This window comes from Erwinia sp. GW821-FHT03D09, assembly GCF_059420805.1.
Genome location: NZ_JBWKUK010000006.1, coordinates 112146 through 227488, shown reverse-complemented (window position 1 = coordinate 227488; position 115343 = coordinate 112146). Strand labels below are relative to the sequence as shown.

The following is a 115343-nucleotide window of genomic DNA, read 5'->3' as shown; positions in this document are numbered from 1 at the left end:
ATGGAGCAATCAGGAGCAGGACTTCCAGAACTTCGGTCGCGAAGTCTGTAATCGTGTCACCAACCTGGAAACGCAGCGCAAGTCGCTGGTAGCGGCGCTGAACTAACCTTATGTGGGAGGGGGCGCGGAGTGCCTGTCTGACCCGTATCAGTTACCGCCGCATGGATACCCGCAGCCAGTTATGCGGGTATCCATCATCGTTCCTGAAAGGATTATTCCGCCAGGAACAGCTCCAGCAGCGAGTTCAGGAACAGCTTTCCTTTCTCGGTAATCTGCCAGTATTCCGCCGTTTCCGTCAGATACCCTTTCGCCAGCGCCTCATCCAGCTGCGCACGCACGCTGCTTTCCGGCAGGCCGGTATAGCGCTGATACTCCGCGCGCGGTGCGGCTTCCAGCAGACGAAAGCGGTTCATAAAGAACTCGAACGGCTTATCGGCATCCGCTACGTCGTGGCGCTTATCCAGATATTTACCGGCCATAAAACCGCGCGGATGGCGGGTTTTGGTGGTGCGGATAATCGTGCCGTCCGGCTGGGTTAGCTTGCCGTGCGCGCCGCAGCCAATCCCCAGATAGTCGCCAAAGCGCCAGTAGTTGAGATTGTGCTCGCAGCGATAGCCGGGCTTGGCATAGGCCGAGGTTTCATACTGCTGATAGCCCGCTGCGCTGAGCAGCTGGTGTCCCTGTTCGAAAATATCCCAGAGGTCGTCATCGTCCGGCAGGCGCGGTGGCCGTGAGGCGAACAGCGTGTTTGGCTCAATGGTCAGCTGATACCACGACAGATGCGGCGGATTCAGCGCTATCGCCTGGCGCAAATCGTCCAGCGCCTCTTCCAGCGACTGGTCCGGCAGGCCGTGCATCAGGTCGAGGTTGAAACTGCGCAGGCCCAGACTTTCGGCCAGCTTTGCCGCGCGTTTAGCTTCGTCCGGGCCATGAATACGCCCCAGCCGCTCCAGCTTCTGCGAACTGAAGCTCTGCACGCCGATGGAAATACGATTAATTCCGGCGCGCTGATAGCCGCTGAAACGGTCAGCTTCAACGGTGCCGGGGTTGGCCTCCATAGTTATTTCCGCCGTCGGCGACAGCGGCAGACGCGCACGTACGCCGTCCAGCAGCATCTGCATCGCTTCGCTGCTCAGCAGGCTGGGCGTGCCGCCACCGATGAAGATGGTGCCGACTTCACGCCCGGAGGTGAGCGGCAGATCGTCATCCAGATCGTTGAGCAGGTGCTGCACGTACTCTTCGTGCGGCACTTCGCCCTTTAACGCATGGGAGTTGAAATCACAGTAGGGACACTTCTGCACGCACCACGGGATGTGAATATACAGGCTCAGCGGTGGGAGATTAGCCATTCTTCATGGCGTCCAGCAGCAGGTTCAACGCTTTACCGCGATGAGAAACCGCCCGCTTTTCGTCCTTGCTCAGTTCTGCTGCCGTTTTTCCCAGCTCCGGCACATAGAAAATCGGGTCGTAGCCGAAGCCACCCTGGCCCGCTTCGCTGCGCGCAATTTCACCTGCCCAGCTGCCGTGGAATACCAGCGGCGTCGGGTCGGCGGCGTGGCGTACGTAAACCAGCACACAGTGGAACTGCGCCTGGCGCTGCCCGTCCGGCACGTTTTCCAGCGCAACCAGCAGTTTATCGAGATTTTGCTGGTCGCTGGCGTCCAGGCCCGCGTAGCGCGCGGAATAGATGCCGGGCGCGCCGCCGAGGGCGTCTACCGCCAGCCCGGAGTCATCGGCGATCGCCGGCAGGCCGGTGATTTCCGCCGCGTGACGTGCCTTAAGAATGGCGTTTTCAATAAAGGTCAGACCGGTTTCTTCGGCTGACTCCACGCCCAGTTCCGTCTGCGCCACGATATCAAGGCCAAACTCAGCCAGCAGATGGGCCAGCTCACGAACTTTACCGGGATTGCCGGTGGCGAGTACGACTTTTTGCATATTACATCCAGAAAATTAATCAAAAACTATCCACGCGGAAGCGCAGATGCTACCGATCAGAGGCAGCAGCTGCGTTGCAGACTCAATCAGAACTGCGCCCAGCCTGGAATGTATTCCAGACCAATGAAGTTCAGTGCATACAGAATCAGAATCACCACCATCGCCGAGAAATCGATACCGGCCATCGGCGGGATAATGCGGCGGAACGGCGCCATTAGCGGCTCGGTCAACTGCATCAGCACAAAATCAACAGGGTTGCGCCCCTGGCTAAACCAGCTCATGAGGGAGCGAATAATAATCACCCAGAACACCAGTACGCCTGCGGCCTTCACCAGAATCACCAGGCCCAGATAGAGGAAGATCGAGTCCGGGTAGAACAGGCGCAGCGCCAGCGGCCCCAGCAGGACGCTAATAATGTAGGCAATCAACAGCGACGCGGTATCAATCGGTCCGATGGACGGAATAATACGCCGCAGCGGCTTAATGATCGGTTGCGTAATTTTCACCACAAACTGTGAAAATGGATTATAGAAGTCACATCGTGCCCACTGCATCCAGATGCGCAGTAACAACACTTTGATGTATATGGCAATCACTGTTGTTACCAGAAAAATCAATGCTAGCATGAGGTTCCTCAGTTGTTGTGATTAGCGACGCTGCCATAATCGCGCGCGCCGAAGATTGCGGTGCCAATACGCACCATGGTACTGCCCGCCGCAATCGCGGCGTCCATGTCGTCACTCATTCCCAGGGAAAGTGTATCCACCTCAGGATAATCACTTTGTAGTTCTTTGAGCGCTGTCGCCATCTGCTGGCACACCGCCAGCTGACGCTCGTACTCCACTTCCGGTGCGGGGATGGCCATCAGCCCACGCAGACGCAGGCGCGGCAATTGTGCCACGGCCTGGGCCAGCGCCGGTAATTCTGCCAGCGTAATCCCGGACTTACTTTGTTCATCGCTGATGTTGACCTGAATCAGCACGTTCAGCGGTTCTGCATTGTCAGGCCGCTGTTCATTCAGTCGGGTGGCGATGCGCAGACGATCGACCGTATGGCACCAGTCAAAATTCTCCGCTACCAGCCGGCTTTTATTGGATTGCAGGGGACCGATAAAGTGCCATATCAGATTGAGATCGGCCAGCATCTGGATTTTATCTACTCCTTCCTGCACGTAGTTTTCACCAAAGCAGCGCTGCCCGGCCGCGGCGGCTTCTGCGATGGCGGTCGCAGGTTTGGTTTTGCTCACTGCAAGCAGCGTAATTTCCTGTGGATCGCGGCCGCATTGGCTTGCCGTCGCTGAGATCCGCTGGCGGACTTGCTGTAAGTTGTGCTCAATCGAAGTCATAGTCAGGGAAAAAATATGGATATTGAAGAAATTGTGGCCCTTAGTGTAAAGCATAATGCAGGAGATCTGCATCTCTGTAGTGGCTATTCGCCATTCTGGCGAAAGCATGGGCTGCTTGAACCGTTAAGCGACTGGCCGGAAGTCAGCAATGCTAGCCTGGAAAAGTTTGCGGAAACGACCCTGACGAGAACACAGAGGGAGGAGCTGACACAGCATGGCCAGCTGGATTTTGCGCTGACGCAGGCCGGAATCCGGCTGCGTGCCAACCTGTTTCGCCAGCGCAGCGGGCTGTCGCTGGCGCTGCGGCTGATTGCCAGTGAGTGCCCGAGCAGCGCTTCGTTGCATCTGCCTGTGGTGGTTGCCTCGCTGGAACAGCAGAGCGAGGGGCTTATCCTGATCACCGGTGCGACGGGCAGCGGTAAATCCACCACGCTGGCGGCGCTGATTGACAGTATTAATCAGCAGCAGCAGCGGCATATCCTCACGCTGGAAGATCCGATTGAGTTCTTGCATACCAGCCGCCGTTCGCTGATCCAGCAGCGTGAGCTGGGGGCGCATTTTTCCTGTTTTTCTGACGGGCTGCGCGCCGCGCTGCGCGAAGACCCGGACGTCATCCTGCTGGGGGAGCTGCGCGACAGCGAGACTATCCGCCTGGCGCTGACGGCAGCGGAAACCGGTCATCTGGTGCTGGCCACGCTGCACGCACGCGGCGCTGCGCAGGCGGTCGAGCGGTTGGTAGACGTCTTTCCCGGTGAGGAAAAAAATCTCATCCGCAGCCAGCTTGCAGGTAGCCTGAAAGCGGTGATTGCTCAGCGCCTGATAGCGGCGGAGCGGGGACGGGTGGGGCTGTTTGAAGTGATGGTGAACTGCCCGGCGGCGGCCAATCTAATCCGCGAAGGGAAAACGCATCAGCTGCCCGCGCTGTTACAGACCGGCAGCCAGCTGGGTATGCAAACCTTTGAACAGAGCCTGGCGGAACGTCGGCGGCAGGGGCTGCTGCCGGAGTAGAGCGCATTGCAGGGTCAGTATCTGCGTTATCATAGCCGACAGCCGGATGCTCTGACCGGGATGATATTCAGGCGTCATGCGGGTGGGTTAATAGTGATTCTCAAACCAGCTTTCTAAGATGATCACCGCTGACAGAGAATCCACGCTGCCCTTGCTCAGTGCGCGAAAGCCACCGCGTTCAAAAAGCTCGGCGCGGGCTTCCACCGTGCTGAGGCGCTCATCGTGCAGATCGACCTGCACACCGAAGCGACCATGCAGGCGATTGGCAAATTTGCGTGCTCTGGCGGTCAGTGGCTGCTCGGTGCCGTCCATATTCAGCGGCAGGCCGACAACAACCCGGTCGGGCTGCCACTCTTTCAGCAGGGCTTCAATCTTGTTCCAGTCCGGGATGCCGTCCTGGGCTTTCAGGGCGGTCAGCGGACGGGCCGTGCCGGTCAGCTGCTGCCCGATGGCAACGCCGATGCTTTTGGTACCGAAGTCGAACGCCAGTAGCGTCATTGTGCTCATCAGGCGTGTCCCGCTTCGCTGGTCATTTTGTGAATATCGATGCCAATACTTTTGGCCGCTTCGCGCCAGCGTTCGGCAATTGGGGTACGGAACAGAATATTGCTGTTCGCCGGAGCGGTCAGCCAGGCGTTTTCCAGCAGCTCGTCTTCAAGCTGGCCTTTCTCCCACGAGCAGTAGCCCAGCGCAACGAGCACCTGCTCAGGCTGGTCCGGCGTGCCGAGGGTTTCCAGCACATCACGCGAGGTGGTGATGATGGTGTTGTCGGAAACACGGATGCTGGAGGCGAAAGTGCTCTGCGCCGAGTGAAGAATAAAACCGCGATCTTCCGCCAGCGGACCGCCGGAGAAGACGGGTTTATCCAGTTTGATCTCGGGGTCGCGCGGGGTAGGCATAATCTTTAATTTTTGCAAAATGCCATGAACCGTCAGATTTTCCATCGGTTTATTGACGATAAGCCCCATCGCGCCGTCATCATTGTGTTCGCAGATATAGACGACGGAGCGCTTAAACAGAGGGTCCTGTAAGGCCGGCATGGCAATCAAAAAGTGATGCTGTAAATTCATACGTTATATTCTGTTATTGGATTAACCATCCGCTGCTGCCGTCGGATGGTTAATGGGTGAGCCGTGGGGCATCCTGCCCCGGCGTGGCGGTCAGGCCAGACGCTTTTCAATGGCATCCATCAGCATTCCGGTAATCGAAATCGGGAATGCTGACTCAATTTCACGAATGCAGGTTGGGCTGGTGACGTTAATTTCGGTGAGTTTGTCGCCGATAATGTCCAGACCGACAAAAATCAGGCCTTTCTGCTTCAGAATCGGCCCTACCCGGCGGGCAATTTCCCAGTCGCTTTCCGTCAGCGGACGTGCTTCACCACGACCACCTGCAGCGAGGTTGCCGCGGGTTTCGCCGGATTTAGGAATACGCGCCAGGCAGTAAGGCACCGGCTCGCCGTCAACTACCAGAACGCGCTTGTCGCCGTCTTTAATCGCCGGCAGATAATTCTGCGCCATGCAGTAGAAATTACCGTGCTCGGTCAGGGTTTCAATGATCACCGACAGATTTGGATCTTCCTGCTTGATGCGGAAAATCGATGCGCCGCCCATGCCGTCCAGCGGCTTGAGGATGATATCGCCGTGCTGCTGCCAGAACTCGCGGATCTGGCTGGCGTTGCGGGTGACCAGCGTGTCCGGGGTCAGCTCGGCAAACCAGGCGGTAAACAGCTTCTCGTTGCAGTCGCGCAGGCTCTGCGGTTTGTTCACGATCAGCGTGCCTTTCTCTTCCGCACGCTCAAGGATATAGGTGGCGTAGATAAACTCGGTGTCGAACGGCGGATCTTTACGCATCAGCACCACGTTCAGATCGGACAGGGCGATGTCCTGCTCGTTGCCGAACTCGAACCATTTGTCGTAATTCTGCTCCACGCTCAGAAGCCGGGTACGCGCCCGGCCTTCGCCGCCGCGCAGATAGAGATCGTTCATCTCCATGTAGTGAATTTCGTAACCACGGCGCTGTGCTTCCAGCAGCATTGCAAAGCTGCTGTCTTTTTTAATATTGATGGAGGTGATCGGGTCCATCACGATGCCAAGCTTAATCATTCTTCTCTCCAGTGGTAGCTAACGTGCCGTGTCATGGTTTTCGGCTCTGCAGTGTCATTGTCGCTTGCAGGCTGGCCAGGATATCGGTTTCGATACCGCGGTTGTTAAGTACAATGGGCTTAACCCAGATCGCCAAACCGAACCTGTAGCGCGGTAATTGCCGTCAGGGCGGTCGTTTCGGTGCGCAGCACGCGCGGTCCTAACAGAATATCGGTAAAGCCATAGCCTGTCGTCATGCTGATTTCATCAGCGGAAAGGCCACCTTCAGGGCCTATCAGCAGGCGTACGCGTTCAACCGGCAGCGGCAGCGTATTAATGCTGTGTTCCGCACGCGGATGAAGGTTCAGTTTCAGCCCGCTATCCTGCTCTGCGCACCAGGCTTCCAGTGTCATCGCATTGCGTACTTCAGGCACGCTATTGCGGCCACACTGCTCGCAGGCGGCAATGACAATTTTCTGCCACTGCTGGATTTTCTTCGCCAGTCGTTCAGCATCCAGCTTTACGCCACAGCGTTCAGAAAACAAGGGGGTAATGACATTAACGCCCAGCTCAACGGCCTTCTGGATGGTGAATTCCATCTTTTCGCCGCGCGACATGACCTGGCCCAGATGCAGATGCAGCGGGGATTCACGGCTGTCTGCGCGGCTGTCGGTGATTTTAACGCGCACGCTCTTTTTATCTGCATGGATAATCTCAGCAGAAAAAGTCAGATTAGTGCCATCAAAAAGCTCTATGGCCTGGCCCGGCCCCATACGCAGCACGCGACCAACGTGGTTCGCCGCATCTTCACAGAGGGCAACTTCGCTTCCTGCCTGTAGCGGCTCGGGGTGATAAATGCGCGGTACTCGCATAGCAATCAATGATCCTGTAAAAGTGGGGGCTCACTATCCGGCCCCTTAAGAACGGCTGTTGTGCAGTTTAGGTCAGTGATTTTACCGCTGGCAAGCCTGCTGTACATAGGGGTTGTGATTTCCCTGAACGCGGGCGATGCGGTTATCACGCTCGCATTCCCACGCATTGGCCGGATAAAGCTTATTCCAGGCGGTCATCAGCTGCGTCTGCTGGCGGGACATCTGCAGCTTATAGGTATCGCGCATATAGAACCAGGTGCGGGCAATGGCGCCACGAGCGCGTACAGGCGGTTCAGCCAGTTTGTTTTTAAAATCGACCTTCATAGCGCACTGGCCGTACTGCTGTTCGCCACCGTTCCACTGGCCGTACATAAAGTTACCACGATCGCCGTTGACCTCACCGATGGCGGGCTGCAGGTTATGCAGATCGGTTTCCATACGGCGATATTCATCATCTTTCGCGCAGTTTTTGCGCCCGCCATCCTGCCAGCACTGGCGCTGATGACCAAAGCTCCAGGCGGGAACCACATGCTCCCACTCAATGCGTTCGGCACGGTTAGCGTTTTTTCGCGCCTGATAGCCACACGAGGCGAGGTCGGGAACGCCTTTCTTGCCCTGCCAGTTGATTTTACAGCCGCAGTAAAAAGTCCCCGGTGCATCGGCGTTGATTTGTGCTGCATAGGCTTTCGCCTGACTGAAGTTGTTCTGATGGTAGTTATTGAGGCTCAGCGCCTGCGAAGTAAAGACGGGGAGCAGCAGTGAAAAAGCCAGAGATGCCAAAATTTTGCGAGACATATTCCAGAAATTCTGTAATCCGTGAGAAAGCCCGGAGAGTAACAGAAGTTCCAGTGATAGCGAATAATTGGCTTATAAATCAGTTTATAAATTAGACCGATACTGCCGGATGTTTGCTGGATATTCGCACTGTTAAGCGCTTTTAAATTCACCCGGCTGCAAAATGTCACCGCAGTGCAGACAGCGGTATTCGCTGTCGCCACGAACCACGCGATTATGTCGCCGGATGGTGAGTTGATGCTGCTGGCAGCGGCAGCGATAGGGGAAGGCCTGGCTACGAACGGAAGCGATGGCGAATTGATGCGTGCGGCGGGCAGGTACCTCCAGTACGCTCTCCATCATCCATTTCCACTCTTTTCCGTGGGGCGCAACTCGGCCAAAGTGCTTCCAGACCAGCAAATGCGCCAGCTCATGCGGAACCACCTCATCAATAAATGCCTGCTGATTTTCCATCAGCAGCACCGGGTTCAGACGGATTTCCCAGTCCTGCAGCCAGGCGGTACCAGCCGCCGTACCACGTTGCTGATAAACCAGCCTGGGTTCAGGATATTGGCGTTCCAGGCGTTGATTGGCCAGCTGCAGTTTTTCACGCAGCGTGCGCATAACGGACTGCTGGAGAGCGATAGGAAGGCGTTGGGATTTCATAATGCAGAGAATACGTTGGCGGGAAGGGAGAAGCAATAAAACGGCCGGATTGCTCCGGCCGTGTGGTCATCAGTCGCGAGAACCGATATCACGCAGTTTTTTACCGCTCAGCAGATTGCGTTCGATGTGTTCAAGGGAAATGCCTTTGGTTTCCGGGATCAGGCACAGCGTCAGCACAATAAAGAACAGGTTAAGTGCGGCATACACCCAGAAGGTATTGGCGTTACCTAGCGTATTCAGCATGGTCAGGAAGGTTGCCCCGACGATCATGTTGGCGATCCAGTTGGTTGTGGTGGAAACCGTAATCCCGAAATCGCGGCCTTTCAGCGGCTGAATTTCAGAACACAGTACCCAGATCAGCGGACCAGCACTCATAGCAAAACCAACGATAAACATTAACAGCATACCGATAGCGAAGTACTGCGCCGTCGGGGAATTGATACCGATGTGCAGCATGGTACCGAGAATACCCATGCCCAGCGCCATCACCATAAAGCCGAGGATCAGCGTTGGCTTACGGCCCCAGCGGTCCACCAGACCAATAGCAATAAACGTCGCCAGTACGTTAACCAGACCGACGATGACCGTACCCCACATCTGCTGCGTGGTGTTGGCAAAACCGGCAATTTCAAAGATTTTCGGTGCGTAGTACATGATCACGTTCATGCCGGTAAACTGCTGCATCACCTGCAGCAGAATGCCCAGCCACACCGCACGGCGGAAGTTGCTGTTGTCTTTGAACAGCTCCCAGCCGGACTGTTTGATCTTCAGGCTTTCACGAATTTCATCCAGCTCACGCTTTGCCTGTTCGCTGGTGTCGCGCAGGCGATCCAGCACGCGCTGGGCATCGCGGAAGTTGCCTTTTGCCGCGAGCCAGCGTGGGCTGTTTGGCAGGAAGAACACGCCAACCAGCAGCAACAGGGCAGGAATAGTGATCACGCCCAGCATCCAGCGCCATTCGCCGCTATAGCTGAAGGCGGTATCGGACAGGTAAGCCCCCAAAATACCGATGGTAATCATCAACTGGTACAGCGAAATCATACTGCCGCGAATTTTCTCCGGCGCGATTTCAGACAGATACAGCGGAGCAGTATAAGAGGCTACGCCGACGGCCAGGCCAAGCAGAACGCGGGCAACAATCAGCATTTCCGGGTTAGGTGCCAGGGCTGACCATAGCGAACCGATAACAAACAGCACTGCGCCGATCATCAGGCTTTTTTTACGGCCAAGGTAAGAGGACAGCCAGCCGCTGCCGATGGCACCAATGGCAGCACCGAACATCATTGAGCTGACGATCCACTCCTGCTGGTGAGCGGTTACGTTGAAATCTTTCGAGATAAAGGGCAGGGCACCGGCGATTACGCCGATATCCAGGCCAAACAGCAGGCCTGCCAGAGCAGCGAGGAAACAGACGAACAGGGTCATGGCTTTGTTCGATGTTCTGCTGTGAGTTTTTATTCCAGGCATTATGCCTCCATTAATGACGGCTTAGTATTGCGATCAATGTTAGACAACCAGCGTCCATCAGACTGTGCGATAGGTCACACCAGTGTAATCGGTTACACTAATTATTATTGTTTAAAGCTTCGGCAAGGTGCATAAACCGGCCTTTTAATCAGTATTTAACGATGTTTTGTTGTATTTTTTCTCACTGTAATAAATGGTTGCCGAACGTTTCTGAAAATATAATATTTTTTATCTTTGTGGTAATGAAGTAATGTCTTAAATACAGGAAATATAGAGCTTTTTTTTAGTGTAATCGGTGCCAGTTTGGCGCACTGGATTACTTAAAATGTAGCTGGTTGTGCGAATGTTAATTTTTGGTTGCAGGGGAGGGGGGGATGTCGATCTTGCTGATGAGCTGATGAGCTGATGAGCTGATGAGCTGATGAGTGTTGTTACTATGGAAATGGCGCTGGCTGACTGGTATCCGCGGCAGAGGCTGGGTATTCACACACAACGTTACATACAAAAAAACCGCCATCTAAAAGATGGCGGCTTTATCTCATTTAAGGGCTAACCCGAAGGCACCCTCAGCACAGCGGCAGACAACTTATTTCAGGCCGGCAGCATCACGCAGCAGGGCAGCTTTGTCGGTTTTTTCCCATGGGAAATGTTCACGACCAAAGTGACCGTAGGCCGCAGTCTCGCGGTAGATTGGATGCAGCAGATCCAGCATCTGAATCAGACCGTAAGGGCGCAGATCGAAGAACTCGCGCACCAGCAGAGTCAGCTGCTCGGTAGAGACTTTCTCCGTGCCGAACGTTTCCACCATGATGGAGGTTGGCTCTGCAACGCCGATAGCGTAGGAAACCTGAATCTCACAGCGCTCGGCCAGGCCGGCAGCGACGATATTTTTCGCTACGTAACGCGCCGCGTACGCGGCTGAACGGTCAACTTTTGATGGATCTTTACCGGAGAACGCACCGCCGCCGTGGCGAGCCATGCCGCCGTAGGTATCAACGATGATTTTACGACCGGTCAGACCGCAGTCACCCATCGGGCCACCGATAACGAAACGGCCGGTCGGGTTGATGTGATATTTGGTGCTGGTATTGATCCACTCAGTGGGCAGAACCGGCTTGATGATCTCTTCCATCACCGCTTCCTGCAGATCTTTCTGCGAGATGTCCTCAGAATGCTGAGTAGACAGCACGACCGCATCGATACCGACAATTTTGCCGTCATCGTACTGGAAGGTAATCTGGCTTTTCGCATCCGGGCGCAGCCACGGCAGGCTGCCGCTTTTGCGTACTTCTGACTGGCGCTGCACCAGACGGTGTGCGTAAGTCACCGGAGCTGGCATCAGCACGTCGGTTTCATTGGTGGCGTAGCCGAACATCAGGCCCTGATCGCCCGCACCCTGCTCAAGCGGATCGGTACGATCAACGCCCTGGTTAATGTCAGGAGACTGTTTACCAATCGCGCTCAGTACGGCGCAGGAGTTGGCATCAAAGCCCATATCGGAATGAACATAGCCGATATCGCGCACGGTTTGACGGGTGATCTCTTCGATATCAACCCATGCACTGGTAGTAATTTCACCACCAACCAGCACCATGCCGGTTTTTACATAGGTTTCGCAGGCCACGCGTGCTTTCGGGTCCTGCTCGAGAATTGCATCGAGCACGGCATCGGAAATCTGGTCGGCGATTTTATCAGGATGTCCTTCTGATACGGACTCGGAAGTAAACAGGTGTTTAGCCATTATATTCTTTACCTTACTAATACGGGTTGAAGATCGACTGCATAGCGCAAAAACTGGAGATTAGCCTGAAATTCAGGGCATATATCTGTTCTTAGCGCCCCCCCTCAGGCAAAGCCATGAGCAGTGAGTATCCTTTTCAGGGATATCACCCCCGTAGTATCGGAGGTAAATCAAAGACGCTTAGAAGTTAACCAGTATAGATGGATTAACATCTGGACGGCTATTTTAGGTTACACGTTAAGCGGATTGCCAGCATTTTTTGCCGAGGAAGGTTTTATCATTTGTAAAAAAGTGGAAAATTATCCTGACAGATGTCCCAACCGCCACATTTAGATTTTGCAATTTTAGTCACGTAGCTGTATAAAACGCCGCTGCCTGTGGCCACTTTTTCAGGCATGCAACTGACCCGCCAGCAATGAAAAAATACGCGCTGGTATTCACCCGCAGTTTTGGTTTTTTTCCACGCGCCGGTCGGTGTGTGTGGAGGTGACAACAGTAATGAACCACGGTGTTTCACTCGTTCAGTTACGCCATCCCGGCGTGTTCAATTTCCCCTCATGCGGTACGACTCCCTGTACAGTTCGCCGAAATTTTGTGCGTGCTGGCAACAATCCCGACACCAGCGCCGGTTAATCTGCTTCTGACGTTGTGACCAGGTTCTCTCAGATTTACCTGAGAGTTGTCTCGATTGGTTTTCCGACCCGTTATACGGAGTCCGCGACGTGTTTTACAATGTTATACTTCAGAAACCGATTTTAGCGGCACTTCAGTCTGCCAGACTGAACATCCCGGTAATTGATGGATTATTGTCACAGACTCAGTCTGCGGCGGCTTGCTGTTTTGCATTACAACAATTTGAGGTTCGCAATGTCTGACGACATAAAGAATGTAATGGGTTCGTCAGCGGGCGAACAGAGTGTTCTCCGCTCCATGCAGGAGGTGGCCATGAGCGATCAAGAAGCCAGCAAAATGCTGCGTACTTACAATATTGCCTGGTGGGGTAATAACTACTATGACGTCAACGAACTGGGCCATATCAGCGTTTGCCCGGACCCTGATGTTCCTGAAGCGCGCGTTGACCTGGCGAAGCTGGTAAAAGAACGCGAAGCCAATGGCCAACGGTTACCGGCGCTTTTCTGCTTCCCTCAGATCCTGCAACATCGCCTGCGTTCAATTAACGCGGCGTTCAAGCGTGCGCGTGAGTCCTACGGCTATCGCGGCGACTACTTCCTGGTCTATCCGATTAAGGTTAACCAACATAAGCGCGTCATTGAATCCCTGATCAACTCCGGCGAACCGCTGGGGCTGGAAGCCGGTTCCAAGGCAGAACTGATGGCGGTACTGGCGCACGCCGGGATGACCCGCTCGGTGATTGTCTGTAACGGCTATAAAGACCGTGAATATATCCGCCTTGCGCTGATCGGCGAAAAGATGGGCCACAAGGTCTATCTGGTGCTGGAAAAAATGACTGAAGTCCAGCTGGTGCTGGAAGAAGCCGAACGCCTGAACGTGGTGCCGCGCCTCGGTATCCGTGCGCGTCTGGCATCGCAGGGTTCCGGTAAGTGGCAGTCAAGCGGCGGTGAGAAATCGAAGTTTGGTCTGTCGGCGACCCAGGTACTGAAGCTGGTTGAGATTATGCGTGAAGCGGGGCGGATGGAAAGCCTGCAGCTGCTGCACTTCCATCTGGGATCGCAGATGGCTAACATTCGCGATATCGCCACCGGTGTGCGCGAATCGGCGCGTTTCTATGTTGAGCTGGCGAAGCTCGGGGTGAATATTCAGTGCTTTGACGTCGGCGGCGGTCTGGGCGTTGACTATGAAGGCACGCGCTCCCAGAGCGACTGCTCGGTGAACTACGGCCTGAATGAATACGCTAATAACGTTATCTGGGCGATTGGCGATGCCTGTGAAGAGCACAATCTGCCGCATCCGACGGTGATCACCGAATCCGGTCGTGCGGTGACGGCGCATCATACCGTACTGGTTTCCAACATCATCGGCGTAGAGCGCAATGAATTCAGCACGCCACCACCACCGTCTGAAGATGCCCCACGCCCGATCGTCAGCATGTGGGACACCTGGCAGGAAATGCACGAGCCGAATAACCGCCGCTCGCTGCGTGAATGGCTGCACGACAGCCAGATGGATTTGCACGATATCCATACCGGCTATTCTCAGGGCACCTACGATCTGACCCAGCGCGCCTGGGCCGAGCAGCTGTATCTCAACATCTGTAACTACATTCAGCAGCATCTGGACCCGAGCAACCGCGCGCACCGCCCAATCATTGATGAGCTGCAGGAGCGGATGGCGGATAAGATTTACGTCAACTTCTCCCTGTTCCAGTCAATGCCGGATGCGTGGGGTATCGATCAGCTATTCCCGGTGCTGCCTCTGGAAGGGCTGAACAAGGTGCCGGAGCGCCGTGCGGTGCTGCTGGATATCACCTGTGACTCGGACGGCACCATCGATCACTACGTTGACGGTGACGGGATTGCCACCACCATGCCGATGCCGCAGTACGACGTGGATAATCCACCGATGCTGGGCTTCTTTATGGTCGGTGCATATCAGGAGATCCTCGGCAACATGCATAACCTGTTCGGAGATACCGAAGCGGTTGACGTGTTCGCTTTCTCCGACGGCAGCGTGGAAGTTCAGCTGTCTGACGAAGGGGATACCGTGGCGGATATGCTGGAGTACGTGCAGCTGAATCCTGCCGAGCTGTTGACGCATTTCCGTAACCAGATCAAAGAAAGCGATCTCGACGACGACCTGCGCGCGCAGTTCCTGGAAGAGTTCGAAGCGGGCCTGTACGGCTATACTTATTTAGAAGATGAGTAATTAAGTACTTAAAGGTTGAGTACTAAGATAGTACTCAACCTTTACTTTCAACGTGTTACCTAAAATCAGACATCTTCATAGCGAATAAAGGATTCCCTATGATCGTGTATTTTTCATGTAGTAATCGTGGCTACTATATCTGGCAAAAATCCCATCAAGATAAACTCATCCGTTTTGATCTCAAAACCAGAGATTTTCAAACTGTTTCAATCCGCTCTAAAGTATTGCTCAGTGCCTATCATCGACTTAAACGCCAACTTACTGATTATAAAGCCATAAGAGATCAGCTCTTACTTGAAAGGGAGCGTTGTATTGAGCATGAACTACATCAACGGCATATGAGTCTGTATCTCCTCTTATTTATGAACATGAGCATAAGGACTCTGGTTTACTCAGAGATGCTTATAGAAAAGGAGCTAAATTAGCTGGCTTGGACCAAAAATATGGTGACTTAGCCTATAGCACCGTTGATTTCTCTATAACTGCTTATGCTGGGTATCGTGGCTTAGTTTTAAAGAACAATGCTAATAGACTCGCGACAAGTGGATTGTTTGAAAAACCCGGTACTGGCATGCTATTCAATAATCTTAAACCTGATTATGGGGCTAAGTGGGATACTAAAGGTGTTCCAATGAGAATTTTCATGGTAGGTACCTCCATCGTTAAAGCAAAGATTCTTTTTGTCGACGGTACATATGAACTAAATGATGAATGAAAAAATTCATTTATCAATGTATTCTACTTTTGGAGGTGAAACTCGATATAAAAACATAAGAAATCTAAGTCTCACCAATTTTGCGGTTAGCAGAAAACCTAGTTTCATTCCTCTGCTATTAATCCAGATATAGATAGAGATAAAAAGAATAAATGATACCAAATAAAAAACAGCCTGATTTATATTATCACTAAAGAAGTAAGATCCGAACATCATTACAAAAAAAACAGGGGAAAGAAATATCATGTTGCCACCGCATAGCTCAGCAACTACCAGGATGTAGTATTTCAGTGACTCATCATCAGTCGTTTTCACACCTTTTCCATAGGTTTCATTTTTTTTATCTCTATACTGATTCTTTAATTTTAGTAGCTCTTGATAAGTGAATCCATTTCTCAAAATTAGCCTATTTATTTTCATTTTTGTACTGTCATGTTATTGTCACTGATTATTTATTCTAACCCACCTCATTACAGCAAGACAAGCCTTTAATTAACCCTGTTGCTCAGTATCGCGGCTTGATACGCACATAAACTAAATCGTCGGTACTGAAAAAGAAAAAGATAGCAGGTCATGCAACATAAACCACTGAAAGAGGATTGAAACACTTCGAATTTTAACTATTACGATTTAATTTTACTTAATATAAAAAGCACTTCACTTTTTACTTGCATAAGTAATCCCTTGTGCCTTTCGGTTAGAGAATAAAAATTCTGGCTTATAATTATTTCGCTAACTAAAGGCAGTTACCTTAGCACCACGTTTATTTGCGAGTCACAGTAGTCATTCAGCATTATGAATCGCCACGGATAATCTAGACACTTCTGAGCCGTTGATAATATTGATTTTCATATTCCGTCGGTGACATCTGATTGCTCGAACCATGCCGACGCTTACTGTTATAAAACATTTCGATGTAATCAAAAATATCGCTGCGGGCTTCTTCCCGCGTTCCGTAGATCTTTTTCTTTATCCGCTCGCGTTTCAGTAACTGGAAAAAGATTTCTGCAACCGCGTTATCGTGACAGTTACCGCGACGGCTCATACTCCCTTCCAGGCCGTGTGATTTCAGGAACGACTGCCACTCATGGCTTGTGTACTGACTGCCCTGGTCCGAGTGAACCAGCACCGGTCTTTGCGGATTACGCCGCCATACAGCCATCAGCAGTGCGTTCAGGACAATGTCCTTTGTCATCCGGGATTGCATTGACCAGCCGATAATTTTGCGTGAGAACAGGTCAACAACCACAGCCAGATACAGCCAGCCTTCGTGAGTCCTGATGTAGGTTATGTCCGTTACCCAACGCTCATCCGGAGCATCCGGATTGAACTGTCGCTGGAGCCTGTTGGGCGACACGATACTGGCCTCGCCTTTGCGTGCCCGCGGGCTCCGGTACCCGACCTCAGCCTTTATCCCGGCACTATTCATCAGTCGCCAGACTCTGTTCACTCCGCACCGTTGCCCGCTATCCCGCAAGTCCAGATGGAGCTTGCGATAACCATAAACGCAACCGGACTCCAGCCAAAACTGTTTGATCTGTCCCGTCAGTCTCAGATCTACCTGGTGGCGCTGAGAATACGGTTGCTTAAACCAGGCGTAAAAGCCACTGGGATGAACATCCAGCACCCTGCAGAGCAGACGAACAGGCCAGCAACGGGAGTTGTCACGAATAAAGGCGTACCTCAGTCGGACAGCTTTGCGAAGTACGCCGCGGCTTTTTTTAATATGTCCCGTTCGTCAGTAACCCGCTTCAGCTCTTTCTGGAGACGGCGGATCTCGGCCTGAGCATCTGACTGTTCTTTATTAGTGGAAGAATCCGGACCGTACTTCTTTATCCAGGCGTAAAGGCTGTGGGTGGTGATATCGAGACGTGTTGCAACGCGGGAAACAGAATGACCGCGATCAATAACCTGTTTGACTGCTTCAATTTTAAACTCTTCGGGATAACGTTTACCGCTCATGGGCACCTCTCTTTAAGTCATTTTAAATGACTCCGAGGTGTCTGTTAAACCCGTGGCGATTCAGTAATCGTTTTTTTATCCAGAATAACTTTCTCTCCATCGCCTGAATCTGAACCAAATGTAAGTGCGATATCAATTAAAGCCTGCTGAATACCTCTCTCATTCATTCGCTTGTAAGCATGTCGTGTCAGATTCATCGTGCCTCCAGATGATGAAAAGAGTAGGAGGTCATTTTTTGCTTTCTTCAATAGTCTAATTTTGACTATTTTATCATGACTGATATTTTTAGGATTGAATGGGAGAAGTGCTTCACACGCATTCCCCTGGACATGCTAAAATAAGGGCATAATCTGGTGTGATATTTCGCTCACCAACCCCAAATCCCTTTCTCGTCGGGCCTAACGACGCGGCGGGGATTTTTTTTCATCGGTAGCGAGCCGTCAGCGCTGGCTGAACAGTCAATTAAGGAGTCGTTATGCACAACACTTTGGGTAATCAGTATGATAACTCTCTGGTTTCAAATGCATTTGGATTTATGCGTTTCCCGGTCAACTTCCAGCCATACGACAGCGATGCCGAGTGGGTGATCACCGGCGTACCTTTTGATGCTGCGACTTCCGGCCGCCCGGGCAGCCGTCTGGGGCCGGGCGCTATCCGCCAGATTTCTACCAATCTGGCGTGGGAAGGATGCCGCTGGCCGTGGGAGTTCAATCTGCGTGAGCGTCTTAACGTCATTGACTGCGGCGATCTGGTTTATGCCTTCGGTGATTCTCAGGACCTGAGCGATAAGCTGCAGGCGCATGCGGAAAAACTGCTGGCGAACGGCAAGCGCATGCTGACTTTCGGCGGCGATCACTATATCTCGCTGCCGCTGCTGCGCGCACACGCGAAAACCTTCGGCAAGATGGCATTGGTACATTTCGATGCCCATACCGATACCTACGATAACGGTCCAACCTTCGACCACGGCACCATGTTCCATACTGCGCCGAAAGAAGGTTTGATCTCACCGGAGCATTCCGTACAGATCGGTATTCGTACCGAGTTCGACAAGTCGCTGGGCTTTAATGTGCTGGATGCTGCACAGGTTAACGATCGCAGCGTGGACGATATTCTTGCCCAGGTGAAGCAGATTGTGGGTGATTTACCTGTCTATCTGACCTTTGACATCGATTGCCTCGATCCGGCTCACGCGCCGGGTACCGGTACGCCGGTTATCGGTGGGCTGACCAGCGATAAAGCGACCAAACTGATCCGCGGCCTGCAGGGAATGAATATTGTAGGGATGGATCTGGTGGAAGTGGCACCGGGCTACGACCAGTCGGATATCACTGCGCTGGCAGCGGCAACGCTGGCGTTAGATATGCTGCACGTGCAGGCGGCTAACAAAGGTTAATCCCGACAACGACTGCCGTACAATCTCGTGCGGCAGTCGTCTTTTTTATCTCATTTAGCGATGAGATAACATCGTTAAAACGCGCTAAACGGGTAATCAACGTATACGCGGACCTCGTTACCCCCGACGTTATAATCGCTGGCGTTGCTGGATACCCGCAGTATGGAATAACGCAGGGTTAGCTTCAGGTCTTTCGCCGGGCCGTTTTGCACCTGATACTGAATCTGGTTAAACCACTCGTGTTCCTTGCCGTTGCTGGTTTCTGCGGTTTTAATGTTATCCCCGCGAACGTAAGCGGTAGTCCAGCTCATACCTGGTAATCCTATGCCGGAAAAATCCAACCCGTAAGAGGCCTGCCATGAACGCTCATCCTCACCATCAAAATCCGACCAGTAGGAGTTGGACAGCCAGATGGTGTTACCGCCGTCGCCGGTGCCATCAGCATTGCGATAGCCACCGTATTGATAACCGGTGCTGCCGCTGCTGTGCTGATAAGCCAGTTTGAAGGTATGAATATCCCAGATGTAGCTCGCCGCCAGGCTCCAGATGGTGTTGTTGCGGCCGGTATCGAGTTTCCGCGCATAGTCAGAATCAAGGCGCGAGTTATAGCCGTTGAAGTCGAGAACCAGTTTCTGTTTGCCGCTGAATGGCTGATTGTAGTTCATGCCGAGATACTGTTTTTTCAGCACGTCTTTGACATCGGAAGCGTAGGCCGAGCCGCTGAATCGGTCGTTGAACTGATAGCTGGCACCGCCGAATGACAGGCTTTTCAGGCCGCTGTTGTGGCGATCGTCGCTTTTACGCTGCTCGTCCGTGAAATAACCGGCGTTAATCTCCAGCCCGGTTATTTCTTTCGAGGTCAGCATCGCCCCGGTATAGGTTTCCTGCAGCAGGCGTGAATCATCGGCATAAAGAATCGGCAAAATAGGGTACTGATTTCCGTAACTTAATACGGTGTTTGAGATGCGCATTTTGGCCGTTGCGCCAAATTTTGCCAGATCGTGTTTAGCGCGACCGCCGTCGCTACCCTGTTTGAAGAAATCGATGCCGCCGGCGCCGCTGCGTCCACGGCCGCCGTCAAGGCGTACGGCGTATTGCGCGATGCCATCAATGCCGAAACCAATCAGCCCTTCGGTATAGCCTGAATGGAATTTAGTGATAGCACCCTGGCCCCATTCAGCTTTATCCTGCACGCCGTTGCGGTAATCGCGATCAATATAAGCGTTACGTAACAGCAGGTCTAAATGGCTGTCGGCAATAAAACCTTTGCTGTCTGCTTGCTCACTGGCGAAGGCCGGTATTACGGCGCATAAATTTAATGTAATTAATAATAGTCCTTTTTTCACTGGCGTTATTTCTCTGGCTGAAGAAAATGAAATATAAACATTACCCTGGTGGTATTTACCATGGCGTTAAGCGATTACAATCGTTAAATACCTATTAGGCCCAGGCTCAGGGCGCTATGCAAGGACTTTGTAGTCGAATTGCCTGCAATGTTTGATTTGGACTTTCCTGAGGCAGGCATAATAAAACGCATAAATGGATGAGTTATGATTTTTTATAGTATCTGGCGGAGATGAATCTGTCGGGGAATCTGGATTGTAATTTGAATAATTAACACGTTGTGCGATTTAGTCGGTAAATTATGCTTAGTTAATATCTTTTGTATTAAATTTATAATCTATGTTTATTATTAATCGAATTATCTTCAACGTTGTTTTCAATGCGTGGACTGTCAGCCTGAGTTGGCTGCTCATTGTCCCATCGGCGAATAATTAGATTTTTTGCGGAACGGTAATGCGGGCTTTCCACCTGAAGTGATGGTCAGCCCGCTTTAAGTTTATTTGATCCCGTCTGCCGCCATCCGCTCACGGATATGCTGCGCGCGTGCTTCAGAGGCAGGGTGATCGTCAAACATTGAACTCTGGCGGCCGGCTTCCAGTTTCGCCAGCTTTTCAAAGCTGGTGGCCAGTCCTGCCGGGTTAATGTTGCGCTTGCGCAGCAGATCGTAGGAATAATCATCCGCTTCAGACTCCTGGCGCTGCGAGAACTGTGATTTCACCAGTTTCTCCCCAATATCACCAAGCTGCGACTGGGAAAGTGAAGCGGCAATGCCACCGGCAGACGCTGCGGCGGTGCGTGCAGCGGTCGTCGCGTAGGCCACCTGCATGGCTTTGCGCGAGTGGCCTAATGCAACGTGACCCATTTCGTGGCCCAACACCGCCTCAACTTCATTGTCGGTCATCATATCCATCAGGCCGCTGTATACGCGAATACAGCCGTTAGCCATCGCCCACGCATTGACGTCTTTGGTGAGGTAAACCTTGTAGTTAGCCGGCGTGCCGTTGATGTTATCGCCCAGTGCGGCAGAAATTTTGTTCAATCGCTTGGTATAGGTGCTGTTGGCATCGGCGATTTGCGTGCTGCTGTCCATCTGCTGGCAGGATTTTTCACTTAGCTCTTTTACCTGCGCATCGCTCAGCGTGGCAGCCTGAAAAGCCTGTGCGCCGGACTGCATCAGTCCATTGCTGTCGAAGTTCTGACAGCCTGAAACAAGGGTTGCCAGCGCTAGCGCGGCAAAAGAAATGCGTTTCTTCATTCCGTTTTATCCATTAGTAGTAACAAGGTAATTAAATCATAAAGTTAGCGGGTGAAAGAGAGATTAAAGATCCGCCAGATAGTTGAGTTATAGTCTTTACTGCCGTCTTTGCCTAGCCGGGAGATTCCCAAAGTGCAACTTATGTGATTATTTTTACATCCCGCGCCATGTACATGTTACCCATATTTCATGTACATTGATGGGCGACTTTCCTTCGGCTTTGCCTGATAACTCATTAATTACAATAGGTTAAGTACGGCGAAGCGTTAAATCCGACCTGGAGTAGAAAATGTCTTCTCGTAAAGAGCTTGCCAACGCCATTCGCGCATTGAGTATGGATGCGGTTCAGAAAGCTAAATCCGGCCACCCGGGTGCCCCAATGGGTATGGCTGATATCGCTGAAGTGCTGTGGCGCGATTTCCTGAACCACAACCCGTCTAACCCGCTGTGGGCCGACCGTGACCGCTTCGTGCTGTCCAACGGCCATGGTTCAATGCTGATTTACAGCCTGCTGCACCTCACAGGTTACGATCTGCCAATCGGCGAACTGGCTAACTTCCGTCAGCTGCATTCCAAAACCCCAGGTCACCCAGAGTACGGCTACACAGCAGGCGTAGAAACCACCACCGGTCCTCTGGGCCAGGGTATCGCTAACGCCGTTGGTTTTGCGATTGCCGAGCGCACGCTGGCTGCACAGTTTAACCGTCCTGGCCATGACATCGTTGACCATAATACCTATGTGTTCATGGGCGATGGCTGCATGATGGAAGGCATCTCCCACGAAGTGTGCTCGCTGGCGGGTACCCTGAAGCTGGGCAAACTGGTGGCGTTCTACGATGACAACGGCATCTCTATCGATGGCCATATCGAAGGCTGGTTCACCGACGACACCGCGAAGCGCTTTGAGTCTTACGGCTGGCACGTGGTGCGTGGCATCGACGGCCACGACGCTGAAGCGATCAAAAAAGCGGTTGAAGAAGCCAAAGCAGTTACCGACAAGCCTTCACTGCTGATGTGCAAAACCATCATCGGCTTCGGTTCACCGAACAAAGCCGGTACTCATGATTCTCACGGCGCACCGCTGGGCGATGCTGAAATCGAACTGACCCGCAAGCAGCTGGGCTGGGCCCACGCACCGTTCGAAATCCCGCAGGATATCTACGCGCAGTGGGATGCGAAAGAAGCAGGCCAGGCAAAAGAATCCGCATGGGATGAGAAGTTTGCTGCCTATGCAAAAGCCTTCCCTGAACTGGCGGCCGAGTTCAAGCGTCGCGTAAGCAACGAACTGCCGGCTAACTGGGCGGAAGAATCGCAGAAATTTGTTGAGCAGCTGCAGGCTAACCCGGCGAAAATCGCCAGCCGTAAAGCATCTCAGAACGCGATTGAAGCGTTCGGCAAACTGCTGCCGGAATACCTGGGCGGTTCCGCTGACCTGGCACCAAGTAACCTGACCATGTGGTCTGGTTCTAAGCCAATCAACGAAGATGCAGCAGGTAACTACATCCATTACGGCGTGCGCGAATTCGGTATGACCGCGATCGCTAACGGTATCACCCTGCACGGCGGCTTCCTGCCTTACACCGCAACCTTCCTGATGTTTGTGGAATATGCGCGTAACGCAGTGCGTATGGCGGCCCTGATGAAGATCCGTCAGGTGCTGGTTTACACCCACGACTCTATCGGTCTGGGCGAAGATGGCCCGACTCACCAGCCGGTTGAGCAGCTGGCCAGCCTGCGCGTTACGCCAAACGTCAGCGCATGGCGTCCATGTGACCAGGTAGAGTCTGCCGTGGCCTGGAAATACGGTATCGAGCGTCACGACGGCCCTACCGCACTGATCCTGTCCCGTCAGAACCTGGCACAGCAGGAGCGTACGCCTGAGCAGCTGGCGAACATCGCTCGCGGTGGTTACGTGCTGAAAGACAGCGCGGGCACCCCTGATGTGATCCTGATTGCGACCGGTTCAGAAGTTGAGCTGGCGGTTGGCGCGTTCGACAAACTGACTGCGGAAGGCCACAAGGTTCGCGTGGTGTCTATGCCGTCTACCGACGCCTTCGACAAGCAGGATGCTGCCTACCGTGAATCCGTGCTGCCGAAAGCGGTTAGCGCTCGCGTAGCGATTGAAGCGGGTATCGCGGACTACTGGTTCAAATACACCGGTCTGAACGGCGCTATCGTTGGCATGACCAGCTTCGGTGAATCTGCACCAGCTGAGCAGCTGTTCGATCTGTTTGGCTTCACCGTGGATAACGTGGTTGCTAAAGCGAAAGGCCTGCTGTAATCCATCGCAACCGGCCTTATTACGGGCCGGTTTACTCGATAAAGCACCGCTTAGCGGTGCTTTTTTTCGGCCAGACGATCAGTCCTGAATCATCTTCTCAAAATGCGTGCTATCCAGATGCCAGCTGTGTGCTTTGCTGTCAGGAAGGAAGCTGCCGTCATCCTCTCCAATCTCCTGGCGATACCTGGCGTTGAGCTTTTGGTTCATGGCCATAATCAGATCGCGATGCTGTTCGGGTTCACGGGCCAGATTATTCATCTCCTGCGGATCGTTGCCGAGATCGTAAAGCTCCAGATCGTTCATCGCCAGCAGCTGTTCCCAATTCTCCGGCATGTTGTGCTGGCGCAGTGAATAGTAGCGAGCAAACTTATAGCGCCCATCAAACAGCATGCGCACGCCGCTGCGCCGGTGATAGTCCGGTGCAAGTTGCTGAATTTGTTTCTGCTTTTCGGCGGTGTTCAGGCTTGGATTATCCCGCACATCAAAGACTTTCCGCAGGTAGTTATCATCGATGTACAGCATCATATCGTAGCAGTAGAGGCTGGCGTCACGGATCTGGTGCAGACTGGCCCGCTCGGGATCTTTGATTAGCGCGCTGAAATCTTTGCCTTTGCGGTCGTGCAGCAGCGGGGCGATCTGCTCAGCGGGTTTTCCGGTCAGGCCAAGTAGAGTTGGTGTCAGGTCCAGGTGGCTGGTCAGTGCGTTGCAAACCTTTCCGCCGGGATAGGCGGGATGACTGATAATCATCGGCACCTGTACCTGCTGCTGGTAAACGCAGGTTCCCTTACCGTGCATTTGGTGAAATCCCTGTAACTCGCCGTGATCGGAAGTTATCACCACAATGGTTTTTTCCGTCAGGCCGAGCGCGTCCAGCTCGTTCAGCAGGGCGACGACATGGGTATCGTTATCGCGGATACAGTTAAAATAGTAATCCTGCAGCTTGCGCCAGCGGCGATCCTCGTCGGGAAACTGCCCAACCAGCATGGCCCGTGCCTGCTGATAGTTCAGCTGTGCAGCCGGCCTGCCCGATTGCTTAAACGGCTGATGACGGCTGGCGGGCAGAGGCACCTGATCCCAGCGCGCAGCATACAGCGCATTTTCCGGCGGCTGGCTGGGGCTCATTGGCTGGTTTTCGTTTAGCTTCGAGTGCCACTGAATACGTTCTCCCGGCGCATCGGTATCGATAAACATCACATCGTGCGGATTCACGAGGTTCACCGCCAGCAGCCACGGACGCTGGTTATCGCTCATATTTCTTCCTTTACTGCGCAACCAGCTGACGGACTGCGCTAAGGTCAGTGAGTCGTAGACATAGCCCCCTTTGCGCAGGCCAATTAAATCGCCAATGCCGGAGTAGTCCTGAAAGCCATATTGCTGCATATCCTGATGCAGCGGGGCATGGTCAATATCGTCAATATCCCTGGATGGTACATCTTTTAGCGACAGTTCCAGCGGGCGGGAGAGATGCCATTTTCCTTTGTAGGCGGCGTAATAGCCGAGTTTATCGATCATGCTGGCTACCGTACCCAGTTTGGGATCGAGGCTCCACGGCATCCAGGGGAGCCCTACATTATCGAACATGCGGGTTTGTGGCATATGCAGGCCGGTATACATGACCGAACGCGATGAGGTACACACGCAGCTGTTGATGTAGTGGCGGGCAAACGTTGTCCCCGTTTTCATCAGGCGTTCACGGCCAGGAACGGGAAAAGGGTAGTGCTCGAAGTAGCGCTCCTGATCGGAAGTAATCAGCAGAATATTGTAGCCATCAGGCAACTTTTCCGGTGCGGTAAACGGCGGATGAGCGGCCGCTGATTCGTTTTCTGCCGTGGGGGAGGCGAGGGCCGATGGAATCAAATGGCTGGTGGCGATTGCCCCGGCTCCTTTCAGCAATGTGCGGCGTGAAATTCCGTCTTTATCTGAAACGTTGTCCGGCATGGTGATCTCCCTTCTTATTGTGGTGTTATTAAAAAGTGAAACCCCAGATTAAGCGCATTATCGGGAGACGGTTTACATAAAGTGGTATTTGTCTAAAATTTCACCGTGATGCGCAGTTGGCCGGATAAATATGCGTTAAAAGGTGCCATTTTTTGCGTAATTTTGTGACGCAGATCGAAAGTTAAGCGCCGCAGTTGATCCCGGTCATTCCTATTATTCCTCACTTCCATTATTCTAGCTGAAGCGTTTCAGTTTGATTGTTGTCGCGGATACAGACTCTGGCCTGCCGCTGCGGTGACGCAAGAATTTCCTGTACAAATCGCGGCGTCTGGCTCAGGCTAATCGTCCGATTTCATAGAGAATTCTGATGCAGGAGTAATATGACGGTTCGCATTGCCATTAACGGATTTGGTCGCATTGGGCGCAACGTGTTGCGTGCGCTTTACGAAACCGGACGTCGTGCTGAAATTACGGTGGTTGCCATTAATGAGCTGGCCGACGCCGCCGGGATGGCCCATCTGTTGAAATACGACACCAGCCATGGCCGTTTTGCCTGGGATGTGCGCCAGGAGCACGATCTGCTGTCGGTTGGCGATGACGCTATCCGCCTGCTGCATCACGCCGATATTGCCTCGCTGCCGTGGCGCGAACTGAATGTGGATATCGTGCTGGACTGCACCGGTGTCTATGGCAGCCGTGCCGATGGTGAAGCGCATCTGCTTTCAGGGGCGAAAAAAGTGTTGTTCTCCCATCCTGGGGGCAATGACCTGGATGCCACGGTCGTTTTCGGCGTGAATGAGCAAGAGCTGCTGCCGGAACATCTGTTAGTATCGAACGCGTCCTGCACCACTAACTGTATTATTCCAATAATCAAACTACTGGATGATGCGTGGGGGATTGAGTCGGGTACGGTGACCACCATCCACTCCGCGATGCACGATCAGCAGGTGATTGATGCCTATCATCCCGATCTGCGGCGCACCCGTGCGGCCAGCCAGTCGATTATTCCGGTTGATACGCGTCTGGCCGCGGGCATCACCCGCATTTTTCCGAAATTTAATGACCGTTTCGAAGCGATTGCCGTACGTGTGCCGACGATTAACGTGACGGCAATTGACCTCAGCGTCAGCGTGCGGGATGCGGTCAAGGCCTGCGAGGTCAACGCCCTGCTGCAAAGTGCGTCAGAAGGCGCTTTTAGTGGTATAGTTGACTACACGGAATTACCGTTAGTCTCTATTGATTTTAATCACGACCCGCACAGTGCCATCGTTGACGGCACGCAGACGCGGGTCAGTGGTCAGCACCTGATTAAGACCTTGGTCTGGTGTGATAACGAATGGGGCTTTGCTAACAGAATGCTGGATACCACGTTAGCGATGGCCGATATCGGTTTCAGTCAGGACGCAGCAGCGTCTGTAAAACTTTGAGAATCAACGAGAGGGTTCACCATGTCTGTAATTAAGATGACCGATCTGGATCTTGCTGGTAAACGTGTTCTGATCCGTGCCGATCTGAACGTGCCGGTAAAAGAAGGGAAAGTGACGTCGGACGCACGTATCCGTGCTTCTCTGCCGACTATCGAAGCGGCTCTGAAGCAGGGCGCAAAAGTGATGGTTACCTCCCACCTGGGCCGTCCGGTTGAAGGTGAATACAACGAAGAGTTCTCCCTGCTGCCGGTGGTTAACTACCTGAAAGACAAACTGGGCGCGGATACCGTTTCTCTGGCGAAAGATTACCTGGACGGCATTGAGCTGGAAGCCGGTAAGCTGGTGGTGCTGGAAAACGTTCGCTTTAACAAAGGCGAGAAGAAAGACGACGAAGCCCTCTCTAAAAAATACGCCGCGCTGTGCGACATCTTTGTGATGGATGCTTTCGGTACCGCGCACCGCGCTCAGGCCTCTACTCACGGTGTGGGCAAATTTGCTCCGGTTGCCTGTGCAGGCCCGCTGCTGTCAGCTGAGCTGGAAGCATTAGGTAAAGCCCTGTCTAATCCTGCACGCCCGATGGTTGCCGTTGTCGGTGGTTCTAAAGTTTCCACTAAATTCGACGTGCTGAACTCGCTGGTGAAAATTGCTGACACCGTTATCGTCGGCGGCGGCATCGCCAACACCTTCGTGGCTATCGACAACAACGTCGGCAAATCTCTGTATGAGCCAGATTTCGTTGAAGCAGCGAAAAAACTGCGCGACGAGTTCAAAATTCCGGTTCCTACCGATTCCCGTGTGGGTACCGAGTTCTCTGAAACCGCGCCTTCAACCGTGAAGAAAGTGAGCGAAGTTCAGGATAACGAAGAGATCATGGACTTCGGCGACGAAACCGCACTGGCGATGGCTAAACTGCTGAAAGAAGCCAAAACCATCCTGTGGAACGGCCCGGTTGGCGTGTTCGAATTCCCTAATTTCCGTAAAGGTACCGAAATCGTTGCTAAAGCGATTGCAGACAGCGAAGCATTCTCCATCGCAGGCGGTGGTGATACGCTGGCCGCTATCGATCTGTTCGGTATCGAAGATAAAATTTCCTATATCTCTACCGGCGGCGGTGCTTTCCTGGAGTTCGTGGAAGGCAAAACTCTGCCAGCAGTCGCTATGCTGCAAGAACGTGCTAAGCAGTAATTAAACCTCTGGGCGGAGCCGCGTGAGGCTCCGCATGAGAACAGAATCCTTTAATACGACCGAAGAAACAGGACAAGCTAACATGTCTAAAATTTTTGATTTCGTAAAACCAGGCGTTGTCACCGGCGATGACGTGCAGAAGATCTTCAAAGTAGCGAAAGAGAACAAATTCGCTCTGCCAGCGGTTAACTGCGTCGGTACCGACTCAATCAACGCCGTGCTGGAAGCTGCTGCTAAAGTAAAATCTCCGGTCATCGTTCAGTTCTCTAACGGCGGTGCTGCTTTTATCGCTGGTAAAGGCCTGAAATCTGACAAGCCACAGGCTGCTGCAATCCTGGGTGCGATCGCAGGTGCTCACCACGTGCATCTGATGGCAGAGCACTACGGTGTGCCGGTTATCCTGCATACCGACCACTGCGCGAAGAAACTGCTGCCGTGGATCGACGGTCTGCTGGACGCGGGTGAAGCTCACTTCGCTAAAACCGGTAAGCCACTGTTCTCTTCTCACATGATTGACCTGTCTGAAGAGTCTCTGGAAGAGAACATTGAGATCTCCAGCAAGTATCTGGCGCGCATGGCGAAACTCGACATGACTCTGGAAATCGAACTGGGTTGCACCGGCGGTGAAGAAGATGGCGTGGACAACAGCCATATGGACGCATCTGCTTTGTACACTCAGCCAGAAGACGTTGATTACGCTTACACCGAGCTGAGCAAAATCAGCCCGCGTTTCACTATCGCTGCCTCTTTCGGTAACGTACACGGCGTGTACAAGCCAGGCAACGTGAAGCTGACCCCAACAATCCTGCGTGACTCTCAGGATTACGTTAGCAAGAAACACAACCTGCCGCACAACTCCCTGGACTTCGTATTCCACGGTGGTTCCGGTTCTTCAGCTGCTGAAATCGAAGAATCTATCGGCTACGGCGTGATCAAAATGAACATTGATACCGACACCCAGTGGGCAACATGGGACGGTATTCTGCAGTTCTACAAAAAGAACGAAGACTATCTGCAGGGCCAGCTGGGTAACCCAAATGGCGTGGATAGCCCGAACAAGAAATACTATGACCCGCGCGTCTGGCTGCGTTCTGCACAGGCGTCCATGGTTGTTCGCCTGGAGCAGGCTTTCAAAGAGCTGAATGCAATCGACGTTCTGTAATTTGTCCGCTGTGCAAAAAAGGCCCGAAAGGGCCTTTTTTTATGCGACTATTCCCATAGGTTCCAAATAATTACGCCAGAAATCTGGCAGATTTTCCTACTGTTGCTTACTCTTAATGCTCAGGCTGCCGCCAGGCGGCAGAGTTTTGAACGATTCTTTTGGGCAAACAACAGGATGGGAAAATGGAAGATTTAAACGTGGGCAATGGCTTCAGCAATGCGGGGAGCTGGCTGGTGCGCAACCAGGCCCTGCTGCTGAGCTACGCGGTAAATATTGTTGCAGCGATAGCAATCATCATTATCGGGATGCTGATTGCGCGCATTGTTTCCAATACTATCAATCGCCTGATGCGTGCCCGTCACCTTGATGCGACGGTGGCTGATTTCCTTTCTGCGCTGGTGCGCTACGGCATTATTGCCTTTACGCTGATTGCCGCGCTGGGGCGCGTGGGCGTGCAAACCGCATCGGTCATTGCCGTGCTCGGTGCCGCCGGTCTGGCCATTGGTCTTGCACTGCAGGGCTCGCTGTCTAACCTGGCAGCCGGCGTGCTGCTGGTGACCTTCCGTCCGTTCCGCACCGGTGAGTTTATTGATATCGGCGTTTTGGGAACGGTTCAGAACGTGCAGATCTTTTCTACCACGCTGAAAACTGCTGACGGCAAAATTGTCGTGGTGCCCAACGGGAAAATCATCGCCGGGAATATCATCAACTTCTCCCGCGAGCCGGAGCGCCGCAATGAGTTTATTATCGGCGTGGCCTACGACGCTGACGTTGATGAAGTGATTACCCTGCTGCGTGGCATCGTTGAGGCGGAACCGCGCGTGCTGCAGGAGTGCGGCGTGCAGATTGGCCTGAACGAAATGGCACCGTCTTCACTGAACTTCGTGGTGTTCTGCTGGAGCAAAGCAGGGGACCTCCAGCAGGTTTACTGGGATCTGATGAAGGAGTTCAAAAACGCGCTGGACGCGAAAGCAATCGGTATTCCTTATCCGCAGATGGGTGTTCATCTGCATCAGACCAAAGCGCCGGAAGTGGATCTGACTAAACAGGCGTAACGCTTGTCAGTAAAACCCCCTGCCAGACGCTGGTGGGGGGGGGCTCAACCGCCACATGATGGCCGACTGCGCCTGCGGTTTTACATCCTCACGCCGTGTTGCGATTCGCCGTTACTGCTCATTAGCGAAAGTGATGGGTCATTAAATTATAAAGTTTCCCCTAATGATGTGGCCGTTATACACTTGCCGAAAATCGTGTGTAAATGAGGCTTTTTTTATGTTATCCGTTTATTTTCAGGGTGTTGCAATGGGGGCGGCGCTGATACTGCCGCTGGGTCCGCAGAATGCATTTGTGATGAACCAGGGTGTGCGCCGCCAGTATCATCTGATGACCGCCGCGCTCTGTACGCTCAGCGATATTCTGCTGATCTGCGGCGGTATTTTTGGCGGCAGCGCGCTGCTCAGCCAGTCGGTCCTGTTGCTGAATCTTGTCACCTGGGCGGGTGTGGCGTTCCTGCTTTGGTACGGCTGGGGCGCGATGCGCACCGCGTTCAGTGGCGATGTCCAGCTGGCCGCCGCCGGGGCGATGAAGCAGAGCCGCTGGCGGATCATTGCCACCATGATCGCCGTGACCTGGCTTAACCCTCATGTTTACATCGACACTTTTGTTCTGCTGGGGAGCCTGGGAGGGCAACTGCCGGAAGAAGCGCGTCGCTGGTTTGCCTTTGGTTCTATCAGCACGTCAATTGTCTGGTTCTTCGGTCTGGCGATGTTAGCCGCCTGGCTGGCCCCGGTGCTGAACACACCGCGCGCCCAGCGCACTATCAATCTGCTGGTTGGCGGCGTGATGTGGGTCATTGCCTTCAAGCTGGCGATGCAGGCGCTGCAATTCTATTAACGGGAACTCACTTCCAGAATTCAGGTCATAGCGTGACGGGATACGGCGCTCTACACTGTATCGTGACGAATAGACGGAACATTACGCTGCCGCAGCCACCGGCTCCGTTAGCGCCCGAACCGATGCATACGACCCCCCATGGAGGACGCAGTGAAGCTCACTAAACTGGCTCTGGCCGCAATGATTGTACTGGGTAGTTTACCGCTGGTTACACAGGCTGATGAACTGCCTGCCGGCCCGCACGTGGTCACTTCTGGCCAGTCGAGCGTGGATGCCGCGCCGGATATTGCCACCCTGGCGATTGAAGTTAACATCACCGCGAAAGACGCCGCTGAAGCGAAAAAGCAGGCCGATACCCGCGTTCAGCAGTATTTTGATTTTCTGAATAAAAGCGGCATTGAGAAGAAAGATATCAATGCGGCCAACCTGCGTACTCAGCCGGAGTACGATTACCTGAAAGATGGCAAATCGGTGCTGAAAGGTTATCGTGCTGTTCGTCAGGTGCAGGTTACGCTGCGTCAGTTGGATAAACTCAACGAGCTGCTGGACGGCGCGCTGAAAAATGGCCTGAACGAGATCCGCTCCGTTGAACTGGGCGTGGCCGATCCTGAACAGTATCGTCAGAAGGCGCGTAAAGCGGCCATTGTTGATGCGATTAAGCAGGCGGGTGAACTGGCTCAGGGCTTTGGCAGCAAGCTTGGCCCGGTTTACAGCGTGCGCTATCACGTCGCCAACTACCAGCCAATGCCAATGGCGCGGATGTATAAAGCGGCAGACGCGGCACCGATGACATCTGCAGCGCAAACTTATGAACAGCAGAGCATTCACTTCGACGATCAGGTTGATGTGGTCTTTGAACTGCAGCGCAACCCTTAAGCCATAACGCACTGCGGGCGGACCAGAAAAACTGGCCCGCCCGCATATCGCTGAATGCTGTTCCTGCCTAAACCGTATCCTGACGCAGAACGCGATGCCCGTGAGCCAGCAGCGCATCGGTCACTTTGCGCATCAGGCGGCTTTCCGGGGCAAAACGGTGCCAGTAGAGCATGCGGCGCTGCAACAGGCCCGGTGTCAGATCGATCAGCTCACCTTCCGCCAGCTCGCGCTCAATTTGCAGATGCGGGATCATACAGCAGGTGGTTCCCTGACGCGCCAGCTGCACGAAGGCCTCCGACGAGTTCACTATATGGCAGGGAACGCTGCCCGGCGACAGATCGAAGTTCTGCTGCAAAAATGCCTGGTGCATATCATCCAGATGGTCAAACGCCACTGCCGGTGCTTTCAGCAGCGCGGAGCGGGTAACGCCATTCGGGAAGTAGCGCGCGGCAAACTCTTTCGAGCCGACAAACAGGTAGTCCAGAGCGCCCAACTGATCGACAAGGCAGCTCGGCAGCGGCTGGGGCTGAATACTGATTGCGCCCACCACTTCACCGCGGCGCAGGCGTTCCTGGGTTCGCGTTTCATCTTCAACCTGAATATTCAGGCGAACCGGGGAATCGGTCAGTACGGTTTTCAACGCCGGTAACAGCCAGGTTGCCAGACTGTCGGCGTTCACCGCCAGCGACAGCAATAGCGGCGTTGTGCCTCCGCTGTCATCGCCAAGCCACTCTTCCTCAAGCAGCTCTACCTGGTGCAACAGCGCCAACAGTTTTTGCCCCTGTTCGGTTGGGCGAGGCGGGACGGTTCGCACCAGCAGCGGCTGACCAAACATATTTTCCAGCTGTTTGATACGCTGTGAAACCGCTGACTGGGTAATACAGAGCTTTTGTGCGGCGCGTTCAAAGCCGCGTTCACGAATCACTGCATCCAGCGCCTGAAGCGTTCGATAATCGGGACGTTTCATTAATCGTTATACTCTTCTCAGGTGTGGTTTAAGCACTATGCCACAATTTTTATCTTTTGCGCGGGCAAACGTCACTTTGTGAATCAACCACTTTGTGGGCCAGCTTCCATTCCTGCTCATCTGTCACTCTCATGGGCGATTATTTTTGCAGTCATTGCTTTATACTACGCGCACACAGTGACTTACAGGTTTAAACATATCATGACGCAGGATGAACTGAAAAAAGCCGTTGGCTGGGCAGCGCTCGACTACGTGACTCCCGGCACTATTGTTGGCGTAGGGACCGGCTCTACCGCCGCGCATTTTATTGATGCACTGGGATCGATCAAACACCAGATTGAAGGCGCGGTTTCCAGCTCGGAAGCGTCCACTGTCAAACTGAAAAGCTTAGGCATCCACGTTTTCAACCTTAATGAAGTTGACTCGCTGGCGGTCTATGTTGACGGCGCTGACGAGATTAACGGCCAGATGCAGATGATTAAAGGCGGCGGAGCCGCGCTGACCCGCGAGAAAATCGTTGCGGCGGTCGCTGAGCGCTTTATCTGTATTGCTGACGCCACTAAGCAGGTTGACGTATTGGGCAAGTTCCCACTGCCGGTTGAAGTGATCCCCATGGCGCGTTCCTATGTTGCGCGCGAGCTGGTGAAACTGGGTGGGTTACCCGAGTATCGTCAGGATGTGGTTACCGACAACGGCAATATCATTCTGGATGTCTACAACCTTAAGATCCTCGACCCGATTGCGCTGGAAGTGGCCATTAATGCCCTGCCTGGTGTGGTGACCGTTGGGTTGTTTGCTGCCCGTGGCGCGGATGTGGCGTTAATCGGCACTGCCGACGGCGTGAAGACTATTACCAAATGATCTGTCAGGCACCCGTGTGGTGCCTGTTATTTCGTTATAAAAAACATCTTTTATTCTACAGTCAAAATTTAGTGACTTATGTCACAGTAGATGACTCAGCCGCGCGATCCTCCTGAAGCTATGCAACGCATCATGATTTTCTATCGGTTTGTTCTGAGAGCGCGCGCCGGCGTGCTGTAGGGCAGGCAATCGTTTGTATTGCTGCCAGCGTAAATTTTGTTATTTTGACAGAAGGCAATCTTATATCCCCGTAACGTTTCACCTTGCTGCGCGAAGCCGCTGCGGAGAAATGAGCGGTAAAAGGGATTCAGCCACATCTGAAGTCTGCTAAATAAAGGTCGGGAAATGGCAAAAGTATCACTGGAGAAAGACAAGATTAAGTTCTTGCTGGTGGAAGGCGTACATCAGAGTGCGGTCGATAATCTGCGCGCTGTGGGTTACACCAACATTGAATTTCACAAAGGTGCACTGGATAGCGAGGCTCTGAAAGAGTCCATTCGCGATGCACACTTTATCGGGTTGCGTTCCCGTACTCAGCTTACCGAAGAGATCTTCGCCGCCGCTGAAAAGCTGGTAGCCGTGGGCTGCTTCTGTATCGGGACAAACCAGGTTGACCTGAATGCCGCTGCGTCTCGCGGTATCCCGGTGTTTAATGCACCTTTCTCCAATACCCGATCCGTAGCTGAACTGGTTATCGGCGAGCTTCTGCTGATGCTGCGCGGCGTGCCTGCTGCAAACGCCAAAGCGCACCGTGGCGTATGGCATAAACTGGCGGTAGGTTCGTTTGAAGCGCGTGGCAAAAAGCTGGGCATCATCGGCTATGGCCATATCGGGATGCAGCTGGGCGTGCTGGCTGAGAGCCTGGGCATGCACGTGTTCTTCTACGATATAGAAAGCAAGCTGCCGCTGGGTAATGCAACTCAGGTGCAGCATCTTTCTGACCTGCTCAACATGAGCGATGTGGTGAGCCTGCACGTGCCTGAAACGCAGTCCACGCAAAATATGATGGGCGCGGAAGAGCTGGCACTGATGAAGCCGGGTTCACTGTTAATCAACGCCTCGCGCGGTACCGTGGTCGATATCCCTGCGCTGTGCAAAGTGCTGGCGGATAAACACCTGGCCGGTGCGGCGATTGACGTCTTCCCTGAAGAGCCAGCGACCAACAGCGATCCGTTTAATTCGCCGCTGTGCGAGTTCGACAACGTGATCCTGACCCCGCATATTGGTGGTTCAACTCAGGAAGCGCAGGAAAACATCGGTATCGAAGTGGCTGGCAAGCTGGCGAAATACTCTGACAACGGTTCTACACTGTCCGCAGTTAACTTCCCGGAAGCTTCGCTGCCGATGCACGGTACCAGCGTCAGCCGTCTGCTGCATATCCACGAAAACCGCCCTGGCGTGCTGACCGCCATCAACCTGATCTTTGCCGATCAGGGCATCAACATCTCGGCCCAGTATCTGCAAACTACGCCGCAGATGGGTTATGTGGTTATCGACGTTGATGCAACGCAGGAAGTGGCGGATAAAGCGCTACAGCTGATGAAGGCGATTCCTGGTACTATCCGCGCGCGTCTGCTGTACTAATCCAGCTGGCGGACCGCAGAGTTTAGCGGCAAATGAGCTAAGGGCGACCTTCGGGTCGCCTTTTTTATTTCACCACTGCCAGATTTTCGACGGCGTAATCAGCGCGGGCAGCGGAATATCCCACGCGGCCGTTGGGATTTTTTCTACCTGCTGGCAGTCATGCGCCAGTCCGACCGGTAAAAAACCGTGCTGCTGCCAGTTTTGCAGCGTGCGGTCGTAAAATCCTCCACCCATTCCCAGGCGCTGGCCCTGTGCATCAAACGCGACCAGCGGTACCAGCAGTACGTCCAGCTGGCTCAGCGGCAGCAGGTTGCGGATATCCAACGGCGGTTCCGGGATGCGCAGGCGATTTTTTTTTAATTCGCTTTGTTCATCGTAGCGGATAAACAGCAGATTTCCGGGAGAGAAAGGGTGCAGTACGGGCAGATAAACCTGCTGCTTACGCTGCCACAGTTTGGCAATCAGCGGTCGGGTATTCAGTTCACCGTCAACGGAGAGGAACAGCGCGATATTTTTAGCCCGCGTCAGCGGCGCGAAGCTGAGTGCGTGTTCCGCAGCCTGCACGGCAGCCAGCTGCTGTTGCTCATCGCTGAGCGCCCGGCGAAGATGACGTACGTGAGTGCGGATATCCTGACGGTCGGAAAGATTAAGGCTCATCGCGTTGGCTGACTCCGTTAAACGATGTCGTTGAGTGCCACTAGCGTAGAAAAGAAACCGTACAGAAGGAAGAGTAATGCAGAAAAAAGTGAGAATCTCCGAGATGCCGCCGCAGGCTGTAACCCTTGAACCCCTGGTTCAAGGTGAGTATGCCGTCGTAACCATCAGGCTTCCCGGACGAGCCGGGCATGCGCACAGGATACAGAGCGCCACACTCTGTTTGGTATGAAATATCGGCTCAGGGGACTGGCCCGCTTGCAAACATCTCAGAGAAATTTTGTGCTTCACCGTCATCGTATCACAGGTAACGATAAAGTGTTATTCGAACTTCGCACCAGTACGTTCAGTAATGCGACCTTGCTCAAGCAGTGCCTGCTCAATGGTCTGCTGCAGCATGCGGATACGCTGCTCCATGTTAGACGCATAGTCACGTGTTTTGACTTTTTCCTGCGCCAGCTCATGGCAAATGTTCAGTGCCGCAATAAATACCAACTGCTCTGTATTTGTGACTCTAGTGCGAACTTTTAAGTCTTGCAACCGTTGATTGAGGTCTTCGGCAGCCAGATTCAGCGCATCTTGCTGTTCGGGCGGACAATTTACTCTTAATGAACGGCCAAAAATTTGAAGATCTACCGGTTGTGCAGACATGCCACCTTCCTGACTGAATACTGCGCCCGCAAATACCCTTACCACTCAATGGGCCGGGAGGGGCGACACTATAAACTACCCCTGAGAGAAGAAACAACCCCTTTAATGGAATCCTTGAGGTACCTGGTGGTAGCATAACACGAACTTATTCAGCCAACGATGACGAAAACGAATGTCACTATCTAACGTAATGCCGGGTTACAACACTCTGGCTTCAGCACTTACACAGCAGGGCGTAGGTATGACCCCCGCCGAAATGCACGGTTTGATCAGCGGTCTGCTCTGCGGCGGTAATCAGGACAGCAGCTGGCAGGCGCTGGTTCATGACCTGACCAATGAAGGTATGGCTTTCTCCCAGTCTCTGTCGCTGCCGCTGCAGGAGCTGCATCAGGCCATTGGCGATTCTCTCGAAGATGACGGCTTTATGTTCCAGCTTTATCTGCCGGACGATGAGGATATTACCGTGTTTGACCGCGCCGACGCGTTGGCGGGATGGGTCAACCATTTCCTGCTGGGTCTGGGTGTTACTCAGCCTAAGCTGGATAAAGTGAAGGGTGAAACCGGCGAAGCCATCGACGATCTGCGTACCATCGCTCAGTTGGGCTACGACGAAGATGAAGATCAGGACGAGCTGGAGCAGTCGCTGGAAGAGGTGATCGAGTACGTGCGCGTTGCCGCGCTGCTGTGCCACGATACCTTTACCCGTTCGTCACCTACCAACGTGGTCGTGCAAAAGCCAACCCTGCATTAAGCAAAAGCATGCCCTGAAGGCTTGCAAGCGGTGAATCCGTAACTTAAGGAGAGCAAATGACCCAGCAGGAATTTTTACGCCGTCGCCAGGCGCTGTTAGCGAAAATGGCCCCCGGCAGTGCGGCACTGATTTTTGCCGCGCCGGAAGTGACGCGCAGTAACGACAGCGAATACCCCTACCGCCAAAATAGTGATTTCTGGTATTTCACCGGATTTAACGAGCCGGAAGCGGTATTAATTCTGATTAAAAGTAACGAGAGTCATAACCACAGCGTGCTGTTTAACCGCGTGCGCGATCTCACCGCTGAGATCTGGTTTGGCCGTCGTCTGGGTCAGGATGCCGCACCGCAAGCGCTGTCTGTGGATCGCGCGCTGCCGTGGGGCGAGATTGGCGAACAGCTTCATCTGCTGCTTAACGGACTCGACGTGGTGTACCACGCGCAGGGCCAGTATGGTCAGATGGATGAAATCGTCTTTAGCGCCCTGGAGAAACTGCGTCGCGGTTCACGGCAGAACCTTTCAGCACCGGCAACGCTGACCGACTGGCGTCCCTGGGTACACGAAATGCGCCTGATTAAATCGGCTGAAGAGCAGGCGGTGCTGCGCGAGGCCGGTCGCATCAGCGCGCTGGCACATACCCGTGCAATGGAGAAGTCACGCCCCGGGATGTACGAATATCAGCTGGAAGGCGAAATTCATCATGAATTTAATCGCCACGGAGCACGTTTTCCTTCTTACAACACTATCGTTGGTGCCGGAGAAAACGGCTGCATTCTGCACTACACCGAAAACGAAAGTCAGATGCGCGATGGCCAGCTGGTGCTGATCGATGCCGGCTGTGAATATCAGGGGTACGCCGGTGATATTACCCGTACCTTCCCGGTTGGCGGTAAATTCACCGCGCCGCAGCGTGAAATCTACGACATCGTTCTCGCCTCGTTGTATAAAGCGCTGGCGCTGTATCGCCCCGGCACCAGCATTCGTGAAGTGACGGCGGAAGTGGTGACGATTATGGTCAGCGGGTTGGTGGATCTGGGCATTCTGCACGGCGATGTTGATACGCTGATTGCCGAACAGGCGCATCGCCCGTTCTTTATGCACGGCCTCAGCCACTGGCTGGGGCTGGACGTGCATGACGTCGGCCATTACGGCGTGGACCGCGATCGGCTTCTCGAACCGGGCATGGTACTGACCATTGAGCCGGGTCTGTATATCGCACCGGATGCCGATGTCCCCGCTCAGTATCGCGGTATCGGCATTCGCATTGAGGATGACATCATTATCACCGCGGACGGCAACGAAAATCTGACCGATACGGTAGTAAAAGATGCCGATGAAATTGAAGCACTGATGGCGGCAGCGAAGCAGCAATGAGCATAATAATTGCAGGGGGAGGAATGGCCGGCGCGACACTGGCTCTGGCGATCTCCCATCTGACACAGGGACAGCTGGCGGTGACGCTGGTTGAAGCCAGGGAACCTGAAAGCCGGACGCATCCGGGTTTTGACGGGCGGGCTATTGCGCTGGCGGAAGGCACCAGCCAGCAGCTGGCGGCGATCAATTTATGGTCGGCGCTGGAGTCTTGTGCCACGCCGATAACCCACGTTCACGTGAGCGATCGCGGCCATGCCAGTTTTGTTTCACTGGATGCTGCCGACTATGGCGTTTCGGCGCTGGGCCACGTGGTGGAACTGCACGACGTTGGGCAGCGGCTGTTTGCCCGGCTTAAGCAGGCACCCGGCATCACGCTGTGCTGCCCGAATACCGTGGCGAACGTCGCGCGTACGCAGCAGCAGGTTAGCGTTACGCTGGACAACGGCGACGTGCTGGATGCCGACTTACTGGTGGCGGCTGATGGTACGCGTTCAAAAGTCGCGGCGGCCTGTGGGATGCAGTGGAACAGCGATAACTATCAGCAGGTGGCGGTGATTGCCAATGTCTCCACCCAGCTACCACACGGCGGGCAGGCGTTTGAGCGATTTACCGAACACGGCCCGCTGGCACTGCTGCCGATGTCTGGCGGGCGCAGCTCTTTGGTCTGGTGTCATCCGCTGGCACAGAAAAGCGCAGTTGACGGCTGGAGCGATCAGCGCTTTCTCAGCGAGCTTCAGCGCGCTTTCGGCTGGCGTCTGGGGCGATTCACTCAGGTTGGTCAGCGCCACAGCTATCCGCTACAGCTGCAAACCGCTTCACAGCATATTTCTCACCGCCTTGCGCTGGTGGGCAACGCCGCCCAGACGCTGCACCCTATTGCCGGGCAGGGATTCAATCTGGGTATTCGCGATGTGATGTCACTGGCCGAAACGGTGGCTGCCGCCTGGCGCAGTGGGCAGGGCGTGGGCGATTATGCCACCCTGCATCATTATCAACAGCGCCGCCAGCCGGATGTTCAGGCCACGATTGGTGTGACCGATGGTCTGGTCCGGCTGTTTGCCAATCGCTATATGTCGCTAACGATAGGGCGCAATCTTGGGCTGCTGGCGATGGATCATCTGCCGCCATTACGTAATTTGCTGGCTGAGCGCACGTTAGGCTGGGTTAAGCGTTGAGGAGAAAGCAGTAATGCAAACATTTGATGTCATCGTCGCCGGTGGCGGTATGGTTGGTCTTGCGGTGGCCTGTGGCCTGCAGGGGAGTGGCCTGCGCGTGGCGGTGCTGGAGCGCGAAGCGCCGGTTGCCGCTGCCGCTGATGCGCCCCATGCGCTGCGCGTTTCGGCCATTAACGCCGCCAGCGAGAGGCTGCTGCAGCATCTTGGCGTCTGGAACACGATCCTTGCCACGCGTGCCAGCGCCTATCACGGCATGGAAGTCTGGGATCGCGATAGCTTTGGTCATATCACCTTTGACGATGAACAGCAGGGCCTGCCGCATCTGGGGCACATTATTGAAAACCGGGTGATTCACCAGGCGCTGTGGCAGCATGCAGAGAGCCTGAGCGATATCACGCTGATTTCGCCAGCTGAACTGCAGCAGGTTGCTTTTGGCGATAACGAAGCGTTTGTGACGCTGAAAGACGGCAGCATGATGACCGCCCGTCTGCTGGTGGCCGCCGACGGTGCGAACTCGTGGCTGCGGAACAAAGCGGATATTCCGTTAACCTTCTGGGATTATCAGCATCATGCGCTGGTCGCTAATATTCGTACCGAGAAGCCGCATGATGCGGTGGCCCGGCAGGTATTCCACGGCGAAGGTATTCTGGCCTTCCTGCCGCTGAGCGATCCGCATTTGTGCTCTATTGTCTGGTCGCTACCGCCGCAGGAAGCCACTCGCCTGCAATCAATGCCGGAAGAGGTGTTTAACCAGCAGCTGTCGGTGCATTTTGATCTGCGTCTGGGGCTGTGCGAGCTGGAAAGCGATCGTCAGGTATTCCCGCTGATGGGGCGCTTTGCGCGCAGTTTTGCCGCCCATCGCCTGGCGCTGGTGGGCGATGCTGCCCACACTATCCACCCGCTGGCGGGCCAGGGTGTGAATCTTGGCTTTATGGATGCCGCTGAGCTAATTGGCGAAATTCGGCGCCTGCATCAGCAGGGGCGGGATATCGGTGAGCATCTGTATCTCAGGCGCTATGAGCGCAACCGCAAGCACAGCGCGGCACTGATGCTGGCCAGCATGCAGGGTTTCCGCGAACTGTTTGACGGTGATAATCCGGCGAAAAAGCTGTTGCGCGATGTCGGGCTGGCGCTTGCGGATAAGCTGCCTGGCGTAAAGCCGAAGTTGCTGAAGCAGGCGATGGGGCTGCATGATTTGCCCGAGTGGCTGCGTTAACGGGTCGAGACTCTGGTTTGTTCCGACTCTGACAGGGAGCTGAATGCTTTATGGGAGTGTTAACCGTGTTGTTTTCTTGATGCGGTGCTCACGCTAACCGGCGGCTCCCTCGCCCGGGCGGTCCTCGCGTCGCGCTTTGCGCGATGCCTTCACTTCACTCGTCAGCCTTCGTACCGGAGCAGACGGAGCGTCCTGCCCCGGCTACCCCTTTCGCCAGCGTCCTGCTGGCTCATACTGGCTTCCTCATTCCGTTCAGCGCTGCGGATTGCCCGTTCGAGGGAGTCGCCGGTTTGCTTAGTCACTTCTGCATCGCCGAATTCCCTCTTTTTAATCCCGCTTGCACCAATGGTGCACCCGCCGCCCCATCATTGTGCTTCGTTTGAATTATTCTAATTTTACGCATTCATTCGCATTATTTTTACTAATGCGATAAGAAAATTCCCGGAGTCGTTTTTTATACATCGAATGCGGAATCTTTGCGATTCATCTGCATTGAAGGCTATTTATTATTGTTTTTGTGTTAATTTTTTCAATTAAGTAGCGATTGATACTGGTAGTGAGTGCGGGGGCTTTATTGCTGAACTGTGATTTCGACCCCGTTTAACTTATGGTTAATTGCCATTTTCGGTGGTAACTTCAAAGCCAAGATAACGTTTGCGTCAGACCGCTAACGAGCGGTAAACAGGCGCGTCAATCACTCTGCATCCACAAGGATGGCGGACAGACAGCACAGGAAGACTATGACTCAGCAAACCCCGTTGTTCGAACAGCATCAAGCCTGCGGTGCGCGCATGGTGGACTTTCACGGTTGGATGATGCCGCTGCATTACGGTTCACAGATTGATGAGCATCATGCGGTGCGTACCGATGCCGGAATGTTCGACGTTTCGCATATGACCATTGTCGATCTGCATGGTGCCCGCACGCGGGAGTTCCTGCGCTATCTGCTGGCGAACGACGTGGCAAAACTGACACAGCCGGGCAAAGCGCTTTACACCGGCATGCTGAATGCTTCCGCTGGCGTTATCGACGATCTGATTGTTTACTTTATGCGCGAAGACTTTTTCCGACTGGTGGTGAACTCCGCTACCCGCGAAAAGGATCTGGCATGGATCTCTGAACACGCGGCACCTTACGGCATCGAAATCAACGAGCGTGATGATTTAGCGCTGGTCGCGGTGCAGGGCCCGAATGCCCAGCAGAAAGCGCAGACGCTTTTTGATGAGGCTCAGCGCGCGGCGGTCAGCGGTATGAAGCCGTTCTTCGGCGTGCAGGCGGGCGATCTGTTTATCGCCACCACTGGTTATACCGGTGAAGCGGGCTATGAAATTGCCTTGCCGTCTGACCAGGTGGTGTCGTTCTGGCAAGGGCTGCTGGCGGCAGGCGTTAAGCCCGCAGGTCTTGGCGCACGCGACACGCTCCGACTGGAAGCGGGTATGAATCTGTACGGTCAGGAGATGGACGAAAGCGTCTCTCCGCTGGCGGCCAATATGGGCTGGACCATTGCGTGGGAGCCTGCCGACCGGGAATTTATTGGCCGTGAAGCCCTCGAATCCCAGCGCAAAACCGGCACCGAGCAGCTGGTTGGGCTGGTGATGACCGAAAAAGGCGTACTGCGTAACGAACTGCCGGTACGTTTCACTGACGCTGACGGTAACCTGCGTGAAGGCATTATCACCAGCGGATCGTTCTCCCCAACGCTGGGCTACAGCATTGCGCTGGCACGAGTTCCCGCCGGATTCGGTGAACAGGCCATTGTACAAATTCGCAACCGCGAAGTGCCGGTGCAGGTCACTAAACCTGTTTTTGTCCGCGCCAGTAAACCGGTAACAAAATAAATCTGAATCTACCCGTTCTGTCCGTGCCGGGCAGGGGCTGCAAACGCACCCGCGGCATGAGCGTTTAACGGAATTATCTTTTTTGGAGAATGTCGATGAGCAATGTACCAACCGATCTGAAATATCGTGACAGCCATGAATGGGTGCGCAAAGAAGCCGATGGCAGCTACACCGTAGGTATCACCGAACACGCTCAGGAACTGCTGGGTGACATGGTGTTTGTTGATCTGCCGGAAGTCGGGAATACCTACGCCCAGGGTGATGACTGCGCGGTAGCGGAGTCCGTTAAGGCGGCGTCCGATATCTATGCGCCCCTGAGTGGTGAAATCATTGCTGTTAACAGCGAGCTGGAATCCTCGCCGGAGCTGGTTAACAGCGATCCTTACAGCGACGGCTGGCTGTTCAAAATCAAAGCCAGCAATGAGTCCGAACTGAATGATTTGCTCAGCGCCGCCGACTATCAGGCGTCTATCGAAGAGTAATGCCTTAACCGGTCGCGGCGAGGGCGTAACGATTTCAGCCCTCGCCGCTGACAACGCCGGTGAGCCATCACCGGTAACCCTTTTGTCGCAATAAGCCCGAAGCAGGATTTACCGCTCATGACCCAGACTCTCAGCCAGCTTGAACATCACGGCGCGTTTATTGAACGCCACATCGGACCGTCGCCAGAGCAGCAGGCCACCATGCTGAATGCCGTCGGTGCAGATTCACTGACCGACCTGATCTCGTCGATTGTCCCCGCAGATATTCAGCTTCCCAGCCCGCCGCCGATTGGTGATGCGCTGACCGAACATCAGGCTCTGGCCGAGCTGAAGGCGATTGCGGCGCAGAATCAGCGTTATAAATCCTACATCGGCATGGGCTACACCCCGGTTCTGACGCCGCCGGTGATCCTGCGCAACATGCTGGAAAACCCGGGTTGGTACACCGCCTACACCCCTTACCAGCCGGAAGTTTCTCAGGGCCGCCTTGAGGCGCTGCTCAACTTCCAACAGCTGACGCTGGATCTGACCGGGCTGGATATTGCTTCCGCCTCGCTGCTGGATGAAGCAACCGCCGCAGCGGAAGCGATGGCGATGGCGAAACGCGTCAGTAAGCTGAAAAACGCTAACCGCTTCTTCGTAGCCGATGATGTACATCCGCAGACGCTGGACGTGGTGCGTACTCGTGCGGAGACCTTTGGTTTTGAGGTGCTGGTCGATAAAGCGGAAAAAGTTCTTGAGCTGCAGGATGTCTTTGGCGTGCTGTTACAGCAGGTGGGTACCGGTGGTGAAGTGCATGATTACGGCAGCCTGATTAGCGAGCTGAAAAACAAAAAGATCGTGGTCAGCGTGGCCGCCGACTTTATGACCCTGGTGCTGCTGCAGGCGCCGGGTAAACAGGGCGCGGATATCGTCTTTGGCTCGGCTCAGCGTTTCGGCGTACCGATGGGTTACGGCGGTCCACACGCGGCTTTCTTTGCCGCCCGTGACGAACACAAGCGTTCCATGCCTGGCCGTATCATCGGCGTTTCCCGCGATGCCGCCGGAAATACCGCGCTGCGCATGGCGATGCAGACCCGCGAGCAGCATATCCGCCGCGAGAAAGCGAACTCCAATATCTGTACCTCACAGGTGCTGTTGGCCAATATCGCCAGCCTGTATGCGGTGTTCCACGGCCCGGTCGGGCTGAAGCGTATTGCCGGGCGCATCCATCGCCTGACCGATATCCTGGCCGCCGGACTGCAAAAAGGCGGTCTGACCCTGCGCCACCGCAGCTGGTTTGATACGCTGACGGTGGAGGTAGCCGATAAAGCGGCAGTGCTGGAACGCGCCCTGAGTTTCGGCGTCAACCTGCGCACCGACATTCTGCACGCGGTAGGGATTACCCTGGATGAAACCACCCGTCGTGAAGATGTCGCGGCGCTGTTCTCTATCCTGCTGGGTGAAGAGCACGGTCTGGACATCGATGCGCTGGATGCTCAGCTCAGCGTTGACAGCCACTCCGTTCCACCAGCCATGCTGCGTGAGGATGCCATTCTGACGCATCCGGTGTTCAACCGTCATCACAGCGAAACGGAGATGATGCGCTATATGCACAGCCTGGAGCGGAAAGACCTGGCGCTGAACCAGGCGATGATCCCGCTGGGCTCCTGCACCATGAAGCTGAACGCGGCTGCTGAGATGATCCCGATTACCTGGCCGGAATTTGCCGAGCTACATCCGTTCTGCCCGGCAGAGCAGGCTACCGGCTATCTGCAGATGATCGGCCAGCTTTCCCAGTGGCTGGTGCAGCTAACCGGCTACGATGCGCTGTGCATGCAGCCGAACTCGGGCGCGCAGGGCGAATATGCCGGTCTGCTGGCGATCCGTCGTTACCATGAAAGCCGTAACGAAGGCGGCCGCAATATTTGTCTGATCCCCAGCTCCGCTCACGGCACCAACCCGGCTTCCGCGCAGATGGCGGGAATGGACGTGGCGGTCGTTGCCTGCGATCGTCAGGGAAATATCGATCTGCACGACCTGCGCCTTAAGGCGGAACAGGCGGGTGAAGCGCTCTCCTGCATTATGGTGACCTACCCGTCAACCCACGGTGTGTACGAAGAAACCATTCGTGAAGTCTGCCAGATCGTTCATCAGTTTGGCGGTCAGGTTTATCTGGACGGCGCCAATATGAACGCGCAGGTGGGCATCACCACGCCAGGCTATATTGGTGCGGATGTTTCGCACCTCAATCTGCATAAAACCTTCTGTATTCCGCACGGCGGTGGCGGTCCGGGCATGGGCCCAATTGGCGTAAAAGCGCATCTGGCACCGTTTGTACCGGGTCACAGCGTTGTGCAGATTGAAGGCATGTTGACCGAGCAGGGCGCGGTATCCGCAGCACCGTTCGGCAGTGCTTCTATTCTGCCAATCAGCTGGATGTATATTCGCATGATGGGCGCGGAGGGGCTGAAGCAGGCCAGTTCGGTAGCGATTCTGAATGCTAACTACATTGCAACCCGCCTGAAGTCGGCTTATCCGATTCTGTATACCGGTCGTGCTGGCCATGTTGCACACGAATGTATTCTGGATATTCGTCCGCTCAAAGAGCAGACCGGGATTAGCGAGCTGGACATCGCCAAGCGCCTGATCGATTACGGCTTCCACGCGCCGACCATGTCATTCCCGGTGGCGGGAACGCTGATGGTGGAACCAACCGAATCCGAAAGCAAAGTCGAACTTGACCGCTTTATCGATGCCATGCTTTCCATTCGTAATGAGATCGACCGCGTATCGTCGGGCGAATGGCCCGCTGAAGACAACCCGCTGGTTAATGCGCCGCATACCCAGATGGAAATCGTTGGCAGCTGGGAGCATCCTTACAGCCGCGAGCTGGCCGTGTTCCCGGCGGGCAGCGCCAACAAATACTGGCCAACGGTTAAGCGTCTGGACGATGTTTACGGCGACCGCAATCTGTTCTGTTCCTGCGTACCGATGAGTGAATACGAATAAGGCTGATGGCCTGATGTGATAGCTTTAAGGGATGACGTTAGTCGTCCCTTTTGCTTTCTGGAGGTTCAATGAATATCGCTCTGGTTACCGGCGGCGGTCGTGGTATCGGCCGCTCGACTTCTTTGCTGCTTGCCACATTGGGTTGGACCGTCGCGGTTAATTACGCCCGGCGGGCAGATGCCGCCGAAGAGGTGGTGGAACAGATTACCGGGCAGGGCGGCAGTGCGTTTGCCATCCAGGCCGATGTGTCTGATGAAGCCCAGGTGATGGCGATGTTTGCTGAAATCGATCGTTATCCGGGCCAACTGACCGCGCTGGTGAACAATGCGGGAATACTGTTTCAGCAGGCTACGTTGGAACAGCTGACGGCGGAGCGTATTAACCGGGTATTTGCTACTAATGTGACCGGCAGCTTCATCTGCTGTCGTGAAGCCGTTAAACGTATGGCTTTTCATCACGGCGGTAAGGGGGGAGGGATTGTTAACGTCTCTTCCGCAGCGGCTCGTACGGGTTCTCCGGGCGAATATGTTGATTACGCGGCCTCAAAAGGCGCGATGGATACGCTGACCAAAGGTTTGTCTCTTGAGGTAGCGGCGCAGGGTATTCGGGTAAACGGCGTGCGCCCGGGGTTTATCTACACGGAAATGCACGCCGATGGCGGCGAGCCGGGACGGGTAGATCGCGTGGCGCCGGGCATTCCGATGCAGCGCGGCGGTCACCCTGAAGAGATCGCCCGAATTATCGCCTGGCTGCTGAGCAACGATGCGTCCTACGTGACCGGGACGATCGTTGACGCTGCAGGGGGCCGATAAAGACGGGCAATTCCGGGCAGGTTATTAAAGTAACCAGCCTCTGGCGTGGGCGTTATCCAGGTGATGTTGCAGATGGTTCCACAGTTCCGGCCACTGCTCGGCGAGCTTTATATTCCGTGCTTTAACCTGCTCAAGACGGATGCCGTTCTCTTTCCAGCTTTGCCCTTCATTGTGCAGGTTGAGCATGATCGGCAGTGCGCGGTCGAGCATGTTAGCAAAGCGCGATTCGGCAGTGTCCCCGTCTTCATATTCGTTCCACAGCGCACGGAACTGCTGGCTCTGCGCGGCAGGCAGCATGCCGAAAATGCGCTCGGCGGCGGCCAGTTCCTGCTGCTGAACGGCTTCACGCGCGGCAAGGTCATACACCAGTACGTCCCCGGCATCGATTTCCACCACATCATGCACCAGCGCCAGCTGGACCGCGTGTGGCACGTTGATAGTTTCAGTGGCAAAAGGTGCCAGGCTAATGGCGGCCATCGCCAGATGCCAACTGTGCTCGGCGGAATTTTCCTGCCGGGTATTATCAAGCAGCCGGGTGCGGCGCTCGACGCTTTTAAGCTTGTCCAATTCCATTAAAAACTGCACGACTTCGGTCATCGCACCGAAATCTAAGGCTGCTACCCTGTCAGACATAATGACTCGCTTATTCTCTGATAAAAGTTCATGGATAGTTTAAGGGAAACGTTTACCTGGTACACGGGAGAATGTGTATTACATGGTTTCACAGAATTTTTTAAGCTTACATGTGTACTCTGAAATTATTCTCAGCTAGGCTGGTGATGATTTATCGACCACGGCTTTTGCTGGCCGTATGATGATTAATAAGAGAGAACGAACTGATATGGTTCATCAGAAAATACTGACGCGTGGCTACTCGCTGGCCGAAGAAATTGCCAACAGTATCAGTCACGGCGTGGGCTGTCTGTTCGGAGTTATTGGGCTGGTACTGTTACTGACTCAGGCGATTGAAAGCCGCGCCGGAGCGCTGGCCATTACCAGCTACAGCCTCTACGGCGGCAGTATGATCCTGCTGTTTCTGGCCTCCACTCTTTACCATGCTATTCCGCATCAGCAGGCCAAATACTGGCTGAAAAAACTCGATCATTCGGCGATTTACCTGCTGATTGCCGGTACCTATACGCCATTTCTGCTGGTGGGGCTGAAATCACCGTTGGCTCACGGGCTGATGGTGGTGATCTGGAGCCTGGCGCTGGCGGGGATCGTTTTTAAACTGGCCTTTGCCCATCGTTTTGAAGCACTGTCGCTGGTGACCTACCTGCTGATGGGATGGCTGTCGCTGATCGTTATCTACCAGATGGTGACGAAACTGCCTGCGGGCAGCGTGTGGCTGTTAGCAGCGGGGGGCGTGATTTATTCGCTGGGTGTCATTTTCTACGTGGCGAAGCGGATACCCTACAACCATGCCATCTGGCACGGTTTTGTGCTGGGCGGCAGCCTTTGCCATTTCTTCGCTATCTATCTTTACGTGATGTAAACAGGCTGGCCGGTTCCCCGGCCAGCCCGTGCGTTATCAGCCGGCGGTGATCTCGTACGGCAGCGGCTGAATGGTCAGTCTGCCGCCTTCATCACCCAGCACGCGCAAAATGGTATCGGCTTCCAGATCGTTATTCAGCACCGCCTGCACCCAGACATCGCCCGTTTCAAGCTGGCAGGCTGCCAGAATCGTACCGGTACGGCGCCAGTTATCGCCCATCTGCATTTCCAACGCGCTATCAGCGGCAGGCACGCTGCCCGCCTGGCCCGCCAGCCAAAACAGCGCGCGTTTGTTTGCTCCACGGAACTTGGCACGCGCTACCATTTCCTGACCGGTATAACAGCCTTTTTTAAAGCTGATGCCATTCAATGCCTGAACGTTGGTTGCCTGCGGGATCAGCTGCGCGCTGGTGGCCGCATCAATAATCGGGAAACCGGCCTCAATATCCAGCGCCAGCCACTGATTACTGTTGTTCAGCGCCGCTTTATCAGCCAGCTTTTGCTGGATTTCAGCGGCTTTTTCCTCGCTGGTGACCAGCAGAAAGCGTTCGGCGGGCAGATCGAACCACAGCAGCGTGCTTTCATCCTGCTGGACGACCGGGGCATCGGCGTCCGGCAGCACCGCGAAAATCTCGGCCAGTACTTCACGCGCCTGTTCGCCTGCCAGACCGAGCAGCACCGATTCATCGTCGGCGGCCAGGGTCACTTTGGCGAATACGGCATATTTCTTCAATTCAGTCAGCTGGGTATCACGCAGGCTGCGGCGCTCAATATAGGCCAGGCCTTCTCCGCGATGGAACAGGCGCAGCGTACTCCACATTTTACCTTTCGCATCGCAGTGGGCGGCAGGCAGATGGCGATCGGCACCCAGCGCCGCCACATCCAGCGTCACCTGTCCCTGCAGATAGCTCACCCGGTCCTGGCCCGTGGCGGTAACCAGCGCCCACTCTTCCAGTGAAATCAGCGTCAGCGGAAGCTGAGCGGATGCCTGTGGCTGGCGAGGCGGAAAAGCAATAATTGGCATGATTCAGTCCTGAATTGAAAAAAAAATTAACAATACTTCTCATGTTAAGAGAGACGCATTGCTTTGCAACCAGTTTCCGGCAAAAGCGGCACAAAAGGCGTGATAACCCTGCAAGCTTTGCGTGATGTCTCGCAAGCTAGAAATTGCTGCATCAACAGCGGGGTAAAAAGGGGTACACTGGAAGCCTGTATGATTAACTGACTCTGAGTAACATGGATATTACCAATAAATCACGCATTCACTGGGCATGTCGTCGTGGCATGCGGGAACTCGACATCTCAATTATGCCATTTTTTGAGTACGAGTTTGATTCGCTGAGCGACGGTGACAAAAAAGTGTTCGTTCGCCTGCTGGAGAGCGACGACCCCGACTTGTTTAACTGGCTGATGAACCATGGAGCGCCGGCCGATCCTGAGCTTAGGCGAATGGTGGCACTGATTCAGGAGAGAAATCAGCAACGTGGTCCTGTGGCGATGTGAACTGAGAGTTTCCTGGGCAGCACAGTGGCAGTCTTTGCTGATACACGGCGCAGTTATTTTGCTGCTGCTGCTTATCCCCTGGCCTGGTAGCTATACCCTGGTTTGGATAGTGCTCTTGACGCTGGTGCTTATGGAAAGTATCCGCAGTCAGCGGCGCATCCTTTCACGTACCGGACCCATTGAGCTGCTGTCTTCCAGACAGTTTAACTGGCGGCGGCAACAGTGGTTTCTCGTTGCAAAACCGTGGATTGGGCGTTGGGCGATTATGCTGCCCCTGCGCTCTGCGGAAGGAAAGCGTGAGTGGCTGTGGCTGGGCATCGACAGTATGGAAAACGCCGAGTGGCGCCTGCTGCGGCAGCATCTGCTCATGCCAAAACAGTCGGATGATGCATAGCTGTGCGAACAGAGTGGTACACTCGCCAATTTTTCGCGCACAGAGATGTATAGCCGTGGGCAAACCGTTTAGAGGATTTGCCCTTAGCCGCATTTAAAGCAGCTCGGCCATTTCCGTCAGAATCTGCTCACACCACTGGGCGATACGCTCATCGGTGTGTTCAAACTGATTCACATCATCCAGCGCCAGGCCGACAAACTGCTGGCCGTCGGCGGTCAGCGGTTTTTTGCTGGTAAACTCATAGCCCTCAATCGGCCAGCGGCCAACAAACTGAACGCCAATCGGTGCCAGTACTTCATGCAGCATGCCGAGCGCATCAAGGAACCATTCACTGTATTCCCCCTGATCGCCCATGCCATACAGCGCGACGATTTTACCGCGTAAATTCAGCTCAGGAAGATCGGTCCAGATCGCTTCCCAGTCTTCCTGCAATTCACCAAAATCCCAGGTTGGGATACCCAGAATTAACAAATCATACTGTTCCATCAGGTGCGGTGAATCATCTTTCAGGTTATGCAGAGTGACCAAATCTTCGCCGATAAAATCGCGAATTTTCTCGGCCGCCATTTCGGTGTAACAGGTACTGGAGCCGTAAAACAGACCAATATTCATGGAAGTAAAACTCATTTTTCTTCAGGCATGGCAGCGATAATACCAGATATGGGTAACAATAAGGCATAATCGCCGTAAACCCTGACCTGGAGGAAATAGCGTGCAGGACAGCGATCTGATTGAACAATTTCTCGATGCCTTATGGATCGAGCGCAATCTGGCGAAAAATACCGTCATCTCCTACCGGCTCGATCTGCGATCGATGACTGACTGGCTAGCCCATCAACAGCTGACGCTGCTGGATGCGGACACCGTTAATCTGCAAAGCTTCCTGGCTGAAAGGCTGGAAGGCGGCTACAAGGCCAGCAGCTCGGCACGATTGCTGAGCGCGATGCGCCGCCTGTTTCAGTATCTCTATCGTGAAAAGCTGCGTGCTGACGACCCGAGCGCGCTGCTGTCATCCCCCAAACTGCCGCAGCGTTTGCCGAAGGATCTCTCGGAGGAACAGGTTGACCGACTGCTTCAGGCACCCGGCGAAGAACAGCCGATCGAACTACGTGATAAAGCCATGCTTGAACTGCTGTACGCCACCGGTCTGCGCGTCAGCGAACTGGTGGGCCTGACGCTGAGCGACGTGAGTCTGCGGCAGGGCGTGGTGCGGGTGATTGGTAAAGGCAACAAGGAGCGGCTGGTGCCGATGGGCGAAGAGGCGATATACTGGATAGAACGGTTTATCGAATATGGTCGCCCATGGTTGTTGAATGGTCAGGCGCTGGATGTGCTTTTTCCCAGCAACCGCGCGCAGCATATGACCCGACAAACCTTCTGGCATCGTATCAAACATTACGCCACACTGGCGGGGATCGACAGTGAAAAGCTGTCACCGCACGTGCTGCGTCATGCTTTTGCGACCCACCTTCTGAACCACGGCGCGGACTTGCGTGTCGTACAGATGTTACTGGGGCACAGCGATCTGTCAACGACCCAGATTTATACGCACGTGGCGACAGAACGTCTGCGCCAGCTGCATCATCAGCACCATCCGCGTGCTTAAGTGATTTACAATATGGCCCTCTCAGGAGCCTATTAAGGATATAAAATGAAGACCCGTCTGTTACTTTCTTTTCTGATCGCGTCGATCGCTGGACTAGCCCACGCTGACGATGCGGCAATCCAGCAGTCGCTGAATCGCCTTGGCCTGCAGCAAACGGAAATCCAGCCATCGCCGCTGCCGGGCTTCAAAACCGTTCTGTCGGAAAGCGGTGTGCTGTACGTCACCGAAGACGGTAAGCATTTTATGCAGGGTCCTCTGTACGACGTCAGCGGCGCGCAGCCGGTCAACGTCACCAATCAGCTTCTGGAAAAGAAAGTCGAAGCGCTGAGCAAGGACATGATTGTCTACAAGGCGGCGAAAGAGCAGCACGTCATTACCGTCTTTACCGATATTACCTGCGGTTACTGCCGCAAGCTGCATGAGCAGATGGCCGACTACAATGCGCTGGGCATTACTGTGCGCTATCTGGCTTTCCCGCGCGAAGGGATGAACGGGCAGGCGGCGAAAGAGATGAAGTCGATCTGGTGCACCGCCGATCGTCGTAAGTCCTTTGATGCCGCAATGAAAGGTGAAGAAGTGCAGCCTGCGGATTGCAAAGTGGATATCGGCCAGCAGTACAAGCTCGGCATTCTGTTCGGTATTCAGGGTACCCCGGCCATTCTGCTGCAAAACGGTGCCATGATCCCTGGCTATCAGGGGCCACAGGACATGAAGAAATACCTCGACAGCCAGAAAAACGGTGGCTGATTTTGCACAAAGCTAAAACCGAACTCCGTCGCCGTCAGGCGGCGGATGCTGCTGCACTTCCTGCCGATTTGAACCCGTTGCTGCGCCGTCTGTATGCCCAGCGCGGCGTGACAGACGCTACCGCACTGGAGCGCGGTGCCAAAAATCTGCATCCATTCCATTCGCTTAGCGGCATCGATCGCGCCGTTGATATCCTCAAGCAGGCGTTGGCCGACGACATGTGTATTATGATCGTCGGTGACTTTGATGCCGATGGCGCCACCAGTACGGCGCTGACGGTGCTGGCGCTGCGCGCCATGGGCGGGCGCAATATCAAATATCTGGTGCCGAACCGTTTTGATGATGGTTACGGCCTCAGCCCGGAAGTGGTCGAACAGGCCGCCGCCCGTGGCGCACAGCTGATCGTTACCGTGGATAACGGTATTTCCTCGCACGCGGGCGTGGAACTGGCGCACCAGAAGGGCATTCCGGTGGTGGTCACCGATCATCACCTGCCCGGGGAATCGCTGCCTGCGGCGGACGCCATCGTCAACCCTAACCTCAGCAACTGCGAATTTCCGTCACGGGCGCTGGCGGGCGTTGGTGTGGCCTTCTATTTAATGCTGGCTCTGCGCGCCCGACTGCGCGACAGCGGTGTGACTTCGCTGCCTAATCTCGCCGAATGGCTGGACCTGGTAGCGCTGGGCACGGTCGCCGATGTGGTCCCGCTGGATGCCAATAACCGTATCCTGGTCTGGCAGGGGCTGAGCCGAATTCGTGCCGGGAAATGCCGCCCGGGTATTCGCGCCCTGCTGGAAATCGCCAACCGTGATGCAAGCAAGCTGGCGGCCAGCGATTTAGGTTTCGCTTTGGGGCCACGGTTGAATGCCGCCGGAAGGCTGGATGATATGTCGGTCGGCGTTGCACTACTGCTGAGTGAAGATCTCGGCCAGGCGCGGATGCTGGCCGGGGAACTGGACGCGCTGAACCAGACGCGCAAAGAGATTGAGCAGGGCATGCAGTCGGAAGCGCTGGCGCTGTGCAATAGCCTTGAGCAGAGCAGTGACGCGCTGCCGCTGGGCATTGCCATGTATCACCCGGAGTGGCATCAGGGCGTGGTTGGGATTCTGGCTTCACGCCTGAAGGAGCGTTTCCACCGGCCGGTGATTGCGTTTGCTCCGGCGGGTGACGGCACGTTAAAAGGTTCTGGTCGATCCATTTCGGGGCTGCATATGCGTGACGTACTCGAGCGGCTGGATACGCTGAATCCCGGGCTGATTATCAAATTTGGTGGCCATGCTATGGCTGCCGGCCTGTCACTGGAAGAGGCCAAATTTGACGAGTTTCGCCAGCGTTTTGCCGAGCTGGTTGCCGATCTGCTTGATGCGGAATCGTTACAGGGCGTGGTGTGGAGCGACGGTGAGCTGATGGCGCAGGAGCTGACGCTGCCAACCGCCGAGCTGCTGCGCGATGCGGGGCCGTGGGGGCAGGCGTTCCCTGAGCCAACGTTTGACGGCAAGTTCAAGCTGTTGCAGCAGAAGCTGGTGGGCGAGCGCCATCTGAAGGTTATGCTGGAACCGATGGGCGGTGGTCCGCTGCTGGATGGTATCGCGTTTAATATTGATACCGCACTGTGGCCCGATCCAAGCGTGCGGCACGTGGAGCTGGCTTATAAGTTGGATGTGAATGAGTTTCGCGGCAATCGTAATGTGCAGTTGATTATCGATCATCTCTGGGCGTTATAGCCGGGATGGGTGGGTATCGTCGCGGCTGATTCTGGGTCTGGCGTATCGGTGTCGGTCAGGTTCGCGGACTCGGCGTGAATACGTCCCTGTAACCTCGACGGGCGCGTCCCTGCGCCCGACGGTCCGCAAACCCGCCCGTCACCGATTGGCCATCGGCAATGGGGTTGCTGCAAGTAAACCGAGTGTTCTCATTTGCCTGGGTTTATTCCGGGAGACAGAAGTAGGGGTCGTATTTCAGTGCCGGTTGACGTCTCAAACTGTAAACGTAACGGGGCAACGCCGAAGCGATACGATATCTGAAAGGTGAACGTAACGGGGCATACCCAAAGCGATACGGTAATTCGGAAGGCGACCGTCAGGGGGCAGATAAGCCGGGTGTCTGCGGCAAGGATGCCGCAGCCAAGCCCAAACGGACGTGTTTACGGCGATCCGGCGTTCTGCCCCCTGACGGTCGCCCGGCCTCCGCATTTGAAGCGAGAAAAATGCTCCACATAGTGCGTCCCGTAACGGTCGTCCGCGCACCGCACCTGAAGCGAGAAAAATTCCCCACACAGTTCGCCCCGTAACGTTCACTCATCCACGAAGCCTTCAGCAACAAACGGGATCTGGCAATCATTCTCTGCAACGTTCACGCGCATCACGGCAAAAGTGAATGCCATCGGAACACCGGTTACGGTCATTGCTTTCTCCATTTATCGCGAGTTGGGATTATTACGCGCCCAAAGCGTGGTCAAAACTACAAACTGCACGCTATTTCAGGTAAACTGCTCCGTTACATTCTCGTCCTTTTCGATCACCTAAAAAGATTCTAAAACCATGTTTGAAATTAATCCGGTAAAGAACCGAATTCAGGATCTCACTGAGCGCAGCGGCGTTCTTCGGGGGTACCTTTGACTATGATGCCAAGAAAGAGCGTCTCGAAGAAGTAAATGCAGAGCTTGAGCAGCCTGATGTCTGGAATGAACCCGATCGCGCCCAGGCGCTGGGTAAAGAACGTTCCTCATTAGAAGCCATTGTTGAAACCCTCGATCAGATGGCTCAGGGTCTGGAAGACGTTTCCGGCCTGCTGGAGCTGGCGGTAGAAGCCGACGATGAAGATACCTTCAACGAAGCGGTTGCCGAGCTGGATGGCTTAGATAAAAAACTCGCCGAGCTGGAATTCCGCCGCATGTTCTCCGGCCAGTACGACAGCGCCGACTGCTACATGGATATCCAGGCCGGTTCCGGCGGTACGGAAGCGCAGGATTGGGCCAGTATGCTGCTGCGCATGTATCTGCGCTGGGCAGAGGCTAAAGGCTTCAAAACCGAAATCATCGAAGAGTCAGATGGTGAAGTGGCCGGGACTAAATCCGCCACCATCAAAATTATCGGCGACTACGCCTACGGCTGGTTGCGTACTGAAACCGGCGTTCATCGCCTGGTGCGTAAAAGCCCGTTTGACTCCGGCGGCCGCCGCCACACCTCGTTCAGTTCGGTCTTTATCTACCCGGAAGTTGAAGACGATATCGATATCGAAATCAACCCGGCCGACCTGCGCATTGACGTTTACCGCGCCTCCGGTGCCGGTGGTCAGCACGTAAACAAAACCGAGTCGGCGGTGCGTATTACCCACTTGCCGACCAACATTGTTGTGCAGTGCCAGAACGACCGCTCTCAGCATAAGAACAAAGATCAGGCATTCAAACAGCTGCGAGCCAAGCTGTATGAATACGAAATGCAGAAGAAAAATGCTGACAAGCAGGCGGCGGAAGACAACAAGTCTGACATCGGCTGGGGCAGCCAAATCCGCTCTTACGTTCTGGATGATTCACGCATTAAAGATCTGCGTACCAGCGTAGAAACGCGGAATACGCAGGCGGTTCTGGACGGCGATCTGGATCGTTTTATCGAAGCAAGTTTGAAAGCAGGGTTATAAGGAACTCACATGTCTGAACAACAACCGCAGGCCGCTGATGCAGCCGTTGAGCTTAATAACGAACTGAAAGCGCGTCGCGAAAAGCTCAGCGCGCTGCGTGAAACCGGCGTGGCGTTCCCGAACGACTTCCGCCGCGATCGCACCTCGGACACGCTGCACGCCGAGTTTGACGATAAGGAAAACGAAGAGCTGGAAGCGCTGGGCGTTGAGGTCAGCGTCGCTGGCCGTATGATGACCCGCCGCATCATGGGTAAAGCCTCTTTCGTAACGCTGCAGGATGTTGGTGGCCGCATTCAGCTTTACGTCTCGCGTGACGATCTGGCTGAGGGCATCTACAACGAACAGTTCAAGAAGTGGGACCTCGGCGATATCGTCGGTGCCCGCGGTAAGTTGTTTAAGACCAAGACCGGCGAACTGTCGATCCACTGTAGCGAACTGCGCCTGCTGACCAAAGCACTGCGTCCGCTGCCGGACAAGTTCCACGGCCTGGCCGATCAGGAAACCCGCTATCGTCAGCGTTACCTCGATCTGATCAGTAACGATGACTCCCGCAATACCTTCGTGGTGCGTTCAAAAATCATGGCGGGCATCCGCAGCTTCATGGTTAACCGCAACTTTATGGAAGTGGAAACCCCGATGATGCAGGTGATCCCCGGCGGCGCATCTGCCCGTCCGTTTATCACCCATCACAATGCGCTGGACATCGATATGTACCTGCGTATTGCGCCAGAGCTGTACCTGAAGCGTCTGGTGGTGGGCGGTTTCGATCGCGTCTTCGAGATCAACCGTAACTTCCGTAACGAAGGTGTTTCGCCGCGCCATAACCCGGAGTTCACCATGATGGAACTCTATATGGCCTACGCGGACTACAAAGATCTGATCGAACTGACCGAAAACCTGTTCCGCACCCTGGCGCAGGATATTCTGGGCAACACCGTTGTGCCTTACGGCGAGCAGGAGTTCGACTTCGGCAAGCCGTTTGAAAAACTGACGATGAAAGAAGCGATCCTGAAATATCGTCCTGAAACCAATCTGGCCGATCTCGACGACTTCGATAAGTCGGTGGCGATTGCCCAGTCCATCGGCATCAAAGTTGAGAAAAGCTGGGGTCTGGGCCGTCTGGTTACGGAGATCTTTGAAGAAACCGCCGAAGCGCATCTGATCCAGCCAACCTTCATCACCGAATATCCGGCTGAAGTGTCACCGCTGGCGCGCCGCAACGATGAGAATCCGGAAATTACCGACCGCTTCGAATTCTTTATCGGCGGGCGTGAAATCGGCAACGGCTTCTCGGAGCTGAACGATGCGGAAGATCAGGCCGAGCGTTTCCTGCAGCAGGTTAACGCCAAAGACGCCGGTGATGACGAAGCGATGTTCTACGACGAAGACTACGTTACCGCGCTGGAGCACGGCCTGCCGCCAACGGCCGGTCTGGGCATCGGTATCGACCGTATGGTGATGCTGTTTACCAACAGCCACACCATCCGCGACGTGATCCTGTTCCCGGCCCTGCGTCCGGGCAGCAAGTAAGTTTCGTCTCTGCCAACGGCCAGCACTGCTGGCCGTTTTTATTTCCCCCGCTCACTAAACTGTTAACCCCCCAGCATTTTCCCCGCTCGCATTTGCCCAACGCCCCGTTTGACGGGCATCATGCAAAAAATTTTCAGCAGGTTTATCCATGATGATTAACGTAGCCCTGATCGACGACCATATCGTGGTGCGCTCCGGCTTTGCCCAGCTTCTTTCACTGGAAAGCGATATTCAGGTTACCGGACAGTTCGCTTCCGCCGCCGAGGCCTGGCCGCATCTGCTGCGCGAACCCTTCGACGTAGCGGTGCTGGATATTGCCATGCCGGATGAAAGCGGGCTGAGCCTGCTGACCCGGCTGCGCCAGCAGCGTCCGGGCTTCCGGGCGATTATCCTCAGCATTTATGACACCAGCGCGTTTGTGCAAAGCGCGGTGGATGCCGGGGCCAGCGGCTACCTGACCAAACGCTGCGGCCCGGAGGAGTTGGTGCAGGCGGTGCGTTCGGTCAGCGTCGGCGGGCTTTACCTGTGTGCCGATGCGCTGCGTGCGTTGCGCCAGACCCGTCCGGTACCTAAAGAACTGGCCTCGCTGACGCCGAGGGAGAAGCAGGTGTTCGATTTGCTGATTAACGGCATCAGCGTGAAGGCCATCGCCGACCAGCTCGTGCTGAGCCATAAAACCGTGCACGTACATCGCGCCAACGTGCTGGGCAAACTGAACTGCCAGACCACCGTTGAGCTGGTACATTTTGCCCTTCAGCATCAGCTGCTGAGCCATACCTGATGCCGCAGGCGCGCCATATTGTTTTATCGCTGATGCTGGCGCTGTTTTTTGCCCTCGGCTGGCTGGCGTTGTGGACCATTGGCCTGTGGCTGAGCCAGAACGGCCAGCAGGCGGTGCTGCTACTGCCTGCCGGACTGCATCTGGCGCTGATGATCCTGCTGCCTAAGCGCTACTGGGCGGCGCTGCTGCTGGTGGAAGCGGTGCTGATTAGCTGGCTGCAGCTGGAGCAGCTCATCACCCAGCCGGTGATGCTACTGTCGCCCCTGCTCAGCGTGCTGCCCGCCTGGTCGAGCCAGTCTTTGTGGCATCGTTACACGCTCTACTGGCAGCGGTTGATCCTGCTGCTGGCGGCAGTCACCCTGAACACGCTGCTACAGGGCGCGATGATCGGCCCGTGGCTGGACGAAGCGGTCACTCAGACTCTTCTCGCCAGCTTTACCGGCGGCGTGCTGCTTACGCCGTTTATCTACCTGATTTATGAATATCTCAAACAGCAGCACCTCAGCGATATGCTGGCACAGCGCATGCCCGATCCGCCGCTGCGCACCTCGCTGCTGATCTGGTGTTCGGTCATTTTTGCCATCGGCGTCTGCGTGCAGGTATCGATTGCGCCGGAGATGGAACGACTGCTGCTGATCTTTGTCTTCCTGCCGAATGTGGTGATGGCCTACCGCTTTGGCTGGCAGGGCGGGGTGCTGTCGGCGATCGTCGGCAGCGTGCTGATTACCCTGACCCGGCAGGCCAGCGGCGCGTTTCACGATCTGCGTGAGCTGGAGCTGTTTCTTTCCACCCAGGCACTGCTCGGCATCGGGCTGGGGATTGCTGTCAGCCGTCAGCAGCAGCTGGCCCAGCATCTACAGCGCTACCGTCAGCAGTTGGAAAAAGAGCTACAGGCCCGGCACCGGCTGATGGCGCAGCTGGTGGACACCGAAGAGCAGGTGCGTAAAGTTATCGCTCGCGAGCTGCACGATGAGATCGGCCAGAACATTACCGCCATCCAGATCCAGGCAATGCTGGTGGAGCGCGGCAGCGATGCACCGGCGGCCAGACAGGCGGCAGGGCAGATTAGCGACCTGTCGCGGCGCATTCATCACACCACCCGGCAGCTGCTGCGGCAGATCCGCCCACCGGTACTGGATGAGATGGCGCTGGATAAAGCGTTACAGCATCTGGCTGCCGAATTCTCCTTCGCCGATCGCGGCATTGATTTCCAGCTTCATTACCGGCTCAGCACCTCTCCCACGGATGAAACCCTGACCTTCACGCTGTATCGCGTGGTGCAGGAGCTGCTGAACAACATCAGCAAACATGCAGGCGCGCGGCAGGTGGTGGTGACGCTGGAAGAGCAGCCGGGCCTGCTGACGCTAAGCGTGAGCGATGACGGTATCGGCATCACCGAACCTATCGGCAGCGGCTTTGGCCTGCGCGGAATCGAGGAGCGGGTGCGGGCGCTTGGCGGCGACTGGCAGCTCCTGCCGCCGCCGGGAACCTGTATAACTGTTAACTTGCCCACAAAATCACGCGAAACTGCGCCCTGACCAGGAATAATTCCTGGTTCATTCCAACTTTGTCTCATGCCCCGGCGCAATGCCTTCCCTATATTAGCTCGTGATGACCCGGAGGTTTACATGGCAGCCATCACCCTGACGCCAGAGCAGATTAGCCAGCGCTACCGTGACTGGCGACCGCGACTGCTGTTCACTATGGTGATCGGCTATGCCGCGTTTTATCTTACGCGGCGCAGCATCAGTCAGGTGATGCCGGTGATGCAGCTGGAACTGGGGCTGGATAAAGCCGACATCGGCCTGCTGGGCACGCTGTTCTATCTGGTTTACGGTGCATCAAAATTTCTGTCCGGCATGATCAGTGACCGCACGCCCGCACAGTGGTTTATGGGCGGCGGGCTGATCGCTACCGGGGTGTTGAATATCGTCTTCACCTTCTGCGGCTCATGGAGCGCGCTGCTGCTGGTCTGGACGCTGAACGGGTTTTTCCAGGGCTGGGGCTGGCCGCCGTGTGCCAAGCTGCTCACCCACTGGTATTCGCGCAATGAGCGCGGCTTCTGGTGGGGATGCTGGAATACTTCGATCAACCTTGGCGGTGCACTGGTACCGCTGCTGTCAGGCTGGCTGGCGATGCGCTGGGGTTGGCAGGCCGCGCTGCTGTTGCCGGGGATGATGGGCATTCTGATCGGCATCTGGCTCTGCTGGCGGCTGTGCGATACGCCCGCCGCGCAGGGGTTGCCGACGGTGGGCGAATGGCGGCGCGATCCGCTCGAGCTGTGGCAGCAGGAGCACAGCCCGGCGATGCCGATGCGCGATATTTTGCGCCAGCAGATTCTGGCCAATCGCACCATCTGGCTGTTGGGCGTCTCTTACGTGCTGGTGTACCTGATCCGCATCGCGCTGAACGACTGGGGCAATTTATGGCTGACGGAAGCCCACGGCATCAATTTGCTGGGCGCCAACACCACGCTGACGCTGTTTGAACTGGGTGGCGTAATCGGCGCGCTGTTTGCCGGATGGGGTTCGGATCTGCTGTTTCGCGGCCAGCGCGCCCCGATGATTTTGCTGTTTGCCTTTGGCCTGTTCCTCAGCATGGCGGCGCTGTGGCTGGCACCGGTGCACCACCGGGCGCTACTGTCGGTGTGCTTTTTCAGCCTGGGATTTTTTGTTTTTGGCCCGCAGATGCTGATTGGCCTGGCGGCGGTGGAATACAGCCACAAGGCCGCACCGGGGACCGTCACCGGATTCCTCGGCCTTTTTGCTTACCTGGGTGCCGCGCTGGCGGGCTGGCCGCTGGCGCAGGTGATGCAACACTACGGCTGGTCGGGCTTTTTTGCCCTGCTGACCGCTGCCGCAGGCTGTATCGGCGTGCTGCTGATGCCGCTGCTGATTGCCGGACTAAACCGGCAGAGATTTAAACAGGCTCCGTAACCGACGGGGTCTGCCGACCCTCGACGATAAGGATAACCCGATGAAACGTTTAGCCCTCTCTACCCTGATCGCTGCCGGGCTGGCAGTGAGCGCGATGTCCGGTGCGGCCCAGGCAAAAGGCCGCCTGGTGATCTACTGCAGCGCCACCAACGCCATGTGTGAAACCGAAGCGAAAGCCTTTGGTGAGAAATACGATGTGAAAACCAGCTTTATCCGCAACGGCTCCGGCAGCACGCTGGCGAAGATCGATGCCGAGAAGAATAACCCACAGGCCGATGTCTGGTACGGCGGCACGCTCGATCCGCACTCTCAGGCCGGTGAAATGGGACTGCTTGAGGCCTATAAATCTCCGGTCCTGGATCAGATCATGCCGCAGTTCCGCGATCCGGCCAAAGTGAAGGGCAACTACTCTTCGGCGATCTACATCGGCATCCTCGGCTTTGGCGTCAACACCGATCGCCTGAAGCAGAAAAACCTGCCGGAGCCGAAGTGCTGGAAGGATCTGACCAACCCAATCTACAAGGGTGAGATCCAGATCGCCGATCCGCAAAGCTCCGGCACCGCCTATACCGCGCTGGCCACCTTTACCCAGCTGTGGGGCGAAGATCAGGCCTTCGATTATCTGAAGAAGCTTAACGCTAACGTCTCCCAGTACACCAAATCCGGTATTGCCCCGGCGCGTAACGCCGCTCGCGGTGAAACCGCGATTGGCATCGGCTTCCTTCACGACTACTCGCTGGAAAAAGACAAGGGCGCGCCGCTGACTCTGATTTCACCGTGTGAAGGTTCCGGCTATGAGGTCGGTGGCGTCAGCATCCTGAAGAAAGCGCGCAATATGGAAAATGCCCGTCTGTTCGTGGACTGGGCGCTGTCGAAAGAAGCGCAGGAGCTGGCGTGGAAACAGGGGCAGTCTTACCAGATCCTGACCAACACCACCGCAGAAACCTCGCCAAACTCGCTCAAGCTGGATGACCTGAAGCTGATCGACTACGACATAGATAAATACGGCGCCACTGATATGCGTAAGCATCTGATCAACAAGTGGGTTAACGACGTGAAGATGGGGCAATAACCCCTCACTTTGGCGCGCCGCCTGGCGCGCTATCGCTTACGCTTCAACCTCCGGGGAACACTATGAGTGATGCCACAGCTCTGCGCCTGCCGCAGGGACGGGATACTGTTTTTATCTGGCTGGCGATTTTGGTGGCGGGCTACCTGCTGCTGCCGGTATTCAGCCTCGACTATGGCCTGCTGGAATCCACGGCTGACGAGATCTTAGACGCTTACGGCTGGTCCGGGCTCAATATCAGCCAGGCGTGGCTGCTGCTGCCGGTGGTTCTGCTACTGCGGCCGGTACGCGGCACGGCTTCACGCGGACGGCACCGTTTCGATGCCGCATGGGCACTCTGCTGCGCCGTCTTTATGGTGGTCAGCGCCGCCTGGCTCGAACGCGGCCTCGGCTACGGCACCATCGTTATCTTCTGCGCGCTGGGCGGGGTGATGACCGTCGCGCTGTCGCGGCTGGAATGGCTGGGCGGCGATCGCTTTGTTTTAGGATCGCTGATTGCGATCGTCGCGCTAATTAGCCTGTTTATCATCTGGCCGAGCCTGGCGATCTTTAAACCAATGATCACCGCCGATGACGGCACCTTTGCACCGCTGCAGTTTATGGCCGTACTGGGGCAGAAGCATATTCTGCAGGTGATCTGGAATTCCTTCCTGCTGAGCGCGGCGGTCGGCATCGGCTGTACCTTCTTCGGTATGGTGCTGGCGATCTACACCACGCGCATCGCTAAACGCTCGGCGCTGCTGGGGCGGGTGTTCTCGATCCTGCCGATTGTAACGCCGCCGTTTGTTGTCGGTCTGGGCGTGACTCTGATGATGGGCCGCTCCGGCTACGTCACGGAGTTTATGGTCAACTACCTCGGCCTGACCAACACCAACTGGCTCTACGGCTTTACCGGCATCTGGCTGGCGCAGGTGCTGGCGTTTACCCCAATGTCATTTATGATCCTCGACGGCGCGATCAAAACGCTGCACCCGTCGCTGGAAGAGGCCTCGTACACGCTGCGCGCCAGCCGTCTGCAAACGTTCCGCCGGGTGTTCCTGCCGCTGTTGAAACCGGCGCTCGCCAACTCGTTCCTGATCGTTATCGTCCAGTCGCTGGCGGACTTCAGTAACCCGCTGGTACTGGGCGGCAACTTTGACGTGCTGGCTACGCAGATCTACTTCTACATCACTGGCGCGCAGCTGGACTATACCTCGGCCAGTACGCTGGGCGTGATCCTGCTGCTGTTCTCGCTGCTGGTGTTCTGCGTGCAGTATCTGTGGATCGGTAAACGCTCCTACGTCACCATCTCGGGCAAATCCTCCCGCGGCGACGTGCAGCCGCTGCCGGTGTCGCTGGTATGGGCGGTGACGGCAATGCTGTGGGTGTGGATCGCCTTTAACGTGCTGCTGTACGGCAGCATCTTCTTCGGCAGCTTTACCGTGAACTGGGGCGTGGACTACACCCTGACGCTGGATAACTTCAGCAAGCTGTTCGGCCAGGGATTCAGTGACGGTGCGTGGCCATCGCTGCTCGACACCCTGCTGTACGCCGGGATCGCCGCGCCGATTACCGCTATTTTCGGCCTGCTGATTGCCTACGTTGTGGTTCGCCAGCAGTTCCGCGGCAAGAAGGTGATCGAGTTCTCCACCATGCTGTGCTTTGCCGTACCGGGCACCGTGGCGGGGGTTTCCTACATCCTCGCCTTTAACGGTGCGCCGGTGTATCTGACCGGGACCGCGGCGATTGTGATTATCTCGATGGTGATGCGCAACGTGCCGGTCGGCATTCGCGCCGGGATTGCCGGGCTGGGACAGCTGGATAAATCGCTGGATGAAGCCTCGCTCAGCCTGCGTGCCGGATCGCTGCGCACCGTGCTGTACATCATTCTGCCGCTGCTGCGCCCGGCTATCCTCTCGGCGCTGATCTACAGCTTTGTCCGTGCGATCACCACCGTCAGCGCGATTATCTTCCTTGTTACACCGGATACCCGCGTGGCGACTTCCTACATCCTTAACCGCGTTGAGGACGGAGAGTACGGCATGGCGATTGCTTACGGTTCGATTCTGATCGTGGTGATGCTGGCAATTATCTTTATTTTCGATGCGCTGGTGGGTGAAGCGCGCGTGGCCCGCTCGCGGGCGAAAACCCGTTAATTAAGGTGCATATGAATACTAACTTCGCACAACCCCAGGAAAAGAAAAGCTTCGTCGAACTGCGTAACGTGGCCAAGCGCTTCGGCAGCAACTCGGTCATTGAGAACCTCAGCCTGGCGATCCCGAAAGGCGAGATGGTGACGCTGCTCGGTCCATCGGGCTGCGGCAAAACTACCGTGCTGAGAATGGTGGCCGGGCTGGAGAAACCCAGCGACGGGCAGATTTTTATCGACGGGGAAGATGTGACCCATCGTTCGATCCAGCACCGCGATATCTGCATGGTGTTCCAGTCCTATGCCCTGTTCCCGCATATGTCGCTGGGGGAGAACATCGGTTACGGGCTGAAGATGCTGGGTAAACCGAAAGGTGAGATCCGCGACCGCGTGGAAGAGGCGCTGGAACTGGTGGATCTGGCCGGATTTGCCGATCGCTATGTCGATCAGATCTCCGGTGGTCAGCAGCAGCGCGTGGCGCTGGCCCGTGCGCTGATCCTCAAGCCGAAGGTGCTGCTGTTTGACGAACCGCTGAGTAACCTGGATGCCAACTTGCGCCGCAGCATGCGCGAGAAGATCCGCGAGCTGCAGCAGCAGTTCAATATCACCTCGCTGTACGTGACCCACGATCAAAGTGAAGCCTTTGCGGTTTCCGATACCGTGCTGGTGATGAACAAAGGGCAGATTATGCAGATCGGCGAACCGCAGCGACTCTACCGCTTCCCGGCTTCACGTTTTATGGCCAGCTTCATGGGCGATGCCAACATTTTTGAGGCGCAAATCAGCGGCAATCGCGTGGAGATCTTCGGTTACACCATTCCGCGCCCGGAAGGTTTTGCGCCGGGACTGCAGCACTGTACCGTCGGCGTGCGCCCGGAAGCCATCACTCTGGGCTTACAGGGCGATGTCAGCCAGCGCTGCACGATTAAAAAAGTCGCCTATATGGGGCCGCAGTACGAGGTGCTGGTGGAGTGGCAGGGACAGTCGCTGCTGTTGCAGGTCAACGCCACCGAACTGCAGCCTTCGCCGGGCGATGAGTTCTATCTCCAGATCCATCCGTTTGGTATGTTTGTGTTACAGGATCAATAACACGGACTGAGAAACGTAATGAAAACACTGGGACTGATCGGCGGCATGAGTTGGGAATCGACGCTGCCGTACTATCGGGCGATCAACGAAGGAGTCCGGCAGCGTTTGGGCGGGCTGCACTCGGCGAAGCTGGTGCTGTGGAGCATGGACTTCTACGAGATAGAAGCCTGCCAGGCCAGCGGCGACTGGGAGAAAGCCGGGCAGATGCTGGCGGACGCTGCGGTGGCACTGAAGCGTGCAGGGGCGGAGGGGATCGTGCTCTGTACCAATACCATGCATAAGGTGGCGCAGCCGATTATTGACCAGAGCGGCCTGCCGTTTCTGCATATCGCCGATGGCACTGCGGAGGCGATTAAGCGGGTGGGCATGTCGCAGGTTGCGCTGTTGGGGACGCGCTACACCATGGAGCAGGATTTTTATCGCGGACCGATGCTGGCGCAGCACGGCATTACCACGCTGATACCCGATGAAGCCGACCGTCAGCAGATTAACCGCATCATCTTCGATGAGCTTTGCCAGGGGCAGTTTACCGCCGAGTCTAAATCACGCTATCTGGCGATTATCGACGGTCTGGTTGCTCAAGGTGCGCAGGCGGTGATTTTCGGCTGTACGGAAATCGGGCTGTTGCTGAAAGCCAGCGACTGCCCGGTCCCGGTGTTTGACACCACCGCCATCCATGCGGAAGCGGCGGTGGAGTTTATGCTGCGGTGAGCTCCTGACTGACGGATCAGGACTTCACTGCATCATTCAGCCAGTCTTTAAAGCGAGAGTAGGGAACATACAGCGAGACATCGCGATAGCGCGGCTTGCCGGTTTTGAGATCGTTAACGGTATCGGTGTAGCCAACAATCACCCCACCAATCGAATCATCGGAGGCGTTATACACCGCGCCGCCCGACATTCCCTGCACCACCCCGGCGTTTGTGGCGACTACCACGCAGGGCTTTTTATTCCATTCGTTGACCAGCCCGGTATTAATCAGATTGACTCCGTTGGAGGCCATCGGCATGGCGGAGATAAAGCTGTAGCCGTACATATTCACTTTGTCGCCGATCTTACCGTTGCGGAAACGCGGTTCCTGTTTCAGCCCCTCATTCTTGTGGTAAATCACCGCCAGATCGCACTCCGGGTGCCAGGATTTCACCTCATAACGCGAAAGCCTGGCGACGTGAGCTGCGGTCAGGCTGTAGTTCTCCGTCAGCGGAATGGTGGTTCCCAATGCTCCGGCACCCAGGATGGTGGGGATGCCGGTTACCGTCATATCGACCCGTTTTTCAGCTTCACTGCTGTATTGATACTTCCCTACTGAACACCCGCCCAGACAGGCGGCTAGCAGGCAAATAACCACTCTCATCGATAATCCCCAATGATTAGTTGAAAAGATAGCTGGTGAAGGGGGCGTTTCTGCATAACGCCTGCGGCTATCCACAGCAGTAAATTTAATGTTTTCACGATCTCATTAAGCCTAACGACAACCGTTAAGATCGTAATGGAATGGTATGTTTTTTCCAAAAACCAGGAATTTTCCGCAGGAAAAAACATTAGCTGGTGTTATGTGTTTGTGCGCATTGTGTAAATATTGCGCCAGGTGATTAATATCCGGCGCTTTTTTCACACTTACTCAAAACGGTTTCATGGCGCTAATTGTTGCTAATTTGGCAATACACCCTTGCCTGTGATGTGCTGTAAGCGATTCCCCGCCTGTGTTTTAATGGCTTTCTGTGACCTTCGTCGCGTATCGCGTAAAAATTATTCACCTGACGATAATGGCTCTCCATGCAGAGAGCTGAGTTCTTACAATCCTGGGAGTGTGTGAAATGCCTGTTTCATTACTGGCACTGGCGCTGAGCGCTTTTGCTATCGGCACCACCGAGTTCGTGATTATGGGGCTGTTGCCGGAGGTCGCGAGCGATCTGCAGGTATCGATCCCTTCTGCGGGCTGGCTAATCAGCGGCTATGCGCTGGGCGTGGCGATTGGTGCGCCAATCATGGCACTGCTAACGGCGAAACTGCCGCGTAAACGTACGCTGATTCTGCTGATGGTGATTTTTATAATCGGCAATATTCTCTGCGCGCTGGCCTACAGCTATAACCTGCTGATGCTGGCCCGCGTGGTGACCGCCCTTTGTCACGGAGCCTTCTTCGGCATCGGTGCCGTGGTGGCGGCAAGCCTGGTTGCGCCGGGCAAGCAGGCGTCCGCCGTAGCGCTGATGTTTACCGGCCTGACCCTGGCAAACGTGCTTGGCGTGCCGCTGGGAACCTGGTTTGGTCAGCTGTTCGGCTGGCGCGCCACTTTCTGGGGCGTGTCGGTGATTGGCGTACTGGCGTTTATCGGCCTGATTGTCAGCCTGCCGACCAACCGCGATGAAAAACCGGTGGATCTGGCCAGTGAATTTAGCGCGCTGAGCAGCGGCAAGCTGTGGCTGTCGCTGCTGATGACGGTGTTCTTCGCCGCCGCAATGTTTGCGCTGTTCAGCTATATCGCGCCGCTGCTGCTGGAAGTGACCGGGATTACCGATCGCGGCGTGAGCTGGACGCTGTTCCTGATCGGTGCCGGTCTGACCGTGGGGAATACGCTGGGCGGCAAGCTGGCGGACTGGCGGGTGTCGTTCAGCCTGATCCTCAGCTTCTCGCTGATTGCGGTGTTCTCGCTGCTGTTCAGCTGGACCTCTCACGCGCTGTGGCTGGCGGAAATCACCCTGTTCCTGTGGGCGATCGCGACCTTTGCCACCGTACCTGCGCTGCAAATTAACGTGGTTCGCCACGGAAAGGATGCGCCGAACCTGGTGTCCACGCTGAATATTTCGGCGTTTAACGTCGGTAACGCGCTCGGTGCCTGGGTGGGCGGAGCGGTGATCGGCGGCGGCTACGGCCTGACGGCGGTTCCCGTTTCTGCGGCGGTGCTGGCGGCAATCGGCCTGATTATCTGCCTGATCACTTTCCGCGGTTCTCGCGCACAGGGCCAGCCGGTTAACGCTTAATTCAGCTGCTGTTCCAGGCGCTGGCTGAACAGGCCGATATGCTGCTGAAGATGCTGGCTGAAGGCATCTACCAGCGCCGACGCGGGCCGGTGGCGCGGCCTGATTAAACTGACGGTGAACGGCACTTCCACGCTGAAGCGCCGCATCACCACTCCGCTGTCGGCATAATCCAGCGCCGTCAGCGGATTCACAATCGATACACCCACCCCCGCTCTGACCATCGCACACACCGAGGCTGCGCTGTGGGTTTCCATGACCATTCTTCGCTGTACCCCCTGTTCGCTAAACAGATTATCCAGCAGCTGGCGATAGCTGTCGGTGCGCGACAGGCTGATGTAATTTTCGCCGGTAAAATCCTGCGGCGTCAGGCAGTCACGACGGGCCAGCGCGTGGTCCTGCGGCAGCACGCAGACTTCATTCTGCGTAAACAGCGCGCTGCGTTCGGTCCCGGCGGGCGTATGGCTGGTTTCGGTCAGCCCCAAATCATAGCGCTGTGCCGACAGCCACTCTTCCAGCAGCGGCGACTCCTGCGGGATGATATTCAGGCTCACTTCCGGGTACTGCTGCATAAACGGCTGACAAAGCAGCGGCAGCAGCGACTGGGAGAAAACCGGCAGGCAGGCGATGGAAAGCTCACCCTGACGAAACTGCCGCAGCCCCTCGGCGGCGCTGATAATTCTGTCCAGTCCGTACCATGACCGCTGCACCTCTTCGAACAGCCGCAGGCCCTGAACGGTAGGCTGCAGGCGTCCGCGCACCCGTTCAAACAGCTGTAATCCAATTAGTTTTTCAAAGCGTGCCAGCTCGCGGCTGACGGTGGGCTGGGAGGTGTGCAGTAGCGCCGCGGCTTCCGTCAGGTTGCCGGTGGTGATCACCGCGTGAAAAATCTCAATGTGGCGCAGGGAGACTCCGGCCATCGCTTTCTCCATGGAGATTAACGTCAGTTAACCCATATCATGGATGAATAGACTGCTATAAAAAAGATATTTTTACCCCGAAAAGAGATGTGGCGTAATAGAACGATAATTTTATGGAGAACCCTTATGCCACGCTTGCTGACCGACACCACCACCGCCCTGAATCAGGATAATCTTTTAGCGCTTGCTCGCCAGACGGGTGGCCCGGTCTGGGCCTACGACGCCAGCATTATTCAGCAGCGTATTGCCCAGCTGCAGCAGTTTGACGTGGTGCGCTTTGCCCAGAAGGCCTGCTCGAATATTCATATTCTGCGCCTGATGCGCGCTGCGGGCGTGAAGGTCGATTCCGTTTCGCTGGGTGAGATTGAGCGCGCCCTGGCGGCGGGTTATCAGGCGGGCGGCGACGAGATCGTCTTTACCGCCGATCTGCTGGACGAGCCGACTCTGGCCCGCGTCGCGGAGCTGAAGGTGCCGGTTAATGCCGGTTCTATCGATATGCTTCACCAGCTTGGCGCGGTGTCTGCCGGGCATCCGGTCTGGCTGCGCGTTAACCCGGGCTTCGGCCACGGCCACAGCCAGAAAACCAACACCGGCGGCGAAAACAGCAAGCACGGTATCTGGTTCGGCGATATGGCACTGGCGCTGGAAGCGGTTCAGCGCTATCAGCTCAAGCTGGTGGGGATTCATATGCATATCGGTTCGGGCGTTGATTACAGCCATCTGGAGCAGGTGTGCGACGCGATGGTGAATCAGGTGGTGAATTTTGGTCAGGATCTGGAAGCGATTTCTGCCGGCGGCGGTCTGTCGATTCCGTATCGTTTTGGTGAAGAAGCGATCGATACCGATCACTATTTCGGCCTGTGGGATGCCGCCCGCCAGCGCGTGGCAAAGCACCTGGGGCACCCCGTGAAGCTGGAGATCGAGCCGGGCCGTTTCCTGGTGGCCGAGTCTGGCGTGCTGGTCAGTCAGGTTCGCGTGGTGAAAGAGATGGGCAGCCGTCACTTTGCGCTGGTGGACGCGGGCTTTAACGATCTGATGCGCCCGTCAATGTACGGCAGCTATCACCATATTTCTGCGATTGCCGGTGATGGCCGTCAGCTGGATGAACAGAATAGCGTCGAGACGGTGGTGGCGGGTCCATTGTGCGAGTCGGGCGATGTGTTCACTCAGCAGGAAGGCGGCAAGGTGGAAACCCGCGCGCTGCCGGCGGTGAAGGTGGGGGATTATCTGGTGTTCCATGATACCGGTGCCTATGGTGCGTCGATGTCGTCGAACTACAACAGCCGTCCACTGCTGCCGGAGGTGCTGTTTGAGAACGGTCAGCCACGCCAGATCCGTCGTGCGCAGACCGTGGCGGAGCTGCTGGCGCTGGAGCTGTAATGAGTCGTTAAAATCGGGCTGTGTTGCTACAGGGTGCAGATTCCGAAGTGTGACGGTGGCGTCTGGCGCGGTGGTGTACGTGCTGACGGCTGGTTACCCCATATTGTCTGACGTAGCGGGGTTTACGCAGACGGGTGACTACCCCGTTCGGGCGGTCCTCGCGCCGCTTACGCGGTACCCTCACTGCATTCGTCAGCCTGACGGACCGGCCCAGACGGGCGTCCTGCCCGGCTGTGCCTTTCGGCCACGTCCGTGTGGCCGAATCCTGGCTTCCTCATTACGTCCAGCGCTGCGGATGCTCCGATCGGGGTAGCCACCCGTCTGCGCCACTGGCTTAGTGTTGCCTGCGACAGGAGTTACCAGCCGTTTGCAACATCAGTTTTGTGGTGGCGTGTCTGGCGAAATGGTGAACGCGCAGACGGGCATCTACCCCGTTCGGGCGGTCCTCGCGCCGCCTGCGCGGTGCCCTCACTGCATTCGTCAGCCTGACGGAACGGCCCAGACGGGCGTCCTGCCCGGCTGTGCCTTTCGGCCACGTCCGTGTGGCCGAATCCTGGCTTTCTCATTACGTTCAGCGCTGCGGATGCTCCGATTGGGGTAGCCACCCGTCTGCGCCATTAGCTTAGTGTTGTCTGTGAATAGCTGATTGCGGCTAAACTCTTCGTTTCTCGTGCAGTTTGAGCTAACAGCGACTTCAAGTGTAAGAAGGGGGACAGTCTCTGCGGATGGCGGGCAATCCGCAGCGCTGAGGCGAAGGCAGCAGGCCAGGAGATGCCAGCAAGGAAGCTGGCGTCGGGCTAAGCCGGGCAGGACGCCCGTCTTAGCCGGTCCGGCAGGCCGGATGCCGAAGCCGAAGGCACCGCAAAGCGGCGCGAGGACCGCCCGGCAGCCGCAGAGACTGTCCCCCGATCTCCCAACCCCGGCAGCCGCAGAGACTGTTCCCCGATCTCCTAATGCCCTAATGCCAAAGAAGCCGAATCCCGTTCCCTGTGGTAATTTACTGAACTCAACACCATTACCGCGGAACCTACTCATGACCACCCTGCGCATCGTCCCGCTCACTGACGCAACCGAACATCGCGAAATCATCATCGACTGGCTGTGGCAGGCGTTTGGTAGCGAAGAGAGCCGTGATTTTTTTGCCAGTGTAATCGACAGTAGCCTTGCAGGAAGCGACCTGCCCATCACCTATGTGGCACTTGACGGCGAACGGCCGGTGGGAACGGTGGGGCTGTGGCGCTGCGATCTGATCAGCCGCCAGGATCTGTTCCCGTGGCTGGCAGCGCTGTACATCGATGAAAGCTGGCGTGGGCGGGGACTAAGCGAGCGACTGCAGCAAACCATTATCGACTGCTGCAGACAGCGCGGTGACGAGAATCTCTACCTCTACTCTGCCTGCATGGGCTACTACGAAAAGTTCGACTGGCGCTATATTGGCGACGCGCTGGACTATCCCGCAACCACCGTGCACCTTTACCATAAATCGTTGCAGTCAGACCCTGAACCGCTGAACCGCTGAACCGCTGAACCGCTGAACCGCAGTCGCTTTCGGTTCAGGCAGGCGTTCCTACTGAATGACGGCGCACCAGCGTCGGGCTGAACAGATGTGTCACTTCCGGCAGCGGCTGGCCGTGAGCCAGCGCCAGCGCCAGCATTGCAGCCTGCTGCGCCATGGTGATAATCGGATAACGGACGGTAGTCAGGCGTGGGCGAACGTAGCGTGACACCAGCACGTCGTCGAAGCCGATCAACGAAATCTCTTCCGGCACCCGTACGCCGTTGTCGCTCAGCACCGCCAGCGCACCCGCCGCCATCGAATCGTTATAGCAGGCTACCGCGCTGAAGGTTTTTCCCTGGCCGAGCAGCTCGGTCATCGCCGTTTCGCCGCCCACCTCATCCGGCTCACCGAAAGCGACCAGCCGATCGTTGCAGGGCAGGCCGTGCTCTTTCAGCGCATCGTAATAGCCCTGAAGGCGATCGCTGGAGTCGGAAATAGAATGGTTAGAGCAGAGAAAGGCAATATTTTTATGCCCCTGTTGGATCAGATGCCGTGTCGCCAGCCAGGAGCCGTACCGGTCGTCCAGCGCAATGCAGCGGTGTTCAAAGCCCGGCAGCACGCGGTTCAGCAACACCATACCCGGGATCTGTTTCATCAGGCCGGCCAGCTCTTCGTCGGGGACTTTTTTTGCATGGACGACCAGCGCCGCACAGCGGTGCCGAATCAGCTGCTCAATGGCCTGGCGCTCTTTTTGCTCATTATGGTAGCCATTGCCAATCAGCAGAAAATTACCGGTATTCCATGCCACTTCATCCACCGATTTTACCATCGCGCCAAAGAAGGGATCGGAAACGTCACCGACCACTAACCCAATGGTTTCCGTGGACTGCTGCGCCAGCGCGCGGGCGTTGGCATTCGGATGGTATTTCAGCGATTCCATCGCCTGTGTCACCGCCAGACGCGAATTTTCACTCGCTTTTGGGGAGTGATTGATGACGCGAGAAACGGTTGCTACCGACACCCCCGCGAGTCTGGCGACATCCTTTATGGTAGCCATAGGGTCCAACCTTTCTGGGTAAGCGTTTACATTGCAGTAGTGTTGCGGAAAGCTGCAGTGACTGCAAGCCTGGAGAATGCGTCGGGCGTCGCAAAGCTGAGGATTTTTCTCTTTGAGTTCGCCTGATTGCAGGCCGTTCGTTCTGATAAAGTGAACACGATTTCACTCCGTTACTGAGCGATGCTATTCTGAGTTTCCAGAAAAACCAACACCATGACCGGTTCCTCGCATGACGTTAAAAAAACTCCCTCACCTTGCCCACTGGGGTGCCTTCAGTGCCGTTGTTGAAAATGGCAAACTGCTGCGCTGTGACCCATTTTTCGCTGACCAGGACCCGTCACCGATGCTGAATACCATTCCGGAACTGGTCTATTCGGATAAGCGTATCCGCCAGCCGATGGTGCGTCGCTCGTGGCTGAAGTCCCGGGAGAAGAGCGATCGCACTCTGCGCGGGCGTGAAGACTTTGTTGCAGTGGACTGGGAAACTGCGCTCGACCTGGTTGCCGGGGAAAACCGCCGGGTGCGTGACCGCTACGGCGCCAGCGGAATCTTCGACGGTTCCTACGGCTGGTCATCGGCGGGCCGCGTTAACCATGCCCGCACGTTGGTGCGCCGGTTCTACAACCTTGGCGGCGGCGGCATTGATCAGCAGGGCAACTATAGCTGGGGTGCCGCGCAGTTCTTTTTACCCTATGTGATTGGCACCTATATGCCACTGACTGGCCGCGTTACCGACTGGCCGGATGTGGTCAAACACTGTGAAATTTTTATCGCTTTTGGCGGGCTGGCGCTGAAAAACGCGCAGGTGGCCTCCGGCGGGGCAGGGGAGCACAGCCTGAAGCCCGCGCTACAGCAGCTGGCGGCAAAAGGCACGCCGGTCATCAACATCAGCCCGATGCGCGATGACTGCCCGGAGTTCATCAACGCCGAGTGGATTCCAATCCGCCCGAACACTGATGTGGCGCTGATGCTGGCGTTAGGATTTGAAATTGAGCGGCTGGGCGCGGTGGATAATGCCTTCCTGCAGTCCCACTGCGTAGGCTACCCGCAGCTCAAAAGCTACCTGATGGGGGAAGGCGACGGCCAGCCGAAAACACCGCAGTGGGCCAGTGAGATTACCGGTATTCCGGCCGCGCGCATCGCGCTGCTGGCAAAGCAGCTATGCGGCAAGCGCAGCTTTATTACTTGTTCCTACTCCGTACAGCGCGCCCATCGCGGCGAGCAGCCGTACTGGATGATGATCGCGCTGTCGTCGATGCTGGGGCAGCCAGGCCTGCCGGGGGCCGGTTTCTCATTCGGGCATGGTTCAATGAACAGCGTAGGCAACCCGCGTATTGAAGGTCCGTCGCCGCTGATGTCTACCGGGGTTAACCCGATTGCGCACCGGGCGATACCGGTAGCCCGCATCAGCGATATGCTGCTCAACCCCGGCGAGGACTACACTTTCCAGGGCGAAACGCACACCTACCCGGATATCCATCTGATCCACTGGGCGGGCGGCAACCCGTTCCACCATCATCAGCAGCTGAACCGGCTGGTTGAGGGCTGGCAGCGCCCGGATACGGTTATCGTGCAGGATATCGTCTGGACTCCTGCGGCTCAGATGGCGGATATCGTTCTGCCGGTGACCACCACCCTTGAACGCAATGATATCGGCGGATCGTCCAGGGATCGCTTCGTGCTGGCAATGCATCAGGCGATTGCACCGCAGTATCAGGCGCGCAACGACTTTGATATTTTTGCCGATCTGGCCGAGCGGCTGGGCTATCGCGATACCTTTACCGAAAACCGCAATGAGATGGAGTGGATCAAACATCTCTACCAGCGCTGCGCCGTGGCCCACAATCACAAGGGTATCGACTTCCCGGAGTTTGAAACATTCTGGGAGGAAGGGCACGTGGAGATCCCGCTGCCGAAGGAAGACTGGGTATTTATGGCTGATTTCCGCGCTAATCCGGTGGCCAATCCGATTAAAACCGCCAGCGGTAAAATCGAACTGTTTTCGGAAACGATTGAGGGTTATCAGCTTGCTGACTTTGGCCCGCATCCCGAATGGCGCGAACCCGCTGAGTGGCTGGGGTCGAAGGTTAAACAACGTTTCCCACTGCATATGATTTCCATCCAGCCTGGCGATCGTCTGCATAGCCAGATGGATGCCACGCCAACGGTACAGGCCAATAAAACCGCCGGGCGCGAAACGCTGTGGATGCATCCGCTGGATGCGGCCGAGCGGGGTATCAGCGACGGCAACGTGATTGAAGTCAGTAACGATCGTGGCTGTATTCAGGCCGGTGTTCGCCTGACCGAAGGTGTGAGCCAAAATGTGGTGCTTATTTCCACCGGGGCCTGGTTCGATCCCGGTTTTGGCAAAGCGTGGCAAGACTACGACCGTGCCGGTAATCCCAACGTGCTAACGCTCGATATTGGCACCTCGTCGCTGACTCAGGGACCGAACGCCATGAGCTGCCTGGTGGAGATTCGAAAACTGGCTGAGGTGGTCTGACGGTAAGGGGCCCGGCTCAAATGTTGGCGATACATTGCCAAAACCCCTACAAATCACATAGCTGGTTACATTTTGCGGGTAACTGTTGCGATTCCTGAGTAGCGAGCGAGCGACGTGGATTGCTACAGTTCAGATCCCAGAGGTATTGATGGGTGAACATCAAAAAGTATTTATCGCTTTGTTTCACCAACCTGCGTAGATGCGCAGGTTTTTTTTGCCTGTAATCTAAGGGTTTTCTTATATTTATCTGATTTTATTCATTTTTTTATGAATTTTCTGGATGCCTTTTCCTCTTACTCAATCACGATCTGAAACACTGTTTGCCTGTTAACTCCGAATCATTTTTTGTATAAACGCCAGAGAGTTATCACGCACCCTGTACTGGAAAAAACATGCCTCCCTTGAAAAGATCGCTGGCGAAATCCCAGCCAGCCCCGACGTTAAATCCCGTACGATTCCGCCTTGTCTGTGTGGGCGTGCTGGCATGCCTGGGCGTTCTGCTGGCACGGGTGGCCGATTTACAACTCATCAACCACCCGATGCTGGAGAAAGAGGCGGATGAACGCTCGCTGAGAACCGTCACTCTACCGACGAATCGGGGAACCCTGCTCGACAGGAACGGTGAAGCGCTGGCGCTCAGCGTGCCTTCGCGCGATGTGATTGCCGATCCGCAGCGGGTTTTAGAAGCGCATCCGGATTTTACCAGCGCCAAGTGGGCCTATCTGGCTAATGCGCTGGAGCTCAGGCCGGAAGAGATCGCGGCACAAATCAATGCTAATCCAAATCGCCGCTTCCTTTATCTGGGCAGAAAAATCGAGCTGGGTATCGCGAAAGATATCTCCAAACTTCATCTGACCGGCATTACCACCGTTTATGACGACAGCCGCTTTTATCCCATGAGCGAGGCCACCGCGCCGCTTATCGGTATTGTTGGCGCGGACAGCAACGGACTGACCGGGCTGGAGAAAGGCTTCGATAAGGTCTTACAGGGTACCCCCGGGGTGGAGAAATACCGCCAGGACGCCAACGGTAATATCGTGGCAATGATTAACTACGAACCGCCTCAGCAACCGCCAACGGTGCAGCTGAGTATTGATAAGTTCGATCAATACACCCTGTACAGCAAGCTGCGCGACGGCGTGCTGCTAAATAAAGCCGATTCCGGCGCAGCGGTGCTGATCAAAATCGATACCGGTGAAATCCTCGGGATGGCCTCCTATCCCTCATTTAACCCGAACAATTTTGCCAAAGTGTCACCGGCGCAGATGCGTAACACGGCGATTAATGACAGCTACGAGCCGGGCTCAACGGTTAAACCGCTGGTGGTAATGGAAGGGCTGATCCGCAAGCTGGTTCGCCCAGACTCAGTGCTGGATACCACGCCTTATCGCGTTAACGGCCATTTAATACGCGATGTTGGGCACTGGTCACGGTTAACGATGACCGGCATCCTGCAGAAATCCAGCGATATCGGCGTGTCGCATATTGCACTGGCAATGCCCGCCGAGGTACTGGTGAATACCTATCAGTCATTCGGTCTGGGTAAACCGACCGGGTTGGGGCTGACCGGTGAAAGCGTGGGCTATTTCCCCCTACACCGTCAGCGCTGGGCAGACATTGAACGCGCAACGTTCTCGTTTGGCTATGGTTTACGCGTTACGCCGCTGCAAATAGCCCGGGAGTACGCCACGCTGGGTTCATTCGGCGTTTATCGCCCGCTGTCGATTACCAAGGTAACACCGCCGGTGTTGGGCACGCGCGTTGCCGATGAGGATACGGTCAAAACCGTGGTGCATATGATGGAGAGCGATGCGCTTCCTGGCGGTAGTGGGGTGCGGGCGGCGGTGCCGGGTTATCGGCTGGCGATTAAAACCGGTACGGCGGAAAAAATGGGCGACAGCGGTAAATACGATGGTGGTTACATCAACTATACCGCCGGGGTGGCGCCCGCCAGCAACCCGCAGGTAGCGCTGGTGATTATGATTAACCATCCGACTGCAGGGGATCACTTTGGTGGTTCGGTGGCGGCACCGGTATTTGGCAATGTTATTGGCCCGGTGCTGAAGCATATGAATATCGCGCCGGATGCGCTTTATAACCCAGGTTAGGAAAAACCTCAGATTGTTCAATATGTAAAGAAATGATCGAACGGTCATGACTGGTTGCATTTAGCGCCATTCATTTGCTTTTGTTTGCTGGTTTCAGGATCGGCTTCTGGTGACAATAGGAGTCCCAGAGGTATTGATTGGTGTGAATACAGTCTGCTCCCGGCAGACTGCACCCTGTTCAGTTGCACCAACCCACGTGGATGCGTGGGTTTTTTTTTGTCTGTATCTTCAAAATTTTACTCTTTGTTTCAATCCAGAAGAACGCTCACAACTTTCAATGTTCTGTTTACATCTTTCACCTGAATCCACCAAAGAATTAATTACATTAAGGCTAAGCTGCCTCCAGCACCGTAAGCATCGCATTCTGTTAACGGTGTCAGCCCCTTGATGGTGTTGGTAGCGCGACAAGGGGCGTTCTTATTCCCAGGAGCTGATTACTATGCCGAAACTTAAAGACAGGACGCCTAAAGTCGGTGGACGTTCAGCAGCCTTTCAGCTGCGTATTCACCCGGAGTTGCATGTTCAGATTAAGTCGCTGACTGATGATGACAACATTACCCTTGCCTGCTGGCTCAAGGAGCTGGCGCGACGGGAACTACGTCGGCGGGGAATTGAGCCCAAAGGTTAATCAGGATACAGCCTGCGTAAATGTTCAGGCAGCAGGCTGCAACCAGCGTACTGGTGACCCAGCGTTATAGGGCATTCAACGTATTAAGCAAACAGATTTGACGTAAGCCCAACCATGTTAAGGCTTTGCTCCCCGGTACGTTGCTCACTTGTTATGAGAATAATCACTCTCGTTAATAAATTTAAAGGTTATAGTAAGAGATTAAAATATGAGATCAAGGATACTTCCTCTATGCCTGTTTTTTATGCTTGCAGGCTGCGATCAGGGGACCACAGACAGCACGGTAAAACCGATTAATGTTGGTGTTACAACACTTAAAAGTCAGCCAGTCACGCTATTTACACAACTTCCTGGCAGGACGACAGCGGTCAGGACGGCCGAAGTCCGGCCGCAGGTTAGCGGTATTATTCTCAAACGTCTGTTTGTTGAGGGAAGTGACGTTAAGGCCGGGCAGCCCTTATATCTGATTGATCCCGCCAGTTACCAGGCGACCTACGACAAGGCGCTGGCAACACTGGAAAATGCCCGCCAGCTGGCGACGCGTTACAAACCGCTGATGGAAGCCAGAGCCGTCAGCAAACAAAGCTATGACGATGCCGTTGCCGCAGAAAAGCAGGCGAAGGCAGAGTTAGAAATTGCTCAGGTTAATCTCAACTATACCAACGTTCGTTCACCGATCACCGGCCGAATTGGGCGCTCGTTATATACCGAGGGCGCATTGGTGACCAATGGCCAAAGTAATTACCTCACCACTATCCAGCAGCTAGACCCGATCTATGTGGACGTTAGTGAATCATCGTTACAGTTGTTGCGTCAGCGGCGCGCGCTGGCCGAAGGCAGGTTGCAGGCAGTGGGGGACAATGCCGCGGCAGTTAAGCTGACGCTGGAAGATGGTTCAGACTACGCCCATATGGGCAAGTTGGAGTTCTCGGAAGTGACTGTCGATGAAACCACCGGCAGCATTACGATGCGTGCATTTTTCCCGAATCCCAATCGTGAGCTGCTGCCGGGTATGTTTGTACACGCAGTTCTACCTCAGGGTGTCGATCATCAGGGAATACTGGTGCCGCAGCAGTCCATTATGCACGACCCTAAAGGCCGTCCTTATGTCTACAAAATTGGGGCAGATAATAAAGTGGTTGAGCAGGCTATTAAAACCGGCGAGATGATTAACTCCCAGTGGTTCGTCACTGAAGGACTTAAGTCGGGCGATCGGGTTGTTGTTGATGGATTACAGCTGGTCCGTAATGGCAGCCTGGTTTCGCCCAGTGAGCATCAGCCTAAAGTCTTTAAGCGGGCTAACTTAACCACTGCCGATCCCTCAGCGCAGTAAGGAAAACGGATGTCTAAATTCTTTATTGAGCGCCCTGTCTTTGCCTGGGTTGTGGCAATTCTGGTGATGCTGATGGGGGGATTGTCGATTTTTACCCTGCCGATTAACCAGTATCCGAATATTTCTCCGCCGGCTATCTCTGTACAGGTGACCTACCCCGGCGCCAGCGCCGAGACGGTTCAGAATACCTCTGTACAGGTTATTGAGCAGCAGTTGAACGGCATAGATAACCTGCGCTATATCGAATCGCAAAGTAACAGCGACGGCAGCGCAACAATTATCGTGACCTTCAATCAGGGTACCAATCCCGATATTGCTCAGGTTCAGGTGCAAAACAAAGTGTCACTTGCCGAGTCACAGCTACCCGATGAAGTTGTTAAGCAGGGGATCAACGTTCGTAAATATCAGGCCAACTTTATGCTGGTGGTCAGCCTGATTGCTGACAGCGGTCAGATGAGTAACGGTGACCTCGCCGATTTGCTGGTATCGAAACTCCAGGACTCGATTGCGCGTTCTAATGGCGTGGGTGACTTTATCGTCTTGGGGTCAGAATACGGCATGCGTATCTGGCTGGACCCGGCCAAGCTGTACCAGTTTCAGCTGGTTCCAAGCGATGTGACTAACGCTATCAACAAACAAAACGTCCAGGTATCAAGCGGTAAGCTGGCGGGACTGCCTTCGGTTGAGGGAGCAAAATTCAGCGCCACTATCGTGGGTAAAACGCGTTTCCAAAAGGTCGCACAGTTTGAAAATATCCTGCTAAAAGTGAATCCCGATGGTTCACAGGTTCGCATACGTGATGTGGGAGGAGTTGATTTAGGGCCGCAGGATTACAGTATTTCAGCTACGTACAACGGTAAACCTTCCGCCGGTATTGCCTTACGTCTGGCCAGTGGAGCCAACGTGCTGGATGCCATCGATAGTGTGCGCCAAACCGTAGAAAATGCGATGCCGTCGCTGCCGCCCGGCGTGATAGTTAAGTATCCATACGACACCTCGCCGGTGGTGAGTGCATCGATTAAAGAGGTTGTGAAAACGCTGTTCGAAGCTATCGTGCTGGTGTTTTTCGTTATGCTGATCTTCTTGCAAAACCTCCGCGCTACGCTGATTACCACTATGGTGGTGCCCGTGGTACTGCTGGGTACTTTCGGTGTGCTCGCGGCCTGTGGCTACACGATTAATACGCTGACGATGTTCGGGATGGTACTGGCTATCGGGCTGCTGGTAGATGATGCGATCGTGGTGGTGGAAAACGTTGAGCGTGTGATGCATGAGGAGGGGCTCGATCCCAAGGCCGCGACAATCAAATCTATGGAGCAGATTCAGGGCGCCCTGTTCGGTATTGCCTTGGTGCTTTCGGCAGTATTGCTGCCGATGGCTTTCTTTGCAGGCTCTACCGGTGTTATCTATCGCCAGTTCTCAATCACTATTGTCTCCGCCATGGCGCTTTCGGTGCTAATGGCGATGATTTTCACTCCCGCGCTTTGTGCAACCATCTTAAAACCCGCTTCTGAAGATCATAAAGAGAAAGGGATTGCCGGCTGGTTCAATCGTAAATTTGATGCCGGTACGTTGAAGTACACCAGGAGTGTCGGCACGGTGATTTCCCGCCGCAGCCTGTTCCTGGTTATCTATCTGGCGATGGTTGTTGCAACTGGCGTACTGTTTATGCGGGTGCCAACCTCATTCCTGCCGGATGAAGATCAGGGTGTTTTGATGATGCAGGTGACACTGCCGGGTAACGCTTCCTCAGAACGTACTCAGGAAGTGATTAATGATATGGAAGAGTGGCTGCTGAAAAATCCCGAGGTCATGTCCGTATTCTCCCCTAACGGCTTTAGTTTCTCGGGGCGAGGTGAGAACACCGCGATGTCATTTGTCCTGTTGAAACCCTGGAGTGAACGTAACAGCGAACAGTCGGTCCAGAAGCTGGCAGCTCGTGCGATGGCGCATTTTTCGAAATCAAAAGACGCCAAGATTTATGCGCTTGTACCGCCAGCGGTAATGGAGTTAGGGAACGCGACCGGTTTTGACTTCTTCCTGCAGGATACCCAAAACAAAGGTCATGCCGCATTGATGGCCGCCCGTAATCAGTTTTTGGCCATGGCGGCGAAAGATAAACGCCTGTTCGCCACCCGTCCTAACGGCATGGAAGATGAACCGCAGTATCACTTGATTATTGATGATGAGCGCGCAAGAGCGCTGGGCCTGAATCTTGGTGATATCAACGACACGCTCTCCATTGCCTGGGGGTCGAGTTACGTGAATCAGTTCACCTATGGCGGCCGCGTTAAAAAAGTTTACGTGCAGGGAAATGCCGGTTCCCGCGTAACGCCGGAGGACCTGAAAAAATGGTACTTCCGCAACAGCAGCGGAACGATGGTGCCTTATACGGCTTTCGGTAAAGGCGAGTGGCAGTATGGTTCTCCACGCTATGAACGCTTTAACGGTATTTCCGCAGTAGAAATCATGGGATCGCCTGCCCCGGGATACAGTTCAGGGGAAGCCGTAAAAGCGGTCGAGGAGATTGCTGCCAAATTGCCCCCCGGATTTAAAGTTGAGTGGCACGGGTTGTCATATGAAGAACAGATGTCGGGTTCACAAACGCCTGCGCTGTATACGATCTCTCTGATCGTCGTGTTTCTCTGTCTTGCCGCTCTGTATGAAAGTTGGTCAATACCGTTTTCCGTTATCCTCGTTGTACCGCTTGGGGTATTGGGGACCGTGCTGGCCGTGTTGATGCGGGGATTAGAGAACGATGTGTTCTTCCAGGTTGGCCTGCTGACGACGGTTGGGCTGGCGGCGAAAAACGCTATTTTGATCGTTGAATTTGCCAAAGACCTTCATGAGAAAGAGGGGATGGGGTTAGTGGAAGCGGCAACAGAGGCGGCAAAACTTCGTATCAGGCCAATCATTATGACCTCGATGGCGTTTATCCTCGGTGTGATGCCACTAACGATTTCACACGGTGCGGGTGCAGGGAGCCAGCACTCGATTGGTACAGCCGTTGTGGGCGGCATGTTTACGGCGACTTTCCTGGCGATTTATTTTGTGCCGATGTTTTACGTCGTCGTTTCGCAGCTATTCGCCGGCAGGAATAAAAAAGAAAAAGAGGTGCAGAACCATGATGCATAAGACTTTATCAATGGGGCTGTTGCCGGTACTGATGCTGGTTGGTTGTACGATGGAACCTGACTATCATCGACCGTCATTGCCTGTTGCCGGTCATTATACAGAGCAGGGGCAGCATTTGAACGGCAATGGTGCAGATATCCGGTGGCAAAACTTTTTCACCGATCCGGTGATGCATAAACTGATCGCCCAGGCACTGGAGAACAACCGAGATTTGCGGGTTGCGGCGCTGAATGTTGAAGTTGCGCGATCGCAGGTAACGGTTGCTCGTTCCGCGCTGATGCCTTCCGTCGATCTTAATGCCGGTGAAACGGCCGCTCACCTGCCGGGGAACCTCTACAATACCGGGCCGGGCGGTGGCGTCACCTACCATCAGTTTGATGCTAATTTCGGCGTGACCGCATGGGAACTGGACTTTTTTGGTCGCCTGCGTAGCCTCAGTCACAGCGCACTGGAACGTTATCTGGCGATGGACGCCACCCAGCGTGCAACACGCATCAGTTTGATTTCGCAGGTGGCGGCAAGTTATCTGTCGCTCTGTTCGGATAATGAACTGCTGAAACTGGCGCAGAGCACGGCACAAAGCCAGCAGGACTCTTATGATCTGATCAAACGCAGTTACGAAGGGGGCATGAGTACCGAACAGGATCTGGTTCAGGCCGAATCCCTCGTGCGTATTGCCCAGGCGGATGTGACTACCTACAGCCGACAGGTCCGACAGGATGTGAATGCGCTGACATTGCTGGTCGGCAGCGATTTGCCTGTGGATTTACTGGCGGGAGCCAGCCTGCAAAAAGAGTGGAACTTCCCGGCAACGCCGGCCGGTTTGCCCTCAGAACTACTGACCAACCGCCCTGATATCATTGCTGCAGAGCATACGTTGTTGTCTGCGAATGCCAATATTGGCGCAGCGCGTGCGGCATTTTTCCCCAGTATCAGCCTGACGGCAATGGGGGGATCGACATCAGGCAGGCTGAGCGATTTGCTTAGCGGTGGTACTGCGGCATGGGCCGTTAGTCCGGCTATTGATCTGCCGATTTTCCGAGGCGGAGAAAACGTCGCTAATCTGAATATTGCCAAGCTGCAAAAACGTATTGAAATTGCTGACTACGAAAAAACGATTCAGACAGCATTTAAAGAGGTGGGTGATGCACTCGCTGGTCAGGAAACTTATAAAGATGAGCTGTATGCACGTCAGTTGGATGAACAGGCAAGTCAGAGAAACTACGATCTGGCTTCTATTCGCTATCGCGAAGGGGTAGATAATTTTCTGAATGTGTTGGTAGCGCAGCGATCGTTATACAGTTCGCAGCAGCTATTAATTACCACCAGGTTAGGTCAGCTGACTCAGCAGATAATGCTCTATAAAGCGCTGGGCGGAGGGTGGAAATCATAGCATTAAGCCTGTTTTAAACTCTGCTGTATTGATCGATTTTTCGCTAAATATTACGTATTCATGCCGGGTTTCGAGAGGGGGAAACCCGGTCATCGATTAGTTATTAATACTGAACTGGGTTATTTTTTCCAACCCATAGAGGTAGCCATCAGCTCAGGATCAATTCCTGTTTTGTTACACCATGCATTAAATGCAGGAACCAGGCCTCTGAGTAGTTGTCCGGTTTTAGAATCGGTTACAGACAGCGGATTCATATGATGTTGCTTCATCCACTGGAGGTACTGACCAAAATCGTCATAGTTGGTGTAAAGAATATTCTCCAGAAGACCCGCACCTGATACGTTATTCATTTCAGTCTGGCATAATTCCTTCATTCTAATTCTCCTTGGTTAAATGAATTTGCTTTTTTCACAGCAGGTGCATTCTAGGGTTGTTTTTATTTTTATATAATAGTGCGTTTATTTAAATTAGACGTTTTTTTCTTTTTATTGTTTGATCTTTTTGAGGGTTTGTTTATTGGGTTGTTAGGGAATTGTTATGAGTGGCAGGTTTTTTGGTTTTTTTATCCGTTAATTATCATGAGCTGTAGGACTGTCATTTGAATTTTGTCAAAAAAGCCCGGAATTTCCGGGCTTTTTAACGTGCTTATTAGTGACCTTTGTAAGACGACCAACCGTTGATAGTTGCTGAGCGTAATGGGTCGATATTCATTTCATTACACCAGTTTTCGTAAGCCTCCTGCACGCCAGGAACGTTTGGGCTCAGTGGATCAAGTTTATTAGTCTTCATAACGCTTAAGTACTCTCCGAAGTCTTTATAATTATTATAGTCCACACCCCCAGTAGCGAGTGAGCCAGCACCGGATACATGGTTCATTTGTTCTTGGTTTAATGTTTTCATTTTGATATGTCCTTATTTCTATAGTGAAGTTCTGGCGAATGTGCCAGAAAGGGAATTGTACATAACCTTCTGCGAAAAAGTAAATAATTTTTTTTTGATTTTTTATCTCTGGAGCCATGGTGGTATGGTTTTTTTAAATGAGTGTTTATCTTCGTTATTTTTTTGAAATGCTTTTTGGAGATTTTTTTTGATTTGTTTTTATTGTATCCAGATAATTCTAAATTTCTTTGGGTTATTGTGTCAGAAATAATCTTTGTTTTTTTTCAATTTGTGGTGATTTAAGATTTATTTTTGGGTTGGTTAATAGTGCGGATTTTATCTATTATTTATTTCTGATTCTGAGGTCTGGTTGTAATTAAATAATAAAGTATTGCTGAGTGGCGGGGATTATCTTTATGTCTAATACATGCATCAATCGAACGGGTGAGAATAATGAAGTCCTGCCAGAGCTAACGTCTTCATTTCACATTTAAAAAGTTGAGTTACGCTACTTTATCTTGCATTGTTACACTCATCTTGCAACCTGCTACGGAGCTGGCAACGTGATCTCTTTCCTTAAGTTACTCTTCCGGTTGATTTTTCGGGCCCAACTGACGGGCGATCTTTCGGGCTTATACAAGCACAAGGTGTTAATCACCCCAAACCATATGTCATTCCTTGATGGCATGCTGCTGGCCGTTTTCCTGCCGGTGAAACCGGTGTTTGCCGTTTACACCTCGATCAGTGAGCAGTGGTACATGCGCTGGCTGAGCCGTTTTATTGACTTTGTGCCGCTCGACCCGACGAAACCGATGTCGATTAAGCACCTGGTGAAACTGATTGCCCAGGGCCGGCCGGTAGTGATTTTCCCCGAGGGGCGCATTACCGTTACTGGCTCGCTGATGAAAATCTACGACGGAGCGGGTTTTGTTGCGGCAAAATCGCAGGCAACGGTAGTTCCGATTCGTATTGAGGGCGCCGAATATACGCCTTTCGGGCGCCTGGCCGGCGTGTTCAAACGCCGCCTGTTTCCAAAAATCTCTCTTACCGTATTACCTGCAACAACGATTTCGATGCCGGAAGCTCCTCGTGCCCGCGATCGTCGCAGGCTGGCGGGAGAGCATTTGCACCATATTATGATGGAAGCACGGATGGCGGTGCGTCCTCGTCAGACGATTTATCAGGCTTTTCTGGCGGCACGTGTGCGCTATGGATACTTCAAACCCTGCATCGAGGACATTAACTTTACGCCAGACAGCTACACCGGCCTGCTGAAAAAATCACTGGGCGTTGGCCGGATTCTGCAGCGTTACACGCAGCAGGGTGAATATGTTGGCCTGCTGTTGCCCAATGCAACGGTCACTGCTGCAGCGATCCTGGGGGCAACCCTGCGTGGACGTATTCCCGCTATGCTCAATTACACCGCCGGTGTTAAAGGGCTTACCAGTGCACTGACGGCGGCTCAGGTAAAAACCGTGTTCACCTCGCGTCAGTTTCTTGATAAAGGCAAGTTGTGGCATCTGCCGGAAGGTATCCCCGACATTAAGTGGATATTTCTGGAAGATTTAAAAGATACCGTCACCACCCGGGACAAACTATGGGTTCTCAGTCGCTTGCTGATGCCGTCACTGGCAGAAGTGAAGCAGCAGCCTGAAGACGCCGCGATGGTGCTGTTTACTTCAGGTTCCGAGGGGCATCCAAAAGGGGTTGTTCACTCCCATAAAAGCCTGCTGGCTAACGTCGAGCAGATCCGTACGGTCGCTGATTTTACTCCGCGCGATCGCTTTATGTCCGCGCTGCCGCTGTTCCACGCCTTTGGTCTGACCGTGGGATTGTTTACGCCATTGATGACCGGTGCTGAGGTCTTCCTCTATCCCAGTCCGCTGCACTATCGCATTGTGCCGGAGCTGGTCTACGATCGTAACTGTACCGTGCTGTTCGGTACCTCAACCTTCCTCGGTAACTATGCTCGTTTTGCCCAGCCGTATGATTTTGCCCGCCTGCGTTACGTGGTGGCCGGGGCTGAAAAGCTGCAGCAGAGCACGCGTGATGCCTGGTTTGAGAAGTTTGGTATCCGCATCCTGGAAGGCTATGGTGTGACCGAGTGCGCGCCGGTGGTGGCGATTAACGTGCCGATGGCCGCGCGATCGCATACCGTTGGCCGCATCCTGCCGGGAATGGATTCACGGCTGATTTCCGTGCCCGGTATTGAAGAAGGCGGGCTGCTGCAGCTTAGTGGCCCAAACATTATGAAAGGTTATTTACGCGTTGAACGTCCTGGCGTTCTTGAAGCACCACAGGCGGATAACGGTGAGGGGCGGATGGAGAGCGGCTGGTACGATACGGGTGATATCGTCAGCTTTGACGATGCTGGTTTCTGCCAGATCCAGGGGCGCGTGAAGCGTTTTGCGAAAATCGCCGGTGAAATGGTTTCGCTGGAGAGCGTAGAGCTGATTGCGCTGAAGGCGTCTGATGAAAAACAGCATGCGGCGACGATTAAGCCGGACGGCAATCGCGGTGAAGCTCTGGTGCTGTTTACCACCGACGGCGAATTGACTCGCGAACGTTTACAGCGTGCGGCACGTGAGCTGGGTAGCCCTGAATTGGCGATCCCGCGCGATATTCGGGTGCTGAAACAGTTACCGATGCTCGGCAGCGGCAAGACGGATTTTGTTACGCTGCGTGAAATGGCCGAACGGCCAGAGGAGACTCATGAATAGCCAGATTGCCGGATCAAAACCATTATTGTCGAAGGGAATGATCGCGGTGATTGCCGCCCAGTTCCTCTCCGCTTTTGGTGATAATGCCCTGCTGTTCGCTACTCTGGCGGTGCTGAAGCAGCTGGTCTATCCCGACTGGAGCCAGCCGATTCTGCAGATGGTCTTCGTTGCCACCTATATCGTTCTGGCTCCTTTTGTGGGCCAGGTGGCCGACAGTTTTGCGAAAGGCCGGGTGATGATGTTTGCCAACGGCCTCAAGCTGCTCGGCGCACTGACAATCTGCGTTGGGCTGGACCCCTTCCTCGGCTATGGCCTGGTTGGCATTGGTGCGGCAGCCTATTCCCCGGCCAAGTACGGGATTCTGGGTGAGCTGACTGATGGTGAAACGCTGGTAAAAGCCAACGGCCTGATGGAGTCCTCGACAATTGCCGCTATCCTGCTTGGCTCCGTCGCCGGGGGTTATCTTGCCGACCTCAACCTGACCAGTGCACTGCTGGCCTGTGTCGCCGCCTATGCGCTGGCGGTCGTTGCTAACCTGATGATCCCGAAACTGGCAGCGGCCCGCAGCGGCCAGTCCTGGCGACCCGCCGCGATGTCCTCCAGCTTCTTCCGCGCCTGCCGCGTGCTGTGGCGAGACGGTGAAACTCGCTTCTCGTTGGTCGGCACCAGCCTTTTCTGGGGGGCGGGAGTTACGCTGCGCTTTCTGCTGGTACTGTGGGTGCCGGTGGCGCTGGGTATCACCGACAATAAAACCCCAACGATGCTCAATGCGATGGTTGCTGTCGGCATTGTGTTTGGTGCCGCAGCGGCAGCGAAACTGGTGACGCTGAAAACCGTCGGGCGCTGTATGCCTGCTGGTGTGTTAATCGGTGTTGCGGTGGTGGCTTTCTCATTACAGCATACGGCGCTGAACGCCTACGTGCTGCTGGCGATCATCGGAATGCTGGGCGGTTTCTTTGTGGTACCGCTGAATGCGCTGCTGCAAATGCGCGGTAAGCAGACGGTGGGGGCCGGGAATGCGATTGCGGTGCAGAACCTTGGTGAAAATACGGCGATGCTGGTGATGCTGGGGCTTTATTCCCTTGCAATTAAGCTGGGCGCACCACCGGTTGCAACCGGCGTCGGGTTTGGTGCACTGTTTGCACTGGCTATCGCCGTTCTGTGGGGCTGGCAGTTGGCGCAGAAGCGTAAGGCTGTTGCTTCATAATCAGCGTTTCATAATGCTGATGTGCTGATGTGCTGATGTGCTGATGTGCTGATGTGCTGATGTGCTGATGTGCTGATGCGGGGCCTGTTGGCCCCGCAAACATTTATGCAAATCCGTTAAGGTGCGGGATAAGTATAACGGCGGTGGATTGCTTCCAGCTCGTCAATAATTTCGGCATCCAGAGTCAGGCCGTAACTGTCAATATCAACAGTGAGCTGTTCCAGCGTTGTTGCTCCCAGCAGCGTGCTGGCAACGAACGGTTGCTGACGCACAAATGCCAGCGCCATTTGCGAAGGATCGAGTCCGTGGCGCTGCGCCAGCGCAACATACTCGCTAATTGCTAACTGAGCCTGCTCGCCGCTGTAGCGTGTAAAGCGGCTGAACAGCGTATTGCGCGCACCCGCAGGCTTCGCGCCGTTCAGATACTTTCCACTCAGCGTACCAAAAGCCAGGCTGGAGTAGGCCAGCAGTTCCACACCTTCATGCTGGCTGATTTCTGCCAGTCCCAGCTCGAAGCTGCGGTTTAACAGGCTGTAAGGGTTCTGGATACTGACGATTCGCGGCAGCTCATGTTTTTCGGCCAGCTGCAGGTAGCGCATCACGCCCCATGGCGTTTCGTTTGAAACTCCGATGTAACGAATCTTTCCAGCGCGAACCTGTTCGGTCAGTGCTTCCAGGGTTTCCAGCAGCGTCACCTGCGCGGTGTTATCGGTATACTGATAGTTCAGCTTGCCGAAATAGTTGGTCTGACGCTGAGGCCAGTGCAGCTGGTATAAATCGATATAGTCCGTGTTGAGTCTTTTCAGGCTGGCGTCCAGCGCTTCACGAATATTTTTGCGATCCAATGCCTGATTGGGGCGAATCGAGGCATCCGCACCGCGTACCGGACCCGCCACTTTAGAAGCCAGTACGATTTTGTCGCGGCAGCCGCGCGCTTTCAGCCAGCTGCCAATATATTTTTCAGTTAACCCCTGGGTTTCCGGGCGCGGCGGCACCGGGTACATCTCTGCTGTGTCAATCAGATTTATGCCGCGGCTAAGCGCCAAATCAAGCTGGGCATGCGCATCGGCTTCGCTGTTTTGTTCCCCAAACGTCATGGTACCCAGGCCAAGAGAGCTGACTTCAAGTGTGCTGTGGGGGATACGGTGATAATGCATGGCAGGCTTCCTTTTTTCATTATTAAAAGGTCAGGGACATCAGCTGCGTCCGCAACAGGGGATAGTGGCAATAGATTGCGACGTCTGTGCTTACAGAATCAGAACCCGGTTTTCGACTATAACCGCCAGGTGCGGGAGGTGAAAGAGGGATTACCCGTCAGAGAGAGGAAAGCATATCGTTTGCCATCTGAAATATCAGCGCCAGATGGCAAATCAGGGTTTAGCGCTCAACGATCGAAGAGATTTCATCGCTGTTAATCTGTATTTCATGGCCGGATTCATCAACGTATTTCACCAGTCCAGTTTCTTTATCAATACTTGGCTTACCGTCGGTCATAATCATTTTGCCGTCTTTGGTCGCCATCACGTAGTCGCTACTGCAGCCACTAACCAGCATTGATACACTCAGCGCCGCAATACCTAACATCCACTTCATACTTGCCCCCCTTAATATTTATTACTGTGTTGAGTGTAGTAATAAACTATTTTCCCTGTAGTGATAATTTCATCAGTCTGAAAATGGACTGCATGTGGTGCGTATTATTGACATTCGGATAATTTTCCGCAAATCAGCAGGAAAACTACAGTAAAAAATGGCGGGCCAGCAGCGCTGCCGTGAAGGTTTTTTTCAGATAAAAGCCGCGCGGCAGGGTCACAATGGGTTGCCCATGGCGGCCAATACCCTCGGTCAGCGCTTTACTGTTCGCCGCCTTGGGGCGGATTTGCAAAACCTCGCCGTGGCGGGCGGTGATTTGTTCAACCTGACCCAGCACAATCATATCCATCAGCTCTTCCCAGTCGCGTTGTAGCTGTTGTTCCTCTTCACTATTGGGGCTCCAGAGCAGCGGTGCGCCAACGTGGCGCTCTGCCAGTGGAATAGTTCGTTCGCCCTCAACCGGTATCCACAGTACGCGCTCGAGCTTATGTCGCACGTGGCTGTTTTGCCAGGTGACGCCGCTATTACCGGTCAACGGTGCGACACAAACGAAGGTGGTTTCAAGCGGACGCCCGCCAGCATCCACGGGAATCGTTTTTAGCTCTACGCCAATCTCGGCAAAATCCTGCTCCGGCTTACTGCCTGCGCTGGCACCAAGATAACGTTCCAGTAGCATCCCCACCCAGCCCTTGTCTCGTTTAAGATCTCGCGGAATCGGTAAACTTATACGCTGGGCAAGTTCTCCGAGAGTATAACCGGCAAGCGCAGTGGCTCTGGCCACCAGTTCGGTTTCATCACGAGGGGGAGGAACGAGGAAAGGAGCACCTGTCATTGCGATATCCAAATCTGTTTAAAAAACAACCTCTCAGTTCCGGCGTTACACGGCTTAACGCTAATTCTGGGGGTAAGCATAATAATAGCATGATAAATCATGTTTTTTATTGCCCCTATTGAAGGGGGGGGGCCCATACTCAAACAAGTTTTACCCACCTTGTCACCGACAGTGAACAGGATCTTCTACGTAGTTATCCACAGAAAAATGGGATAACTCACATTTAAAAATAATACTGTTTCAATTTACAGCCTTGACGCAGGGGGTTTTGGCAACTTTAGCCCCTTTCATGTGCAACTAATCAACATATTCTGTGGATAAACCATTTGGTGTTCGATCTTTCGCCAGTTGCCAGAAGCCCGTCTGTGACGGCATCATGACAACGTATGATTTAGCGTGAAAACGTCGTTAAAGTTTATGATTAATCTAGGGTTATTTCTTTTTTGTGCGAGGTATTTCCAAACGTTGAACAAAGTTTTCCCCATCTGTTAACTGAGTTCTGCACAAAGCTATCCACAGAAAACGTGAATAAGATCGCTTTTTTGCCCCTGTTTCTGTTTATAACTCGGCCTGGTGGAAGCAGTTATCCAAGATCGACGCCGACTAACAGGCACAAACCAGTGGTTTACCGCCTGTAAGGAGTGTGAAACAATCAGAACATCCAGTTTTAGTTTGAGGTAGTCCGGTGATCGATGATGATGGCTACCGCCCGAATGTTGGTATCGTAATTTGTAACAGGCAGGGACAGGTTGTGTGGGCAAGGCGCTATGGCCAACACTCCTGGCAGTTTCCTCAGGGAGGGATTAATCCTGGCGAGACGGCGGAACAGGCGATGTACCGCGAACTTTTCGAGGAAGTCGGTTTGAGCCGTAAGGATGTTCGCATCCTTGCATCTACCCGTAACTGGTTACGATATAAATTGCCAAAACGTTTGGTGCGTTGGGACACAAAGCCGGTTTGTATCGGCCAAAAACAGAAGTGGTTTCTTCTGCAGCTGTTGTGCAATGACGCGGATATCAATATGCAAACCAGCAGCACGCCGGAGTTTGACGGCTGGCGCTGGGTCAGTTTCTGGTATCCGGTGCGCCAGGTGGTCTCTTTTAAACGCGATGTTTACCGCCGCGTAATGAAAGAGTTTGCCAGCGTGGTTATGCCCCTGCAGGAGAATACCGCGCAGAGAAATACGCAAGGCTTTCGAAGGAAGAGAGGTTAAGCCACGTAGATTATGCTCACACAACTACGCGAAATAGTTGAGAAAGTGGCGGCAGCGCCCCGGCTTACCGAGGCGCTGGATATTCTGGTTAATGAGATTTGTCTGGCCATGGATATCGAGGTTTGCTCGGTTTATCTGGCCGATCATGAACGCCGCTGTTACTACCTGATGGCAACGCGTGGGCTGAAAAAGCCGCGTGGGCGTACTGTCGCCCTGGCATTTGATGAAGGCATTGTCGGGCTGGTTGGCCGCCTGGCCGAACCTATCAACCTCGCCGATGCGCAAAAGCACCCCAGTTTCAAATTTATCCCTTCGGTGAAAGAAGAGCGTTTTCGTTCATTTCTTGGCGTACCGATCATAAGCCGACGCCAGTTGCAGGGCGTTCTGGTGGTTCAACAGCGCGAACATCGCCAGTTTGATGAAAGCGAAGAGTCGTTTCTGGTTACCCTTGCCACGCAGATGGCGGCGATTCTTTCTCAGTCGCAGCTAAATGTTCTTTTTGGGCAATACCGGCAGACGCGCATTAAAGCGCTGGCGGCCTCGCCCGGCGTTGCGGTGGCTGAAGGTTGGGTGGATTCCTCACAGCCTTCACTGGAGCATGTTTCCGCCGCATCAACGCTGGATTCGGTGCGCGAACGCGAACGGCTGGCGCTGGCGATGGCCGAGGCATCAAATGAGTTTCGCCGCTACAGCAAGCGCTTTACCGCCAGTATGCATAAAGAAAGTGCGGCGATTTTCGATCTCTATTCACATCTGCTCAGTGATGCGCGGCTGAAAAAAGATCTGCTGGCGGAAATTGATGCGGGCTCGGTAGCGGAGTGGGCGGTAAAAAAGGTTATAGAGAAATTTGCTGCACAGTTTGCCAGCCTGCAGGACAGCTACCTGCGGGAGCGGTCCGGTGATTTACGCGTTCTCGGGCAGCGCCTGCTGTTTCACCTCGACGATACTATTCAAGGTACCAATACCTGGCCTGAACGCTTTGTGCTGGTGGCCGACGAACTGACCGCTACCACCCTGGCTGAGCTGCCGCATGAAAGGCTGGCGGGGGTTGTCGTACGCGATGGTGCCGCTAACTCCCATGCGGCGATCATGGTTCGTGCCATGGGCATCCCCACGGTGATGGGGGCTGATATTCAGCCAGACCTGATGAAGGGACGCTTGCTCATCGTCGATGGTTATCGCGGCGAGCTGCTCGTTGATCCCGAACCGGTGCTGGTGCAGGAATATCAGCGGCTGATCAGCGAAGAAAATGAATTAAGCCAGCTGGCAGAAGGCCTGGTTGAGCAGCCGGGCGCGCTTAGAAGCGGCGAACCGGTGAAAGTCATGCTTAATGCTGGTTTGAGTGCTGAACATGAACATCCCCTTGGTAGCCGGGTAGACGGCGTTGGCCTTTATCGTACCGAGATTCCGTTTATGTTACAGAACGGTTTTCCTTCGGAAGAAGAGCAGGTTGCACAGTATCAGGGAATGCTGCAGCTGTTTCTGGATAAGCCGGTCACATTGCGCACGCTGGATATTGGTGCCGACAAGCAGCTGCCCTATATGCCGATCAGTGAAGAAAATCCCTCTCTGGGATGGCGGGGTATTCGCCTGACGCTCGATCAGCCCGAGATCTTTCTTGTTCAGCTGCGTGCGATGCTGCGGGCGAACGTTGCCAGCGGAAACCTGAGTATCCTGCTGCCGATGATTACCAGCCTTGAGGAGATCGACGAGGCGCGGCGACTGCTCGACAGGGCGGGGCGCGAGGTGGAAGAAATGCTGGGCTATGCTATTCCGCGCCCGCGCCTTGGGGTGATGATCGAAGTTCCGTCGATGATCTTTATGCTGAGCCATCTGCGGGATCGTGTCGATTTCGTCTCCGTTGGCACCAACGATTTGACCCAGTACCTGCTGGCCGTAGATCGTAACAACACCCGGGTTGCCAGTCTTTACGATAGCCTGCATCCGGCAGTACTTCGTGCATTGCACAGTATTGGACAGGAAGCCAGTCGTGCAGGGGTAGAACTCTGCCTGTGTGGTGAAATGGCGGGCGATCCGATGTGCGTGGTTATGCTGATCGGTATGGGTTATTTCCATCTCAGCATGAACGGCCGTAATGTGGCGCGCGTAAAGTATTTACTTCGCCATATCGACCAGTCAGAAGCCCGGGAACTTGCCCAGCGTGGTCTTGAAGCGCCACACACCAGTGAAGTCCGTCAACTGATTGCGGCCTTTATGGAGCGCAGAGGGCTGGGTGGTCTGATCCGGGGCGGAAAATAGTCATCCGATCCGGTGCTTAACAAAGTTTACAGTTACGCCGGACCGGAATAATTCGCATTATGCTATGATGCGCAGCCTTAAGCAGCGCTATGTGCGCACGCGTCTACATATTCCGTCGCCTGCCCGTCAGGACAGAATTTAAAAATGGTGAAAGATGAATAACGGCTATCTGGCTTTCCCCCAATTTGATCCGGTGATCTTCTCTATCGGCCCTGTGTCTCTTCACTGGTACGGGCTGATGTATCTGGTTGGTTTTGTTTTCGCTATGTGGCTGGCCGTACGTCGGGCTAATAAGCCAGGCAGCGGCTGGAAAAAAGAGGAAGTTGAAAATCTGCTCTATGCGGGATTCCTCGGTGTATTCCTCGGCGGCCGTATCGGCTATGTCCTTTTTTACAACATGCCGCTGTTCCTCGATAACCCACTGTATCTGTTTAAGGTCTGGGACGGCGGTATGTCATTCCACGGCGGCCTGATTGGTGTGATCGTGGTGATGCTGATCTTTGCCCGCAGAACCAAGCGTACCTTCTTCCAGGTTTCAGACTTTATCGCTCCGCTGATCCCGTTTGGTCTGGGAGCTGGCCGTCTCGGCAACTTTATCAACGGCGAGCTGTGGGGCCGCGTTGACCCTAATCTGCCCTGGGCCATGCTGTTCCCGGGCTCACGCAGTGAAGATATTGCGCTGGTATCTACTCATCCAGAATGGCAGTCTCTGCTGGCGACCTACGGTGTGCTGCCGCGCCACCCTTCACAGCTCTATGAGCTGATTCTGGAAGGGATCGTGTTGTTTATCATTCTGAATGTCTTTATCCGCAAATCGCGCCCAATGGGAGCCGCCTCCGGTCTGTTCCTGATTGGCTATGGCGCTTTCCGTATTATTATTGAGTTCTTCCGCCAGCCCGATCAGCAGCTTGGTCTGTTCAGCGGCATCAGCATGGGGCAAATCCTCTCCGTGCCGATGATTCTGGCCGGCGTGATTATGATGATCTGGGCGTATCGCCGCCGCCCGCAGCAGCAACTTCGTGAGGAAAAATGAAACAGTATCTGGAATTAATGCAGCATGTCCTTGAGCAGGGCACACCGAAAAACGATCGTACCGGAACGGGTACGCTGTCAGTCTTCGGTCATCAGATGCGTTTCAATCTGCAGGACGGGTTTCCGCTGGTCACGACCAAGAAGTGTCATCTGCGCTCCATCATTCATGAGCTGCTGTGGTTCCTCAATGGCGATACAAATATCGCTTATCTGAAAGAAAATAACGTTTCGATCTGGGACGAGTGGGCTGATGAAAACGGCGATCTCGGCCCGGTCTACGGCAAGCAGTGGCGCAGCTGGGGTACCCCGGATGGCCGCCAGATCGATCAGTTGAGCAAAGTTGTTGAGCAGCTTAAAAGCGATCCCGATTCTCGCCGTATTATCGTTTCCGCGTGGAACGTGGGTGAACTGGATGAGATGGCGCTGGCACCGTGCCACGCTTTCTTCCAGTTTTACGTAGCGGACGGCAAGCTTTCCTGCCAGCTATACCAGCGCTCGTGCGATATCTTCCTCGGGCTGCCGTTTAATATTGCCAGCTATGCGCTACTGGTGCATATGATGGCGCAGCAGTGCGATCTGGAAGTGGGTGATTTCGTCTGGACCGGGGGAGATACTCACCTGTACAGCAACCACCTGGAACAGACTCGCCTGCAGCTGAGCCGTGAACCGCGTGCACTGCCGCAGCTGGTGATTAAACGTAAACCGGTCTCTATTTTTGACTATCGTTTCGATGATTTCGAAATCGTTGGCTACGATCCGCATCCGGCGATCAAAGCCCCGGTAGCCGTGTAAAAATGCTATCCCCGGTATGAATGATACCGGGGAATGCTTCACGCCGCGGACTGCGGTGGATAACAGTCAAAAATATCCGTCAGTAGCGGATAGCCAGCCGCCTGCGGCAGCTCAAAGTGCCACCATTCCGTTGCAATTCCTTGAAAACCTCCCTCCAGCATAATTGCACTGAGCATCAGTCGGTTACGTAATGCCTGCGCCGGTACGGAAGGATGCCACGGATGTGAACGTTCATGCATCTCATCAAATCCACTGCCCATATTCACAATATTCCCCAGCTCATCAATCAGCGTGACGTCCACGGCGGTACCACGAGAGTGATTCGACCCCTGCGTAACGGGAATAACATAGTCAGGGTTCGGGCAGGCCTGCCACAGATTCATTTGGGCTTTCTGCGGGCGGTAGGCGTCATAAATCAACAGCGTAAAGCCCGCAATCGCGGCAATATGTACACTGCGAGCCAACGCGGCGGCAGCATCCGGGTGCAACAGGCAGCGGTGTTCGCAGTAGATTGGCTGACCGGTAATGTTATCCGCCGTGGCATATTTTAAATCGATCTTCACCTGTGGCAGCGAGGTGGCAATATCGATCATGTGAATCTCATCCATTTTATCTCTCTTGGTTCTGCTCGGATCTGACGTGCTGACTCTACCCAGGGATTTTTCAGCTCTGGCACACTTAACTCGCTCAGGCATCTTAGTCTTTCTCACCGGCGGTGCTAAGCGAATCCGGCGATGGTATGAGACTTGTTGGCAAAAATGCGTAACGTCCCGCAGCGAGAATGAATACCAATGAGAATGCGTATTTAGCCTGGAAGATAACGCGCAAGCCCACAAGGGGCCACTGGCAGCCTGAAGCATAAAAGCCAACACTGGGCTGATGAAAATAACGCAATCAGCGGGGTTCACATTGCTGGAACTGATGATGGTAATAGCGCTTATTGCCGTGCTGAGCCTGGGATCATGGCAGGGATGGCAGCGGTGGCAGCAGCTACGTCAGCTTAATGACAGCGCGCAGCAGATTCAGCGGCTGCTATTGCGCCTGCGCAGCGATGCCTGGTGGCATAACGCCGATAGGATCGTCTGGCTTAAGTCGGGTAGATACTGGTGTCTGGGGGGCGGAACCCGTCCTGATGATGTCTGTCCTTTGCAAGCCCGGTTTACGCTGCGGGCTCCCTGGCCGGAAGTCAGCATACGCTCAATGACAGCGGAAATCGGGTTCTATGGTGTGAAGAATACCGCCCGCCCCGGGAATATCACTATTGCGAGCGATGCCGGTGAACGGCGAATCATTGTTTCTTCGCGTGGCAGGGTGCGCATTTGCTCAGTATCAGAGGAAGGATGCCGATGAATGCGGGGGGATTTACCTTACTTGAGACACTGCTGTCGATGGCGATTGGCAGCGTAATCATGCTCGGTGCTGCGCGAACGTTACCGTTATTGCAGCAGCATAATTTGCGCTTGCAGATGCAGGTTCAGCTCAATGAAGAGCTGCAGCAGATTATGCAGACACTGGAAAAATCCGTTCGGCGGGCAGGCTACTGCCACGGTCGCTGTAGTGGGGACGCGCTGCAGATTCAGAACGGAGGCAGTTGTCTGCTGGTGCGCTGGGATGAAAACAGCAATGGACAATGGGAGAGCTCCGGGCGAGAAGACAGCGATTACTACGGCTTTCGCCTGAGATCGAAAAATCTGGAAATGCAGCGCGGCGTTGACCGCTGTGGGGGCGGAGGTTGGGAGAAGTTGAACGATCCCCGAGTTATCACCATTGAGGAGTTCAGGGTTCTTCGTAACCGGCAACAGGTTCGCGTGATGCTGAAGGGAAGCTCCAGCGCCTGGCCGGCTCTGGTCCAGCATATTGAGCACTGGCTGGTGGCGGAGAATTTATAATGCATTCGCAACAGGGAAGCAGCGTGCTGCTGATGGTGATGATCATTCTACTTATGGGCACGGCATTGCTGCACGCTACCCGCCAGCAGTTAAGTGATAATCTCAGCCTGGTCAGTGATGAACGGCACTATATCCTCGAGTACACCGATGCAGTTTCCGCGCTGGCGTGGGGAGAGCGCTTGACGTGGCTCAATGCTGATGAAGGCTGGCACTGTCAGCTTGAACCGCAGTATACGTGGCGTACCTGTCTGCTTAGCCACGCCTCCGGAATCCTGCTGCGCGGTGACAGTGGCATTGGGACGTTGTCTCTGTATCGCTGGGTTAGCAGACGTACCGGAGGAAAAATTAGCGCGGTCCCCCATGGCTGGCTGGATTACTGCCCACTGCCAGACGGGAGGCTGTGTGATGAATCTGCATTGCAATCAACGGGGATTTAGCCTCATAGAAACGCTGTTTGCCCTCCTGCTGTTTAGCGTCAGCATCGCGGCTCTGATGCGCTATCAGCTGGTGCTGGCAGAGGGGGGCCAACAGCAGTGGCAGCAGCGCAGCGCATGGCGTAATGCCCGGCAACTGCTGCAGGGTAATCCGCTGGAGGGATGGCAGGCACAGTTGCAGCAGAAGAATGGCCCTGTCGGATGCCTGCTGCTGATGGCAAAAACGGTAAGCCCAGCGGGTCGCAGAGCCGAACTGGTTCAGTTGCGCTGCCCGGCGGTGGATAATTGACTGCAGCAGCGCTACATTTCCAATGTTCATCCTGTGGAGGTAGAGTACCCTTCAGGAAATTAAACCCTCTTACGTTGAGAATCTGTCGGTTATGTTCACTGTTTACCACTCCAATCAGCTGGATCTGCTAAAGACGCTGGCATCATGGCAGATAAAAAATCGGCCTTTGCCTAACCCGCTGAATCCGGAAGTGGTGCTGGTTCAGAGCCCCGGCATGGCACAGTGGCTGCAAATGTCGCTGGCCGAAGATTTTGGCATCGCTGCTAATATTGATTTCCCGCTGCCCGCCAGCTTTATATGGGATATGTTTGTTCGCGTGCTGCCGGATATTCCACGTGAGAGCGCATTCAGCAAGTCCGGTATGAGTTGGAAGCTGATGGCGATCCTCCCTGAGATGCTGCCGGGAGAGGCTTTCGCAACGCTGCGTAATTACCTCAGCGATGACGACGATAAGCGCAAGCTGTTCCAGCTGGCCTCCAGAGTCGCCGACCTGTTTGACCAGTATCTGGTGTATCGTCCGCAGTGGCTTAACGGATGGGAAAAAGGTGAACTGACCGAGGGGCTTGGCGAGGCGCAGGTCTGGCAGGCTCCGCTGTGGGCGGCACTGGTTGAATATACCCATCAGCTTGGGCAGCCTGAATGGCACCGTGCCAACCTCTATCAGCGTTTTATTCAGCGGCTTGAAAACAGCCCGACGCGCCCGCCGAATTTGCCCGATCGGGTATTTATCTGCGGAATATCGGCACTGCCACCGGTTTACTTGCAGGCCTTGAGCGCGCTGGGTAAACATATCGACATTCATCTGCTGCTTACCAATCCCTGCCGTCATTACTGGGGAGATATTCAGGATTACGCGTTCCTGGCCAGGCTACAAAGCCGCAATCGGAGGCACTATCAGGATAATCGTGAGATCCCGCAGTTCCGTGATGCTGATAGCGCATCAACACTGTTTAACGATGCCGGAGAGCAGCAGCTAAGTAATCCTCTGTTGGCTTCGTGGGGCAAGCTGGGGCGCGATAATCTCTACCTGCTGGCGCAGATAGAGCCGAATGAGGTCTTCGCCTTTGTCGATCTTGAACCGGTAAACCTGCTGCAAACACTGAAACGGGATCTGCTGGAGCTGGAGGATAACGCGGTTATCGGGCTGAAAAAAAGCGAATGGGAAAGCAGTGAAGCCAAACGCCTGCTGGCGCCGGAGGATCGGTCAATTGTGATCCATCAGTGCCACAGCCCGCAGCGCGAGGTTGAAATTTTGCAGGATCGTCTGCTGGCGATGATGGCCGACGATCCGGCGCTGACCCCGCGCGATATCATCGTCATGGTGGCTGATATTGACGCCTATACGCCTTTTATTCAGGCGGTATTTGGTAATGCGCCACCGGAGCGTGCGCTGCCGTTTGCCATTTCCGATCGCCGCGCCAGTCAGGTTCACCCCGCGCTTCAGGCGTTTATTTCGCTACTGAGCCTGCCTGACAGCCGCTTCACCGCTGAAGATGTCCTGGCACTGCTTGAAGTTCCGGCAGTGGCGGGGCGCTTTGCTATTGATGAAGAGGGGCTGCGCCTGCTGCGCCACTGGGTTGCTGAATCCGGTATTCGCTGGGGCCTGGATGATGACAACGTCCGCGAACTGGACCTGCCCGCTACGGGACAGCACACCTGGCACTTCGGCCTGACGCGAATGCTGCTGGGCTATGCGATGAACAGTGATGCCGGGGAGTGGCAGGGAATCCTGCCCTATGATGAGTCCAGTGGTTTGATTGCGGAACTGGCGGGGAATCTGGCCGAGTTACTAATGCAGCTGCATCGCTGGCGGCGCTGGCTGGATGAAACCAGCGATTTGGCACACTGGCTGCCGCTCTGTCGCCAGTTGTTAGATGATTTCTTTGTTTGTGATGCCGAAACGGAAGCGGCGCTAACGCTGATTGAAGAACAGTGGAAGCAGGTGATTGGCTACGGCGTTGAGGCCGGTTATCAGCAGGCCGTACCGCTAACCGTACTGCGTGATGAACTGGTCTCCCGGCTCGATCAGCAGCGTATCAGCCAGCGTTTCCTGGCGGGGCCGGTGAACTTCTGTACCCTGATGCCGATGCGCTCCATTCCCTTCAAGGTGGTGTGCCTGCTGGGCATGAACGACGGTATTTATCCACGGACGCTGCCACCGCTTGGCTTTGATTTAATGAGTAAACAGCTGCAAAAAGGCGATCGCAGCCGCCGCGATGATGACCGCTATCTGTTCCTGGAAGCGCTAAATTCAGCGCAGCAGCAGCTGTATATCAGCTATATAGCCCGTTCAATTCAGGATAATACGGAACGATATCCCTCTGTGCTGGTCAGTGAATTAGTGGAGTACATCTGTCAGAGCTTCTGCCTGCCCGAAGACCGTTCGCTGGATGTTGACCGCAGTGCGCAAAACGTGGCGCGCCATCTGCATCACCTGAACAGCAGAATGCCCTTTGCGGCCGAAAACTTCAGTGCAAATTCTGAGTTCAGAAGTTTTGCTGAAGAGTGGTTACCTGCCGCTAAAGCATCGGGTATTGCTCATCCGCCGTTTATGCAGCCGTTAGCTGCGGAAAAGCTTGATACGCTAAGTTTTGAGCGGCTGGTACGCTTCTGGCGGCATCCGGTCAGGGCATTTTTCAGCATGCGGCTGGGCGTCAGTTTCAGGCTGGAAGAGATGGAATTGCCGGACGCAGAGCCTTTTGCACTGGATGGCCTGACGCGTTATCAGATGAATGCGCAGCTGTTGAACAGCCTGATTGAAGGAGAGGACAGTTCCCGTCTCTATGCCCGGCAGCGCGCTTCAGGGGCTTTGCCCTACGGTGCTTTTGGCGAACTGATTTGGGAAGAGCAGGAGCAGGAAATGAACGTGCTGGCCAATCGCGTGCGTGAACAGCGGGCGGCGGCGGAAAGCCAGGAAATTTCACTGCTGGTTGACGGTGTTTTGCTTACCGGCTGGCTTGCTCAGGTGCAGGACAGTGGACTGTTACGCTGGCGCCCGGGCAATCTCAACTTTAAGGATGGCCTTACCCTGTGGCTGGAACACCTGGTCTACTGCGCGATGGGAGGCAACGGTACCAGCCTGATGCTGGGTCGCAACGACAGCGAATGGCGATTCCCGGCGGTTGCGGCAGCTGACGCCCTGCATCAGCTGGCACATTACGTTGAGGGTTACTGTGAGGGTATGTGCTCGCCGCTGCTGCTGACTGAATCGGGTGCGGCCTGGCTGCAAGAAAGTTACGATGAATCATCTGCTGAGCTGCTGCATGATGATGCCGTGCAGAAAAAAGCACGTAACAAGCTGCTGGCGCGCTGGCAGGGGAATTATCAGATTGAGGGTGAAGGCTGCGATCCCTATCTGCAACGGGTGATCCGTACGCTGGATGAAACGCACCTGCAGGCCATGACCGGGCATGCTGAGCGCTGGCTTTTACCGCTGCTTAAGGCGCACCGTTCTGTATAGTATTTGGTGAGGTACCCACTTTCCCCAAGGAAGACAGGGGAAGTTTTACGGACAATCAGGACGATCTCCTGTAGTGTTATTTTATAACAATTAAACACCAGCAAAATTGAGGGAGTTTGAATGCGTCGTTATGCAGTCTGGTTAGTTTACTTTGTCTTTTTCGCTCTGTTCAGCCCGCTGACGCAGGCAGAAAACGGATGGCAACCGGTTACAGACATTATTCGCAAAAGTGAAAAAGACCCTCGTCAGTACAAGGCGATCCGCCTGGATAACGGCATGACCGTCCTGTTGGTTTCCGATGATAAGGCCACAAAGTCACTGGCCGCACTGGCGCTGCCGGTCGGATCGCTGGAAAACCCCACCGACCAGCTTGGCCTGGCCCACTATCTTGAGCATATGGTGTTGATGGGATCAAAGCGCTACCCGCAGCCGGATAACCTCGCCGAATTTTTGAAAAAGCACGGTGGTAGCCACAACGCCAGTACCGCATCCTATCGTACGGCGTTTTATCTGGAAGTTGCGAACGATGCGCTGCAACCGGCGGCCGACAGGCTTGCCGATGCCATTGCCGAACCGCTGCTCGATCCGGTTAATGCCGATCGCGAACGTAATGCGGTTAACGCCGAACTGACCATGGCGCGATCCCGTGACGGTTTGCGTATGGCACAGGTTGGTGCTGAAACGCTGAATCCCGAACATCCCAGCTCACGCTTTTCCGGCGGGAACCTGGAAACCCTGCGTGATAAGCCGGGCAGTAAACTGCATGATGCCCTGAAGGCTTTTTATCAGCGTTATTACTCAGCCAACTTGATGAAGGCGGTGATTTACAGTAATAAACCGCTTCCCGAGATGGAAAAAATAGCTGTCGAAACCTTTGGCCGCGTCGAAAACCGTCAGGCGACGGTGCCGGATATCACCGTACCGGTAGTGACCGATAAGCAGAAAGGCATCATCATTCACTATGTGCCGGCACAGCCGCGCAAGCAGCTGCGTATTGAGTTTCGCATTGATAACAACAGCGCCGAGTTCCGTAGTAAAACCGATACGCTTATAGGCTATTTGATTGGTAACCGCAGCAAAAATACCTTATCCGACTGGCTGCAAAGCCGTGGGCTGGCTGACTCGATTAGCGCCGGTGCCGATCCGGTTATCGACCGCAACGGTGGGGTATTCTCGATTTCCGTCTCGCTGACGGATAAAGGCCAGGCCAATCGTGATGAAGTTATCGCGGCAGTCTTCAGCTATCTGAACACCTTACGTACGCAGGGCATCGATAAAAGTTACTTTGATGAAGTGGCGCACGTGCTGGACCTGGATTTCCGTTATCCTTCCATCACCCGCGATATGGACTACATCGAATGGCTGGTGGATACCATGCTTCGCGTGCCGGTTGCCGACGTGCTGGATGCACCGTACATCGCAGACCGCTACGATCCGCAGGCCATTAAAGCGCGCCTTGAGGGAATGACCCCGCAGAATGCCCGCATCTGGTTTATCAGCCCGAATGAGCCCCACAACAAAACGGCCTACTTCGTTGATGCGCCTTATCAGGTGGATAAAATCAGCAGCGAAAGGTTCAGCAAATGGCAGGCAGAGAGCGACAAGCTTACCCTGTCTCTGCCGGTGCTCAACCCGTACATTCCTGATGACTTCAGCCTGATCAAGCCGGATAAGAAGTATGAGCGTCCGGAAGAGTTGCTCAATCAGCCTGGGCTGCGGGTCTTCTACATGCCAAGCCAGTACTATGCTGATGAGCCTAAGGCCAATATCACCCTGGCGCTGCGTAACAAAGCAGCGGTGGACAGCGCGCAGAACCAGGTGCTGTTTGCTCTTAATGATTATCTGGCTGGCGTGGCGCTGGATGAACTGAGCTCGCAGGCATCGGTCGGTGGTATCAGCTTCTCCACCAGGGAAGATGATGGCGTCACGTTCAGTGCCAGCGGTTTTACTCAGCGCCTGCCGAAGTTGATGAAGCAGCTGCTGGAAGGGTATGCCAGCTTTACGCCGACCGAACAGCAGCTGGAGCAGGCCAAGTCCTGGTATCTGGAACGCCTGGACTCGGCGGAAAAAGGCAAAGCATTTGAACTGGCTATCCAGCCAGCGCAGCTGCTGTCGCGTCTGCCTTATACCCAGCGCAGTGAGCGCCGTAAGCTGCTGCCAGCTATTACCCTTAAGCAGCTACTGGACTACCGTAAAATGCTGCTGGAGCAGTCCACGCCCGAACTGCTGGTTGTCGGCAATATGACTCCTGATGCGGTAAACGACCTGGCTGAGCAGGTCAGACAGCAGCTGAATTGTGAAGGCCACAGCTGGTGGCACAGTGAATTTATTAAGGTCGATAAAAAGGCACTGGCCAACCTGCAAAAAGCGGGAAGCAGCACGGACTCTGCGCTGGCGGCGGTCTACGTGCCGGTTGGCTTTGATGAACATCAAAGCATGGCCAGCAGTTCGATGCTGAGCCAGATTATCCAGCCGTGGTTCTATAACCAGCTGCGAACCGAAGAGCAGCTTGGCTACGCGGTGTTTGCTTTCCAGATGCCGGTAGGGCGTCAGTGGGGCATCGGCTTTTTGTTGCAAAGTAACGTGAAGCAGCCCGCCTATCTACTGCAGCGCTTCGAGGCATTTTATCCTTCCGCTGAGAAGCGCCTGCGAGCGCTGAGCAAAGAGGATTTTGCCCAGTATCAGGCAGCGATGATCAACGAACTGAAGCAGCGTCCGCAGACTCTGGATGAAGAAGCCAGTCGCTACAGCAAAGATTTTAATCGCGAAAATTATCAGTTCGATACCCGTGAAAAAGTGATTGCGCAGATTCAGGCCCTGACGCCGGAAAGTATTGCTGATTTCTTCCATCAGGCGGTGATTGCACCAACCGGTCTGGCACTGCTATCGCAGGTTTCCGGCAGCCATCACGGTAAGGCGGACTATGCGGCTCCAGCAGGCTGGAAGACCTGGAAGAATATCTCTACTCTGCAACAGTCGTTCCCGGTGAGCCAGGATAAACCATGAGTCAGCAGGTTGCGGAAAGGCTGAATGCGTTAACCCTGCCGCTGCACGGCGAGCGATTGATTGAAGCGTCGGCGGGTACGGGGAAAACCTTTACCATCGGCCTTCTTTATCTGCGACTGCTGCTGGGATTAGGCGGAGAATCTGCATTCAGCCGTCCGCTGTCGGTGGAGGAGATTTTGGTGGTGACCTTTACCGAGGCTGCCACCGCCGAGCTTCGCGGGCGTATTCGTGAAGACATCCACGCGCTGCGTATCGACTGTGTGCGTGGTGAAAGCCGTAATCCGATGCTGCAAGCGTTGATTGAGCAAATTCCCGATCTGCGGCAGGCCGCATCAGTACTGCTGGCGGCCGAGCGGCAGATGGATGAAGCCGGTATCTTTACCATTCACGGCTTCTGTCAGCGGATGCTCAATCTGAACGCCTTTGAATCCGGCATGCTGTTCGAACAGCAGCTGATTGAAGATGAAACGCCGCTGCGTCGCCGTGCAGCGGCGGATTTCTGGCGACGCCACTGTTATCCGCTGCCGCTGCCGGTTGCGCGCGTTGTTCGCCAGCTGTGGAATGGGCCTGAGCAGCTGCTCAGGGACCTGTCGCCCTGGCTGGGGGGCGAGGCGCCCTCGCTGAAGTCAGCACCAAACCCGGAAGAAACGCTGGAACAGCGTCACGAGGCGATTATCGCCCAGATAACTGCGCTGAAGCAGGCATGGCTGGCTGCGGGAAATCTGTTTGAGTTGATTGATGCGTCAGGTATCGACAGGCGTAGCTACAACAGTAAGCACTTACCTAACTGGCTGAATAAAATCACCCAGTGGGCGCAAAGCGAAACGCTTGATTATGACGTGGCAAAAGATCTCGAACGTTTCGGCCAGCGTGTGCTGGTGGAGAAAACTAAAAAAGGTCTCGCTCCCGTTCATCCACTGTTTGAACAGATTGATGCTTTTTTGGCACAGCCCCGCACGCTGCGTGACCTGATTGTTGCTCACGCGCTGGACGAAATCCGTGCAGTCACCCGCCAGGAAAAACGCCTGCACGCGCAGTTAGGATTTGACGACTTGCTTGGCCGCTTCGATGCAGCGTTACAACAGCCCGGCGGTAATCTGCTGGCTGCAGCCGTGCGTCAGCGCTTCCCGGTAGCCCTGATCGACGAATTTCAGGATACCGACCCGCAGCAGTATCGAATTTTTCAGACGCTGTACGTGGGGCAGGCCGATAGCGCTCTGCTGCTGATTGGCGACCCGAAGCAGGCGATCTATGCTTTTCGTGGCGCGGATATCTTTACCTATATGAAGGCGCGGGCTGAAGTCAGCGCCCACTATACTCTTGAAACCAACTGGCGTTCTTCACCGTCGATGGTGGCCAGCGTTAATCAGCTGTTCCAGCGTCATCCTGCCCCGTTTGTGTTCCAGGATATCCCTTTTATTGAGGTCAGTCCGGCGGAACCCAACCATTCCCTGAGCTTCAGTGTGGATGGTGTGCAACAGCCCGCCCTGAAGTTCTGGCTGCAGCCTGGCGACGGTGTGGGAGTGACTGATTATCAGCACTATATGGCGCAGCAGTGTGCGACGGAAATCTGCCGCTGGCTGACTGCCGGGCAGCAGGGGCTGGCGCTGATTGGAAAAATACCGCACCTTAAACCGCTACAGGCTTCAGATATTACCATTCTGGTGCGCAGCCGCAGCGAAGCCGCCGTCATGCGTGAGGCGCTGAATCGGCTGACTATTCCCTCCGTCTATCTTTCCAACCGCGATAGCGTATTTACCACACCGGAAGCACGCGAAGTCCTGCTGCTGCTCCAGGCCGTGCTGGCACCGGAGCAGGAGCGTATTTTGCGCAGCGCGCTGGCCAGTAGCCTGTTTGGTCTTGATGCGCTGACGCTGGATGCCCTGAGTCGTGATGAGCGTGCATGGGATGAGCTGGTAGATGAGTTCGATCGTTACCGTCAGCGCTGGCTGAATCGGGGCGTGCTGCCGATGCTGCGTGATCTGATGATGCGGCGGCAAATCGCCGAGAATTTGCTGGCTTCCGACAGTGGTGAACGCCGTCTGACCGATCTACTGCATTTGGGTGAATTATTGCAGGAGGCGGCGACCGCGCTGGACAGCGAGCATGCCCTGGTACGCTGGCTGGCGCAGCAGGTGGTGCAGCCCGACGGCCAGGTGGCTAATCAGCAACTGCGGCTGGAGAGCGATCGCCATCTGGTGCAGATTGTGACTATTCACAAGTCGAAAGGCCTGCAGTATCCGCTGGTCTGGCTGCCGTTCGTCTGTAACTACCGTGCGGCGGAAAACGGCATCTATCACGACAGGCAGACTTTCGAGGCGCTGCTGGATTTACAGCAGGATGAAGAAAGCGCCCGCCTGGCGGAAGAAGAGCGGCTGGCCGAGGACTTACGGCTGCTGTACGTAGCGCTGACGCGTTCGATTTACCACTGTAGCGTTGGGATTGCCCCGTTGATTAAAGGAACGCGTAAGAAAGAAGGCAACAGCGATCTGCACCACAGCGCGCCGGGATATCTTATCCAGCGTGGCGAGGCGACCGATGCTGCAATGCTGCGTGCTCTGCTGGAAGAGATGGAAAGCGATCATACCGCACTGGCTGCCGTACCGCTGACGGAAGCTGAGCTGTGGCAGCCGGAGGTGGAAGGTCAGTTAATCCTGAGCAGCCAGCGGCTGACGCGTCCGCTGCGTGACGACTGGCGCGTGACCAGCTATTCAGGTTTACAGCAGCACGGCCACGCAGCGGCGCTGGATCTTTTGCCGCGGCTGGATGTAGATGCCGCCGGTGAGGCGCAGGATTCACTGCTGCCACAGCTGACGCCGCATACCTTCCCGCGCGGTGCCGCACCGGGTACGTTCCTGCATGGTCTGTTTGAATCCCTGGACTTCTCTGCACCACTTGATAAGCAGTGGCTGACAGAACGGATCAGCGCCGAGGGGCTGGATATGGCCTGGCTGCCAACGATGACGGAATGGATGCTGCGCATTTTGCAAACTCCGCTCAATGACAGCGGCGTTAGCCTGAATCAGCTGTCCACGGATACATGCCGAGTGGAGCTGCAATTTTATTTGCCGATTTCTCGCCTGCTCACCGCAGAGGATCTGGATCGGCTGGTGCGGCAGGACCCGCTCTCCGCCGGATGTCCACCCCTCGATTTTTATCAGGTTCGCGGCATGCTGAAAGGATTTATCGATCTGGTGTTCTGCTGGCAGGGAAAATATTACCTGCTCGACTACAAGTCGAACTGGCTGGGGGAGGAGAGCAGCGCTTATACCCAGGAGGCAATGGCGCAGGCGATGCAGTCTCATCGCTACGATTTACAGTATCAGCTCTACAGTCTGGCGCTGCATCGCTATCTTCGTCAGCGTCTGGCCGGTTACGACTATGAACAGCACTTTGGTGGCGTTATCTATCTTTTCCTGCGTGGCCTGGACGGTACGGAGGGAAGCAACGGTATCTTCAGTACCCGGCCACAGGTGGAGTTTGTCAACGCGCTCGACCGGTTATTTGCTGCCGAAGCGGAGAGTGAAGTATGACGCTAATCGAGCACCTGCAGCTGGCGTGTCGCCAGCGCCTGCTGCGTACACTGGACGTGCAGTTTGCCCTGATGGTGGCTGGTGAACAGCAGCCCGCACTGATGCTGGCAGCGGCCCTGGTCAGCCGCGATGCCGGGGAAGGGCACGTTTGTCTGCCGCTTGAACTGCTGCATCCTGACCAGATGTTCGACGGGCGTCATCCTGAACTGGCACAGGCTATCTGGCAGGCTGCCGGTTCACCCGCGAACTGGCATCAGCTCCTGTCGGAGAGTTCCGCTGTGAGCGATGGTTCGTGTGCCACACCGCTGGTGATGCAGCAGCAGCGGCTCTATCTGCACCGTATGTGGCAGAGTGAAGGGGAAGTGGTGGAGTTTATTCACCGTCAGCAGCAGCCTTTGCCCGTTGATGACGCTGCACTGAGTGAAACGCTGGATCGTTATTTCGGCCAGCAGCCGGAAGACTGGCAGAAAATTGCGGCGGCGGTCGCGATTACAAGGCGGGTTGCCGTGATCTCCGGTGGCCCGGGAACGGGTAAAACCACCACGGTTGCTAAACTGCTGGCCTGTCTGATTGAGCTTTATCCCGGTACTCCGCGAATTGAACTGGCGGCACCGACCGGCAAGGCAGCGGCACGCCTGACCGAGTCGCTGGGCAAAACGCTGCAGCAGCTGGCGCTGGATGATACCGTGTTCAAACGCTTCCCCGCGGAAGCGACAACGCTGCACCGCCTTCTGGGGGCGCTGCCCGGCAGCCAGCGCATGCGCTACCATGCCGGTAACCCGTTGCATCTTGATGTCCTGGTTATCGATGAGGCGTCGATGGTCGATCTGCCGATGCTGGCAAATCTGATTGCCGCACTCCCGCCGCAGGCGCGGGTTATCTTCCTTGGCGATCGCGATCAGCTGGCTTCTGTTGAGGCGGGAGCCGTGCTGGGTGATATCTGTCGGTGCGCCGAATTTGGCTATAGCCCGGCGCGTGCCGCTGAACTTACCCGGCTTACCGGCTGTGAGGTGACGGGGAATGAGGATGCAACCGCACCGCCTGTCCGTGATGCGATTTGCCTGCTGCGCAAGAGCTATCGGTTTACCGCGTCCTCAGGTATCGGTCAGCTGGCGATGGCGGTCAACGCCGGGGATGTTAAACGTGCAGGCGCGGTGTTTGGCGGTGAGTTCAGCGATATCTGTCGCTACGGTTTAAGCAGCAGCGAAGAGTATCAGCAGCTGCTTAACGACTGTGCGTCAGGCTACCGTGATTATCTCTCGCGGCTTGCCGCCGGGGATTCTCCTGCTGACGTGCTGCTGGCGTTTGGGCGCTTCCAGCTTCTGTGCGCGCTGCGCGAGGGTCCGTTCGGCGTTAGCGGCCTGAATGAGCGTATAGAAGCCACGCTGCGCCAGAGCGGGCTGATTCGTCGCGGTATGCTGGCAAACGGTAAATGGTATGTTGGCAGGCCGGTGATGATTGCTCGTAACGATCGCTTACTGGGGCTGTTTAACGGTGATATCGGCATCGCAATGCTGGATGATGAACAGGCGCTGAAGGTATTTTTCCCGTTGCCTGATGGCACGATTAAGGCGGTTCAGCCCAGCCGTTTGCCACCCCACGACACGGCGTATGCGATGACGGTGCATAAGTCTCAGGGGTCAGAGTTTGAGCACACGCTGATGGTACTGCCTAATCAGATCATGCCGGTATTGACCCGTGAGCTGGTTTATACCGGTATTACCCGCGCTAAGCGTCAGCTGACGCTGTACGCTGATACTCGCGTATTTAACAGCGCGGTGAACATGCGTACTCAGCGCCGAAGCGGTTTGGTGGAACGATTGTAAAAATAGCGCGGCGCCAGTTAGCTCTGGCGCACGTGTGCGCTGTTTTCTCGCAGATCCACCATCAGCACTTTGGAACGGCGCTGGTAGTTGTACATCTCTTTCTTGCTGCTCGGCAGCAGCTCTACATCCACCGGCTGGAACCCGCGTTCCTGGAACCAGTGAATACTGCGGGTGGTCAGCACGAACAGCTTCTTCAATCCCATCTGGCGAGCCTGTAGTGCAATACGCTCAAGCAGCGCTTCGCCGCGTGATGAACTGCGGTAATCCGGGTGAACGGCAACGCAGGCCATTTCACCAATCTGCTCTTCCGGGAACGGATAAAGCGCAGCGCAGCCAATAGTCAGGTTATCGCGCTCGATAATGGTGAATTTATCGATTTCCATTTCCAGCTGTTCACGCGACCGGCGCACCAGAATACCCTGCTGCTCCAGTGGACGGATCAGCTCAAGGATACCGCCAATATCGTTAATAGTGGCGCGACGGATCTGCTCGGCACTCTCCATTACGATCTGCGTACCAATACCGTCACGGGAGAACAGCTCCTGCAGCAGTGCACCGTCTTCCTGATAGCTAATCAGATGGCTGCGACGCACGCCGCTGCGGCATGCTTTCACCGCGCCGCGCAGAAAACGCACGGTGCCGGAATGATAGTCCCGATCGTTTTCCAGCTCTTCAATACGCTGCTGTGCTTCGTTCGGGAACAGTTCGGAGACAATATCGCCGCTGCTGTCGGTGACCCCCTGCTCTGAGCAGAAACCGATCATTTTTTCTGCTTTCAGCTTAATCGCCAGCTGGGTTGCCACCTCTTCCGAGGTCAGATTAAAGCTTTCGCCGGTGACGGAGACGGCAACCGGGCCCATCAACACGATGGCACCGCTGTCCAGCTGACGATGGATCGCCTCTTCATCAATGCGGCGAATGCGGCCGCTGTGGCAGTAATCCACCCCGTCATCCACGCCCAGCGGTTGGGCGATAATAAAGTTGCCGCTGACTACATTAATATGCGCGCCCTGAAGCGGGGTATTGTTCAGGCTCATCGACAGACGAGCGGTAATATCCAGCTGCAGCCGACCGGCGGCCTGTTTGACCAGCTCCAGCGATTGCGCGTCCGTTACACGGGTATGCTTGTGATAAACAGGCTCGAGATTTCGCTCGGAGAGGTTGGCATCGATCTGCGGCCTGGCCCCGTAAACCACCACCAGGCGGATGCCCAGGCTATGCAGCAGGCCAATATCGTTAACGATGCTTGAGAAGTTCTCATGCTCGATGGCTTCACCACCCAGCATAATGACAAACGTCTTACCACGGTGGGCATTGATATAGGGAACGGTATGGCGAAAACCCTGAACCAGCTCGGTACTACGTTCCTTCACGGCAAACCCTCTTTGCATTATTATTCGGTAAATGTGTATTTTTATTCTTTTATTGCTTCGGGCGCAAGTGGCATTTTTCCTTAGTTATCACCCAGCACTGATTTTTGCTCACGCTAATGTGCTGCATTTAATCGCTTTTTTGGGGTGACACTGGTTAAGGGATTCGCTAAAGTTTTTGCAAAAAACAAACGTTTGTCTTTTTATTAATCAATTTACAGCAACTGGAGTGGCATGACCGATTCAACATCCCTCAACCGACGACGGTTTTTACAGGGAGCGGGCGCCGTATTGCTGCTCAGCGTCAGCCGGGCAGGTATGGCTGCCGGCGGCCATGTTGTGGCGATCCGTATCTGGCCATCGTCAACCTATTCTCGTCTGACCATTGAGTCCAATATCCCGCTGAAGTATAAGCAGTTCGCGCTCAGTAATCCCGACCGTGTGGTGGTCGATATTGAAAATATCCAGCTCAATCGCACACTGAACGGTGTCGGCAATCTGGTGCGTCAGGACGACCCCTATATCAAAAATGCCCGCGTGGGCCAGTTTGATGCCAGTACCGTACGGCTGGTGCTGGAACTGAAGCAAAACGTTTCACCTAAAACCTTCACGCTGGCGCCGGTCGCCGGGATCAAAAACCGCCTGGTGCTGGATCTCTACCCGGTTAAACAGCCATACGGTGATGATCCGCTGCTGGCATTACTGGAAGATTACAATCAGGGCAAGCTGGAACGCAGCCAGCCCGCTGCGGCACCGCTGCCGGGTAAGGCAGGGAAAGATCGGCCCATCGTGATTATGATTGACCCCGGGCACGGTGGGGAAGATCCCGGTGCGGTCGGCAAGCATAAAACTCGCGAGAAGGATGTGGTACTGAAGATTGGCCGCCGTCTGAAAGCGCTGATCGATAAACACCCAAATATGCGTGCTTATATGACGCGTAATGAAGACGTGTTTATCCCGCTAAAGGTGAGGGTGGCGAAAGCACGTAAGCAGCGTGCGGATCTGTTTGTGTCGATTCACGCAGATGCCTTTACCAGCCGTGCCGCTCGCGGGTCATCGGTCTTTGCTCTGTCTACCAAAGGCGCGACCAGTACCGCAGCGCGTTATCTGGCGCAAACTCAGAACGAATCGGATTTGATTGGCGGCGTGAGCATGAGCGGCGATCGTTATCTCGACCATACGATGTTCGATATGGTGCAGAGCCTGACGATTAACGACAGTCTGAAGTTCGGTAAAGAGGTGCTGTCACGGTTGGGGAAAGTGAATCATCTGCACAAGCGCAGCGTTGACCAGGCCGGGTTTGCCGTACTGAAAGCCCCTGATATTCCATCAATACTGGTTGAAACGGCGTTTATCAGCAATATAGAAGAAGAGCGCAAGCTGCGTACCGCGCATTTTCAGCAGCAGGTGGCTGAGTCGATTTTTGCCGGGATTAAGGCGTACTTTGCGAAAGGCGCATCGCTGAGCCCGCATAAGTAGAGAAGAGTGGGCGGGGAAACCATCCGCTTTACATCAGCGAACAAACTGCAGATACAAAAAAACACCCTGAAGGGTGTTTAATTGGTTGCGGGAGCCGGATTTGAACCGACGACCTTCGGGTTATGAGCCCGACGAGCTACCAGGCTGCTCCATCCC

At 54.9% G+C, this 115343-nt stretch carries 93 protein-coding genes, 1 tRNA gene, 1 other RNA gene and 1 pseudogene (1 of these 96 only partly in view); 61 read left to right on the top strand and 35 right to left on the bottom strand.

All coding sequences use genetic code 11. From position 1 onward, the window contains the following. A protein-coding gene (locus AC07U6_RS08025) for a YggN family protein (protein WP_494763755.1) crosses the window boundary here: on the top strand, positions 1–106 show its end. Its footprint begins 611 nt before the window's first position; 106 of the gene's 717 nt are visible here — the last part of the coding sequence; the start codon falls outside the window, past its left edge; the stop codon is at positions 104–106. 106 nt (positions 107–212) lie between these two features. Here the strand turns inward: AC07U6_RS08025 and hemW are convergent, their stop codons facing one another. The 4 genes from hemW to AC07U6_RS08005 all read right to left on the bottom strand — a co-directional run bounded on the left by hemW (position 213) and on the right by AC07U6_RS08005 (position 3280). Beyond that, positions 213–1349, bottom strand: a complete 1137-nt coding sequence (gene hemW / locus AC07U6_RS08020; protein ID WP_494763754.1) for a radical SAM family heme chaperone HemW — start codon at positions 1347–1349, stop codon at positions 213–215. Beyond that, a complete protein-coding gene (locus AC07U6_RS08015) occupies positions 1342–1935 on the bottom strand; it encodes an XTP/dITP diphosphatase (protein WP_105592382.1) in 594 nt (197 codons plus the stop codon). Before AC07U6_RS08015 ends, hemW begins: the two co-directional genes overlap by 8 nt. Positions 1936–2021: 86 nt before the next feature. Then, positions 2022–2561: a YggT family protein gene (locus tag AC07U6_RS08010; protein WP_494763753.1), complete on the bottom strand. Its 540-nt coding sequence runs from the start codon at positions 2559–2561 to the stop codon at positions 2022–2024. Between the two features lie 8 nt (positions 2562–2569). Beyond that, positions 2570–3280, bottom strand: a complete 711-nt coding sequence (locus AC07U6_RS08005; RefSeq protein WP_494764547.1) for a YggS family pyridoxal phosphate-dependent enzyme — start codon at positions 3278–3280, stop codon at positions 2570–2572. A gap of 15 nt (positions 3281–3295) precedes the next feature. Here AC07U6_RS08005 and AC07U6_RS08000 point away from each other — a divergent pair, with 15 nt between their 5' ends. Further along, the gene (locus AC07U6_RS08000) at positions 3296–4288 is read left to right on the top strand and encodes a type IV pilus twitching motility protein PilT (RefSeq protein ID WP_494763752.1); all 993 of its coding nucleotides are present in this window, start codon (positions 3296–3298) and stop codon (positions 4286–4288) included. Between the two features lie 87 nt (positions 4289–4375). Here AC07U6_RS08000 and ruvX read toward each other — a convergent pair whose 3' ends face one another. The 8 genes from ruvX to metK form a co-directional block, all read right to left on the bottom strand. Continuing rightward, positions 4376–4795 carry a Holliday junction resolvase RuvX gene (ruvX, locus tag AC07U6_RS07995; RefSeq protein WP_494763751.1) on the bottom strand — a complete coding sequence of 140 codons (420 nt, stop codon included), beginning with the start codon at positions 4793–4795 and terminating at the stop codon, positions 4376–4378. Further along, a complete protein-coding gene (locus AC07U6_RS07990; RefSeq protein ID WP_494763750.1) occupies positions 4795–5358 on the bottom strand; it encodes a YqgE/AlgH family protein in 564 nt (187 codons plus the stop codon). Before AC07U6_RS07990 ends, ruvX begins: the two co-directional genes overlap by 1 nt. Before the next feature lie 90 nt (positions 5359–5448). Further along, the gene (gene gshB / locus AC07U6_RS07985) at positions 5449–6393 is read right to left on the bottom strand and encodes a glutathione synthase (RefSeq protein ID WP_494763749.1); all 945 of its coding nucleotides are present in this window, start codon (positions 6391–6393) and stop codon (positions 5449–5451) included. A gap of 119 nt (positions 6394–6512) precedes the next feature. After that, complete coding sequence (gene rsmE, locus AC07U6_RS07980) at positions 6513–7244, bottom strand: 16S rRNA (uracil(1498)-N(3))-methyltransferase (RefSeq protein ID WP_494763748.1); 732 nt, start codon at positions 7242–7244, stop codon at positions 6513–6515. Positions 7245–7325: 81 nt separating this feature from the next. Further along, entirely contained in the window at positions 7326–8039 is a 714-nt protein-coding gene (gene endA / locus AC07U6_RS07975; protein ID WP_494763747.1) for a deoxyribonuclease I, read from the bottom strand. 132 nt (positions 8040–8171) lie between these two features. After that, the gene (locus AC07U6_RS07970) at positions 8172–8684 is read right to left on the bottom strand and encodes a SprT family zinc-dependent metalloprotease (RefSeq protein ID WP_494763746.1); all 513 of its coding nucleotides are present in this window, start codon (positions 8682–8684) and stop codon (positions 8172–8174) included. A gap of 69 nt (positions 8685–8753) precedes the next feature. Then, positions 8754–10151 carry a sugar porter family MFS transporter gene (locus AC07U6_RS07965; protein ID WP_494763745.1) on the bottom strand — a complete coding sequence of 466 codons (1398 nt, stop codon included), beginning with the start codon at positions 10149–10151 and terminating at the stop codon, positions 8754–8756. Between the two features lie 586 nt (positions 10152–10737). Then, complete coding sequence (gene metK / locus AC07U6_RS07960; RefSeq protein ID WP_494763744.1) at positions 10738–11892, bottom strand: methionine adenosyltransferase; 1155 nt, start codon at positions 11890–11892, stop codon at positions 10738–10740. Positions 11893–12759: 867 nt separating this feature from the next. Here metK and speA point away from each other — a divergent pair. Both speA and AC07U6_RS07950 read left to right on the top strand, forming a co-directional pair. Continuing rightward, entirely contained in the window at positions 12760–14736 is a 1977-nt protein-coding gene (gene speA, locus AC07U6_RS07955) for a biosynthetic arginine decarboxylase (RefSeq protein WP_494763743.1), read from the top strand. Positions 14737–15076: 340 nt separating this feature from the next. Then, positions 15077–15451: pseudogene (locus AC07U6_RS07950) on the top strand (DUF4225 domain-containing protein); the annotation flags it as partial. Positions 15452–16265: 814 nt separating this feature from the next. On the opposite strand, the gene AC07U6_RS07945 reads toward AC07U6_RS07950, so the two are convergent. Both AC07U6_RS07945 and AC07U6_RS07940 read right to left on the bottom strand, forming a co-directional pair. Next, a protein-coding gene (locus tag AC07U6_RS07945; RefSeq protein WP_494763741.1) for an IS3 family transposase occupies positions 16266–17413 on the bottom strand; the annotation gives its coding sequence in 2 pieces (ribosomal slippage) (positions 16266–17176 and positions 17176–17413; 1149 coding nt in all). A gap of 44 nt (positions 17414–17457) precedes the next feature. After that, complete coding sequence (locus AC07U6_RS07940; protein ID WP_494763740.1) at positions 17458–17610, bottom strand: DUF4258 domain-containing protein; 153 nt, start codon at positions 17608–17610, stop codon at positions 17458–17460. Between the two features lie 278 nt (positions 17611–17888). Here AC07U6_RS07940 and speB point away from each other — a divergent pair, with 278 nt between their 5' ends. Continuing rightward, on the top strand, positions 17889–18809 hold the full coding sequence (gene speB, locus AC07U6_RS07935; protein WP_494763739.1) for an agmatinase: 921 nt from the start codon (positions 17889–17891) through the stop codon (positions 18807–18809). 74 nt (positions 18810–18883) lie between these two features. On the opposite strand, the gene AC07U6_RS07930 is transcribed toward speB, so the two are convergent. Continuing rightward, complete coding sequence (locus AC07U6_RS07930; protein ID WP_494763738.1) at positions 18884–20155, bottom strand: OprD family outer membrane porin; 1272 nt, start codon at positions 20153–20155, stop codon at positions 18884–18886. A gap of 494 nt (positions 20156–20649) precedes the next feature. Beyond that, a complete protein-coding gene (loiP, locus tag AC07U6_RS07925; RefSeq protein ID WP_494763737.1) occupies positions 20650–21408 on the bottom strand; it encodes a metalloprotease LoiP in 759 nt (252 codons plus the stop codon). A gap of 289 nt (positions 21409–21697) precedes the next feature. Between loiP and tkt the strand changes: the two genes are divergently transcribed. Continuing rightward, a complete protein-coding gene (gene tkt / locus AC07U6_RS07920) occupies positions 21698–23689 on the top strand; it encodes a transketolase (protein ID WP_494763736.1) in 1992 nt (663 codons plus the stop codon). Between the two features lie 78 nt (positions 23690–23767). On the opposite strand, the gene AC07U6_RS07915 is transcribed toward tkt, so the two are convergent. Beyond that, a complete protein-coding gene (locus AC07U6_RS07915; protein WP_494763735.1) occupies positions 23768–25627 on the bottom strand; it encodes a sulfatase family protein in 1860 nt (619 codons plus the stop codon). Positions 25628–26007: 380 nt separating this feature from the next. Here AC07U6_RS07915 and epd point away from each other — a divergent pair, with 380 nt between their 5' ends. From epd to AC07U6_RS07885, 6 genes are all read left to right on the top strand, one after another. Then, on the top strand, positions 26008–27054 hold the full coding sequence (gene epd, locus AC07U6_RS07910; RefSeq protein ID WP_494763734.1) for an erythrose-4-phosphate dehydrogenase: 1047 nt from the start codon (positions 26008–26010) through the stop codon (positions 27052–27054). Between the two features lie 21 nt (positions 27055–27075). After that, positions 27076–28239, top strand: a complete 1164-nt coding sequence (pgk, locus tag AC07U6_RS07905; RefSeq protein ID WP_494763733.1) for a phosphoglycerate kinase — start codon at positions 27076–27078, stop codon at positions 28237–28239. Positions 28240–28321: 82 nt separating this feature from the next. Further along, positions 28322–29401 carry a class II fructose-bisphosphate aldolase gene (fbaA, locus tag AC07U6_RS07900; protein WP_123331122.1) on the top strand — a complete coding sequence of 360 codons (1080 nt, stop codon included), beginning with the start codon at positions 28322–28324 and terminating at the stop codon, positions 29399–29401. A 182-nt stretch (positions 29402–29583) separates the two neighbouring features. Then, positions 29584–30456: a small-conductance mechanosensitive channel MscS gene (mscS, locus tag AC07U6_RS07895; RefSeq protein ID WP_494763732.1), complete on the top strand. Its 873-nt coding sequence runs from the start codon at positions 29584–29586 to the stop codon at positions 30454–30456. Positions 30457–30673: 217 nt separating this feature from the next. After that, positions 30674–31294: an arginine exporter ArgO gene (gene argO / locus AC07U6_RS07890; protein WP_494763731.1), complete on the top strand. Its 621-nt coding sequence runs from the start codon at positions 30674–30676 to the stop codon at positions 31292–31294. Between the two features lie 150 nt (positions 31295–31444). After that, positions 31445–32170 (top strand): oxidative stress defense protein, encoded by a 726-nt coding sequence (locus AC07U6_RS07885; RefSeq protein WP_494763730.1) that lies wholly within the window; start codon positions 31445–31447, stop codon positions 32168–32170. Positions 32171–32237: 67 nt separating this feature from the next. Here AC07U6_RS07885 and AC07U6_RS07880 read toward each other — a convergent pair whose 3' ends face one another. Then, entirely contained in the window at positions 32238–33137 is a 900-nt protein-coding gene (locus AC07U6_RS07880; protein WP_105592355.1) for a LysR family transcriptional regulator ArgP, read from the bottom strand. Positions 33138–33338: 201 nt separating this feature from the next. Between AC07U6_RS07880 and rpiA the strand changes: the two genes are divergently transcribed. Further along, positions 33339–33998 (top strand): ribose-5-phosphate isomerase RpiA, encoded by a 660-nt coding sequence (gene rpiA / locus AC07U6_RS07875; protein ID WP_494763729.1) that lies wholly within the window; start codon positions 33339–33341, stop codon positions 33996–33998. 345 nt (positions 33999–34343) lie between these two features. Continuing rightward, a complete protein-coding gene (gene serA / locus AC07U6_RS07870; RefSeq protein WP_494763728.1) occupies positions 34344–35582 on the top strand; it encodes a phosphoglycerate dehydrogenase in 1239 nt (412 codons plus the stop codon). A 69-nt stretch (positions 35583–35651) separates the two neighbouring features. Here serA and AC07U6_RS07865 read toward each other — a convergent pair whose 3' ends face one another. The 3 genes from AC07U6_RS07865 to zapA all read right to left on the bottom strand — a co-directional run bounded on the left by AC07U6_RS07865 (position 35652) and on the right by zapA (position 36887). Then, complete coding sequence (locus tag AC07U6_RS07865; protein WP_494763727.1) at positions 35652–36239, bottom strand: 5-formyltetrahydrofolate cyclo-ligase; 588 nt, start codon at positions 36237–36239, stop codon at positions 35652–35654. A gap of 91 nt (positions 36240–36330) precedes the next feature. After that, positions 36331–36515, bottom strand: a non-coding RNA gene (gene ssrS, locus AC07U6_RS07860) — 6S RNA. A 42-nt stretch (positions 36516–36557) separates the two neighbouring features. Then, complete coding sequence (zapA, locus tag AC07U6_RS07855) at positions 36558–36887, bottom strand: cell division protein ZapA (RefSeq protein ID WP_105592351.1); 330 nt, start codon at positions 36885–36887, stop codon at positions 36558–36560. A gap of 172 nt (positions 36888–37059) precedes the next feature. On the opposite strand from zapA, the gene AC07U6_RS07850 reads away from it, so the two are divergent. From AC07U6_RS07850 to AC07U6_RS07815, 8 genes are all read left to right on the top strand, one after another. Beyond that, positions 37060–37638: a YecA/YgfB family protein gene (locus AC07U6_RS07850; RefSeq protein WP_105592350.1), complete on the top strand. Its 579-nt coding sequence runs from the start codon at positions 37060–37062 to the stop codon at positions 37636–37638. A gap of 56 nt (positions 37639–37694) precedes the next feature. After that, positions 37695–39011 (top strand): Xaa-Pro aminopeptidase, encoded by a 1317-nt coding sequence (gene pepP, locus AC07U6_RS07845; RefSeq protein WP_494763726.1) that lies wholly within the window; start codon positions 37695–37697, stop codon positions 39009–39011. Next, positions 39008–40186, top strand: coding sequence for a 2-octaprenyl-6-methoxyphenyl hydroxylase (gene ubiH / locus AC07U6_RS07840; protein ID WP_494763725.1), 1179 nt, complete (start codon positions 39008–39010; stop codon positions 40184–40186). The genes pepP and ubiH overlap by 4 nt, the downstream gene beginning before the upstream one ends. Positions 40187–40199: 13 nt before the next feature. Then, a complete protein-coding gene (ubiI, locus tag AC07U6_RS07835) occupies positions 40200–41402 on the top strand; it encodes an FAD-dependent 2-octaprenylphenol hydroxylase (protein WP_494763724.1) in 1203 nt (400 codons plus the stop codon). Positions 41403–42142: 740 nt separating this feature from the next. Then, a complete protein-coding gene (gene gcvT / locus AC07U6_RS07830; RefSeq protein WP_494763723.1) occupies positions 42143–43240 on the top strand; it encodes a glycine cleavage system aminomethyltransferase GcvT in 1098 nt (365 codons plus the stop codon). A 95-nt stretch (positions 43241–43335) separates the two neighbouring features. Beyond that, positions 43336–43722, top strand: a complete 387-nt coding sequence (gene gcvH, locus AC07U6_RS07825) for a glycine cleavage system protein GcvH (protein ID WP_105592345.1) — start codon at positions 43336–43338, stop codon at positions 43720–43722. A gap of 117 nt (positions 43723–43839) precedes the next feature. Continuing rightward, the gene (gene gcvP / locus AC07U6_RS07820; protein WP_494763722.1) at positions 43840–46713 is read left to right on the top strand and encodes an aminomethyl-transferring glycine dehydrogenase; all 2874 of its coding nucleotides are present in this window, start codon (positions 43840–43842) and stop codon (positions 46711–46713) included. A gap of 68 nt (positions 46714–46781) precedes the next feature. Then, a complete protein-coding gene (locus AC07U6_RS07815; RefSeq protein WP_494763721.1) occupies positions 46782–47525 on the top strand; it encodes an SDR family oxidoreductase in 744 nt (247 codons plus the stop codon). 24 nt (positions 47526–47549) lie between these two features. On the opposite strand, the gene AC07U6_RS07810 is transcribed toward AC07U6_RS07815, so the two are convergent. Next, on the bottom strand, positions 47550–48158 hold the full coding sequence (locus AC07U6_RS07810; protein ID WP_494763720.1) for an HD domain-containing protein: 609 nt from the start codon (positions 48156–48158) through the stop codon (positions 47550–47552). A 208-nt stretch (positions 48159–48366) separates the two neighbouring features. Here AC07U6_RS07810 and trhA point away from each other — a divergent pair, with 208 nt between their 5' ends. Continuing rightward, positions 48367–49020: a PAQR family membrane homeostasis protein TrhA gene (gene trhA / locus AC07U6_RS07805; protein ID WP_494763719.1), complete on the top strand. Its 654-nt coding sequence runs from the start codon at positions 48367–48369 to the stop codon at positions 49018–49020. Between the two features lie 36 nt (positions 49021–49056). Here trhA and ygfZ read toward each other — a convergent pair whose 3' ends face one another. Next, entirely contained in the window at positions 49057–50043 is a 987-nt protein-coding gene (ygfZ, locus tag AC07U6_RS07800; RefSeq protein WP_494763718.1) for a tRNA-modifying protein YgfZ, read from the bottom strand. A 212-nt stretch (positions 50044–50255) separates the two neighbouring features. Between ygfZ and sdhE the strand changes: the two genes are divergently transcribed. After that, positions 50256–50522: an FAD assembly factor SdhE gene (gene sdhE, locus AC07U6_RS07795; RefSeq protein ID WP_105592339.1), complete on the top strand. Its 267-nt coding sequence runs from the start codon at positions 50256–50258 to the stop codon at positions 50520–50522. Beyond that, positions 50503–50916, top strand: a complete 414-nt coding sequence (locus AC07U6_RS07790; RefSeq protein WP_494763717.1) for a protein YgfX — start codon at positions 50503–50505, stop codon at positions 50914–50916. The genes sdhE and AC07U6_RS07790 overlap by 20 nt, the downstream gene beginning before the upstream one ends. 93 nt (positions 50917–51009) lie before the next feature. Here the strand turns inward: AC07U6_RS07790 and fldB are convergent, their stop codons facing one another. Next, positions 51010–51528: a flavodoxin FldB gene (gene fldB / locus AC07U6_RS07785; RefSeq protein ID WP_494764546.1), complete on the bottom strand. Its 519-nt coding sequence runs from the start codon at positions 51526–51528 to the stop codon at positions 51010–51012. 100 nt (positions 51529–51628) lie between these two features. Between fldB and xerD the strand changes: the two genes are divergently transcribed. The 12 genes from xerD (at position 51629) to AC07U6_RS07725 (ending at position 67152) form a co-directional block, all read left to right on the top strand. Then, positions 51629–52522: a site-specific tyrosine recombinase XerD gene (gene xerD, locus AC07U6_RS07780; RefSeq protein ID WP_494763716.1), complete on the top strand. Its 894-nt coding sequence runs from the start codon at positions 51629–51631 to the stop codon at positions 52520–52522. A 45-nt stretch (positions 52523–52567) separates the two neighbouring features. Continuing rightward, a complete protein-coding gene (gene dsbC / locus AC07U6_RS07775) occupies positions 52568–53269 on the top strand; it encodes a bifunctional protein-disulfide isomerase/oxidoreductase DsbC (RefSeq protein WP_494763715.1) in 702 nt (233 codons plus the stop codon). Positions 53270–53271: 2 nt separating this feature from the next. Beyond that, positions 53272–54993 (top strand): single-stranded-DNA-specific exonuclease RecJ, encoded by a 1722-nt coding sequence (gene recJ / locus AC07U6_RS07770; protein ID WP_494763714.1) that lies wholly within the window; start codon positions 53272–53274, stop codon positions 54991–54993. 816 nt (positions 54994–55809) lie between these two features. Beyond that, positions 55810–56908 (top strand): peptide chain release factor 2 gene (gene prfB / locus AC07U6_RS07765; RefSeq protein ID WP_494763713.1). Its coding sequence is split into 2 segments (ribosomal slippage): positions 55810–55884 and positions 55886–56908, totalling 1098 coding nucleotides; the frame shifts between segments, so codons are not numbered across the junction. A gap of 9 nt (positions 56909–56917) precedes the next feature. Continuing rightward, positions 56918–58438, top strand: coding sequence for a lysine--tRNA ligase (gene lysS / locus AC07U6_RS07760; RefSeq protein ID WP_494763712.1), 1521 nt, complete (start codon positions 56918–56920; stop codon positions 58436–58438). A 151-nt stretch (positions 58439–58589) separates the two neighbouring features. Next, the gene (locus AC07U6_RS07755) at positions 58590–59219 is read left to right on the top strand and encodes a response regulator (RefSeq protein WP_494764545.1); all 630 of its coding nucleotides are present in this window, start codon (positions 58590–58592) and stop codon (positions 59217–59219) included. Next, a complete protein-coding gene (locus AC07U6_RS07750) occupies positions 59219–60757 on the top strand; it encodes an MASE1 domain-containing sensor histidine kinase (RefSeq protein WP_494763711.1) in 1539 nt (512 codons plus the stop codon). The genes AC07U6_RS07755 and AC07U6_RS07750 overlap by 1 nt, the downstream gene beginning before the upstream one ends. 90 nt (positions 60758–60847) lie before the next feature. Further along, on the top strand, positions 60848–62155 hold the full coding sequence (gene uhpC / locus AC07U6_RS07745; RefSeq protein WP_494763710.1) for an MFS transporter family glucose-6-phosphate receptor UhpC: 1308 nt from the start codon (positions 60848–60850) through the stop codon (positions 62153–62155). 40 nt (positions 62156–62195) lie between these two features. Continuing rightward, complete coding sequence (locus tag AC07U6_RS07740) at positions 62196–63227, top strand: ABC transporter substrate-binding protein (RefSeq protein WP_494763709.1); 1032 nt, start codon at positions 62196–62198, stop codon at positions 63225–63227. 62 nt (positions 63228–63289) lie between these two features. Then, complete coding sequence (locus tag AC07U6_RS07735; protein WP_494763708.1) at positions 63290–65359, top strand: ABC transporter permease; 2070 nt, start codon at positions 63290–63292, stop codon at positions 65357–65359. A gap of 11 nt (positions 65360–65370) precedes the next feature. Beyond that, positions 65371–66441: a ferric ABC transporter ATP-binding protein gene (gene fbpC, locus AC07U6_RS07730; protein ID WP_494763707.1), complete on the top strand. Its 1071-nt coding sequence runs from the start codon at positions 65371–65373 to the stop codon at positions 66439–66441. An 18-nt stretch (positions 66442–66459) separates the two neighbouring features. After that, the gene (locus AC07U6_RS07725) at positions 66460–67152 is read left to right on the top strand and encodes an amino acid racemase (RefSeq protein WP_494763706.1); all 693 of its coding nucleotides are present in this window, start codon (positions 66460–66462) and stop codon (positions 67150–67152) included. Positions 67153–67168: 16 nt separating this feature from the next. Here AC07U6_RS07725 and AC07U6_RS07720 read toward each other — a convergent pair whose 3' ends face one another. After that, positions 67169–67795 (bottom strand): serine protease, encoded by a 627-nt coding sequence (locus AC07U6_RS07720; protein ID WP_494763705.1) that lies wholly within the window; start codon positions 67793–67795, stop codon positions 67169–67171. 463 nt (positions 67796–68258) lie between these two features. Between AC07U6_RS07720 and AC07U6_RS07715 the strand changes: the two genes are divergently transcribed. After that, positions 68259–69422 carry an MFS transporter gene (locus AC07U6_RS07715; protein WP_494763704.1) on the top strand — a complete coding sequence of 388 codons (1164 nt, stop codon included), beginning with the start codon at positions 68259–68261 and terminating at the stop codon, positions 69420–69422. Here AC07U6_RS07715 and AC07U6_RS07710 read toward each other — a convergent pair. After that, positions 69419–70339, bottom strand: a complete 921-nt coding sequence (locus AC07U6_RS07710) for a LysR family transcriptional regulator (protein ID WP_494763703.1) — start codon at positions 70337–70339, stop codon at positions 69419–69421. The two genes, AC07U6_RS07715 and AC07U6_RS07710, sit on opposite strands and share 4 nt — an antisense overlap. A gap of 126 nt (positions 70340–70465) precedes the next feature. Here AC07U6_RS07710 and lysA point away from each other — a divergent pair, with 126 nt between their 5' ends. Both lysA and AC07U6_RS07700 read left to right on the top strand, forming a co-directional pair. Further along, entirely contained in the window at positions 70466–71719 is a 1254-nt protein-coding gene (gene lysA / locus AC07U6_RS07705; protein WP_494763702.1) for a diaminopimelate decarboxylase, read from the top strand. A 1042-nt stretch (positions 71720–72761) separates the two neighbouring features. Next, positions 72762–73238: a GNAT family N-acetyltransferase gene (locus AC07U6_RS07700; protein ID WP_494764544.1), complete on the top strand. Its 477-nt coding sequence runs from the start codon at positions 72762–72764 to the stop codon at positions 73236–73238. A 34-nt stretch (positions 73239–73272) separates the two neighbouring features. On the opposite strand, the gene galR is transcribed toward AC07U6_RS07700, so the two are convergent. Then, complete coding sequence (gene galR / locus AC07U6_RS07695) at positions 73273–74274, bottom strand: HTH-type transcriptional regulator GalR (RefSeq protein WP_494763701.1); 1002 nt, start codon at positions 74272–74274, stop codon at positions 73273–73275. Between the two features lie 229 nt (positions 74275–74503). Between galR and AC07U6_RS07690 the strand changes: the two genes are divergently transcribed. The 6 genes from AC07U6_RS07690 (at position 74504) to AC07U6_RS07665 (ending at position 85374) form a co-directional block, all read left to right on the top strand. Then, positions 74504–76777 carry a molybdopterin guanine dinucleotide-containing S/N-oxide reductase gene (locus AC07U6_RS07690; protein WP_494763700.1) on the top strand — a complete coding sequence of 758 codons (2274 nt, stop codon included), beginning with the start codon at positions 74504–74506 and terminating at the stop codon, positions 76775–76777. A 392-nt stretch (positions 76778–77169) separates the two neighbouring features. Then, entirely contained in the window at positions 77170–78885 is a 1716-nt protein-coding gene (locus tag AC07U6_RS07685; protein ID WP_494763699.1) for a penicillin-binding transpeptidase domain-containing protein, read from the top strand. Positions 78886–79324: 439 nt separating this feature from the next. Next, positions 79325–79513, top strand: coding sequence for a toxin-antitoxin system HicB family antitoxin (locus AC07U6_RS07680; protein WP_494763698.1), 189 nt, complete (start codon positions 79325–79327; stop codon positions 79511–79513). A gap of 208 nt (positions 79514–79721) precedes the next feature. Next, the gene (locus tag AC07U6_RS07675; protein ID WP_494763697.1) at positions 79722–80846 is read left to right on the top strand and encodes an efflux RND transporter periplasmic adaptor subunit; all 1125 of its coding nucleotides are present in this window, start codon (positions 79722–79724) and stop codon (positions 80844–80846) included. 9 nt (positions 80847–80855) lie between these two features. Continuing rightward, a complete protein-coding gene (locus tag AC07U6_RS07670) occupies positions 80856–83981 on the top strand; it encodes an efflux RND transporter permease subunit (protein ID WP_494763696.1) in 3126 nt (1041 codons plus the stop codon). Beyond that, positions 83971–85374 (top strand): efflux transporter outer membrane subunit, encoded by a 1404-nt coding sequence (locus AC07U6_RS07665; RefSeq protein ID WP_494763695.1) that lies wholly within the window; start codon positions 83971–83973, stop codon positions 85372–85374. The genes AC07U6_RS07670 and AC07U6_RS07665 overlap by 11 nt, the downstream gene beginning before the upstream one ends. A gap of 119 nt (positions 85375–85493) precedes the next feature. Here AC07U6_RS07665 and AC07U6_RS07660 read toward each other — a convergent pair whose 3' ends face one another. Together AC07U6_RS07660 and AC07U6_RS07655 are read right to left on the bottom strand one after the other, a co-directional pair. Beyond that, positions 85494–85748: a hypothetical protein gene (locus AC07U6_RS07660; protein WP_494763694.1), complete on the bottom strand. Its 255-nt coding sequence runs from the start codon at positions 85746–85748 to the stop codon at positions 85494–85496. Positions 85749–86022: 274 nt separating this feature from the next. Further along, positions 86023–86274: a hypothetical protein gene (locus AC07U6_RS07655; RefSeq protein ID WP_494763693.1), complete on the bottom strand. Its 252-nt coding sequence runs from the start codon at positions 86272–86274 to the stop codon at positions 86023–86025. A gap of 542 nt (positions 86275–86816) precedes the next feature. Here AC07U6_RS07655 and aas point away from each other — a divergent pair. After that, positions 86817–88973 carry a bifunctional acyl-ACP--phospholipid O-acyltransferase/long-chain-fatty-acid--ACP ligase gene (gene aas, locus AC07U6_RS07650; RefSeq protein ID WP_494763692.1) on the top strand — a complete coding sequence of 719 codons (2157 nt, stop codon included), beginning with the start codon at positions 86817–86819 and terminating at the stop codon, positions 88971–88973. After that, complete coding sequence (gene lplT, locus AC07U6_RS07645) at positions 88966–90180, top strand: lysophospholipid transporter LplT (RefSeq protein ID WP_494763691.1); 1215 nt, start codon at positions 88966–88968, stop codon at positions 90178–90180. The genes aas and lplT overlap by 8 nt, the downstream gene beginning before the upstream one ends. 116 nt (positions 90181–90296) lie before the next feature. On the opposite strand, the gene AC07U6_RS07640 is transcribed toward lplT, so the two are convergent. The 3 genes from AC07U6_RS07640 to mutH form a co-directional block, all read right to left on the bottom strand. Continuing rightward, the gene (locus tag AC07U6_RS07640; RefSeq protein ID WP_494763690.1) at positions 90297–91337 is read right to left on the bottom strand and encodes an NADP(H)-dependent aldo-keto reductase; all 1041 of its coding nucleotides are present in this window, start codon (positions 91335–91337) and stop codon (positions 90297–90299) included. A gap of 220 nt (positions 91338–91557) precedes the next feature. Beyond that, entirely contained in the window at positions 91558–91773 is a 216-nt protein-coding gene (locus tag AC07U6_RS07635) for a YgdI/YgdR family lipoprotein (protein ID WP_494763689.1), read from the bottom strand. Positions 91774–91918: 145 nt separating this feature from the next. Beyond that, positions 91919–92605: a DNA mismatch repair endonuclease MutH gene (mutH, locus tag AC07U6_RS07630; RefSeq protein WP_494763688.1), complete on the bottom strand. Its 687-nt coding sequence runs from the start codon at positions 92603–92605 to the stop codon at positions 91919–91921. Positions 92606–93290: 685 nt separating this feature from the next. On the opposite strand from mutH, the gene rppH reads away from it, so the two are divergent. The 4 genes from rppH (at position 93291) to thyA (ending at position 97901) form a co-directional block, all read left to right on the top strand. Then, positions 93291–93818: an RNA pyrophosphohydrolase gene (rppH, locus tag AC07U6_RS07625; RefSeq protein ID WP_123331008.1), complete on the top strand. Its 528-nt coding sequence runs from the start codon at positions 93291–93293 to the stop codon at positions 93816–93818. A gap of 12 nt (positions 93819–93830) precedes the next feature. Then, a complete protein-coding gene (gene ptsP, locus AC07U6_RS07620) occupies positions 93831–96077 on the top strand; it encodes a phosphoenolpyruvate--protein phosphotransferase (RefSeq protein WP_494763687.1) in 2247 nt (748 codons plus the stop codon). 154 nt (positions 96078–96231) lie between these two features. Continuing rightward, positions 96232–97110 carry a prolipoprotein diacylglyceryl transferase gene (gene lgt, locus AC07U6_RS07615; RefSeq protein WP_494763686.1) on the top strand — a complete coding sequence of 293 codons (879 nt, stop codon included), beginning with the start codon at positions 96232–96234 and terminating at the stop codon, positions 97108–97110. After that, on the top strand, positions 97107–97901 hold the full coding sequence (thyA, locus tag AC07U6_RS07610) for a thymidylate synthase (protein WP_494763685.1): 795 nt from the start codon (positions 97107–97109) through the stop codon (positions 97899–97901). Before lgt ends, thyA begins: the two co-directional genes overlap by 4 nt. Positions 97902–97939: 38 nt before the next feature. Here the strand turns inward: thyA and ddpX are convergent, their stop codons facing one another. After that, positions 97940–98509, bottom strand: a complete 570-nt coding sequence (gene ddpX / locus AC07U6_RS07605; protein ID WP_494763684.1) for a D-alanyl-D-alanine dipeptidase — start codon at positions 98507–98509, stop codon at positions 97940–97942. A 271-nt stretch (positions 98510–98780) separates the two neighbouring features. Here ddpX and AC07U6_RS07600 point away from each other — a divergent pair, with 271 nt between their 5' ends. From AC07U6_RS07600 to recD, 8 genes are all read left to right on the top strand, one after another. Further along, positions 98781–99251, top strand: a complete 471-nt coding sequence (locus AC07U6_RS07600; protein ID WP_494763683.1) for a prepilin peptidase-dependent protein — start codon at positions 98781–98783, stop codon at positions 99249–99251. After that, complete coding sequence (locus AC07U6_RS07595; protein ID WP_494763682.1) at positions 99242–99790, top strand: prepilin peptidase-dependent protein; 549 nt, start codon at positions 99242–99244, stop codon at positions 99788–99790. Before AC07U6_RS07600 ends, AC07U6_RS07595 begins: the two co-directional genes overlap by 10 nt. Further along, complete coding sequence (locus tag AC07U6_RS07590; RefSeq protein ID WP_494763681.1) at positions 99790–100227, top strand: DUF2509 family protein; 438 nt, start codon at positions 99790–99792, stop codon at positions 100225–100227. The genes AC07U6_RS07595 and AC07U6_RS07590 overlap by 1 nt, the downstream gene beginning before the upstream one ends. Next, a complete protein-coding gene (locus AC07U6_RS07585) occupies positions 100196–100513 on the top strand; it encodes a prepilin-type N-terminal cleavage/methylation domain-containing protein (RefSeq protein WP_494763680.1) in 318 nt (105 codons plus the stop codon). Before AC07U6_RS07590 ends, AC07U6_RS07585 begins: the two co-directional genes overlap by 32 nt. A gap of 91 nt (positions 100514–100604) precedes the next feature. Continuing rightward, positions 100605–103973, top strand: coding sequence for an exodeoxyribonuclease V subunit gamma (recC, locus tag AC07U6_RS07580; protein WP_494763679.1), 3369 nt, complete (start codon positions 100605–100607; stop codon positions 103971–103973). 120 nt (positions 103974–104093) lie between these two features. After that, complete coding sequence (gene ptrA, locus AC07U6_RS07575; protein WP_494763678.1) at positions 104094–106979, top strand: pitrilysin; 2886 nt, start codon at positions 104094–104096, stop codon at positions 106977–106979. Further along, positions 106976–110512: an exodeoxyribonuclease V subunit beta gene (recB, locus tag AC07U6_RS07570; RefSeq protein ID WP_494763677.1), complete on the top strand. Its 3537-nt coding sequence runs from the start codon at positions 106976–106978 to the stop codon at positions 110510–110512. The genes ptrA and recB overlap by 4 nt, the downstream gene beginning before the upstream one ends. Further along, the gene (recD, locus tag AC07U6_RS07565) at positions 110509–112338 is read left to right on the top strand and encodes an exodeoxyribonuclease V subunit alpha (RefSeq protein ID WP_494763676.1); all 1830 of its coding nucleotides are present in this window, start codon (positions 110509–110511) and stop codon (positions 112336–112338) included. Before recB ends, recD begins: the two co-directional genes overlap by 4 nt. A gap of 17 nt (positions 112339–112355) precedes the next feature. Here the strand turns inward: recD and argA are convergent, their stop codons facing one another. Further along, positions 112356–113729, bottom strand: a complete 1374-nt coding sequence (argA, locus tag AC07U6_RS07560; RefSeq protein WP_494763675.1) for an amino-acid N-acetyltransferase — start codon at positions 113727–113729, stop codon at positions 112356–112358. A gap of 213 nt (positions 113730–113942) precedes the next feature. Between argA and amiC the strand changes: the two genes are divergently transcribed. Further along, positions 113943–115187, top strand: coding sequence for an N-acetylmuramoyl-L-alanine amidase AmiC (gene amiC, locus AC07U6_RS07555; RefSeq protein ID WP_494763674.1), 1245 nt, complete (start codon positions 113943–113945; stop codon positions 115185–115187). A gap of 82 nt (positions 115188–115269) precedes the next feature. Here amiC and AC07U6_RS07550 read toward each other — a convergent pair. Next, positions 115270–115343 (bottom strand) — tRNA-Met (locus tag AC07U6_RS07550).

Coding starts and splice junctions, on each gene's coding strand:
- mscS (WP_494763732.1), top strand. CDS start 29,584: ATGGAAGATTTAAACGTGGGCAATGGCTTCAGCAATGCGGGGAGCTGG.
- fbaA (WP_123331122.1), top strand. CDS start 28,322: ATGTCTAAAATTTTTGATTTCGTAAAACCAGGCGTTGTCACCGGCGAT.
- AC07U6_RS07815 (WP_494763721.1), top strand. CDS start 46,782: ATGAATATCGCTCTGGTTACCGGCGGCGGTCGTGGTATCGGCCGCTCG.
- argA (WP_494763675.1), bottom strand. CDS start 113,729: ATGCAAAGAGGGTTTGCCGTGAAGGAACGTAGTACCGAGCTGGTTCAG.
- amiC (WP_494763674.1), top strand. CDS start 113,943: ATGACCGATTCAACATCCCTCAACCGACGACGGTTTTTACAGGGAGCG.
- ddpX (WP_494763684.1), bottom strand. CDS start 98,509: ATGGATGAGATTCACATGATCGATATTGCCACCTCGCTGCCACAGGTG.
- AC07U6_RS07725 (WP_494763706.1), top strand. CDS start 66,460: ATGAAAACACTGGGACTGATCGGCGGCATGAGTTGGGAATCGACGCTG.
- lysS (WP_494763712.1), top strand. CDS start 56,918: ATGTCTGAACAACAACCGCAGGCCGCTGATGCAGCCGTTGAGCTTAAT.
- AC07U6_RS07965 (WP_494763745.1), bottom strand. CDS start 10,151: ATGCCTGGAATAAAAACTCACAGCAGAACATCGAACAAAGCCATGACC.
- AC07U6_RS07720 (WP_494763705.1), bottom strand. CDS start 67,795: ATGAGAGTGGTTATTTGCCTGCTAGCCGCCTGTCTGGGCGGGTGTTCA.
- AC07U6_RS08000 (WP_494763752.1), top strand. CDS start 3,296: ATGGATATTGAAGAAATTGTGGCCCTTAGTGTAAAGCATAATGCAGGA.
- ygfZ (WP_494763718.1), bottom strand. CDS start 50,043: ATGCCAATTATTGCTTTTCCGCCTCGCCAGCCACAGGCATCCGCTCAG.
- hemW (WP_494763754.1), bottom strand. CDS start 1,349: ATGGCTAATCTCCCACCGCTGAGCCTGTATATTCACATCCCGTGGTGC.
- AC07U6_RS07690 (WP_494763700.1), top strand. CDS start 74,504: ATGACGTTAAAAAAACTCCCTCACCTTGCCCACTGGGGTGCCTTCAGT.
- AC07U6_RS07595 (WP_494763682.1), top strand. CDS start 99,242: ATGCCGATGAATGCGGGGGGATTTACCTTACTTGAGACACTGCTGTCG.
- AC07U6_RS07750 (WP_494763711.1), top strand. CDS start 59,219: ATGCCGCAGGCGCGCCATATTGTTTTATCGCTGATGCTGGCGCTGTTT.
- endA (WP_494763747.1), bottom strand. CDS start 8,039: ATGTCTCGCAAAATTTTGGCATCTCTGGCTTTTTCACTGCTGCTCCCC.
- AC07U6_RS08015 (WP_105592382.1), bottom strand. CDS start 1,935: ATGCAAAAAGTCGTACTCGCCACCGGCAATCCCGGTAAAGTTCGTGAG.
- galR (WP_494763701.1), bottom strand. CDS start 74,274: ATGGCTACCATAAAGGATGTCGCCAGACTCGCGGGGGTGTCGGTAGCA.
- ptrA (WP_494763678.1), top strand. CDS start 104,094: ATGCGTCGTTATGCAGTCTGGTTAGTTTACTTTGTCTTTTTCGCTCTG.
- speB (WP_494763739.1), top strand. CDS start 17,889: ATGCACAACACTTTGGGTAATCAGTATGATAACTCTCTGGTTTCAAAT.
- AC07U6_RS07865 (WP_494763727.1), bottom strand. CDS start 36,239: ATGAGCCTTAATCTTTCCGACCGTCAGGATATCCGCACTCACGTACGT.
- recB (WP_494763677.1), top strand. CDS start 106,976: ATGAGTCAGCAGGTTGCGGAAAGGCTGAATGCGTTAACCCTGCCGCTG.
- ubiI (WP_494763724.1), top strand. CDS start 40,200: ATGCAAACATTTGATGTCATCGTCGCCGGTGGCGGTATGGTTGGTCTT.
- AC07U6_RS08005 (WP_494764547.1), bottom strand. CDS start 3,280: ATGACTTCGATTGAGCACAACTTACAGCAAGTCCGCCAGCGGATCTCA.
- gcvT (WP_494763723.1), top strand. CDS start 42,143: ATGACTCAGCAAACCCCGTTGTTCGAACAGCATCAAGCCTGCGGTGCG.
- AC07U6_RS07590 (WP_494763681.1), top strand. CDS start 99,790: ATGCATTCGCAACAGGGAAGCAGCGTGCTGCTGATGGTGATGATCATT.
- trhA (WP_494763719.1), top strand. CDS start 48,367: ATGGTTCATCAGAAAATACTGACGCGTGGCTACTCGCTGGCCGAAGAA.
- lgt (WP_494763686.1), top strand. CDS start 96,232: ATGAATAACGGCTATCTGGCTTTCCCCCAATTTGATCCGGTGATCTTC.
- pepP (WP_494763726.1), top strand. CDS start 37,695: ATGACCCAGCAGGAATTTTTACGCCGTCGCCAGGCGCTGTTAGCGAAA.
- AC07U6_RS07665 (WP_494763695.1), top strand. CDS start 83,971: ATGATGCATAAGACTTTATCAATGGGGCTGTTGCCGGTACTGATGCTG.
- AC07U6_RS08010 (WP_494763753.1), bottom strand. CDS start 2,561: ATGCTAGCATTGATTTTTCTGGTAACAACAGTGATTGCCATATACATC.
- AC07U6_RS07740 (WP_494763709.1), top strand. CDS start 62,196: ATGAAACGTTTAGCCCTCTCTACCCTGATCGCTGCCGGGCTGGCAGTG.
- argO (WP_494763731.1), top strand. CDS start 30,674: ATGTTATCCGTTTATTTTCAGGGTGTTGCAATGGGGGCGGCGCTGATA.
- recD (WP_494763676.1), top strand. CDS start 110,509: ATGACGCTAATCGAGCACCTGCAGCTGGCGTGTCGCCAGCGCCTGCTG.
- AC07U6_RS07755 (WP_494764545.1), top strand. CDS start 58,590: ATGATTAACGTAGCCCTGATCGACGACCATATCGTGGTGCGCTCCGGC.
- AC07U6_RS07670 (WP_494763696.1), top strand. CDS start 80,856: ATGTCTAAATTCTTTATTGAGCGCCCTGTCTTTGCCTGGGTTGTGGCA.
- recC (WP_494763679.1), top strand. CDS start 100,605: ATGTTCACTGTTTACCACTCCAATCAGCTGGATCTGCTAAAGACGCTG.
- metK (WP_494763744.1), bottom strand. CDS start 11,892: ATGGCTAAACACCTGTTTACTTCCGAGTCCGTATCAGAAGGACATCCT.
- zapA (WP_105592351.1), bottom strand. CDS start 36,887: ATGTCTGCACAACCGGTAGATCTTCAAATTTTTGGCCGTTCATTAAGA.
- mutH (WP_494763688.1), bottom strand. CDS start 92,605: ATGACAGGTGCTCCTTTCCTCGTTCCTCCCCCTCGTGATGAAACCGAA.
- lplT (WP_494763691.1), top strand. CDS start 88,966: ATGAATAGCCAGATTGCCGGATCAAAACCATTATTGTCGAAGGGAATG.
- ubiH (WP_494763725.1), top strand. CDS start 39,008: ATGAGCATAATAATTGCAGGGGGAGGAATGGCCGGCGCGACACTGGCT.
- AC07U6_RS07880 (WP_105592355.1), bottom strand. CDS start 33,137: ATGAAACGTCCCGATTATCGAACGCTTCAGGCGCTGGATGCAGTGATT.
- AC07U6_RS07940 (WP_494763740.1), bottom strand. CDS start 17,610: ATGAATCTGACACGACATGCTTACAAGCGAATGAATGAGAGAGGTATT.
- thyA (WP_494763685.1), top strand. CDS start 97,107: ATGAAACAGTATCTGGAATTAATGCAGCATGTCCTTGAGCAGGGCACA.
- AC07U6_RS07915 (WP_494763735.1), bottom strand. CDS start 25,627: ATGCCGGACAACGTTTCAGATAAAGACGGAATTTCACGCCGCACATTG.
- sdhE (WP_105592339.1), top strand. CDS start 50,256: ATGGATATTACCAATAAATCACGCATTCACTGGGCATGTCGTCGTGGC.
- AC07U6_RS07970 (WP_494763746.1), bottom strand. CDS start 8,684: ATGAAATCCCAACGCCTTCCTATCGCTCTCCAGCAGTCCGTTATGCGC.
- AC07U6_RS07710 (WP_494763703.1), bottom strand. CDS start 70,339: ATGGCCGGAGTCTCCCTGCGCCACATTGAGATTTTTCACGCGGTGATC.
- gshB (WP_494763749.1), bottom strand. CDS start 6,393: ATGATTAAGCTTGGCATCGTGATGGACCCGATCACCTCCATCAATATT.
- AC07U6_RS07660 (WP_494763694.1), bottom strand. CDS start 85,748: ATGAAGGAATTATGCCAGACTGAAATGAATAACGTATCAGGTGCGGGT.
- uhpC (WP_494763710.1), top strand. CDS start 60,848: ATGGCAGCCATCACCCTGACGCCAGAGCAGATTAGCCAGCGCTACCGT.
- fbpC (WP_494763707.1), top strand. CDS start 65,371: ATGAATACTAACTTCGCACAACCCCAGGAAAAGAAAAGCTTCGTCGAA.
- AC07U6_RS07685 (WP_494763699.1), top strand. CDS start 77,170: ATGCCTCCCTTGAAAAGATCGCTGGCGAAATCCCAGCCAGCCCCGACG.
- AC07U6_RS07655 (WP_494763693.1), bottom strand. CDS start 86,274: ATGAAAACATTAAACCAAGAACAAATGAACCATGTATCCGGTGCTGGC.
- fldB (WP_494764546.1), bottom strand. CDS start 51,528: ATGAATATTGGTCTGTTTTACGGCTCCAGTACCTGTTACACCGAAATG.
- dsbC (WP_494763715.1), top strand. CDS start 52,568: ATGAAGACCCGTCTGTTACTTTCTTTTCTGATCGCGTCGATCGCTGGA.
- AC07U6_RS07600 (WP_494763683.1), top strand. CDS start 98,781: ATGAAAATAACGCAATCAGCGGGGTTCACATTGCTGGAACTGATGATG.
- loiP (WP_494763737.1), bottom strand. CDS start 21,408: ATGAAGAAACGCATTTCTTTTGCCGCGCTAGCGCTGGCAACCCTTGTT.
- tkt (WP_494763736.1), top strand. CDS start 21,698: ATGTCTTCTCGTAAAGAGCTTGCCAACGCCATTCGCGCATTGAGTATG.
- AC07U6_RS07675 (WP_494763697.1), top strand. CDS start 79,722: ATGAGATCAAGGATACTTCCTCTATGCCTGTTTTTTATGCTTGCAGGC.
- rsmE (WP_494763748.1), bottom strand. CDS start 7,244: ATGCGAGTACCGCGCATTTATCACCCCGAGCCGCTACAGGCAGGAAGC.
- AC07U6_RS07680 (WP_494763698.1), top strand. CDS start 79,325: ATGCCGAAACTTAAAGACAGGACGCCTAAAGTCGGTGGACGTTCAGCA.
- AC07U6_RS07850 (WP_105592350.1), top strand. CDS start 37,060: ATGTCACTATCTAACGTAATGCCGGGTTACAACACTCTGGCTTCAGCA.
- gcvH (WP_105592345.1), top strand. CDS start 43,336: ATGAGCAATGTACCAACCGATCTGAAATATCGTGACAGCCATGAATGG.
- AC07U6_RS07585 (WP_494763680.1), top strand. CDS start 100,196: ATGAATCTGCATTGCAATCAACGGGGATTTAGCCTCATAGAAACGCTG.
- rpiA (WP_494763729.1), top strand. CDS start 33,339: ATGACGCAGGATGAACTGAAAAAAGCCGTTGGCTGGGCAGCGCTCGAC.
- serA (WP_494763728.1), top strand. CDS start 34,344: ATGGCAAAAGTATCACTGGAGAAAGACAAGATTAAGTTCTTGCTGGTG.
- AC07U6_RS07715 (WP_494763704.1), top strand. CDS start 68,259: ATGCCTGTTTCATTACTGGCACTGGCGCTGAGCGCTTTTGCTATCGGC.
- AC07U6_RS07635 (WP_494763689.1), bottom strand. CDS start 91,773: ATGAAGTGGATGTTAGGTATTGCGGCGCTGAGTGTATCAATGCTGGTT.
- gcvP (WP_494763722.1), top strand. CDS start 43,840: ATGACCCAGACTCTCAGCCAGCTTGAACATCACGGCGCGTTTATTGAA.
- pgk (WP_494763733.1), top strand. CDS start 27,076: ATGTCTGTAATTAAGATGACCGATCTGGATCTTGCTGGTAAACGTGTT.
- ptsP (WP_494763687.1), top strand. CDS start 93,831: ATGCTCACACAACTACGCGAAATAGTTGAGAAAGTGGCGGCAGCGCCC.
- AC07U6_RS07640 (WP_494763690.1), bottom strand. CDS start 91,337: ATGCATTATCACCGTATCCCCCACAGCACACTTGAAGTCAGCTCTCTT.
- ruvX (WP_494763751.1), bottom strand. CDS start 4,795: ATGAGCACAATGACGCTACTGGCGTTCGACTTCGGTACCAAAAGCATC.
- speA (WP_494763743.1), top strand. CDS start 12,760: ATGTCTGACGACATAAAGAATGTAATGGGTTCGTCAGCGGGCGAACAG.
- AC07U6_RS07990 (WP_494763750.1), bottom strand. CDS start 5,358: ATGAATTTACAGCATCACTTTTTGATTGCCATGCCGGCCTTACAGGAC.
- epd (WP_494763734.1), top strand. CDS start 26,008: ATGACGGTTCGCATTGCCATTAACGGATTTGGTCGCATTGGGCGCAAC.
- lysA (WP_494763702.1), top strand. CDS start 70,466: ATGCCACGCTTGCTGACCGACACCACCACCGCCCTGAATCAGGATAAT.
- AC07U6_RS07810 (WP_494763720.1), bottom strand. CDS start 48,158: ATGTCTGACAGGGTAGCAGCCTTAGATTTCGGTGCGATGACCGAAGTC.
- AC07U6_RS07735 (WP_494763708.1), top strand. CDS start 63,290: ATGAGTGATGCCACAGCTCTGCGCCTGCCGCAGGGACGGGATACTGTT.